Source organism: Nonomuraea roseoviolacea subsp. carminata, assembly GCF_024172185.1.
Lineage (GTDB): Bacteria > Actinomycetota > Actinomycetes > Streptosporangiales > Streptosporangiaceae > Nonomuraea > Nonomuraea roseoviolacea.
Map to the genome: position 1 here is coordinate 2,508,583 of NZ_JAMZEC010000001.1, position 112,051 is coordinate 2,620,633.

Genomic DNA, 112,051 nt, shown 5'->3' on the forward strand with positions numbered 1-112,051 from the left:
GAGGACGCCAACCACACGCGCAAGCTCGTCGAGCAGGAGGGGCGGCGCTGCGTGCTGCTCCCCGGCGACCTGAGCGACCGCGACCACTGCGCGTCGGTCGTGCAGCAGACGGTCCAGGAGCTCGGCGGCCTGGAGATCCTCGTCAACAACGTGGCCTTCCAGAAGCCCGTGGAGGGGCTGGAGGAGCTGAGCGACGACCAGTGGGAGTACACCTTCGCGGTCAACATCCACAGCTACTTCCGCGTCACCAAGGCGGCGCTGGCGCACCTGCGCGAGGGCGGCGCGATCATCAACACCTCGTCCATCAACGGGCTGCGCGGCAACAAGACGCTGCTCGACTACTCCGCCACCAAGGGGGCGATCAACGCGTTCACCTACGCGATGGCGCAGAACCTGGTGGACCGGGGCATCCGGGTCAACGCGGTCGCGCCGGGGCCGGTGTGGACGCCGCTGATCCCGGCCACGTTCCCGGAGGAGAAGGTGGGCTCGTTCGGCAAGCAGGTGCCGATGGAGCGTGCCGCGCACCCCGACGAGATCGCGCCGTCGTACGTGTTCTTCGCGTCGGAACGGCTCTCGTCGTACTACACGGGCGAGGTCCTGGCGCCGATCGGCGGCGAGACGCTCCCGGGCTGAGGCGCCGCGCTCAGGACGGCGCCCCGCTCAGGACCGCTCAGGACCGCTCAGGACAGGGTGAACCGCTCACCGGGGGCGAGCAGACGGGCCCGCTCGCCCAGCGGGGTCAGCGCCGCGGCCAGCGTGTCGCGGCCCTGCGAGAAGTGCGCCCAGTGCTCGAAGTGCAGCGGCACCACGTGCCGGGCGCCCAGCAGCTCGGCGGCCTCGACCACGTCGTCACCGGCCAGCGTGAGGTTCGCGCCCTCGACCAGCGGGGTGCGCGCCGCGCCCGCGAAGAGCACGGCCACGTCCACCGGTCCGAGCCGGGAGGCGATGGCGCGCACCACGTCGAGGGAGGCGTTGTCGCCGCTCACGTACACGGTCGGCAGCCCGTCGCCGCTCAGCGCGAACCCGGTGACCTCGCCCACGAGGTGCTCGCTGCCGTCGGGGCCGTGCTGGGCGGGCACGCCGGTGACCCGCAGCACGCCGCCATCGGGGCGGGGCAGCTCGACGTGCTCCCAGTTCGGCAGGGCGCGCACGGGCGGGCCGACCCGCTCGGCCGCGGACGCGGTGGACAGCACGAGCGGCGCGGCGGCGAGGTAGGCGCGGCCGGCCCGGTCCAGGTTGTCGGGATGGTGGTCGTGCGAGAGGAGCACTGCGTCGACCGGCCCCGCCTCGTCCGGGCCGAACGCCGGCCCGCCGGTCTTGGTGAGCACCCGCTGCCCGATCGGGTAGTCACCCGGCGGGTCGAAGGTCGGGTCCGTCAGCAGGCGTACGCCGCCGATCTCCAGCACAGCCGTGGGGCCGCCCACATAACGCATCTCCATGCTGGGCTACGACACGGCGCGGGCGGCGGGTATTCCCCGGGCGTCACTTCAGGCGCAGGCGGCGCATGGTCTTGAGGGTGGTGGCCAGGACACCCGCCCACTTCTCGTACGGCATGCCGCCCGGCGCCTCGAACCCGAGCCACGGCGCCTGCGCGGCCACGGTCTGCGCCTCGGTGTAGCGCAGCAGCCCCTCGGCGCCGTGCCTGCGGCCGAGGCCGGAGGCCTTCATGCCGCCCATCGGCGCGTCGTAGGAGGCGAACGCGGCGCCGTACCCCTCGTTGACGTTGACCGTGCCGGCCCGCACCCGGGCGGCCAGGGCGCGGCCGCGCGCCGGGTCGGAGGTCCAGATGGAGGCGTTGAGCCCGTAGACGGTGTCGTTGGCCAGCGCCACGGCCTCGTCGTCGGAGGTGAACGGGCGCAGGGCGACGACCGGGCCGAACGTCTCCTCCCGGCAGAGGTCCATGTCCTCGGTGACGCCCGTGAGGATGGTCGGCTCGTAGAACAGCGGGCCGACGTCGGGCCTGGCCCGGCCGCCGGCCAGCAGGGTGGCGCCCTTGGCCAGCGCGTCGTCCACGTGCGCGGTGACGGCGTCGAGCTGGCGGCGCGAGGTGAGCGAGCCCATGTCGGCCGACCAGTCGTGCCCCGCGGCCAGTCGCATGCCGCGCGCCTGGGCGGCGAAACGCTCGGCGAAGGCGTCGAAGACGCTCGCGTGGACGTACAGCCGCTCGATCGACAGGCAGAGCTGGCCGGCGTTGGTGAAGCAGGCGCGCACGGCGCCCTGGACGGCGCGGTCGAGGTCGGCGTCGTCGAGGACCAGCATCGGGTTCTTGCCGCCGAGCTCCAGCGAGCAGCCTATGAGCCGCTTGGCGGCCTCCTCGGCGATCTTCCGGCCGCCGCGGGTGGAGCCGGTGAAGGCCACGTAGTCGGCGCCGTCGAGCAGCGCCTCGCCCACCTCGGCGGGATCGCCGAGCACGACCTGCCAGATCTCGCGCGGCATGCCCAGCTCGACCAGCAGCTCGATGGTCCACAGCGTGGACAGCGCGGTCTGAGTGTCGGGCTTGTGGACGATCGCGTTGCCGGCGAGGAGGGCGGGCACGGCGTCGGTGACGCCGAGGGAGAGCGGGTAGTTCCACGGCGAGACGAGCGCGACCACGCCCTTCGGGGCGCGCAGCTCGCTGACCCGCGTGGCCACGGGGAAGACGCCCTGCCGGCGGCGCGGGGCGAGCAGGCGCGGCGCGCGGCGGGCGTAGTAGAGCGCGCAGCCCGCGACGTCCAGCACCTCCTCCAGGGCGTGCCGGCGGGCCTTGCCCGTCTCGTCCTGCAGGATGTCGAGGACCTCGGAGCGGCGGTCGAGGATCGCGTCGTGCAGCCGCAGGAACGGGCGCACCCGCTCGGCGACCGGCCGCGCGGCCCACTCCGCCTGGGCGGCGCGGGCCCGGGCGTGGGCGCGGCTGACGTCGTCGGCGGTGGAGAGGGGCACCCGGGCCAGGGGTTCGCCGGTGAACGGCGTGCTGATCTCCCGGGTCTCCCCGCTGGAGGTCACGTGGGCCGTCGTCACGCGCTCAGGCGTCGTCACGTGCATGGTCAGAAGGATATTCCGGAGTTGCTACCGACCGGTAGTTTTTGCGGATGAACGGCTAAGGGCCACAATCCCCTCATGCCTTCCATCGCTCCGCTCAGACCCGGCGACCCGCTACGGCTCGCGGGCCTGGAGCTCACCGGCAGGCTCGGCGAAGGCGGCCAGGGCGTCGTCTACCTGGCCAAGGACCCCGCGGGAGCGCAGTTCGCCGTCAAGTGGCTGCGCCACGACCTCGCGGCCGACCGGGTGAGCGTCGAGCGGTTCCTGCGCGAGGCACAGGTGGCCCAGCGCATCGCGCCCTTCTGCACCGCCGCCGTGCTCGGCTCGGGCGTCGAGCAGGACCGGCCGTACATCGTCAGCGAGTTCATCGAGGGGCCGTCGCTGCAGCGGATCGTGCAGGAGGAGGGGCCGCGCGCCGGGGCGTCCCTGCACCGGCTGGCGATCGGCACGGCCACCGCGCTGGCGGCCATCCACCAGGCGGGCATCGTCCACCGCGACGTCAAGCCGGCCAACGTCATCCTCGGCGCCGACGGGCCCCGGGTCATCGACTTCGGCATCGCCCGCGCGCTCAACGCCACCTCGACGATCAGCGGCATGCCGGTGGGCACGCCGTCGTACATGCCGCCCGAGCAGATCCTCGGCCACCCGGCCGGACCGGCCGCCGACATGTTCTCGTGGGCGAGCACCATGGTGTACGCGGCGTCGGCCCGGGCGCCGTTCGGCAGCGACACGATGCCGGCCGTGATCAACCGGGTGCTCAACAACCCGCCCGACCTCGGGGTCCTCGACGGGCCGCTGCGCGAGCTGGTGGCCGCGTGCCTCGACAAGGACCCGGCGCGGCGGCCCACGGCGGAGCAGGTGCTCATGCGGCTCATCCAGCAGCCGGGCCAGACGGGGCAGCCGCTGCCACCCCTCGCGCAGGCCGGCCAGGGGTCCCAGGGGCAGATGGCCTCGCACGGGCAGGTGGCCTCGCAGGGGCAGGTGGCCTCGCCGGGGCAGGTGGCCTCGCAGGGGCAGATGGGTCAGCCCACGGCGCACGGGCAGGCGGGACAGGGCGGCCGGTTCCAGCAGGCGCCGCCGCCGTGGGGCCCCTTCCCGCAGCAGGGACCGCCGTCGGGGCCGGTGCCGGGTCCCGGCTTCTCCACCCCGCCGCCGCCGATGGCCCCCGGCTCGCCGCCGCGCCGCAAGAGCCGGGCCCCGGTGATCGTCGGCGTGACCGCGGCCGTCACGCTGCTCCTGCTGGCCGGCGTCGCCGTGATCGTGTCCCAGCGCAAGCCGACGGCCGCCATGCCGAAGCCCTCGGCCACGAGCTCCTCCCGGCGCTCGACCGCCACGCCGTCGGAGCAGGTCACGCAGGCCCCGGTCAGGAAGCGGCTGCCGGGCGGCTCCATCTCCCTGTACGAGCTGCCGGCCGACCCGGTCACGCTCACCTCGTACGAGGTGTACGACAAGAAGGCCGACGACTGGGTCGACTACGCCCGGAAGACGCTGCGCGGCAGCGCCTTCCAGAAGTACAGCGCCAACTGGGAGACGCTGGTCTCCCCCGACGGCCGCTACCTCGCCACGCGAGGCCGCAAGTACACCGGCGACGGCTACGACTCGGTGATCATCACCGACCGCACCTCGGGCGCGACGTCCACGGTCAAGACCGTGCGCAAGCCGCAGATCAGCAGCATCCGCGCATGGTCGCGCGACGGCTCCAAGCTGCTGCTCAACATCGAGAAGGAGACCAAGAACGCCCAGGGCAAGGAGGACTGGCTGTACCCGGGGTTCGTCCTGGTGGACGTGGCCGAGGCCAAGGCCGGCGTGGTGCGGCTGCCGGGCGGCCAGGCCCCGCCCACCACCGGGTTCGGCTGGGACGCCGAGCAGCGCGGCGTGGTCAACCTGTACGGCTCGGGCAAGGGGCTGCGCTTCTACGACGCCGCCGGCAAGACCGTGCGCGACATTCCGGGCGTCGGCTCGCTGGCGTCCGGCACGCAGGACATCTTCTCGCCGTCGGGCAAGGCGTTCGTGACGAAGTGCCCGGACGGCGGCGACGGCGACCACTGCGTGTGGGACTCCGCCACCGGCGAGCGCGTGCGGAAGTTCTCCTCCGACTGCGACAAGGTGCTCGGCTGGTTCGACGAGACGCACCTCTACTGCTGGGAGCAGGACAACGCCTCCACCGACCAGATCCAGGTCGTCGGGTTCGACGGCCGGCTGGTGCGCAAGCTGCTGGAGGTCCCGGACGATCTCGACTTCAGCCCGGTCTTCACCGTCAACCCCGGCAGGGGCGGCTGAACCGGGGCGATCGCCCATCCGTGATGGTGGTCATGAAGACCCTGACCCGTACGGCGACGGCCGCCCTCGCTCTCGTCACGGCCGCCGCCGCCTGCACCTCCCCGGCCGGGGAGGCGGGGCCCTCCTCCCCCGCCCGGCGACCGCTCGGGGCCGTACGGCTGGTGGCGTACAGCAGTTGCGACGACATGCTGGCCGGCCTGCGCGAGCACGCCGCGCGCACCGTCGGGCCCTGGGGGTTCGGCGGCCCCATGCTCATGATGGAGCGGCGCGACACCGCGATGGCCGTGCCGCAGGCCAAGTCGACGGTCACGCTGGAGCACTCCACCACCAACACGCACGAGGCGGGCGTGGACGAGCCCGACCTGGTCAAGACCGACGGCGCCCGCGTCGTCACGGTCACCGGCGGCACGCTGCGGATCATCGACGCCGCCACGCGCGAGGTCACGGCCAAGCTCAGGCTGACCGGCGACGACGAGCCCGCCTTCCTGCCCGCGGACCTGCTCATGTCCGGTGACCGGGCGCTGGTGCTGCTGCGCGGCGGCGGCATCATGTACAAGTCGATCGCCCCCATGAAGTCCGACACCCGGTACGTCCTCGTCGACCTGAGCGGCAAGCCGAAGGTGCTGTCCACGATCCGGCCGCGCGGCCAGTACGTGGACGCCCGGATGGTCGGCTCGGTCGTCCGGATCGTCACCCGCTCGGAGCCGGACATCACGCTGCCCCAGGCCAAGGACGACGCCACGGACGCCGAACGGCGCAAGCTCAACCAGCGGGCGGTCCGCACGGCCCCCGCCGGCGCATGGCAGCCCAAGGTCGAGATCACGGACGCCTCCGGCGCCAAGCGCGAGCTGTCCGTGCCGTGCGAGCGGATCAGCCACCCCGCCGACTACACCGGCGCCTCGCTGCTGACCGTCCACACCCTCGACCTCGCGCGCGGCGTCACCGACGCGGGCACCGACCCGATCACCCTGGCCGCCGACGGCGACATCGTGTACGGCACGGGACAGAGCCTGTACGTGGCCAGCAACCCGCGCTGGTGGCCCGTGGACCCGGCGGTCATGGAGGACACCGCGGAGCCGGTGCCGGACGCGCCGAGCGGCACGGCCCAGGCCCCGATCGACGACCCGACCCCGGCCGAGCCGACCGTCACCGCGACGAACGCCCCCAAGGCCACCCGCACCCCGGTGATCCCGCCCGAGGAGACCGAGGTCCACCGCTTCGACATCGGGAGCCCCGGCCCGCCGGTCTACGCGGCCTCGGGCAAGGTCCCTGGCCGGCTGCTGAACCAGTACAGCCTGTCCGAGCACGAGGGTCACCTGCGCGTCGCCACCACCGTGACCTCGGACGACGGCGAGCGGAGCGAGAGCGGCGTCCACGTGCTCAGGACGTCGGACATGGCCGAGACCGGCCAGGTCGGCGGCCTCGGCAAGGGCGAGCGGATCTACTCGGTGCGCTTCATCGGGCCGGTCGGCTACGTCGTGACGTTCCGGCAGGTGGACCCGCTGTACACGCTCGACCTGCGCGACCCGGCCGCCCCGAAGGTCACCGGCGAGCTGAAGATCACCGGCTACTCGGCGTACCTGCACCCGGGCGGCGACGGCCGGCTCATCGGCATCGGCCAGGAGGCCAGCGAGAAGGGCCGCACGATGGGCACGCAGGTGTCGCTGTTCGACGTGAACGACCCGGCCGCGCCGCGCCGCCTGTCGCAGCTCTTCCAGAAGGACTCCGGCTCGGAGGCCGAGTGGGACCCGCACGCGTTCCTGTTCTGGCCCAAGACCGGCACGGCGGTCATCCCGCTCAACTCGTACGGGCCGAACACCGAACGGAACGGCGCGGTGGTCCTGAAGATCACCGATTCGGCGATCAGCCGGGTCGGCATGATCGAGCACCCGAGGAAGCGCCAGTCGGACATGGTCTACCAGCCGGGGATCCAGCGCTCGATGGTCATCGGCGACGCCATCTGGACGGTCTCCGACACGGGTGTCCAGGTCAACGACGCCGCCTCGCTGGCCCGGCGGTCGTGGATCCCGTTCAGCTGACCGGGAGGGCGGGGCACCGCGCGCCTTCGGCCGGGACGGTCAGGGACACCAGGTAGCCGGTCACGGCGTTCGTGACGCAGTCTCCACGGCCGTTGACGCCGTGCCCCGCTCCCTCGTAGGTGAGGAGCGCGGCCTCGCGGCCGATCTGCCGGGCCGTGCCCAGGGCCCACAGGTAGCCGGTGGCGGGGTCGTGCAGCGAGTTCACCAGCAGGAGGGGCGGGGTGCCGTCCACGGCCAGCCGGTGCTGGGGGTTGGGGACGGGGGCGGGGGTGCCCAGGCAGGCGGCCACCGAGTAGAGCGCCGCCGGGCTGTAACGCATGTCCCCGGCGATGGCCGACTGTCTGCGCAGGTGGGCGGCGTACTCGTCGTAGTCGCGGACGGGCAGGTGGAAGTCCTGGCAGAACACCGTGCGCGCGTAGGGCGCCACCTCCTCTCCCGCGCCTCTCGTCGCCGTCCCCTCTCCCGGCGCGGCGGGGACGCGCCGCGCCGGAGGGCTCGCGCCCGTGTCGGCGGCGACCAGCCACTGGGCCAGTTCGTTCCAGTACGGTCCGTAGAACGCGGCGAACGCCTGGTTGACCACGTCCCAGCCGCTCAGCCGCTGGTCCGGCTGATACGGGTCGCGCAGCTCGCCCCGGTCGGCCCGGGCCAGGAGGTCCGTCCAGAGGCGGCGCACGTCCCGGCCGTGCAGCGCGCACGTCGTGGTCCGGTCGCACCAGGCGGCGAACGCGTCGAAGGAGTCCTCGGCGTGGGTGGCGGCCGTGTCGAGGTAGGCGGCCGTGCCGAGGCTGTGGTCGAAGGAGCTGTCCATGGCCAGGGCCCGCACGTTGCCGGGGAAGCGCTCGGCGTACTGCTGGCCGATCAGCGTGCCGTAGGAGACGCCGTAGTAGGTCAGTTTCGCCTCGCCGAGCGCGGCGCGCAGGGCGTCCACGTCGCGCACCACGCTGAGCGTGTCGACGTGGTCGTACAGCGGCCCGGTGCGGGCGCGGCAGTCCTGGCGCAGCCGCTGGTTGTAGGCGAGGCGGGCGTCGAAGTCGGCCCGGCTTCGCATGATCGGCTCGGGGGCGCGCCGCAGCAGGTCGGCCGAGCAGACGACCGGGTGGCTGCGGCCCACGCCGCGCGGGTCGAAGCCGACGACGTCGAACCTGCCGGTGAGCTCCTTGCCGAAGTAGTCGCCGGCACGCAGCGCGTACTCGACGCCCGAGACCCCGGGACCGCCCGGGTTGACCACCAGGGAGCCGATCCGGTGCTCCGGGTCCGTGGCCTTGCGCCTGGCCAGCGCGAGGTCGATCGTGCCGCTTCCGGGGTGGTCCCAGTCGACCGGGACGGTCAGCGTGCCGCACTCGGCGGTGGGGTCCTCCGCGCACGGGGCCCAGGAGACGGCCGGTGTGTCGGCCCTGGCGGCGGTTGCCGGGGCCGCGGCGGCCCTGCCCGCCGTCGGGGCCGCGGTCGCGAGCAGAGCCGCGGCGAGAACGGGTACGAGAGATCTTCGCATGCCGACGATCTTGGGAGCGGCGGCATAACGCGGCCGTCACCGTCTCATGAGGCCGATGAGCTCGTGGGCGACCTCCATGAACCGCGCCTGCGAGGACTCCGCCGGCTGCACGTCCACGAACGCCTCGTGGACCCCGAGCTCGCTCAGGCCCAGCAGGTAGTCGGCGAGCTGGCGGACGGTCCCCTCGCGCGGCACCCGGTCGGCGGGCGCGGGCGCGTCGGTGATCGCCGGGTTGACGCGCACCACCAGGCGCAGCGCCGACGGGTCCCGGCCCGCCCGCTCGGCGGCCCGCAGCGCCACTTCCCACAGGGACGTCAGGTAGGCCGGCGGCATCGCCGCGCCGAGCCAGCCGTCGGCGCGCCGGCCCACCCGCTCCAGCGCCGCCGGGGTGAACCCGGCGAGCAGGATCGGCGGGCGGGGGTGCTGGAAGGGCTTGAGATCGACGTGGGACGGCGGCACCGTCCACAGCGGGCCCTCGTGCTCCACCACCTTGTCGGCCCAGAGCCTCTCCATCAGGTCGAGCGTCTCCTCCAGCCGCCGCCCCCTGCCCTGCCACGGCACCGCGGTCGCGGTGTACTCGTCGCGCAGCCAGCCGAGCCCGATGCCGACGTCCAGCCGCCCGTGGCTGAGCAGGTCGAGCGAGGCCAGGGCACGGGCGAGCACGACCGGCGGCTGCCACAGGGCGTTGAGCGCGCTGGTGCCGAGCCGCACGTCGCGGGTGCTGACGGCCGCCAGGGTCAGCGCCGCGAGCGGGTCGAAGAAGCGGGTGAACGCCGGAGGGATCGTGCCGTCGCCGCCCGGGTAGCGGTCGCTGGGCTCCAGCGGCACGAGCACCCGGTCTCCGGCCCACAGGCTGTGGTAACCCATGGCCTCCAGGTCCGCGCTCGCCCGGCGGATGAAGTCCGGATCGGCGAAGACGCCGTACTGGGGGACCGCGAACCCGATCTGCATGAGGAAGATCTTGGCGGCTGGAGCGCCGGAAGGCCAGAACTCCTGGCCACCGCCCTCCCCCGGGACCTGCCGGCGGAGGGCGGGGGTCGCCCGCCCTCCGCCTCGTGGGGACCGGTGTCCGGTCTCACGGGTCAGCGCCAGGTGATGTCACGCATCGCGCCGCCTCCTTTCTCGGTCGGGGTCAGAGGTTCTCCAGGGTGGTCGTGAGGTGGGCGCGGGGGCCGGCGAGCACGAGGACCGACCCGACCGCGACCAGCCCGGCGGCGCCGCAGAGGGTGATCACGACGCCCGGTTCCCCGAGGGCGTCGGCCGCCGCTCCGGCCAGGGCGACGCCCCCGCCCTGGCCGACCATCAGGCCGGCCACCGCGAGGCCGTTGGCCCGGCCCCGGTAGGCGGCGGGCACGGCGCGCGTGAACATCGTGTTGAGCACGACGACATGGGAGAGGCCGAACCCGCTGAGGGCCAGCAGGCCGAGCACCGCGGGCAGCGGGAGGCCCGCGCCGATCGGCAGGAGGGCCAGGACCGCGCCGAGCGCCATCGGCGCCACCAACCGTTCCCGCAGGCGCGGCGGGGTGAAGCGGACGTACAGCACCGCGCCCGCCACGTTGCCCACGGGGATCGCCGCCAGCAGCAGGCCCGTGGTCGCGGGGCTGCCGTGGAGGGACTCGGCGTAGGCCGACATCAGCCCCTCGGGAGCGGCGGTCGCCGCGGCGCCGGCCCAGGCCAGCAGCAGGCAGGTGCGGAGCGCGCGGTCGTGGAAGACCAGCCGGAAGCCCTCACCGACGCCGGAGAGCCAGCCGCGGGGCCGATCGGCTCGCGGGGCCGGCCGGTGGGTGAGGGACGTCCGGACGAGGAGCGCGGAGGCGACGAAGCTGAGCGCGTCGAGGAGCAGGGCCTCGCGGCTGCCGACCACGGTCAGCAGGGCGCCGCCGGCCGCGAAGCTCAGCACCTGGGCCAGCTGCTGCGACAGCACCATGAGGCTGCCGGCGACCGCGTAGGCGTCGCCGGCCAGCACCTCGGGCAGGATCGCGGAGCGCGCGGCCTGGAACGGCGGCGCGAACAGGGACGCGGCGAACAGGATCACGAGCAGCGCGGGGACCGGGACGCCCGGCACCGCCAGCGCCCCCACCAGCACCGCCCGCGCGACGTCGCACGTCACCATGACGGTCCGGCGCGGCAGCCGGTCGGACAGCGCCGCCAGCACCGGCCCGCCCAGGACGCCGGGAAGGTAGCCGATGCCGAAGGCCACCGCCGACAGCAGCGCCGAGGCGGTGTTCTCGAACACCAGCACCGCGATGGCGATCTTGGCGAGGTAGTCGCCGGCCATGGACAGGAGGTCGGCGGCGAACACCGCCCGGAACTCTCGGTTGGCGAGGACGTCTCGGTAGCGCGCGGCGGGCGGGCCCGCCTTGCTCGCGATCAACACACTGACAAACTAGACCCAATATGTCAGACCTGTCCAGAGTGAAGGAAGATCCGCCCGTCTAGGCGCCGGCGCGCCCCATGGCCTCGCGGACGGCCTCGGGGGTGCGGGCCACGGTGGCCGTGCCGTCGTCGGCGGTGATGATCGGGCGCTGGATCAGCACGGGATGCTCGGCCAGCGCCGCGATCCAGCGCTCGCGGGAGCCCGGGTCGCGGGGCCAGCCGGTCAGCCCGAGCTCGGCCGCGACGGGCTCGCCCTCGCGGGTGATGTCCCACGGTTCGAGCCCGAGCCGGGCGAGCACCGCGACGAGCTCCTCGGCCGTCGGCGGCTCGTCGAGGTAGTGCCGGACGGTGTAGTCGGCGTTCTCCGCGTCCAGCAGGGACAGCGCGGAGCGGCACTTGGAGCACTGCGGGTTGATCCAGATTTCCATGCGGCTCACTCAGGTGATCGGGGGCCGGCGGGTCGCAGGCGAGGATACCGGGCACGCCCTGACATGGGCGGGCGCCCGCCGTGTGGGGTCCGGCGGGCGCCCAGGTCCGGGTCAGGCGAGGGTCAGCACACGATGAAGATGCTCTGCCAGCCCACGGGGGTGCGCTGCTCGGCGTTGCGGTCGGCGGCCAGCTCGAAGTGCATGACGCCCTGCGCGTTGGGCTGGTTGTACATGCGGCCGCTCTGGCCGTCGCCGTACCACTTGTAGGACCCGTGATAGTGGATGTTGGACGGCCCGCAGGCGTCGATGAACTGCTGGCGGCCGGTGAAGCCGGGGCCTTCGTAGGCGACGTACTGCGAGGCGTAGGCGGCGCTGCCCATGACCGCGACCATGGCGGCCGCGATCACGGGGACGAGGGCGATTCTCTTCACGACGATCCTCTCGTTGCGTCTCTGCGTTCACTCAGAGTATTCATACGGTAACCATACGCACACACTGAGCGCAAGGATCATCCAGCAGTCGCCAAGAAGGTAACGCGCAGGTCAGAGCACCGGACCACCCCGCACGACACGCCGTCGCGCCTTGACAGGCGGGGCCACGATGTGGCCGGGTGTGTCGCGACTCACCCGTCCTCGGAGCCGGCCGTCAGCTCGCGCATGCGGCGCAGCAGTGCGGCCCGTGCCAGCGGGTCACCAACTCGGCCAGCACCGCCCGGTCGCCCAGTTGGGCGCGCACCACCAGCAGTTCGTCGGTCATCTCGCCTCCCGTCACCTGAACAGTCGGGCGAGCGGCCGAGCGGGTTCACGCGGGCGTCGAGCGGGCTGGGTCAGGGGCGCTCCGGGGTCACGACCGGGACGATCTCGGGGGCGCCCAGCCTGATGGCGTCGGCCTCCTGGTCGGTGTCCTGCTCCTGGGAGAGGCGTTCGGCCTCCACCCGCTTGGTGTAGTACTCGACCTCCGCCTTGACCTGCTCGGTGTCCCAGCCGAGCGGCCCGGCCATCAGCTCGGCCGCCTCCTGGGCGACGGCCTGGCCCCGGTGGAAGGTCTCGATGGAGATGCGGGTGCGGCGGGTCAGGACGTCGTTCAGGTGCCGGGCCCCCTCGTGTGTGGCGGCGTAGACGATCTCGGCGCGCAGGTAGTCGTCGGCGCCGTTCAGCGGCCTGGCCAGCGTCCGGTCCTCCCGGATCAGCTCCAGCACCTCGTCGATCAGCGAGCCGTAGCGCTGCAGGAGGTGCTCGATGCGGGCCACGTGCAGGCCGGAGTCGTGGGCGATGCGGTGCCGGGAGTTCCACAGCGCCTGGTAGCCCTCGGCGCCGGCGAGCGGGATCCGGTCGGTGCACGACGACGGGACGCGCTGGTCGAGCCCGTGCGCCACGGCGTCCACCGCGTCCTTGGCCATGACCCGGTACGTCGTGTACTTCCCTCCGGCGATCATCACGAGCCCCGGCACCGGGTGGGCGACGACGTGCTCGCGCGACAGCTTCGAGGTCTCGTCGGACTCGCCCGACAGCAGGGGGCGCAGCCCCGCGTAGACGCCCTCGACGTCGTCGCGGGTCAGCGGCACCGACAGGACCTCGTTGACGTGGTCGAGCAGGTAGTCGATGTCGGCGCGGGAGGCGGCCGGGTGACTCTTGTCGAGGGTCCACTCGGTGTCGGTGGTGCCGACGATCCAGTGCCGGCCCCACGGGATGACGAACAGCACCGACTTCTCGGTGCGCAGGATGATGCCGGTGTAGGAGTGGATGCGGTCGCGCGGCACCACCAGGTGGATGCCCTTGGAGGCGCGCACGTGGATCTGCCCCCGGCCGCCGACGAGCTCCTGGATGTCGTCGGTCCACACGCCGGTGGCGTTGACGACCTGCTGGGCGCGGATCTCGAACTCGTCGCCGCTCTCCAGGTCGCACACCCGCACCCCGGTGACCCGCTCGCCCTCGCGCAGGAACCCGACGACCTGGGCGCGCGGCGCGACGTGCGCGCCGTAGGAGGCGGCCGTGCGCAGCAGCGTCATCACGTAGCGGGCGTCGTCGACCTGGGCGTCCCAGTACTGCACGGCCCCGGTGAACGCGGACTTGCGCAGCGCGGGCGCCAGCCGCAGCGCCCGGGAGCGGGACAGGTGCCGGTGTCCCGGCACGCCCCGGGTGAGGCCCGAGGCGAACCCGAGCGTGTCGTAGAGCGCGACCCCGGCCCCCACGTACGGCCGCTCCCACGCGAAGTGGGTCAGCGGGAACAGGAACGGCACGGGCCGCACCAGGTGCGGCGCGATGCGCTGGAGCAGCAGGGACCGCTCCTGCAACGCCTCGCGGACGAGCTCGAAGTTGAGCTGCTCCAGGTAGCGCAGCCCGCCGTGGATCAGTTTGGAGGAGCGGGAGGAGGTGCCGGAGGCGAAGTCGCGCGCCTCCACCACTCCGACGTCGAGGCCCCGGGTGGCGGCGTCGAGCGCCACGCCCGCGCCGACCACACCGCCTCCCACCACGACGACGTCCAGCTCCTCGGCGCTCATCCGGGCCAGCGCCGCCGTCCGCTCGGCGGGCCCGAGCCGGGCCTCGCCCCTTCCCGCCGTCATAGCACTCCCTGGGTACGGGGTTCGTCCGCTTGCGCTCCCATACCTACCCGTCCGCCGAAAGGCATGTAACGCCGGGGGTGTTGCCCCGGCCACACCGGGAGCCCGCCGGAGCGGTCAGGCGCGGACCACCTTGACGCCCGCCTCGGTGAACCGGGCGGCCTCCTCTTCGGGGAGCCGGTCGTCGGTGACGAGCGTGTCGATCTCCCCGACGGGGCAGATCCGGGAGAACGCCCGGCGGCCCACCTTGGAGGCGTCGGCCACGGCCACCACGTGCTGGGCGCGGCTGATGAGCAGGTGGTTGACGCTCGCCTCGCCCTCGTGGTGGGCCGAGGCCCCGAGCTCCACGTCGATGGCGTCGACGCCGAGGAAGGCCACGTCGAGCGTCACCTGCTCCAGCACGCCGGAGGCGAGCGGGCCGATCAGCTCGTACGACTGCTGGCGCGCCACCCCGCCGGTGACGACGATCTTGACGTGGCGGCGGACGGTCAGCTCCGAGGCGATGTTGAGCGCGTTGGTGACGACCGTGAACCCCGACTCCAGCGCGGGACTGATGGCGAGCGCGCGGGCCAGCTCGGAGGTGGTGGTGCCGCCGTTCATGCCGACCACCGAGCCGGCGGAGACGAGGGCGGCGGCGGCCGCGGCGATGCGGTGCTTCTCGTCGGCGTGCCGGGCCGTCTTGTAGCGCAGCGGCAGGTCGTAGCTGACGCTCTGGGCGACGGCGCCGCCCCGCGTGCGCATGAGCATCTGCTGCTGGGCGAGCTGGTCGAAGTCGCGCCGGATGGTCGCCGCGGAAACGTCGAGCGCCTGCGCGGCCTCCTCGACGGACAGGCGGCCCTCCTGAGCGAGCAGCTCAAGAATGGCGTTCCACCGGTCGTATCGGGACACGCTCGCCTCCTCAGGGGCCTCCGTCGGCTGCCAGCCTGGCACACGCGGGACCGGCCCAGCCACACCTGCACAATTCTGCTCTTTTCTGCTATAAAAAGCACAGGAACAAGCAAACTCTGCACCGGGAGGAACTGGTGACCACCCACACCGAAGCCGAGATCGCCTCCCAGCCGGAGTGCTGGCGCCGCGCCGTCGCCGACGTGCCGGCGGGCGCGCTGCCCGTCCCCGGCGAGCGCGTCGCCGTCGTCGGCTGCGGCACCTCGTGGTTCGTCGCCATGGCGTACGCGGCCCTGCGCGAGCGCGCCGGGCAGGGCGAGACCGACGCGTTCGCCGCCTCCGAGGCCCCCACCGGCCGCCGCTACGACCGGATCCTCGCGCTGAGCCGTTCCGGCACCACGACCGAGGTCCTGGAGTTCCTGTCCCGGACCGGTGCGCCCTCCACGGCGATCACCGCCGACCCCGACACCCCGATCATGACCGCCGCCGGCCAGGTCATCGTGCTCGACTACGCCGACGAGCGCTCCGTCGTGCAGACCCGCTTCGCCACCACCCAGCTCGCGATGCTGCGCGCCAGCCTCGGCGAGGACCTCGCCCCGGCCGTCGCCGACGCCGAGCACGTGCTGGCCGCGCCGCTCGACCCGGCCCTGGTGGAGGCCGAGCAGTTCAGCTTCCTCGGCACCGGCTGGTCGGTGGGCCTGGCGCAGGAGGCCGCGCTGAAGATGCGCGAGGCGTCGCGCTCCTGGACCGAGGCGTACCCGGCGATGGAGTACCGGCACGGCCCGATCAGCATCGCCGGGCCCGGCCGCGTCACCTGGATGCTCGGCAAGGCCCCCGAGGGCCTGCGCGAGCAGGTGGAGGCCACCGGCGGCACGTTCTTCGAGAGCGGGCTCGACCCGATGGCGGAGCTGATCCGCGCCCAGCGCGTCGCGGTCGCCCGGGCCGCCGCCCGCGGTCTCGACCCCGACGAGCCGTTGCACCTCACGCGATCTGTGATCCTTTCCTCATGAGCCTCACTCTCGCCGACGCCCGCGTCGTCACCCCCGAAGGCGTCCACGACGGCTGGCTGACCATCGAAGACGGCCGCATCACGCACGTCGGTCAGGGCCGCGCGCCGCGCGCGGGCCACAGCCTGGGCGGCCGGTACGTCGTCCCGGGCTTCGTCGACATGCACAACCACGGCGGCGCCGGCGGCTCCTTCCCCACCGGGGACCAGGACGCCGCGCGCGCCGCCGTGGAGCTGCACCGGCGCCACGGCACCACGACCATGGTCGCCAGCCTGGTCACCGCCACGGTGCCCGGGCTGGAGGCCGCGGCGGCGTCGCTGGCCGACCTGTGCGACGACGGCCTGCTCGCCGGCCTGCACTTCGAGGGCCCGTACATCTCCGCGGCCCGCTGCGGAGCGCACGACCCCGCGCTGCTGCGCGAGCCGTCGCCGGGCGAGTTCGGGCGGCTGGTCAAGGCCGGCCGCGGCCACGTCCGCATGCTCACGATCGCCGCGGAGCTGCCGGGCGCCCTCGACACCATCCGCGCGGCCCGCGAGCACGGCGTGATCGCGGCGCTCGGCCACAGCGACGCCGGCTACGAGCAGACCATCGACGGCATCGAGGCGGGCGCCACCGTGGCCACCCACCTCTACAACGCGATGCCGCCGCTCGGCCACCGCGCCCCCGGCCCGGTCGCCGCGCTCCTGCAGGACGAGCGGGTCACGGTCGAGCTGGTCAACGACGGGGTCCACGTGCATCCGGCGATGGTCCGGCTGGCCTGCTCGGCGGCGGGCCCGCACCGCACGGCGCTGATCACCGACGCGATGGCGGCGGCCGGGGCCGGCGACGGCGCGTACGTGCTCGGTGCACTCCAGGTGACCGTGTCCGGCGGCGTGGCCCGGCTGACCGAGGGCGGCTCGATCGCGGGCAGCACGCTCACCATGGACGCCGCCTTCCGGCGCGCGGTCCAGGAGGTGGGCCTGACGCTGCCCGAGGCGGCCGTGACGGCCTCGCTCACCCCGGCCCGCGTCCTCGGCCTCGACGACACGATCGGCTCGATCGCCGCCGGCAAGGCCGCCGACCTGGTCGTCCTCACCGACGAGCTGGAGGTGGCCGGCGTGATGCGGCGCGGCGCCTGGATCACGGAGCCCTGATGATCCTCACCGTGACGCTCAACGCCGCCCTCGACGTCACCTACCAGGTGCCCGAGATCGACTGGGCCGGGGTCAACCGAGTCAAGGCCGTGCACCGGCGGGCCGGCGGCAAGGGCGTCAACGTGGCCCGCGTGCTGCGCGGCCTCGGCCGGGAGGTGCTGGTCACCGGCCTGGCCGGCGGGCCCGTCGGCCAGGCCATCGAGGCCGACCTGGAGGCGGCCGGGCTGCCCCGGGCGCTGGTCCCGATCGCCGCCGAGTCCCGTACGACGCTGGCCGTCGCGGGCGGGGGCGGCGGGGCGGCGCTGTTCAACGAGCCCGGCCCGGAGGTGTCGGAGGCGGAGCTGCGGGAGTTCGGCCGCGTGTACGCCTCGCTGCTGGAGCGGGCGGAGGCCGTGGTCATCTCCGGCAGCCTGCCCCGGGGCGTCCCGGCCGGCACGTACGCGGAGCTGGCCGCCCTCGCCGCCGAGCACGGCGTGCCGGCGATCGTCGACGCCGACGGCCCGGCGCTGCGGCACGCGCCCGTCGGCCGTCCCGCCATCGTCAAGCCCAACGCCGAGGAGCTGGCCCGCGCCGTGCCGCCGCACGGCCACCCGGTCGAGGGGGCCGAGCACCTGCGGGCCCTCGGGGCCGAGTCCGTGGTCGTCTCGCTCGGCGAGGAGGGCCTGTACGCGGTCACGCCCGAGGGGACGTTCCGGGCCCGCATGCCGTACCGGGTGGAGGGCAACCCGACGGGCGCCGGCGACTCGCTGGTGGCCGGGCTCGCGCTCGGCCTGGTCGAGGGCGCCCCGTGGCCCGAGCGGCTGCGCACCGCCGCGGCGCTCGGCGCGGCGGCCGTGGCCGCCCCGGTGGCCGGCGACTTCGACCGCGACGTCTACGCCCGGACGCACCCGCTCATCGAGATCACCTGAGCCAGGAGGAGCCCGCCATGCCTCTCGCCGTGACCGGCGACATCATCCGCACGTCCCCCGCCGGGGTGGGCGCCTTCAACGTCATCCAGCTCGAACACGCCACGGCGATCGTCGCGGGCGCCGAGGCGCTCGGCGTGCCCGTGGTGCTCCAGATCAGCGAGAACTGCGTCCGTTACCACGGCGCGCTGGAGCCCGTCGCGCTCGCCTCGCTCGCGATCGCCCGCCGCGCCTCCGTGCCGGTTGCCGTCCACCTCGACCACGCCACCGACCGCGCCCTGGTCGAGGAGGCGGTGGAGCTGGGCATCCGGTCGGTGATGTTCGACGCCTCGGCGCTGCCCGACGAGGAGAACGTGGCCGCCACCGCGTCGGTCGCCGCCTGGTGCCACGAGCGCGGCGCGTGGGTGGAGGCCGAGCTGGGCGAGGTGGGCGGCAAGGACGGCGTCCACGCGCCGGGCGCGCGGACCAAGCCGCACGAGGCCGTGGACTACGTGGCGCGCACCGGCGTGGACGCGCTGGCCGTGGCCGTGGGCAGCTCCCACGCCATGACCACCAAGGACGCCGTGCTCGACCTGGACCTCATCGCCGAGCTGCGCGCCGCGGTGCCGGTGCCGCTGGTGCTGCACGGCTCCTCGGGCGTGCCCGACGACACGCTGCGCGCCGCCGTACGGCAGGGCATGAAGAAGATCAACATCTCGACGCACCTGAACAAGGCGTTCACCGGCGCCGTCCGCGACCACCTGGCGCACGACGCGAAGGTCGTGGACCCCCGCAAGTACATGCGGTCCGGCCGCGACGCGGTCACCCGCGAGGTCACCCACCTGCTGGGGGTGCTGGGGGGCTGAGCTCCTTGCGCATGACGACCGCGGAGCGGCCCTCGATGCCCATCCGGCCGGTCTCCACGTAGCCCAGCGACGTGTACAGGGCGATGTTGGAGGCCATCCGGGTGTTGGTGTAGAGGCGCAGCGCGGGCAGGCCGAGCCGGCGCGCCTCGTCCTCGGCGAAGGCGAGCAGGCTCCGGCCGATGCCCCGGCCGTGCAGCTCGGGGCGTACGGCCACGTTCTCGACCAGCAGGGCGCCGTCCTCGGGCACCAGCACGATGAGCCCCTCGACGGCGTCCGTCACGTACACGTGACCCGCCGCCACGAGCGCGGCGTAGTCGGCGTCCATCGGCAGGGGCCGCATGCCGACGATCTCCACCCACGGCTCGTACGCCTCACGGACCAGCTTCTCCACGGCCGCCAGATCGGCGGCGAGCGCCTGCCTCATGCGCCCAATGATCGCAGCACGCGCCCGGCCTGTCGCCGGAACGTCCCCGGCGGATTGCGCGGTCCCTCGGGGGACAGGATGAACAGCCACATCAGCGCGTGCAGCCGCCGGCAGCCGTCCAGGCGCCGCTGCTCGGCAGGGGTGAGCTCGGCGTGGGCGAGCACGTCCACCTCGCCGTCCACCCACATCGCCACGTGCTGCGAGATCTCCGACAGCTCGAACGCGCGGTCGCTACGCCCGGACTCCTCGAAGTCGACGATCCGCACCCGGGCGCCGTCCCACAGGAAGTTCGCCAGGTTGCCGTCGCCCGCGCCGAACACCGGTGTCACGCCCTCGTCGCCGGGACGCCAGCTCTCCAGCCACCGCGCGCCCTCGCGGACGGCCTGATCGGCGAGGGGCTCGCGCGGCTTCCAGCGGGCGCACCACTCCCCGACCTGCGCGGCCAGCGGGGCGAGGTGCCAGGGGCGTTCGGGCACGCCGGCGAGCACGTCGCGGGGCACCGCCGCGTGCAGCTCGTCGACGGCCCGCACCAGGTGCTTGGCGTACGCCCCGGCGTCCGGCAGGGACCGCAGCGGGACGCCGGGCAGCCGCGACATCGTCACGGCCCCGCCGGACACGGCCGGGACGGGCGGCTCCAGGGTGATCGGCCGGGGCGCCAGCCCGGGCGCGTGCTCGGCCAGCAGTGTCAGCGCCCGCCACTCGCGCCCGGCCAGTTCGGGGTCGTCGCCGGTGTACCGCTTGACGACCCGGTCGTCCCGCAGCTCCACCTGGTGCGTCCACTGGAGATCGGCCATACCCGGATCCTAGGGAACCGGCCGCTCCACGATCCGGCGGACGACCACGCCGAGCACCCGCCCCTCCGGCACGAACGGGCGATGGTCGCGACGTCGCACGCCCCCGGAGATCGGTCAAGAACGATCACGGCCCGTGCCCGGCGTACGACAGCGTGGTCACGGCGCGAGGGACACTGGGGTGACGGGGGTCCGGCGCCCGTCGGCCGCCCGTCGAGGAGGCGCGATGACCAGGCACGACCGGCTCCCCGGCGACGCCGCGCGGGCCATGGACGAGATGGCCGGTGACGCCGCGCGGGCCATGGACGAGATGGCCGGTGACGCCGCGCGGGCCATGGGCGAGATCGCCGCCGCGGTCGCGAGCGTCTCCGGGGACGAGCTCGACGCGGTCGCGGGCGAGCTGCTCGCGGCCCGCCGGATCGCCTGCTACGCGCCCGGTCGCGAGGGACTGGCGCTGCGCGGCCTCGTGATGCGGCTGTTCCACGCGGGCCTCGACGCGCACTACGCCGGCGAGATGACCTGCCCGGCCGTGGGAGAGGGCGATCTGGTCGTCCTGTCCTGCGGCCCCGGTCGGCTGTCCACGGTGGAGGCGCTGGCCGGGGTGGCGGTCCGGTCGGGCGCGCGCCTGCTGTACCTGACGGCGCAGCCGTCCGCCCCGCCCGCGGGGCAGGCGGATCGCGTCGTCCGCGTACGGGCCCGGACGATGGCCGACGACCCGGCCTCGGCGGCCGTGCTGCCCATGGGGAGCGCGTACGAGATCGCCCTGTTCGTCCTGGCGGATCTGGTCACCAACCGGGTCCGGGAGCGCCGCGCGGAACCGGTGGAGGTGTCGCGGTCACGGCACACGAATCTGGAGTGACGTCGTAGGAGGTGGAGGACGGTGACGCGGCGGTAACCGAGTGACTCTGAAGTGCCGTCTTCCCAGCATGGGGCCGGTGACCAAAGATGGTTCCAGTTACCTAAGAGAACCATCAATGCGGGAAGGTCCTCATGTCTCCCTCTACCGAACGCGCCGAACGCGCCGAACGCTCCGGACGCATGGACGCGCGCTCCTGGGGCGTCCTGTTCGTCCTCGCCGGCGCCGTCTTCCTCGAAGGCATCGACGTGGCCATGCTCAACGTGGCGCTGCCCGCCATCCGGGCCGACCTCGGGCTGTCCACGGACGTGCTCAGCGGCGTGGTCACCGCGTACGTGCTGGGCTACGGCGGATTCATGCTGCTGGGCGGGCGGGCCGCCGACCTGCTGGGCCGGCGCCGGATGTTCCTGACCTGGCTGACGGTGTTCCTCGTGTTCTCGGGGCTGGGCGGGCTGGCCGGCGAGGGATGGACGCTGCTCCTCGCCCGGTTCGTCACGGGCGTGGCCGCGGCGTTCATGGCGCCCGCGGGGCTGGCCCTGGTCACCGGCAACTTCCCCGAGGGGCCGCGGCGCACCAAGGCCCTCGGCGTGTACGCGGGCATCGCGGCCGGCGGCTTCTCGCTCGGCCTCGTCGCGGGCGGCCTGCTGACCGCGCTCGGCTGGCGGTGGGTGTTCTTCGCCCCGGTGCTGCTGTCCGCGTTGATCCTCGTGGCGGCGATCCCCCTGGTCAAGGAGCCCGCCCCGGACGCCGAGCCGACGCCTCGGGGCGGGTTCGACATCGCCGGGGCGCTCACCATCACCGGCTCGATGCTGCTGCTCGTGTACGGGGTGATCCGGCTGGAGCACCTGGACCGGGACACCTGGGTCACCGTCGCCGTGTTCGCGGCCGGGCTGGCGCTGTTGGGCGCGTTCGTGGTGATCGAGCGGCGGACGGCGCACCCTCTCGTCCGGCTCGGCGTGCTGCGGTCGGGCTCGCTCGCCCGCGCCAACCTCGGCGCGCTGCTGTTCCTCGCCTCGTTCGCCGGGTTCCAGTTCCTGGCCACCCTCTACCTCCAGGAGCTGCGCGGCTGGAGCACCATCCAGACGGGCCTGGCCATGCTGGTGGCCGGCATCGACACCGTGCTGGCCCCGACCCTGACGCCGCGCCTGGTGAACAGGTTCGGCAACGCGCGGGTGCTGTTCGGCGGGCTGGTGCTGGCGGCCGTCGCGTACGCGCTGTTCCTGCCGGTCGGCCCCGACTGGACCTACGCCGCCATGTTCCCGACCATGCTGCTGATCGGGCTGTCGTTCGCCCTCGCGTACGGGCCGTTCACCATGGCCGCCACGGAGGGCGTGGCCGAGCACGAGCACGGCCTGGCCGGCGGGCTGCTCTACACCGCCTTCCAGTTCGGCGCCGCGCTGGGGCTGGCGGCCGTCACCGCCGTGAACGTCGCCGCGCTGGGCGACGCGAGCGGCCCGGCCGCGCGGCTCGACGCGATCCAGGCGGCCCTCGTCGTGCCGCTGGTCACCGCGCTGCTCGCCCTCGTCGTCATCGCCTTCGGCCTGCGCTCCGCCCGCGCGGGGGCGGGCACGCCCGAGACCGCCGAGCCCGCCCCCGCGCGGGCCTCGGCCTGAGGAGGTCGCCATGGCCCGCCGGGTATCCTCGTTCGCGGCGATCGAGCCGCAGTTCTCCGCCTACGTCGGCGACATCGTCTACGCCACGATGACCACGGTCGACGCCAAGGGACGGCCCCGCGCCCGGGTGCTCATCCCCGTCTGGGAGGTGGTGGACGGCCGGCCGCTCGGCTGGCTGGCTACGTACCGCACGCCCGTCAAGGCCGCCCACCTGGCGGGCAACCCGCACACCACGTTCTCGTACTGGACGCCGCGCCAGAACGCGGTGAGCGTCGACGCCGTCGCCGAGTGGGTCTCGGACCCCGGGACGCGCCGCCACGTCTGGAACCTGTACGCCAAGGGCAGCCCGCCGGGCGCGGGATACGACCTGGGCAACTTCTGGAAGGGGCCCGACGACCCGGAGCTCCACCTGCTGCGGCTGGTGCCGTGGCGGGTCCAGGTCATCCGCGGCGCCGACCTGCACAGCCTCATCTGGCGCGACGAGAGCGCCCCTTGAGGGGTCCGAGGCACCGGCGCGAGTGCGCGGCCGACACGCCGGGGCGCGGGCGGTGGAGCGGTGCGGATCCCCCTTCATCGTGACGCCAGAAGCCCCCGGCCCGGCATGCAGCCGGAACCGGGGGCTCGTGCGTCAGAAGGGACGGGCGGCGGTCAGCGCTGGATCGGGGCGACGACCACCTCGACGCGCTGGAACTCCTTGATGTCGGAGTAACCCGTCGAGGCCATCGTGCGCTTGAGAGCGCCCATGAGGTTCATCGACCCGTCGGCCACGCTCGACGGCCCGTGCAGGATCTGCTCCAGCGTGCCGACCGTGTCGAACTTCACCCGCCGGCCCCGCGGCAGGTCGGGGTGGTGCGCCTCGGAGCCCCAGTGGTAGCCGTGGCCGGGCGCCTCGGCGGCGCGGGCCAGCGGCGAGCCCACCATGACGGCGTCGGCGCCGCAGGCGATGGCCTTGGCGATGTCGCCGGAGGTGCCCATGCCGCCGTCGGCGATCACATGGACGTAGCGGCCGCCCGACTCGTCGAGGTAGTCGCGGCGGGCCGCGGCCACGTCGGAGATGGCGGTGGCCATCGGCACGGCCACGCCCAGCACGTTGCGCGTGGTGTGGGAGGCGCCGCCGCCGAAGCCGACGAGCACTCCCGCCGCGCCCGTGCGCATGAGGTGCAGGGCGGCCGTGTAGGTGGCGCAGCCGCCCACGATGACCGGCACGTCCAGCTCGTAGATGAACTGCTTGAGGTTGAGCGGCTCGGCCCGGCCCGACACGTGCTCGGCGGAGACCGTGGTGCCGCGGATGACGAAGATGTCGACGCCCGCGTCGATCACGGCCTTGTGGTACTGGACGGTGCGCTGCGGCGACAGCCGCACGGCCGTGGTCACGCCGGAGGCGCGGATCTCCTCGATGCGCCGGCCGATCAGCTCTTCCTTGATCGGCGCCGCGTAGATCTCCTGCAGCCGCTTGGTCGCGGCCTCCGTGTCGAGCCGCGAGCACTCCTCCAGCAGCGGCAGCGGGTCCTCGTAGCGCGTCCAGAGCCCTTCGAGGTCGAGCGGCGCGAGGCCGCCGAGCCGGCCGATCTCGATCGCCGTGGCGGGCGAGACCACGCTGTCCATGGGGGCGACGACGACCGGCAGCTCGAACCGGTAGGCGTCGATCTGCCAGGCGATCGAGACCTCCTCCGGGTCACGCGTACGCCGCGAGGGGACGAGGCCGATCTCGTCGAGCGCGTAGGCCCGCCGCCCCGTCTTGCCCCGGCCGATCTCCACCTGCTGAGTCATGGATTACCTTCTGTGATAGTTCGGAGCTTCGACGGTCATCTGGATGTCGTGCGGGTGGCTCTCCTTGAGGCCCGCCGCGGTGATCGGCATCAACTGGCAGTCGGTGTGCATCTGCGGGATCGTGCGGCACCCCGCGTACCACATGCCCTGGCGCAGGCCGCCGACGAGCTGGTGGGCGACCGCGGCGACCGGGCCGCGGTAGGGGACCTGGCCCTCGATGCCCTCGGGGATGTACTTGTCCTCGCCGCCGACCTCGGCCTGGGCGTAGCGGTCCTTGCTGAAGGAGGTGCCGCCGCGCTCGCGGTTGCGGACCGCGCCCAGCGAGCCCATGCCCCGGTACGACTTGAACTGCTTGCCGTTGATGAAGATCAGTTCGCCCGGCGACTCCTCGCAGCCGGCGAGCAGGGACCCGAGCATGACCGTGTCGGCGCCCGCGGCGATCGCCTTGACGATGTCGCCGGAGTACTGCAGGCCGCCGTCGCCGATGACCGGCACCCCGGCGGGCTGGCAGGCCAGCGACGCCTCGTGGATCGCGGTCACCTGCGGCGCGCCGACCCCGGCGACGACCCGCGTGGTGCAGATGGAGCCCGGCCCGACGCCCACCTTGACGGCGTCGGCGCCCGCGTCGACGAGCATCTGCGCGCCGGCCCGCGTGGCGATGTTGCCCGCGATGACCTCGACCCGGCTGTTGGCCTTGATCTTGCCGACCATGTCGGCCAGGCCCTTGGAGTGGCCGTGGGCGACGTCCACGACGATGACGTCGACGCCCGCCTCGATGAGGGCCTTGGCGCGCGCCTCGGCGTCGCCGCCGACGCCCACGGCCGCGCCGACCACGAGCCGGCCGTCGGCGTCCTTGGTGGCGAGCGGGTACTGCTCGCTCTTGGTGAAGTCCTTGACCGTGATGAGGCCGCGCAGCCGGCCGTCGGCGTCGACGAGGGGCAGCTTCTCGATCTTGTTCTGCCGGAGGAGCGCGAACGCCTCGTCGCGGGAGACGCCGACCGGGGCGGTGACCAGCGGGGCCGCGGTCATCACCTCGCGCACCCGGCGCGTCTGGTCGGTCTCGAAGCGCATGTCGCGGTTGGTCACGATGCCGACGAGGATGCCGTCGTGGTCGGTGACGGGCACGCCGGAGATGCGGTAGGTCGCGCACAGCCGCTCGACGTCGGCGAGCGTGTCGTCGGGCGTGCAGGTGACGGGGTTGGTGACCATGCCGGCCTCGGACCGTTTGACCAGGTCGACCTGCTGGGCCTGCTCCTCGGCCGCGAGGTTGCGGTGCAGGACGCCGATGCCGCCCTGCCGGGCCATGGCGACCGCCATACGGGCCTCGGTGACCGTGTCCATGGCCGCGGAGACCAGCGGGATGGACAGCGTGATGTTGCGTGACAACCGTGAACGCGTGTCGGCCTCACCTGGCTGCAGGTCTGAGTAGCCCGGCACGAGCAGCACGTCGTCGAAGGTCAGACCCATCTCGGTGAACTTGGACATGCTGCGGCCCCCTCCTGCCGTTGCGCGTGATGGGGACAAGTCTAGGGCCTGGCTCCAAACAGCAGAGATGCCGGGAGGACGATGACCCCCACGGTCCGTCGTACTCCCGGCATCGAAAAAGGCCGGGAGGCGGAACGGTCGGTGATCCGTTCCGTCTCCCGGCGACCGGCAGCCGGGCCGGCGCGCGTCGCGCCACCGAACCCCCCTCCGCGTCCTGATGGCCGGCATCGCCTGGCCCGGTGGTCTGCCGACTCTCGGTCAAGCGTGCGTTACCCAGCGGCACGCCGCAATGTGCAAACGTGCAATTGCACGAAGTTGCACCGATGCGGCGTCATCCCGCGCAAGGGGGCGGACAGGGCGAGGATGCCGCGTTATTCTCGCGGCACCCCCGGTCCCCCAACGGAGCCACGCGACATGCGCAACGAGTCACCCGACGTGCCCGATCCCCTCGCGGCGCTGGGCCTCGACCCGGCTCAGACGGCGCTCTACACGGCGGTGCTCCGCCTGCACCGCGCCACGCTCGCTGAGCTGGCGGAGGCGATGGGCGGTCCGCGCGACAAGGTCAGCAGGCAGCTCGACGACCTGGTGCGGTTGGGCGTGGTGGACGAGCACTCGGGCGAGTACCTGGCCCGCCACCCCGCTGGAGCGCTCGGGCGGCTGATCGCCGAGCGGCTCGACCGGCTGGCCGAGGAGAGCCGGCGCATCGACTCGGCCCTCGGGTCGATCCGCGGCCTCATCCGCGACTACGACGCCGGGCGCGACTACCAGAGCGGACCCTTCCCGGTGGAGCTGGTCAGCGGGGCCGACGTGCTGTACGAGAGCGTCGTCGGCATGGCCGTGCAGGCGCCGCCGATCACGGTGCTGACCGCCATTCCGGACGAGCGCACCATGACCGACTTTTTGCGGAAATTTGCCGATCCTTGGATCGACGCGCAGCAGCGCGGGCTGCTCACCGTGCGCGCCGTCGTCCCCGTGGAGACGCTGGCGCTGCCGGGGGTGCGCGACGGGCTCGGCCGCCTGCTGGAGACCGGGGGCGAGGCCCGCACGCTCGCGCGGGTGCCGAGTTGGTTCATGACCGCCGGCGACGACGCCGCCGGCCTGCCCGCCCTGTGGGGCGGCAACCTGCCCGACCACGCCTACAACTTCTACCTGTTACGCACTCCGATCATCGTGGGCGTGCTCAGGTCGCTGTTCGAGGAATGGTGGGCCCGGTCCACGCCGGTGCCGTGGGGCCACCAGGGCGACGGCACCGTCCAGGTGCTCCGCCTCGCCGCTCAGGGCGTCTGCGACGAGTCGATCGCGCGCCATCTCGGCGTGTCGGTCCGCACCGTACGCGCCCGGTTCGCCGACGCGATGACCCGGCTCGGCGCGCAGTCCCGCTTCCACGCCGGCGTGGAAGCGGCCCGGCGCGGATGGCTCGACCATCCCGCCGACCACCACTGACCACCATGGCGGCCGCATCGGTCATATGGTGGGAAGGTGCTGGAAGACGTCCCCCGCGACCCGTTCGCGGACGATCCGAACGACCCGTCCGCCGCGATGGGCGAGCTCGACGACGCCGAGCCGCTCACGGCCGCCGAGCGCGACGAGGCCATCACGGACCTCGCCGACGTGGAGGTGTTCCGCTCCCTCCTGGAGCCCCAGGGCGTGCTCGGCCTCGTGCTCGACTGTCCCGAGTGCGGCGAGCAGCACTTCTTCGACTGGGACCTGCTGCGCGGCAACCTGCGCCAGATGATCGAGAAGGGCCGGCCGCAGGTGCACGAGCCCGCCTGCCACCCCGACCCGGCCGACTACGTCACGTGGGAGTACGCCCGGGGCTACGTCGACGGCGTCATCGACACCGAGGAACGCCGCTGACCACCGGCGTCACCCCGCCGCCTTCCGCACGGGTGATGCCGTCCTCCCACGCGCGCCGGGACGTGCCGTCGCCCGCGTCGTGGCCCATGCCGCCGTCGATGCCGGAGTCGCGGCAGGCGTCGGCCCGCAGGGCGGCCAGCAGCCGCGCGGCGGGATCGTCATGAGGGGGCGGCTCCCCACGGCCGAGGGCGTCGAGCAGCGCGTCGCTCTCGTCCTCCGGAGCCGGACCGGCTCCGTTCCGCTCCTGCGTCAAGCCGACTCCAGCTCGGCCATCTGCCGCAACCTCGCCAGCGCCCGATGCTGGGCGACCCGGACCGCACCTGGTGACATGCCGAGTACATTACCGGTCTCCTCGGCGGACAACCCAGACACCACCCGCAACAGCAGCAACTCCCGCTGATTCTCGGGCAACCGGGCGAGCAGCCTGCGGGCGTGCTCGACCTCGATGTAGCGGACCACGGTCTCCTCGGGCCCCGGCCCGTCGTCCGGCCCGTCGGGCAGGTCCTGCGTCGGCACGGCCGAGCGCACGGAGCTGCGCAACGCGTCGGCCACCTTGTGCGAGGCGATGCCGAAGACGAACGAGGCGAACGGACGGCCCATGTCGCGGTAGCGCGGAAGCGCCGACAACACCGCGATGCACACCTCCTGGGCCACATCATCGGCAATGTGATATTGGCCTGACACCCTGCCCAACCTGGCGCGACAATAGCGCACCACCATCGGGCGCAACTCGCCGAGCAGGGATTCGATCGCACCGCGATCTCCCTGTACGGCGAGACTGGTCAGTTCCCTAAGGTCGGAGTCATCCGTCCGTGCCGGAAGTCTCGACGCGAGCCTTACCCCAATTTTGGCGTCGGCGACGCTTCCCTCGCTCACGATAGGCATGATGCCCGCACTGATCGGGCCTGTCGTCATCGCGAACGGCTACGGATTGGTCACATTGGCGAGACGGCGACTGCCCGTAATCGAATGACGACAGTAAGGCTTTAGTAGTGGAGGAATATTTCACCCCATAACCCGAAATGCGCGGAATTCGCCGACAGGGGGGCTCGTCGACCGGGGAACGCGACGCTTTGCTGACAGGCCGGGTTTACCTGGATAAGTCACTATTTCATATCTCAGGCCGTATGCATGTTGTATCCATTGGTACCACGTCACATCCCATTAGCCCTGGCATATCCGAACACTTCATCCAAATGTGCGCCACCCTGCGAGCCCCGCGCCGGCCGTACGGGTCCCACTCGCCGCCAGGGGTCATGGATCCGCTCAGCTCCCAGGCCGTGGGCACCTACCCCACCCAGCCGTCAGGCGCCCCCTCAGAGGCGTCCACCCGGCTTCAGCGCCCAGCGGCCCCGGGTACGCGAACGGCCCGCCCCCTGGATCGGGGACGGGCCGTGCGTGAGCCTCAGGTGCTCAGCGGCCGCGCGGAGCGGCCGTGAGGTGCTCAGTGACCGTGGCCGTGGCCGTGGCCCTGGCCGGCGGCCGGAGCCTCCTCCTCGGGCTTGTCCACGACGAGCGCCTCGGTCGTGAGCAGCATGCCCGCGATCGAAGCGGCGTTCTGGACGGCCGAGCGGGTGACCTTGACCGGGTCGATGACGCCCTGGGCGATCAGGTCGCCGTACTCGCCGGTCGCGGCGTTGAGGCCGTGACCGGTCTGCAGCTCCGAGACCTTGTGGGTGACCACGTAGCCCTCGAGACCGGCGTTCTCGGCGATCCAGCGGGCCGGCTCGACCAGCGCGCGGCGGACGACGCCGACACCGGTGGCCTCGTCGCCCGACAGGCCGAGGTTGTCGAGGTCCTTGGAGACGTGGATCAGGGCCGAGCCACCGCCGGAGACGATGCCCTCCTCGATCGCGGCGCGCGTCGCGGAGATGGCGTCCTCGAGACGGTGCTTCTTCTCCTTGAGCTCCACCTCGGTGGCCGCGCCGACACGCAGGACGCAGACGCCGCCCGCGAGCTTGGCGAGGCGCTCCTGCAGCTTCTCGCGGTCCCAGTCGGAGTCGGACTGCTCGATGGCGAGCTTGATCTCCTTGACGCGGTCCTCGATGGCCTGCTGGTCGCCGGCGCCGTCGACGATGGTCGTGGCGTCCTTCGTGACGACGATGCGGCGGGCCTGGCCGAGCACCTCGAGACCGACGTTCTCCAGCTTGAGGCCGACCTCCTCGCTGACGACCTGGCCGCCGGTGAGGATGGCCATGTCCTGCAGCATCGCCTTGCGGCGGTCGCCGAAGCCCGGCGCCTTGACGGCGACGGAGGTGAACGTGCCGCGGATCTTGTTGGTGACCAGGACGGCCAGGGCCTCGCCCTCGACGTCCTCGGCGACCACGAGCAGCGGCTTCTTGGTCTGGGCGACCTTCTCGAGCAGCGGCAGGAAGTCGGCGATCGAGGAGATCTTGCCCTGCGTGAGCAGGATGTAGGCGTCCTCGAGGACGGACTCCATGCGCTCGGGGTCGGTGACCATGTAGGCCGACAGGTAGCCCTTGTCGAACTGGAGGCCCTCGGTGAACTCGAGCTCCATGCCCATGGCGTTGGACTCTTCGACCGTGAGGACGCCGTCCTTGCCGACCTTGTCGAACGCCTCGGCGATCAGCTCGCCGATCTTCGCGTCCTGGGCGGAGATCGTCGCGACGTTGGCGATCTCCTTCTTGTCCTCGACCGGGCGGGCGCTGGCGAGCAGCTTGTCGCTGATCTCCTTGGCCGCCTTGTCGATGCCGCGCTTGAGCGACAGCGGCGAGGCGCCGGCCGCCACGTTGCGCAGGCCCTCACGGACCATGGCCTGGGCCAGGACCGTCGCGGTGGTGGTGCCGTCGCCCGCGATGTCGTTGGTCTTGGTGGCCACTTCCTTGGCGAGCTGGGCGCCGAGGTTCTCGTAGCGCTCCTCCAGCTCGATCTCACGAGCGATGGTCACACCGTCGTTCGTGATCGTCGGAGCACCGAACTTCTTGTCGATGACGACGTTGCGGCCACGCGGGCCGAGGGTGACCTTCACGGCGTCCGCGAGGGCGTTCACGCCACGCTCAAGAGCGCGGCGGGCGTCCTCGTTGAACTCCAGGATCTTCGCCATTTTGCTGAGAGTCCTCTCCTAGTGTCGAAGGCCCCGGCCGCCTACGGCGCCCGGGGCCCGACACCACCGGCTTACTTCTCGATGATCGCGAGAACGTCGCGGGCGGAGAGCACGAGGTACTCCTCGCCGCCGTACTTGACCTCGGTGCCGCCGTACTTGCTGTAGAGGACGACGTCGCCCTCGCTGACGTCGAGCGGGATCCGCTTCTCGCCGTCCTCGTCCCAGTTGCCGGGGCCCACCGCGAGGACCTTGCCCTCCTGCGGCTTCTCCTTGGCGGTGTCCGGGATGACCAGGCCGGAAGCGGTGGTCTGCTCAGCCTCAAGCGGCTGCACCACAATGCGGTCGCCGAGCGGCTTAACGGGAACCTTGGTGGCGGTCGTCACGATCGGACCTCCCCTTCAGATTTGAATGATCTAGAAGAGGCGACCAGCGGGGCCTGCCGTCGCGGGTGCCAGACCTGCCTCGTCGCACGTTGGCACTCTCAAGGGGAGAGTGCCAACAGGAAACATATGCAAGAGGGGCTTGACAGTCAACACGAACACGTTTGCTGAGAGCGATACCTCATCTTCGCAGGTCGAGACGGGGGCCCTGACCGGGGCCCCCGGGCGGGGCGCTAACGTCGTACGGCGTGGACCTGGACGCCTTCACCGAGTTGCTCACCCCGCGCGGGCAGCGCGCGCTCGCGGAGGCGGTCGAGCTCCGGGACGCCGATCCCGTGGTGGCCGCGACGAGCCTGCGCCGCACGTACGACGCCGCGCTCGCCTCGGCGGCGCTCACGCAGGCGCGGCTGAGGGAGCGGGCGCGCGCCAAGTTCGGGGCGGACGCCGAGCTGATGTACTTCACGCCGCACGGCCTGGAGCAGGCCACGCGCGCCGAGGTCGCCGCCCACCGCGCCGCCCGGCTGCTGGCCGCGTGCGCCCTTGAGCCGGCCTCTCCCAGCGCGTCGTCCCCGTCTTCCGGCGTCCCCTCCCCCGACCCGCGCTCCCCCGGCCGAGCCTCTCGCGGCCCTCGTGGCGAAGCGCTCGGGGAGGCGGGCGCGGGCATGGGCGAAGGGGCTCGCCAAGGAGACCCCGGTTCGGGCGAAGGCGCTCACCTAGGGGCAGACCCCGATTCGGACGAAGGGCCGAGGGTCGTGGACGTGTGCTGCGGCTCCGGTGGCGACCTGCTGGCGCTGGCCCGGGCCGGCTGCGTCGTGGACGCCGTCGACACCGACCCGCTGACCGTGGCCGTGGCCAGGGCCAACGCCGAGGCGTTCGGGCTGGCCGGGCGGGTCACGGTGCGGGTGGCGGACGCCGCGTCGGTCTCGCCGGAGGACTACGACGTCCTGTTCGCCGACCCGGCCCGGCGCACCTCCAGGGGGCGCACGTTCGACCCCATGGCCTACTCCCCGCCGTGGCCGGTCGTGCTCGACCTGCTCGCCCGGGCGCCGCGCGCCTGTCTCAAGGTCGCCCCGGGCATCCCGTACGAGTTCATCCCGGAGGGCGCCGAGGCCGAGTGGGTCTCGTACAAGGGCGAGGTCAAGGAGGCGTCCCTGTGGACGTCGCCGGGCCGGGAGGCCGGCCTCGTCCGGCTGGCCACGCTGCTGCCCGGCGGCCACGTCCTGCGCGACACCGGCGCCGTCGCCCCCACGGGGCCGCTCGGCCGGTACGTCTACGAGCCTGACGGAGCCGCGATCCGCGCCCATCTCGTCGGCGAGGTGGCCGAGCTGGTCGGCGGCCGGCTGCCCGACCCCATGATCGCCTACATCACCGGCGACGAGCCGGTCGACACCCCCTGGGCGGCCCGGTACGAGGTGGAGGAGGCGCTGCCGTTCTCGCTCAAGCGGCTGCGCGCCGCACTCCGCGACCGCAAAATAGGAAATGTCACTATTAAAAAGCGGGCGTCGGCCGTCGATATCGAACGCCTTCGGAGTGATCTACGACTTTCGGGCACCGAGTCCGCCGTGGTCATTCTGACCCGGATCATGGACAAGCCCACCGCCCTGATCTGCCGCCCAGGCTCCAGCGCACGACCTGCGTAAATGGCAAACCGGGGCGTTCCCCCGGCAACCACGATATTCTCCCGCGCCACTGACGCGGCTTGATCGAAAGGCTAAGGTGGGCGGGCGGGAGTTCTCCCCCTGTTGCGGTTTTCCGCGTTCTCCTTCTTCATCTGCAAACCGGACCTATCCACCGCTGCGCGATGAACCGTCGGCGAGTGAAGGAGCCTTTCGGTGGATCATTCCAACCACACCGCCCTCCTGCAGACGGGCGGCCACAGCAAGGTCCCGGAGAGGATGCGTGAGCTGCTGGCGCGCGCCGCGCAGGACCACGTCTACGAGCAGCGCACGCAGGGGGCCGTCCTCGACGAGATCCGCCAGCGGCTCGAAGGCATGGAGTGGCTGCTGCGCGAGGTGCGCGAGCGGGAGCTCGGGGGGTTGAGCGGCACGCTGGAGACGGTGAGCGGGCGCCTCGACGACATCGCCGCCAAGCCGCCCATGTGGGCCGAGGGCCTCGCCCAGCACGTCGAGGCGGTGCGCGACCACGTGGACGCCGTCGGCTCGCAGGTGGGCTCCGTGGACGCCCGGGTGGAGTCGGTCCAGCAGCGCGTCGCGCCCGTGGTGGAGCTGCCGAACATCTGGGACGACCTGACCACCATCGGCGGCGGCGTCGAGGAGACGCTGAAACGACTCCAGGCGGTCCTGGACGGCGGTGAGGGCATCGCCAGGCGGATGGGCGAGTTCGCGGCCGTCATGGCGCAGCTCGGCTCCAGCATGGAGGCCGCGGCGAGCCGGTTCACCCGGCTCGACAGGTCGCTCGCCGAGCTGACGGCGCGTACGGACCGGGTCGAAAGCCTGGTGGCCGGCCTGTCGGACGGGCTGTCCGCGGGGCTGTCGGACGGCCTGGACGACCGGCTGTCCGCCGCCGCCGAGCAGGCCGGCGCCCGGGCCGCCGCGGTCGGCGAGCAGGTCAACGCGCACGTGGACGCCGTCGCCGAGCGGCTGACCGCGCACGTGGACATCCTCACGGGCCAGGTGAGCGCCGTGACCGACCGGCTCACGACCGCCGAGCAGCGGCTGGCGGCGCGGCTGGAGGAGACGCGGCAGGAGCTCGCCGCGAGCCTGGAGGAGACCCAGCAGCACGTCTCGGTCCGCCTGGAGGAGACCCAGCAGCAGGTGGCCGGGCGGCTCGACGAGCTCGACGCGCGCATGGAGGGGGTCGAGAGCCGCCTGGGCGGGGTCGACTCCCGGCTGGGGGCGGTGGACAAGCGGATCGTCTCGCTGGACGGCCAGCTCGGCGCCCTGGACGGCCGGGTGGACGGCCGCTTCACCACGCTCGACGGCCGCCTGAGCACGCTCGACGAGCGCGCGGCGGCCGCCGGTGAGCTGCTGGGCGGCGTGGACGGCCGCGTGGCCGCGATGGAGCAGCGGGTGGCCGGCATGGACCAGCGGGTGGCGGCGGTGGACCAGCACCTCGGCGAGAGCTCGACCCGCAACGAGGCCCGCTTCAACCACCTCGACAACGACCTGGAGTCGCTGGACGAGCGGCTGAACGAGGTCGAGGAGCACCTGACGACCCGCTTCGACGCCGTGGACAGCACGGTGACGGGCCGGTTCACGACCGTCGACACGAAGCTGGCGGCCGGGTTCGACGGGGTCACGGGCCGGCTCGACCGCAGCGACAGCGCCATGGCCGCGCACTTCGCCACGGTCGACGCCAACCTGTCGGCCCGCTTCGACACGATGGACGGGCGCCTGCAGACGGTGGACGGGCTCGCCGGCCGCCTCGACGCCGTGGACACCGGACTGGCGGCGAGGTTCGACCAGGTGGGCACGAGCATCCAGAGCAGCATGCAGGCCCGCTTCGACGGCGTGGAGCGGCACCTGAGCGACCTGTCCACCCGCGCCGAGCAGTCGGGCGAGCAGCTGGAGACGGTGGACGACCACCTGGAGGCGGTCAACCAGCGGGTGAGCCAGCTCCCGGTGACGCTCGGGATCGGCGAGCGGATCGAGGAGGCGATCGCCGCCCGCTCGGCCGAGGAGGCCGAGCGGCTCGCGTCGGCGGCGGGCGCGCTCACGGAGCTGGTGCAGGCGCGGCCCGACCGCGAGGAGCTCAACCGCACCGCGAGCGACCTCACCAAGCGCCTCGGCTCGCTGGAGGAGACCATGCTCGCGCTGGCCGAGGCGCTCCTGCGTCCCACCCGGTCCAAGGACTGATCTTCTGTTACGGCACAGCCGACGTCGGCTCGCCTCTGTCGCCGGTCTTTTGGATGTGTTACGGCACGGCCGACGTCACGCGCACGCGCCGACGTCGGTTGCCGTCTGTCATGGCCGGTCGTGAGGGCTCACGGGGTGCTCGCCGTGACGGCGCGCATCCTCGGCCGCCCACGTGGTTCCGACGCGGGCCCGCGCCCGACACGGACGCCCCACCGGGAAGCCGGCCGGACGCCTCGCACGTGGGGCGCCACGGACAAGGGCGCCCCACGCCCGGCATGCCTCAGACGTGGACCGTGGTGATCGGCATCGACGAGTCGGCCGGGATCTCCAGGGTCGAGGGGGTGATGCCCGCGGCGACCAGGTCGGAGCCCAGGGCGGCCACCATGGCGCCGTTGTCGGTGCACAGGCCGGGCCGCGGGACCCGCAGCCGCACCCCCGCCGCGTCGCAGCGCTCCTGGGCCAGGGCGCGCAGCCGCGAGTTGGCCGCCACGCCCCCGCCGATGAGCAGGTCGTGCACGTCGTACTTCCGGCAGGCCTGCAGCGCCTTGCGGGTCAGCACGTCCACCACGGCCTCCTGGAAGGAGGCGGCCACGTCGGGCACGTGGATGGACTCGCCGGCCGACTCGCGCGCCTCGACCCAGCGGGCCACGGCGGTCTTGAGGCCGGAGAACGAGAAGTCGAGCGTGCCGTCGTCGATCTTGCCGCGCGGGAAGGCGACGGCCGTGCCGGAGCCCGAGGTGGCCGCCCGGTCGATGTGCGGGCCGCCGGGGAACGGCAGTCCGAGCACCCGCGCCACCTTGTCGAACGCCTCGCCCGCCGCGTCGTCCACCGTCGAGCCGAGCGAGATCACGTCCTGGGCCACGTCGGGCACCAGCAGCAGCGACGAGTGGCCGCCCGAGACCAGCATGGCGATGCACGGCTTGGGCAGCGGGCCGTGTTCGAGCTGGTCGACGGCGACGTGCGCGGCCAGGTGGTTGACGCCGTAGAGCGGCACGCCGAGGCCGAGCGCGTAGGCCTTGGCCGCGGCGACGCCGACGAGCAGGGCTCCGGCCAGGCCGGGCCCGGCCGTCACGGCGATCGCGTCGATGTCGGAGAACTTCAGACCGGCCTGCGCCAGCGCCGACTCCACGGTCGGCGTCATCGCCTCCAGGTGGGCCCGCGAGGCCACCTCGGGCACGACGCCGCCGAAGCGGGCGTGCTCGTCCATGCTGGACGCGATGGTGTTGGCCAGCAGCGTGTGGCCCCTGACGATGCCGACACCGGTCTCGTCGCAGGAGGTCTCGATGCCGAGGACCAGTGGTGCGTCAGCCATCCAGCTTCTTCCTCATCATGATCGCGTCGGTGCCGTCGTCGTAGTAGCGGCGGCGGATGCCGATCTCCTCGAACCCGAAATGCTCGTACACGCCGCGGGCGCGCGGGTTGTCGTCGCGCACCTCCAGGAAGATCTCGCGGGCGCCGCGCCGGCGCGCCTCCCGCAGCAGCTCGGCCAGCATCGCGCCGCCGACACCCGTGCCCTGGTGGGCCTGGAGCACCGCGATGGTCTGCACGTCGGCCTGGTCGGCCGCGGCGGCCAGGCCCGCGTAGCCGACGATGACCTCGTCGACCAGCGCCACGACGTAGTGGCGGGTGCGCGGCTGATCGGCCAGCTCGCCGCGCATCATGCCCTCGCTCCACGCGTCGTGCGGGAAGGTCGCCCGTTCGATCGCCATGACCGCGGGCAGGTCGCCCTCGGTCATCTGCCGGAGCCTCACGCCGTCACCCGCTTGGGCGCGCCGGGCACCACCGCGTCGGGGCGGCGCAGGTAGATCGGGCGGGCCGGGTCGAGCGGGGCGCCGGCGGCCAGGCGTTCGACGGCGAGGCCGGCCAGGGCGCCCGCGTAGGGGTAGGGCGGGTCGAGCGGCTCGCCGAGCGCGTCGGGGTAGAGGACGGCGCCCGCCCCGGCGACCGGCAGGCCCTCGACGGGCACGTCGGCGGGCCGGTCGACGGCCGGACCGCTCACGCGGGTGCGCCGGTCGGCGTACCGGGCCCAGAACACCTCCTTGCGCCGCGCGTCGGTGGCCGCGATGAACGGCTCGTCGCGACCGCTGCCGTAGGCGACGGCGTCGAGGGTGCAGATCCCGTACGCGGGGATCGCGAGGGTGGTGGCCAGCGCCTGCGCGGTCATCAGCCCGACGCGCAGCCCGGTGTACGGGCCGGGGCCGCTGCCCGCGACGACGGCGGTGACGTCGCGCAGCGCCGCGCCCGCCTCGGCGAGGACGGTCTGGATGGTGGGCGCCAGCAGCTCACCGTGGCGCCGGGCGTCGATCGTCGTCGACTCGGCGAGAACCCGATCGCCGTCGTGGAGCGCGGCGGTGACCGCAGGAGTCGCGGTGTCAAAGGCCAGGACCAGCACGACTGCTTAGCCTACCCGCCACCCGGCTCACACCTGGCCGCTCACCCGATTCCGCACGCCCCGCTTCTCCTCCCACGTGAGCGCCGGAGGCGCCGGAGGCGTCACGCCCAGCCGGTGCGGCGTCTGAGCCAGTCCAGCGCCACCGTGCCCTGCGCCCGCTGGAACGCCCGCAGCGTGGGCAGCCCCGGCGGATCCGGCTGCCGGCCCTGCCGGACGAAATAGCCGGTCATCGCGGCGACCACCGCCGTGATCGCCGGATCCGGATCGGTGACCAGCTCGTACGGCATCGGCCCGCCCTGCATGCCGACCGACGGCAGCATGCACACCCGGTCGAACCACGGCGCCCCGACGCACGCCCACGGCCAGTCCACGACGTAGACCCGGTCGCCGGAGAGCAGGATGTTGTCGGCCCGCAGGTCGGAGTGGAGGAGCGTGTCGCCGGCGGCGGCCTCGCCCCAGCCGGACTCCAGCTCGGCCAGCCGGTCGAGGTGGCGCAGCGCCCACGGGTCGAGGCCGGTGACGTCCTCCTCCACGAGCCTGCGCCAGCCCCGGAAGGAGTCGGCGGACGCCTCCGCGACGGACGGCGCGGCCACGGGCGCGGGCGTCAGCGCGGCCGACATCCGGTCGACGGCCGCGAGCACCAGGTCCAGCTCGTCGCGCCGCCACGGCATCGCCGGGTGGCGGCCCTCGACGTCCTCGAAGACGAGCACCACCCACCCCTCGGCCTCGAACGTGGTCAGCAGCCGGGGCGCGGGCACCGAGGCGGGCAGGGCGGCGGCGATCACCGCCTCCGCGCGGTAGAGGCGCACGGACTCGGGGTTCGGCTCGGGGCCGACGGCCTTGACGAACGCGCGCCGTCCGGCGGCGGTGCGCAGGCGCACGGCCGCGGCCGGGGAGAAGCCGGTGTGCTGGGTGACGGCCTCGGTCACGGGCCCGCCGAGGAAGTCCTCGACCCCGGACCGGGCCGCCGGATGCACCTGCTCCCAGGGGACCCGGCTGCCGGTGGCGGGCGGATTGGTCTCCACGCTCATGTCCCCATCATCCCGATCGCCGCAACCGGTTTCGGGGCGCGGGCGGTCAGGCGCGGGAGGCGTAGACGATGATGTTGTCGATGTACTCGCCCTTGGCGTAGTCGAACGTGCCCCCGCAGGTCACCAGCTTGAGCCCGTCGTCCACGTAGACCTTCTTGGCCGGGAAGTGGTCCTTGTGGACCTGCTCGACGGCCTCCACCTTGTACCTGGCGACCTTGCCGTCGCTGCGCTCCACCTTCACGAGCTCGCCCTTGCGCATCTTGCGCAGCTTGTAGAACACGGCGGGCGCGGTCTTGGTGTCGACGTGGCCCACGATCACCGAGGCGCCCTTCTCGCCGGGGACGGCGCTGCCGCTGTACCAGCCGGCGACCTTGGGCTTCTCGAACGGTGGCAGCTCCACCTCGCCGTCCTCGGTCAGCCCGAGCTTCATCAGCGGGGCCTCGACGTCGATGGACGGGATGTCGATGCTCTCGGGCACCACCTTCGCGGCGGCCTGCTGGGTGCCGAGCTGGGTCTTGCCGAACATGACCAGCAGGAGTCCCGTGGCGGCCCCGGCGAGCACCACGCGTCCCGGACGTGCCATGGCGTCGTCCTCGTCAGGCCCGGCTGCGGCGCTTGACCGCGATCCCGACGCCGGCGGCCAGGACGAGCCCGAGCACGATCCCGGCGGGGGCGAGCGGCAGCCCGGAGTCGTCGTCCACGTCCTTGCCGAAGGTGCCGCCGCCGCCCGCGCGCGGGGCCCGGGTGGGCACGTCGCTGGGCAGCGGCTCGGCCCGGACGACGCGCAGGGTGGCGCGGCCGGTGTCGTTGGTGCCGTCGCACTTGACGTCCACGCGGTAGGAGCCGCGCGCGATCGTGCCGGACACCTGGGCCTCGCCCCGCACCCACGGGCCGGGGCTGGGCGTGCTGGTGGTGTTGGGGCCGGGGGTCGGGACGGCCGGGTTGAGCGGCACGCCGCTGACGAACGCCCGCGAGGTGGCGGTGCCGGTGTGGGCGGGACCGCCGGTCGGCACGGGGCAGTTGGCGAGGATCCAGACCCGCGACGTCTCGCCGGCGGTGACCCGGTCGGGGTTGAGCTCGACCTTGATGGAGGCGCGGGCGGCGACCGTGGCCGTCGCGGTGGCGGTGCTCGTGGCGGTCGTGGTGGCCGTGGCCGTCGGTGTGGTCGTGGGTCCGCTGTCGGCCTGGGCCGAGCAGCCCAGCGCGCCGATCATCAGGATGGCTCCCGCGGACGCGAGTCGTCTGACACCGAGCACCAGCGCACCCCACTTCGCCGTCTTGCACCAAGCATCCACCAAAAAGGTGGACGCTGCCCCTCCTGATACCCAGAAATTCTGGGGGAATCCATCGCCAACGATCATGTTTTCCGTCATCGGCGAGATACGTCAAGGGTGACAGCATTGCCGGGCGTTGACCCGCGTTTTACTCTTGTCGCCGCTCAACCGGCGTGTCGGGTCAGACGGTCGCGTCAGGCTGTCTCGCCGGACCAGCGCGCGCCGACTCCCCGCAGGGTCACGACGCGGGCGTCGTCGCCCGTCTCGCGGTCGATGTGGATCTCCAGGCGGTCCTCCGACAGGCCCTCGACGAGCCCCTCGCCCCACTCGACGACGGTGACCGACTCCTCCAGCGAGGCGTCGAGGTCGAGGTCGTCCACCTCCAGGTCGCCGCCGAGCCGGTAGGCGTCGGCGTGGACCAGCGGCGGCCCCTGGCGCAGGGACGGGTGGACCCTGGCGATCACGAACGTCGGCGAGGTGATCGGGCCCCGCACCTTCAGGCCCTCGGCGATGCCCTGCACCAGCGTCGTCTTGCCGGCGCCCAGCGGCCCCGAAAGGACCACCAGGTCGCCGGGGCGCAGCCGGGCCGCCAGCCGGGCCCCGTACGCGCGCATGTCCTCGGCGGTCGGCAACCGCTCCGCGTTCACCGCGACTCCCCCACTTCCTACAACTCCACTCTCTTGATCAGGTCGCGCAGCACGTCGTTGACCACGCCCGGCCGTTCGAGCTGGATCAGGTGGGAGGTGTCGGGCACCTCGGTCAGCTGGGCCTTGGGCAGGACGGCCGCGATGGCGCGGCTGTGGTCGGGCGGGGTCAGCCAGTCCTTGTCGCCGACGAGGATGGCGGTCGGGACGGGGTCGAGGACATGCAGCGCGGACAGCTTGTCGTGGTTCATCAGCGCCGGGTAGAAGTCGGCGATCACCTCGGTGGGCGTCGCCCTGATCATGGACTCGGCGAAGTCGACCAGGGTGGGGCTGACGTTCTTGGAGTCGCCGAACCCGACGTAGCGGGTGATGAGGAACGCGATGTCGCTGCCCGCGTGGCGGGTGCGGTCGACGAGCGCGCCCCGGCGCCCCAGCATGGACACCGCGCCCGGCGCCACCTTGTGCACCACCTTGGACACCAGGGCGGGCAGGCCCAGCGTGATCTCGGCGAGCTTGCCCGCCGAGGTGCCGATCAGCGCCACGCCCTTGATCCGGTCGCCGAACAGCTCGGGACGGCGGTCGGCCAGCGCCATGATCGTCATGCCGCCCATGGAGTGGCCGACGAGGACGCACGGGCCGGGCACGAACCGTTCGAGCAGCTCGGCCAGGTCGTCGCCGAGCCGGTCGATCGAGGTGTCGTCGGCGGGGGCGCGCTCGGAGCGGCCGTGGGAGCGCTGGTCCCACGCCACGACCCGGTGGCTCTCGCGCAGGTCGCGGCGCTGGTAGTGCCAGGACTCCAGGTTGAGGCAGTAGCCGTGGCAGAAGACGACGGTCAGCGGCGCGTCCTCAGGCCCGTCGATCTCCACGTGCAGGGACACTCCGTCGGAGGTGGTGAGCGTGCGCTCCCGCCCCTTCAACTCGCCGAACGGCTCGGCCAGCTCGGCGTCGGGGCGCAACCTGATCCGGCCCACCGCGTAGCGTTTGGCCAGTGTCGCCGCCGCGACACCCGCCGAGGCGGCGCCGACGATGGCTCCGGCGATGCCGACCTTGCGACGCGTCGTCGTGGTCATGTCCCCGCGCCCCCTCTCACTCCTGGCTGTCGCGCACGTGGACCCGCGGCACCCGCGCGCCGATTCTCGTCACGATCTCATGCGTGATGGTGCCGAGGTTATCCGCCCACTCCTGAGCGGTGGGCTCGCCCCTCCCCCCAGGGCCGAACAGCACGACCTCCTCGCCCTCGGCCGGCAGGTCGTCACCCAGATCGATCATGAACTGGTCCATACACACGCGGCCGGTCACGAGCCTGCGGCGACCGGCGGCCAGCACCTCGGCCCGGCCGGTCGCGTGCCGCAGCACGCCGTCGGCGTAGCCGAGCGGGACCAGGCCGAGCCGGGTCTCGCCCTCGGTGACGTGCAGGTGCCCGTACGAGACGCCGGAGCCGGCCGGCACCTGCTTGACCAGCGCCAGCCGCGCCCGCAGCGTCATCGCCGGGCGCAGGCCGAAGTCGCCGAGCTCCGGGATGGGGCTCAGCCCGTACATCGCGATGCCGGCGCGGACCATGTCGAAGCGGGACCGCGGCAGCGTCATGATCGCGGCGGAGTTGGCGAGGTGGCGGATGACGTGGGAGCCGCCAGCGCCCGCCTGCTCGGCCAGCTTGAGCGCGGCCTCGAACGCGTCGATCTGCGCGTCGATCGACGGGTGGCCGGGCATGTCGGCGCACGCGAAGTGGGACCACAGGCCGACGATCTCGATGACGCCCTCGGCCTGGAGCCGGAGCGCGCGGTCCAGCAGGCCGGGCCAGGCGGCGAGCGGCGCGCCGCCCCGGCTCATGCCGGTGTCGGCCTCCAGGTGCATGCGGGCCGTGCGGCCGGTGCTCCGGGCGGCGGCGGCGATCTCGTCCAGGGTCGTCTCGGCGGAGGCCGACAGCTCGACGCCGGCCTCCAGGGCCTCCGCGACCGGCTCGCCGGGGCCGACGATCCACGACAGCACCGGCGCCGTGACGCCGGCCGCGCGCAGGGCCAGGGCCTCCCGGATGAACGCGGTGCCGAGCCGGCTCGCCCCGCCCGCCAGGACGGCCCCGGAGCACGGCACGAGGCCGTGGCCGTAGGCGTCGGCCTTGACGGCGCCCATGAGCTCGGCGCCGCCGGCGCGTTCCTTGAGCAGTGCCACGTTGTGCTCGATCGCGGCCAGGTCGACCCGCGCCTGCGCGGGCGTCGCCATCGGGATTCCCATCCCTCCAGTCTGGCAGCTCTCCCAGGTGGCCGGGCGCCATTCGCCGATCACCACGGCCGTCCGGACGCGTGCCGCCCATCCGGACGCGCGCCACCCATCCGGACGCGGACGGGCCATCCGGACGCGGACCGGCCATCCGGACGTGGACCGCCCATCCGGACGTGCGCCGGCCGTCCGGACGCGGGCCGGCTATCTCGGCGCCGGCCGCCCGGTCAGCTCGCGCCCGGTCAGCTCGCGGATCGCCGCGGGCACCGCCGCCGCCACGCCCGCCGCGTGCAGCGGGGCGCCGGAGGAGGCGATCCGCCCGGCCAGCCCGTGCAGGTACGCCGCGCACGAGCCCGCGTCGTAACAGCCGAGCCCCTGGGCGAGCAGCGCCCCCGCCACCCCGGACAGCACGTCGCCGGTGCCGCCCGTGGCCAGCCACGCGGTGCCCGTGCCGTTGACGCGTACCGGCCGGTCCGGCTCGGCCACGACCGTGGTGGACCCCTTGAGCAGCACGGTCACCCCGAGGTCGGCCGCGGCGCCGCGCGCGTGCCTCAGCCGGTCGGCCTCGATCTCGTCGCGCCCGGCGCCCGTGAGCCGCGACAGCTCGCCCGCGTGCGGGGTGACCAGCACGGGCGCGTCGCGGCCGAGCAGGTCGCGCTCCCGGGCGACGAGCGTGAGCCCGTCGGCGTCGATGAGCACGGGCACGTCGCTCGCCAGCACCTGCGCGAGCATCTCCCGCGCCCAGTCGCCCGTGCCGAGCCCGGGGCCGACCACCCATGCCTGCACCCGGCCGACGCCGTCGAGCGAGGGCCGCTCCAGCTCCGTGATCACCGCCTCGGGCCAGTGGGAGCGCACCTGCGCCACCGGCTCACCCGGCCCGGCGTAGCGGACCATGCCGGCGCCGGCCAGCAGGGCGCCGCCCACGGCGAGCACGGCGGCGCCGGTGTACTGGTCGCTGCCGGCGACGACGCCGACCACTCCCCTGCGGTACTTGTCGCTCTCCGCCGCCGGGCGCGGCAGCAGGGCGGCCACGTCGGCGCCGGTGAGCGCGACGACGTCGGGGTCGGGCAGGTAGGGGCCGAGCCCGATGTCGACCAGCTCGACCTCGCCGGCCAGGGCGGCGCCCGGATCGACGAGCAGGCCGGTCTTGCGCGCCCCCATGGTCACGGTCAGCGCGGCCCGGACGGCGGCGCCCTCCACCCGGCCGCTGCTCGCGTCCACGCCGCTGGGCACGTCCACGGCGACCGTGGGGGCCGCGGCGGCGTCGGCCGCCAGGGCGAGCTCCCGGTACGGCTCGCGCAGCGCCCCGCTCGCCCCGATGCCGACGAGCCCGTCCACGACGAGGTCGGCCCGCTCGATCGTCCCCGTCCCGGCCTCCACCGCCCTGCCTCCGGCCAGCAGGAACGCCTCCAGCCCGGCCTCGTGGGTCCGGCTGCCGGCGAGCACGGCCTCGACCCGGGCGCCGCGCCGGGCGAGCAGCGCCCCCGCGTACAGGGCGTCGCCGCCGTTGTCGCCGCTGCCGACGAGCAGGGTCACGCGGCTGCCGTACACCTTGCCGAGCATCGTCGCGCACGCGGCGGCGAGCCCGGACGCGGCGCGCTGCATGAGGGCGCCCTCGGGCAGGCGGGCCATGAGCCGGTGCTCGGCGGCTCTGATCTGGTCGGCGGTGTAGGCGGTGCGCATGATCCGAAGCTATCCCTCCGCGATCACGTAGGCCACGGCGACGCCCGCGTCATGGGTGAGGGAAAGGTGCCAGCGCTTGACGCCGAGCTCGTGGGCGACCTCGGCGGCGCGGCCTGTGACGTGCAGCTCGGGCCGGCCGCTCTCGCCGCGGCGCACCTCGGCCTCCAGGTGGCCGACCCCCCTGGGGCCGCCGAGCGCCTTGGCCACGGCCTCCTTCGCGGCGAAGCGGGCGGCCAGCGACCGCACCGGCAGGTCGCGCTCGCACTCGGTGAACAGCCGCGTCCGCAGGCCCGGCGTACGCTCCAGCGTGGCCTCGAACCGGGCGATGTCCACCACGTCCACGCCGATGCCCAGGATCATGTCCCCAGGCTAGCCGGGCGCGTCAGAAGGCACCGCGCTGCCACGGCCCCCAGATGGCGAACGACATGCCGTGCGTGGACTGGACGTTCACGTACAGGGTGTGACCGCCGGGGCCGAACGTGGACCCGGCGAACTCCGCGCCCGGGTCGCCCGCGACGGGCTCCATGCGGCAGAAGTCGAACAGCTCGCCGTGCCGGGTCAGGCCGCGCAGGAAGTTGTCGCCGTCGCCGTCCTCGCACAGCACGAGGGTGCCGCGGGGGCTGGCCGTCACGTTGTCGGGCAGGTCCAGGACCGTGGAGCGGGGCGACTCGTACACCAGCCTCAGCCGCCCGCTCCACGTCTCGTACGCCCAGACCTGGCCGCGGCCCTTGCCGAACCCGGAGGGGGCCGTGTCGCCCGGCGCGGTGGCACCGCCCTGGGTGGAGACGAAGTAGACGGTGCCCTGGTGGTGGATCGCGCCTTCGAGCCGGGAGAAGATCGCGGCGCCCTTGGCCCGGCCCTGCCTGCCGACCGCCTGGACGGCCTCGTCGTTCGACGGTCTGCCGGTGAACGTCGGGTCGGGCTCGTCGATGTCGACCCAGGTGGTGGCGTAGGTGGCGCCGTGGCGCTGGCCCGCGGACAGGTCCTCGCGCGGGGAGCCCTTGACGGCCAGCATCTGGAGCTTCCCGCCGTCGAGGAGGCGGCCGGCCTTGAGCGGGTGCTCGGGCGGCAGGTAGCGGTAGAGGCCGGAGGGGAAGCCGAAGCAGTCCTCGGTGAGGTAGAGCGCGCCCGACTCGGGGTCGAAGGCGGCCGACTCGTGCGCGAACCGCCCGGCCGACCTGATCGGCCTGGCCGTCGCGGCGCCGGTCACGGGCACCTCGAAGATGTAGCCGTGCCTGCGGGTGAGCTTGGAGTTGTCGCCGCCGGTGTGGTCGTCGCCGACGTCGGGCCCGTTGACGGTCTCCTCGCAGCTCACCCACGCCTTCCAGGGCATGGGGCCGCCGGAGCAGTTGAGCATGGTGCCGTTGAGCGACGGGGCGGCCTTGAGCACCTCGCCGTGCCGGGTGACCTGGAGGGTGACGGTGCCGCCGCCCGCCATCGGGTCGTATGCCTTGTCCTTGTCGCCGAAGGCGCCGACGGGGCCGCCGACCTCGTGGTTGCGCACGAGGTACGCGGTGTCGCGCGGGCCGGCGAACGCCGCCATGCCGTCGTGGCGGCCGGGCACGGTCGAGCCGTCGGGGAACGTGCTGCCCGCCTCGTTGAACGAGCGGTAGGCGAAGCCGTCGGGCAGGTGGAGGCGGACCTCGCCGTCGCGCTTGTCGCGTACGGGCTTCATCGGGCCGTAGCCCTTCACCTGGGTGAACGCGCCCCGTTCCGCCGCGCAGGCGACGCCCGCGAACGGTCCGGCGATGCCGGCGGCGGCCGCCACGGCGGCCCTGGCCAGGAAGCGACGACGGTCCATGAACCCTCCCGGGGACACTGGCTTCACCGAACAGTAGCCGCCCGGTGTCCCCGGCACGCCCGGTTTCGGGGAGATGACGACGGGGCGACGGCGAGGGGAAGCGCACCTTTCCCCGAACTGACTGTCGATAATCCCCACAGGTTCGTCCACAGGCTGTGGACAACTCCCCCACCCCGCCGAACCCGACGCGTCCGGCGTCGCTACGCTGCCTAGGTGAACAACGGCTACGTGGAACTGAGCAGGGAGCAGTGGAGCGATCTCCGCAAGAACACGCCCTTGACTCTCACCGCAGAAGAGCTGGAAGAGCTGCGCGGCCTCGACGACCCCATCGACCTGGTCGAGGTCACCGACATCTACCTCCCCCTGACCCGGCTGCTGAACCTGCACTACACGGGGTCCAAGCAGCGCAGTAGCGTGCTCAGCGCGTTCCTCGGCCACTCCGAGCGGCGGGTGCCGTACATCCTGGGCATCGCGGGCAGCGTCGCGGTCGGCAAGTCCACCACGGCGCGGCTGCTGCACACGCTGCTGGCCCGCTGGCCCGAGCACCCGCACGTGGAGCTGATCACCACCGACAGCTTCCTCTACCCGAACGCGGTGCTGGAGGCCAAGGGCATCATGCACCGCAAGGGCTTCCCCGAGAGCTACGACCGCAGGGCGCTGGTCCGGTTCGTGGCGGAGGTGAAGGCGGGGGCGGCCGAGGTGAAGGCCCCGATCTACAGCCACCTCGAGTACGACATCGTCCCCGGCGCGACCCAGAGCGTGAAAAGTCCGGACATCTTGATCATCGAGGGGCTGAACGTGCTCCAGCCGGCCCCGCCCACCTCGCTCGCGGTCAACGACTACTTCGACTTCTCCATCTACGTGGACGCCAAGGTCGAGGACATCCGCACCTGGTACGTCGAACGCTTCCACAAACTGCGCCGCACCGCCTTCGAGGACCCCAAGTCGTACTTCCGGTACATCGCCGAACTGTCGTACGAGGAGGCCACGAAGTTCGCCGTGGACGTCTGGCGCGACATCAACGAGCGCAACCTCGTCGAGAACATCGCCCCGACCCGGGGCCGCGCCGACCTCGTCCTGAAGAAGGGCGCCGACCACTCCGTCCGGAAGGTGCGCCTGCGCCGCACCTGACACCCGCCCCCCGCCATCGGCGAGAATGGCCCGATGCTCCACCTGCGACTGATCACCCCGTCTTCCAGCACCGCCGAGGTGACGGCGGTGCTGGAAGGCTGCGCGGGGGCCACCAACATCGTCGTCCTGCCCGGCGCCGCCCGGGAGCCGGCGGGCGACCTCGTCCTCGCCGACGTGGCCCGCGAGTCGGCCAACGAGGTGATCAGCGACCTGTCGTGGCTGCGGGAGGCCGGCTCGATCTCCGCCCACCCCATCCAGCTCTCCCTCTCCCGGGCCGCCGACGAGGCGGTGGAGGAGGCTCCCGGCGAGCCCGACGACGCGGTCGTCTGGGAGGAGCTGGCCCAGCGGGTCCACGCCGACTCGCGCATCACCTGGGCGTACCTCGCGTTCCTGGCGATCGCCACGCAGATCGCCGCGATCGGCGTGCTCCAGAAGTCCATCATCCTCATCGTCGGCGCCATGGTCCTCGGGCCGGAGTTCGGCGCGATCGCGGCCGTCTGCTTCGGCCTGCTGCGCCGGCAGTGGCGCCTGGTCACCGGCTCCTTCAGAACCCTGGTGGTGGGCTTCGCGATCGCCATCGCCGTCACCGTCGCCTGCGCGCTCGTCTCGCGCGGGCTCGGCTGGATCGACCCGTCCCACCTGCGCGGCAACGAAGAGGTCCAGTTCATCGTCAAGCCCGACCGGTGGTCGTTCATCGTGGCGCTGCTCGCGGGCGTGGCCGGGGTGCTGTCCATCACGGCCGGCAAGTCGTCGGCGCTCATCGGCGTCTTCATCTCGGTGACCACGGTGCCCGCCGCCGGCTACGCGGCCGTCGCCATCGCGCTCGGCGACTGGGCCGAGGTCTCCGGCTCCGTCTCGCAGCTCGCGGTGAACGTCGCCGGCATGGTGATCTCGGGCACCGCCACCCTCTGGGTCCAGCACAGATTCTGGCCTCAAGTAGGACGCACGTCCTCCGTGAGGCCGATGCCGCGGGGTGACGCCGGCGGGTAGTGTCCGGATCATGCACATCCTCGACACCGAGGGGCTGACCAAACGCTTCCCGACCGTCACGGCGCTCGACGGGCTCACCGTCACCACCGGCCCGGGCGTCACCGGCCTGGTCGGGGCCAACGGGGCGGGCAAGTCGACGCTGATCAAGATCCTGCTGGGGCTGCTCCCGCCCACGGCCGGCGGCGCGCGCGTGCTCGGCCTCGACGTCACGACACGCGGCGCCGACATCCGCCGGCTCGTCGGCTACATGCCCGAGCACGAGTGCCTGCCGCCCGACGTCTCCGCCACCGAACTGGTCGTCCACCTCGCCCGGATGTCCGGGCTCCCCCGCACGGCCGCCCGGGAGCGGGCCGCCGACGTGCTGCGCCACGTCGGGCTGGCCGAGGAACGCTACCGTCCGATCGGCGGCTACTCCACCGGCATGAAGCAGCGCGTCAAGCTCGCGCAGGCGCTCGTCCACGACCCCAAGCTCATCCTCCTGGACGAGCCGACCAACGGGCTCGACCCGCGCGGGCGCGACGAGATGCTCACCCTGATCCGGCGCATCGGCGCCGAGTTCGGCATCAGCGTGCTGGTCACCTCCCACCTGCTCGGCGAGCTGGAGCGGGTGTGCGACCACGTGATCGTCATCGACGCCGGACGGCTGCTGCGCTCCTCGGCGATCGGCGAGTTCACCCAGGCGACGCGCAGCGTCACCGTGGAGGTCGACGAGGGCACCCAGGCGCTGGCCGAGCGGCTGGCCGAGCTGGGCCACGGCGTCGCCCCGCACGGCCGGATGCTGCTGGTCGAGGTCACCGGCCCCGACACGCTCGACGCCATCCGCGACGCGACCGCCGACCTCGGCCTGTGCCTCATCCGGCTCGAACGCGGCCGGCAGCGCATCGAGGACGTCTTCAGGGAGACCGCTGGTGTCTGAGATCTACGACATCGGATACCGCCACTACGACGGCCCCCGCCTCGGGCGCGGCCACACCACCCGGGCTCTCGCCGTCCACAGCCTGCGCGGCGTGTTCGGTCTCGGCCGCCCGGCCCGCAGCAAGCTCGTGCCGTTCTCGCTGGCCGCCATCATGGTGCTGCCCGCGATCGTGTCCATCGCGATCATGGCGCTGATGCGGCGCGCGGGCATGAGCTACAGCGGCTACGCCGTGATCATGCAGGCCGTGGTGGCCATCTTCCTGGCCGCGCAGGCGCCCACGGTCGTGGCGCCCGACCTGCGCTTCCGCGTCCTGCCGCTCTACCTGTCGCGCCCGGTCACGATCACCGAGTACGTCGGCGCCAAGGTCGTCGCGATGACCGTCGCCCTCTACGCGCTGCTCGCGGTGCCGCTGACCGTGATGTTCGCCGGCGAGCTGCTGATCGACCTCCCCGGGCCGCCCCGCACCAAGGAATACGTGGGCGCCATGCTCACCGGGCTGCTGCTCGCGGTGCTGCTGGCGGCGTTCGGGCTCGCCATCGCCTCGCTGACCCCGCGGCGCGGGCTCGGCGTCGCCTCCGTGATCGCCCTCTACCTGCTGGCGTCGGCCTCCGTCCCGATCATGTACAGCACCCTGCTGTCCGCCGGCAACGACGCCGCCGCCCGGTGGGCCTGGCTGCTCAACCCGTTCTGGCTGGTGGACGCCGTCCAGGTGTGGGTGTTCGGCACGACGCCCAACTCCGAGGGCGGCTACCCCGGCGGGCCCGTGTCCTTCGTGATCGTGGTCCTGCTCATCGCCGCCGCCATGGCGGCGCTCGCGCTCCGCTACCGGAAGGCGGCCTCGCGGTGAAGATCGAGCTGGCGCAGGTCTCGCGCTGGTACGGCAACGTCGTCGCGGTCAACGACGTGACCATGACCATCGGGCCCGGGGTCACCGGGCTGCTCGGGCCCAACGGCGCGGGCAAGTCGACCCTGCTGCACATGATGGCCGGGTTCCTCGCGCCGTCGAACGGCACGGTCACCCTGGACGGCACCCGCGTCTGGAAGAACCACCAGGTCTACCGCCACATCGGCCTCGTCCCCGAGCGGGAGGGCGTCTACGGCTTCCTGACCGGCTGGCAGTTCGTGCTGTCGGCCGCCCGCCTGCACGGCCTGCCCGACCCGGTCGAGGCCGCCCGCAAGGCGCTGGCCACGGTCGAGATGGAGGAGCCCAAGGACCGGCGGGTCGAGACGTACTCCAAGGGCATGCGCCAGCGGGTCAAGGTGGCCGCCGCGCTCGTCCACGACCCGCCGGTGCTGCTGCTGGACGAGCCGTTCAACGGCATGGACCCGCGCCAGCGGCTGCAGCTCATGGACCTGATCCGCACGATGGGCGCCGCGGGCAAGACCATCCTGTTCAGCTCGCACATCCTGGAGGAGGTCGAGCGGGTCGCCCAGCACATCGAGGTGCTCGTCGCCGGCCGGCACGCCGCCTCGGGCGACTTCCGCGAGATCCGCCGGCTGATGACCGACCGGCCGCACCTGTTCCGCATCCGCAGCAGCGACGACCGGCGGCTGGCCGCGGCACTCATGCTCGACGACTCGGCGGGCGGGGTCTCGCTCGGGCCCGACGGGCTGGAGGTGCGGGCCGTGGAGTTCCGCGGTTTCGCCCGGCTGCTGCCCCGCGTGGCCCGCACCGAGGGCATCCGCCTGCACGAGGTCTCCCCCGCGGACGAAGACCTCGAAAGCGTCTTCTCCTACCTGATCAACCGGAGCTCCTGACATGAACACAGTGGTTGCCGGTATCACGTATCGAGCTTTGCTGGGGCGGCGGCGTATCGTGCTGCTCCTGCTTCTCCCCATGGCGTTGCTCGGGCTCGCGCTCCTGCTGCGGCTGCTGGGCAGCGACGACCAGCGCTCGACCATGCTGCTCATGCAGAACTTCGCCATCGGCACCATGCTGCCCCTGCTCGGCCTCATCGCCGGCACGGGCGTCATCGCCCCCGAGATCGACGACGGCACGATCATCCACCTGATGTCCAAGCCGATCTCCCGGCCGGTCATCGCGCAGACCAAGTTCCTCGTCGCGGCCTCGCTGCTGGCGCTCTTCGCCGCCGTCCCCACCTACGTCGCGGCCTGGCTGCTCGTGGGCAACGAGGACGCCATCGCGCCCGGGTTCGCCGTCGGCGCGCTCGTGGCGGGCTTCGCGTACGCGGCGGTCTTCCTGCTGCTCGGCGTGGTCACGCGCCACGCGGTGACGATCGGCGTCGTCTACGCCCTGGTCTGGGAGGGCCTGGTGGGCGGCTTCGTGCCGGGCGCCCGCAAGTTCTCCGTCCAGCAGTGGGCCCAGTCGATCGCCGACCAGATCTCCACCTCGCCGTTCCTCAAGGCCGACGTCACGCTCGGCTTCGCCGTACCGGCGCTGGTGATCGTCACGGTGGTGGCGGTCCTGTGGGCGGGACAGCGGCTGCGCGTCCTGTCCCTCACCGGCGACGAGTAGACCGCGGCCACGCATGAGAGAGGGGTACGGCTCAAGCCGTACCCCTCTCTCACTGCCTGGCTCAGGCGCAGGCCGCCCGCACCACGTCGGCCAGACGCTCGGCCACCTTGGTGGCCTGGTCCTCCGAGGACGCCTCGACCATCACGCGGATCATCGGCTCGGTGCCGCTCGGCCGGATCAGCACCCGGCCGGTGTCGCCCAGCTCGGCCTCCGCGTCGGCGACCGCCGACACGAGCTCGGCGGCCTTGGCCTTGCCCTTGTCCACGCCCTTGACGTTGATGAGCACCTGCGGCAACGGCGTCATGACCGAGGCCAGCTCGCGCAGCGAGCGGCCCGAGGAGGCCACCACCGACAGCAGGTGCAGCGACGTCAGCAGCCCGTCACCCGTGGTGGCGTGGTCCAGCATGATCACATGACCGGACTGCTCGCCGCCCAGGTTGTAGCCGTCGGCCTTCATGCGTTCCAGCACGTAGCGGTCGCCCACCGCGGTCTCCACCACGGTGATGCCCGCCTCGCGCATGGCCAGCTTGAAGCCCAGGTTGGACATCACGGTCGCGACCACGGTGTCCTTGGCCAGCGTGCCCTCGGCGTGCATCGCCGAGGCCAGGATCGCCATGATCTGGTCGCCGTCGACGACCGCGCCCGTGTGGTCCACCGCGAGGCAGCGGTCGGCGTCGCCGTCGTAGGCGATGCCGACGTCGGCGCCGCGCGAGATCACCACCTGCTGGAGCTTGTCCAGATGGGTGGAGCCGTGGCCGTCGTTGATGTTGAGGCCGTCGGGGCGCGCCCCGATCGCCTCCACCTGGGCGCCGGCCCGCAGCAGCGCCTCGGGCGCGACCATGTGGGCGGCGCCGTGGGCGCAGTCGACGACGACGCGCAGCCCGTCGAGCCCGCCGCGCATCGTGGCCAGCACGTGGCTGATGTACCGGTCGGCCTCACCGTAGGCGTCGCGCACCCGCCCGACGGCCGAGCCGACGGGAAAGCTCCAGTCCTCGCCCAGCCGCCGCTCGATCTCGTCCTCGACCGCGTCGGACAGCTTGAAGCCGCCGCGGGCCAGGAACTTGATGCCGTTGTCCGGCGCGGGGTTGTGCGAGGCCGACAGCATGACGCCGAGGTCGGCGCCGAGCGCCGCGGTGAGGTGGGCGACGGCCGGGGTGGGCAGCACGCCGAGGCGCAGCACGTCCACACCGGACGACGCGAGGCCGGCGACCACAGCGGCCTCAAGGAATTCTCCTGAGGCACGCGGGTCCCGGCCTACGACCGCTATCGGACGGCGTCCGGTAGCGGTGAACGCGCCGGCATCGCCGAGGACGTGAGCCGCCGCGACCGAAAGGTCCATGGCGAGCTCCGCCGTGAGGTCGCGTCCCGCGACCCCACGCACCCCGTCGGTGCCGAAAAGACGCGCCAATTTAGCGCTTGCTGTACTGCGGAGCCTTGCGGGCCTTCTTGAGGCCGTACTTCTTCCGCTCCGTGGCGCGGGCGTCACGGGTGAGGAAGCCGGCCTTCTTCAGCGGCGGGCGGTTGACCTCGACGTCCAGGATCGCCAGCGCGCGGGACAGGCCCATGCGCAGCGCACCGGCCTGGCCGGTCACGCCGCCGCCGTCGATGCGGGCGATGACGTCGAACGCCTCCTCCGCACCGAGCACCACGAAGGGCTCGTTGACGATCTGCTGGTGGACCTTGTTGGGGAAGTAGACGTCCAGCGAACGCCCGTTGATCGTCCACTTGCCGGTGCCGGGGACGATGCGCACGCGGGCGATCGCCTCCTTGCGGCGGCCGGTGCCGTACGAGTTGCCCGTGGTGACGGGCTTGCGCACGGGAGCGTCAGCGCTGGCAGCGGATTCGGTGGTGTACTCGGACGGGAAATCCTCGCCGGAGTAGTCCTCCAGCTCGGCCTCGACGGCCGTCTCGACACCGGTGGGCTCAGCCACGGTTCTCCTCTAACTCTTTCGAACTACTACTGGGCGATCTGGGTGATCTCGAACGGCACCGGCTGCTGGGCCTGGTGCGGGTGCTCGGACCCCGCGTAGACCTTCAGCTTCTTGGCCATCTTCCGGCCGAGGGAGTTCTTGGGCAGCATGCCCTTGACGGCCTTCTCGACGGCCTTGTCCGGCCGCTTCTGCATGAGCTCGCCGTAGCTCACGGAGCGCAGACCGCCCGGGTAGCCCGAGTGGCGGTACGCCTTCTTCTGCTCAAGCTTGTTGCCGCTGAGCGCGATCTTGTCCGCGTTGATGACGATGACGAAGTCACCCGTGTCGACGTGGTTGGCGAAGATCGGCTTGTGCTTGCCGCGGAGCAGGGTCGCGACGTGGCTGGCCAGCCGGCCCAGCACGACATCGGTCGCATCGATGACGTACCACTGACGCTGGACGTCGGCGGGCTTCGGTGAGAACGTGCGCACGGTCGTAGCCTTCTTTATGCTCGCGTCTTCGGCGCGCTGCCGGATGCGGCAGCGCTGGGGTCGGTCGGTGCGGGCACACGACGGCCCGGACCTTCCGTCTCCGCATGGATGGGAGATGACGCCGGACGCGCCGCGCATCGGTCACGCAGGACCTATGCACACAACGAACGATTAGGCTACCCGCCCTGAGGGGCGCAGGTCAAAAGACCGGTAACCTCGCACGATTCTACCCGACCGGCCGCCCGACCACAGAACGGTTCGATTTCGGTTCCCGGCAATCCCTTCTTTACCGCAGCCGCACATCTCTATCGTTGGTGGCGGTATGTGGCAGAGTTCTCACCCCCGGCACACCCAGCGGAGCGCACGGCGCCGGAGTCACCTGGGGGCGCTGGTCTGCCTCATGGCCGCGCTGTTCTTCGCGGGCGTGCTGCTGGGCACCCGGATGAGCGACGGCGCCGAGCCGACCGGGCACATCTACCTCAGCGAGACCGCGCCGCCCACCACCACCCCCACCCCGAAGCCGACGCCCAAGCCGGCGCGTCCCCGCGCCGACCGGATCCCCCGCGCGGTCACCACGGCCACGGCGATGCCCCGCGGGCGCAGCCGCGTCCAGCCCACCACCACACCGGACGGCGACCTCGTCCCCGGCTACACCGCCGGCGACCCGGTGCGCGTGCTCGGCGGCGACCCGGTCCTGCAGGTCTCGCCCGCCATGGCCGCGAAGGTCGTCAGCCTCACCAACGCCGCCCGCGTCCGGCGCGGCTGCGCCCCGCTGCGCGTCGACGGCCGGCTCACCAGCTCGGCCCGGGCCCACTCGACCGAGATGGCCCGCAGCGGCCGCTTCGAGCACGGATCGCCCGACGGCGCGTCACCGTGGGACCGCATGGAGCGCGCCGGCTACCGCGCCGGCGCGGCCGAGAACATCGGACGCGGCTACGCCTCGCCGGAGGAGGCCGTGCAGGGCTGGCTCGACAGCCGCGACCACCGCCAGAACATCCTCAACTGCCGCATCCGGGCCATCGGCGTCGGCGTCGTGTCCGGCCCAGGCGGACCATGGTGGACACAGGACTTCGGATATTCCTGACGGCCTCGCGGTAATCTCGCCCGCATGGGTTTTCCCGACGACAGCGAGAGCAGCACCACTCAGCGGCTCGCCGGCCGCTTCCGCAGGAAGCGTGACGACGCCCCTGAGCCCGAGGCCGCCCCCACCCCCGAGACGAGCGCCTTCGCGACCCCCGAGACCAGTGCCTTCGCGCGTCCGCCGTACCAGGACAAGGCGCCGGCGCAGCCCGCGCCGGTCGTCGAGGAGGCCCGGGGCCAGGAACGCCGCGCCACGTGGAGCCCTTACGCCGAGGGCCCGAAGTCGCGCGGTCCCCTCTGGTTCACCCTGGGCGGCGTCGCGGTGCTCGCCGCGCTCGTGGTCGGGCTGGTCATGATGTTCAAGGCCGGCGGCTCCGAGTCCACCGCCACCTCGCCGACCCGCACCTCCGCGCCGCTGCCGACGACGCCGCCCGGCAAGTTCGGCTACGCGACCGACCGGTCCACCGACCCCGAGCCGCTCACGGTCAAGGAGCTGTTCCCCACCAAGAAGTTCGCCGTGTCGGGACACTCGTACGAGATGACCATCACCAGCAAGCTCAAGAAGTGCGGCGACGGCGCGCTCGGCGGCAAGCTGCAGAAGGCCCTCAAGTCCGGCAAGTGCACCCAGCTCCTCCGGGCCAGCTTCCGCGACAAGGCCGGGAAGATCATCGGCACGGTCGGCGTGGCCAACCTCAAGACCGGCAAGAACGCCGCCAAGGTCGCCTCCGCCGGCAGCCAGACCAACTACGTCAAGCCGCTGCCCGGCAAGGACTCGGTCACCAAGCTGGTCGGCTCCGGCAGCGGCGGCGCCCAGGTGTGGGCGCACGGCCACTACGCGGTCATGATCTGGTTCCAGAACAAGGACGGCAGCAAGCCCGACAAGAAGAGCCAGAAGGCCATCATGGGCGCGGCCGTCGAGGTCACCAAGGCCACGGTGTTCAAGGCGCTCGACCAGCGCTCGCTGACCGGCCACCCCGCCTGAATCCCGCCTTTCACCCGACAAGGTCACAAAGCACTCACCTGATGCCGCCGGGAACGCCCATACCGCCATGACGATCTCCCGACTCTCGCTAGGCTCGCCCTTATGCGTGGCCAGGAACCTGGGTCTGAGCACGATCGCGGAGACGCCGGCGACCCGGCGGCGCCGGCGACGCCACCGCCGAGCTTCGGCCGGCCCGCTGAGCGACGCGCCCCCTCACCGCCGTCCCCGTCCCGTGAACCGTCCGACGTGACGGGGCGCGAGCGTCCCCCGTACACGTGGGGGCCACCGCCGCTGCCGTCGTCCGGCAGGGGGAGCGGGGAGCACGCGGCCACGCCGTCGCCGTACGGCGAGCCGCCCTACGGCGAGTCGGCTCATGGTGAGTCGACTCGTGGTGAGCCGGCTCATGGTGCTCCGCGCTACGGCGAGCCGGCTTATGGTGAGCAGCCCTACGGCGCGCCCGCTCATGGGCAGTCGCCCTACGGCGGGAGCGGGGAGCACGGGGTCGCGCCCGGGCACGGCGCGGGTGGCGGCCCGGCGGGCGCGCACCCGTGGGAGGTGCCCGGAGGAGACGCGGCCCCGTACGACTGGTACGCGAACCCCTCGGCCGCCGGCCACCCGGAGACTCCGGCCCCGCCGCATGCCGCGTATCCGGGCCCGCACTCGGGACCGAACCCGGCCCATCCCACACCTCCGCAGGGCCCCACCCCGGCTTTCCCCCAGGATGGCGCCTCGCCGTTCCCGCAGAGCACTGCCTCGGGATACCCCCAGGGTGCCGCCTCGGCGTTTCCGCAGGGCCCGGCCTCGGGGTCCCCTCAGAGCACTGCCTCGGGATACCCCCAGGGCTCCGCCTCGGGGTTCCCGCAGGGCGCCGCACCCGCCGACGACGCCACGCCGTGGGCCACCCCCGAGCCTGACTCCTGGACCACCGACCCGTCCGCCACCTGGCCTGCCCCCGAACCGGGTCCCTGGCACGTACCCGGCCCCCAGCCCTCCGCGGAGCCCCCGGCGAACGCACCGGGACAGCCGCTACCGCCGGCACAGACATATCCCGCGGCCCCGGCCAACTCGCCGACCACGCCACCCCAGGCCGCCCCACCAGGGCAGACAGGACTTCCCGCCCAGACAGGACTTCCCGGCAGGGCGGGACTTCCCGGCCAGGCCGGATCCCCCGCGTCGGCCGAACCGGTCAGCCCCAGCGGACCAGCCGACCAGACGGGGCCGTCCGCGCAGGGCGCATCACAGGAGCAGCCTCCGCCCTGGGCGGCCGATCCGGTGGTGCCCGGCGCGCCCCGCTGGGAGCCCCCGCCTGCCTTCACGGCCGCGGCGGCGGGCATGCAGGTGTGGCCCGCCCCCGTCGCCGACCCGCCCGCCATGCCGCCGTGGCCCGCCGCCACGGGCGAACCCGTGCCCGGCCTCGACAACGACGAGTCCCTCACCACGGACCGCCCGTCCCCGAACCAGCCGACACCGACGAGCCACCCCGGCCCCGGCGTTCCCAGCCCCGGGCCTGGCTTCGGCGCCTCTTCGGGCGCTCCCGCCTTCCCCGGCGCTCCCGGTGCGGGCCCGTTCGACCCCAACACCACGGCCCCCCACACGCTGGCGACTCCGTACGGCTCGGTCGGCCACCCCTCAGGCCCTCACCCCGCCGGTCAGCCTCACACCCCGGCTCCGCAAGGACCGGGCCGGCAGAGCCCGGCACCCCACGCGTCAGGACCGCAGGGCGCAGCTCCGCATGCTCTGGGACCGCAGGGCGCAGGCCCGCATGCCCTGGGACCGCACCACGCCGGCACTCACACCGCCCACACCCCGCCCCCACCCCCACCCGCCTTCGACCCCAACGCCACGCAGCCGGACGTGCTGGACCCCGACCTGACGGCCCCTCACCCCATCGAGGCCGGCCGCTCCCCCCGGCCGACCGGCGCGAGGACGAGCCCCTCAAGCACTCCGACGGGTCCCGGCGCTCCCCATGAGTCCGCCCAAGCCGGATCGCACACACCCGCGTCCGGCACTCCTCATGGACCTGCCCAAGGAGGGCCGGACACCCGGGTCCCGGGCTCCGCCCCCTCGGCTGCCCCGCACGCCCCGCAAGCCCCCCACGCCAAGGGCGCCGATCACGCTCCCGGCTCAGCTACGGCGGGTTGGCCCGTCGCCGACGCCAACGACACCATCCCCGCCGGCGCACACCCGCCCATCCCCGGGGAGACCGTCCCGCACCTGCCCCGCCCGGCGACCCCTGGCGCGACACCTCAGCCCCAGCCGCAGCAGGCTCACTCGCCGCAGGCGCAGCCGTCGCAGCCCCCGTCGTCCCACCGCCAGCCGCAGGACGGCCAGTCACCGGAGAGTCGTTCGCCACAGACCGGCTCTCAGCAGACCGGCCCCGCACAGGCCGGAGCACCCCAAACCGGAGCTGCCCAGACCGGGGCCCGCCAGGCCGGAGCCCCTCAGTCCGGAGCACCTCAGGCGGGGACGCCTCTGGTCGGCTCCCCGCAGGCTCCGCAGAGCGCCTCGGCCGGCGTCCAGCCCGGCGATCAGGCAAGCTCCTCCACGGAGCAGGCGGACCTCTCCACGCCCTCCGGCGCACCCGGCGACCCGTCACACCACCCCCACGGTGTACGCCCCGCCGAGCCGAGCGACGTCCCCGTCTGGCCACCCGTCGAGCACCACGGCCACCCTCAAGGTCCCACGGCTCCCCATGTACAGCCCGGCATCCCGCAGGCCGGTGCCGCCCATCACTCGCAGCCCGGTACCGCGGAGCACGGCACCCCACAGCACGGCATTCCACAGCCCGGCGGCACCGCGCAGCCGGGCGCCCCCGCTGGCGCCCCTCAGGCCACCACGCCCATGTCAGGGGGCCCGCACACCCCCGCCACACCTCCAGCGGCACAACACTCCCCCGGCGGAACTCACCCCGCCCCGGGCCAGCCCACCGCTGCCCACCCAGCTCCCCAGGCCACAGGCAACCCCGCGGCCGCCCACCACCCGAACGGCCAGACCGCCCAAGGCCCCACCCCTACAGGCCCAGCCGCTCAAGGCCCAGCCGCTCAAGGCCCAGGCGCTCAAGGCCCAGGCGCTCAGGGCTCAGCCACCCAAGGTTCGGCCACCCACGGCCCAGCCACCCCTGGACAGGGCTCCCCTGATCAGGACCCCCCTGGCCACACCACACCCGGCCAGGCGGCTCAGAACCAGACCGCACCCGGACAAACAGCCCCCGGTCAGGCAGCCGCCAACGGGCACGACCCCATCCGCCCACCCGGCGGCTGGCCGCCCCCGCCCCAGACCGAGGAACAGCGCCAGGAAGAGCAACTCCCCGAGTTGCCCTTCGGCCGCGACATCTGGGGCCGGCCGAACAACCCGCCGCCCCGCTCCCCCCTCTCGCCCGCGTCGTTCGACCTGCCCGCGTCGGCGCCGACGCGGATCGGCGGTCACCCGCTGGGCGCGTTCAAGCAGCCACCGGCGCCGCCCGCGCCCCCGGCCGCCCAGCCCAGCAAGGCGAAGCGAGCCGTCCTGGCCGTCGTCGGCGTTCTGGTCCTGGGCGGCGTCGCCACCGGCGGCTTCTTCGCGTACAAGTCGCTGAGCGGGCCCGCGTCCACGGTGGCCGGCAAGCGGCCGTCGGCGCCCGCCACCGCCTCCGCGCCGCCCTCGGCCGCGCCGACCGGCTCTGCACCGACCGGGTCGACGCCGACCGAATCCGGCCCGTCAGCGTCGCCCACGGCGAGCACGTCGGCGGATGTCCCGGCGGCGGCCATGCTCGACTCCGAGGCGACGGACAAGCGCAAACTGTCGCTGACCGAGGCGTTCCGGGACAAGAAGGTGGAAGCGGCCGGTGCCACGTTCTCCCGGGTCGAGACGGACCTGGAGAACGACTGCCGCAAGGCCGCCGCGGGACCGTTCGCCGAGGCCCTGCACGACCAGAAGTGCAGCAGGGTGCTGCGGGCGACCTACGTCGACAGCAAGCGTCGTTACGCGGTGACCAGCGGCATCGCGGTGCTCCCCACCAAGGACGCCGCCATGCGCGCCGACCAGTCCAAGAACCTGGGCCGCAACCTGTGGTTCCGCGCCCTCCCGGGCCCCGGCGGCTCCGGCGGCGAACGCGTGGACATCGCGGGCGGTTACGCGGCGGGCCTGGTGTGGGGGCGCTACATCGTGTTCAGCTACGCCACCTACGCCGACGGTCACACCCCGGCGGCCAAGGACCGGACGCTGGGCAAGGTGAGCGACGCCTTCCGCGACGAGATGTCACTCGTCCTGGAGCGCCGCATCTCCAACGGCTGACCTGTAACGACCCGCCCCGCACCTCGGACGGCCCCCGGACAGGCCGTTCGCACCGCCAACGGCCGACCTCGACACGGCCGCTGCCTGCACCTCTCGGGCAACAGCCGGCCTGCGTGAGGGCGCTGGCCTGTAGGGGGGTCCGGGCCGGTCAAAGGATGCCGGCCTGCCGAAGGTGCCGCCCTGTCAGACGGTGCCTGCCTGTGGGAGGGCCCTGGCCTGTAGGAAGACCGGCCCGTCAGAAGGTGCGGGTCCGCCAGAGGGTGCCGGTCCGTCAGAGGGTGCGTACGCGGCGCGTCGCGGCAGCCCGTACCGCCAGTTCCTCCACCGGCGGATAACGGACCTCCTCCAGGCACAGCCCGTGGGCGGGCGCGACGTGCACCCCGCTGTCCCGTACGGCCCCCGCCAGCACCTGTCCCGGCCACGCGACCGGCCGCCGGCCGTCGCCCACGGCCAGCAGCGCGCCCACGAGCGCCCGCACCATCGAGTGGCAGAACGCGTCGGCCACCACGGTGGCCACCAGCAGCCCGTCGTCCTGCCGCACCCACCGCAGCCGTTGCAGCTCGCGGATCGTGGTCGCCCCCTCCCGCTTCTTGCAGAACGCCGCGAAGTCGTGCTCGCCCAGCAGCCGCTCGGCGGCGGCGTTCATGGCGTCGAGGTCCAGCGGGCGGTTGTGCCACACGACCTCGCGCCGCCGCAGCGGGTCTCCCCCGCCGGGCGCGTCGCTCACCCGGTACGCGTACCGGCGGGACAGAGCGGAGAAACGCGCGTCGAAGCCCTCAGAAGCCACGGAGACCCGATGAACCCGCACATCCGGCGGAAGTACCCCGGCCAGCCGTCGCACGAGCGTGGCGAGCCGCTCGTCCACGTCCAGCGGCAACTCCTCGGCCGCCGCGTCCCCGTCGACCGCCGCCACCGCCTCTCCGTCGGCGGCCGGGCCCACGCCGTCCGAGGCGACCACGGGAGTCCCGGCATCCGCCGAACCCGCCCCCTCGCCGACGACCGATCCCGCCGGGGCAACCGGCCCTGCCTGGACAACCGGGCCTCCCGCGACAACCGCCCCTGCCTCGGCAACCGATCCGGCCTCGACAACAGATCCGGCCCCGGCACCCGGTCCGGCAGCGGCGCCCCCACGGCGGCGGTTGCGGTCGAGCTCCGACAGGCACCCCACCGCGACGTCCACGTGCGCCACCTGGTGCCGCGCGTGCACCCCGGCGTCGGTCCGCCCCGCCACCGTCAGCGCGGGTGGGCCGGCGAGGCGCAGGATCCGGCCGAGCGCCTGCTCGATCTCCCCCTGGACGGTACGCCGCCCCGGCTGGCGGGCCCAGCCGGAGAAATCGGTGCCGTCGTACCCGAGGTCGAGGCGGAGCCGTACCACGAGTTACCTCCCCGAGCCGCGCACCAGCACGGCAGAAGTCACCACACGACCACGCAAACGCGAAACGGGCCCGGCACCCCGTGAGGGGGCCGGGCCCGCGACGTCTGCGGCCTGAAAGATCAGGCCTCGTCCTTCTTCGCCTCGGCCGAAGCGTCGGCGTCGGCGTCGGCGTCGGCGGCCTCGGCGGCGGGCGCCTCGTCGACGGCCTGCGCCTCAGCGGGAGCCTCGGTCTCCTCCGCCGGAGCCTCGTCCTCGGCCTTCGCCGGAGCGGCGGCCGGGGCAGCGGCGGCGGCCGGAGCCTCGGAGCGGGAGACGCGAACCGGGTTCAGCGGCTCGGTCACCAGCTCGATGACCGCCATCGGAGCGTTGTCACCCTTGCGCGGCCCCACCTTGGTGATGCGGGTGTAGCCGCCCGGACGCTCGGCGAACGTCGTCGCGAGCTCCGTGAACAGGTGGTGGACGACGCCCTTGTCCTTGACGACCTCGAGAACCTGGCGACGGTTGTGGATGTCGCCCTTCTTCGCCTTGGTGATCAGGCGCTCCGCCACCGGGCGGAGGCGCTTGGCCTTGGCAACCGTGGTGCGGATCTTGCCGTGGCGGAACAGGTCCGTGGCCAGGTTGGCCAGGATCAGCCGCTCGTGGGCAGGGCTGCCGCCAAGACGTGCGCCCTTGGTGGGCTTGGGCATTGCGTTCTCCTTGTGAGTCAACCCGCCCCGGCCGTACCAGGTACCGGAGTCGGGCCGGACGCACCCGTCGGGTGCGGTCCGTTACTGTCGCCCGTCCCAGGCGGTCCAGCCGCCCGGGACGGGGATTCGCGAGGAAGCCCTCGCGATGGCTCAGTACTGCTCGGTCTCGACGTACGCGCTGTCGTCGTCGTCGTAACCGGCGCCGGCCACCGCGCTCGGGTCGAACCCGGGCGGGGAGTCCTTGAGCGCCAGCGACATCTCGTGCAGCTTCTGCTTGACCTCTTCGATCGACTTGGCGCCGAAGTTCCTGATGTCCAGCAGGTCCTGCTCGCTGCGGGCCACGAGCTCACCCACGGTGTGGATGCCCTCGCGCTTGAGGCAGTTGTAGGAGCGGACGGTCAGGTTGAGCTCCTCGATCGGCAGCGCCAGGTCGGCCGCCAGGGCGGCGTCGGTCGGCGACGGGCCGATGTCGATGCCCTCGGCCTCGACGTTGAGCTCACGGGCCAGGCCGAACAGCTCGACGAGGGTCTTACCGGCGGAGGCCACCGCGTCGCGGGGCTTCATGGCCGGCTTGGTCTCGACGTCCAGGATGAGGCGGTCGAAGTCGGTGCGCTGCTCGACTCGGGTGGCCTCGACCTTGTAGGTGACCTTGAGCACCGGCGAGTAGATGGAGTCGATCGGGATGCGACCGATCTCCTGGCCGGGCTGCTTGTTCTGCGCGGCGGAGACGTAGCCGCGACCGCGCTCGACGGTCAGCTCCATCTCCAGCTTCGCCTTGCCGTTCAGCGTGGCGATGCGCAGCTCCGGGTTGTGCACCTCGACACCGGCCGGGGGCGCGATGTCGGCGGCGGTGACCTCACCGGGGCCCTGCTTGCGCAGGTACATCACGACCGGCTCGTCGTGCTCGGAGGAGACGACCAGCTCCTTGAGGTTGAGGATGATGTCGGTGACGTCTTCCTTGACCCCGGGAACGGTCGAGAACTCGTGCAGCACGCCCTCGATCCGGATGCTCGTCACGGCCGCGCCCGGAATGGACGACAGCAGCGTGCGGCGGAGCGAGTTGCCGATGGTGTAGCCGAAGCCCGGCTCCAGCGGTTCGATGATGAACCGCGACCGGGTGTCGTCGATCGACTCTTCGAGAAGAGTCGGACGCTGAGCGATCAGCATGCGGGTACTCCCCTTGTCGTGTGACGCCCGCTATATGACGCCACTCCGATATACAGCCTAAATGGCGTACGGCACGCCGTACGCCATCAGGCGGGCGAGGACTACTTGGAGTAGTACTCGACGATCAGCTGCTCCTGGACCTGGGTGTCGATCTGCTGGCGGACCGGCAGCTGGTGGACCAGGACGCGGAGCTTCTCCGGCACGACGCCCAGCCAGGCCGGGACGGTGCGCTCGCCGGCGGTGGCGCGGGCCACCTCGTACGGCAGCAGGCCGCGCTTGTTCTCGCGGACCTCGATGATGTCGTGCTCGCGCACGCGGTACGACGGGATGTCGACCTTCTTGCCGTTCACCAGGAAGTGGCCGTGACGGACCTGCTGGCGGGCGGCGTCGCGCGACTGGGCGAAACCGGCGCGGTAGACGACGTTGTCGAGGCGGGTCTCCAGGATCTGGAGCAGCACCTCACCCGTCTTGCCGGTCTTGCGGGTGGCTTCCTCGTAGTAGTTGTGGAACTGCTTCTCGAGGACGCCGTAGATGCGACGGGTCTTCTGCTTCTCGCGAAGCTGGAGCTGGTACTCGGACTCCTTCGGGCGTCCGCGACCGTGCTCACCCGGCGGGTAGGGACGGATCTCGATGGGGCACTTGGCGGACTCGCACTTGCTGCCCTTGAGGAAGAGCTTGGTCTTCTCGCGACGGCAGAGCTTGCAGTCCGCGCCCGTGTAACGAGCCATTTCTCAATATCTCCTGGATCAGACGCGGCGGCGCTTCGGCGGACGGCAGCCGTTGTGCGGGACCGGGGTGACGTCCTGGATCGACCCGACCTCGAGGCCGGTGGCCTGGAGGGAGCGGATCGCGGTCTCGCGGCCGGAGCCCGGACCCTTGACGAAGACGTCGACCTTCCGCATGCCGTGCTCCATGGCGCGGCGGGCGGCGTTCTCGGCGGCCATCTGGGCGGCGAACGGGGTGGACTTACGGGAGCCCTTGAAACCCACGTGGCCGGCGCTGGCCCAGGAGATCACGTTCCCGTTGGGGTCGGTGATCGAAACGATCGTGTTGTTGAACGTGCTCTTGATGTGGGCGTGCCCATGAGCGACGTTCTTCTTCTCCTTGCGGCGCACCTTCTTCGGCGCACCCTGACGGCTCTTAGGAGGCATCCTTCGCCTTCACTCCTGAGGTGTTCGGTCTCGCGGCTGCTGAGAGCGGTCGTGCCGGCCCGGCCCCCGCCGATCACGGCTGCAGGGCCTGGGCGCCGGCCGCCCCAGTGCGGACTACTTCTTACCGGGCTTCTTCTTGCCGGCCACGGTCTTCTTCTTGCCCTTGCGGGTGCGCGCGTTGGTCTGCGTGCGCTGGCCGTGGACGGGCAGGCCCTTGCGGTGCCGGATGCCCTGGTAGCAGCCAATTTCGATCTTGCGACGGATGTCGGCCTGGACCTCGCGGCGCAGGTCACCCTCGATCTTGAAGTTCGCCTCGATGTAGTCACGCATCGGGACGAGCTCGTTGTCGGAGAGCTGGTGCACGCGGAGGTCGCCGCTGACACCGGTCGCCTGGAGGATCTCCTGGGCGCGGGTGCGGCCGATTCCGTAGATGTAGGTGAGAGCGATCTCCAGCCGCTTCTCGCGGGGGAGGTCGACGCCAACCAGGCGGGCCATGGTCGGGCATTCTCCTTCTTTGTGGCGGAGGTCTTACGCCTCATCTCCCCTCCCCATGCCCGGGGTGAGGGCCCCGGCCTCCGACCGGGGGTCTCCTGAGTGGTACGGCCTTCCGTGCCGGTACGAGGCCGAACCTCGCGCGGCACGCCGCCTGCTCAGGTGTGAAGCGTTACCACTGACTTCAGGCTCCTCATGCGTCGAGCCCGCTCCCTGAAATCGGGGCGGACTCGGAGAAGCCTTGCGGCGACTAGCCCTGGCGCTGCTTGTGGCGCAGGTTGTCGCAGATCACCATGACGCGACCGTGCCGGCGGATCACCTTGCACTTGTCGCAGATCTTCTTGACGCTCGGCTTTACCTTCATTGTCCTTCGTGTTCCTCAGACGTCTTCACTTGTATCGGTAGACGATCCGCCCACGACTGAGGTCGTAGGGGCTCAGTTCCACGACCACCCGGTCGTCAGGAAGGATCCGGATGTAGTGCATCCGCATCCGTCCGCTGATGTGGGCCAGGACCTTATGGCCGTTGTCGAGCTGCACCCGGAACATGGCGTTCGGGAGCGACTCGACCACAGTGCCCTCGATCTCGATGGCGCCGTCTTTCTTGGCCAAAATCCCTCGCGTTTCACTGATCGATCGTCTGAGGCTCCGGTTCACTAGCAGCCGCGACCGTCACGCTTCGAAGAGAGCGGCGTCCGGCAAAGGACGCCGACGCGTGGTAGTCATAGTGAGCCGACTAAGGAGTGTACGACACCTGAGCCAAAAACGCGAAACGCGTGCCAGGTGTCCTGACACAACCACGGATCAGTTTACCCCACGGCGGGCGCGTCGTGACCCCGTCCGCGTCACCGCCACCGTCACCGGATCGCGGCGCGCCGACAGGCCCTAGGGCGTGTTTTGTGGATCAGGAGGTGGGTTCAACCTCCTGATTCGCCGATTCGGGCAGCGCGATGAGCTCGGGTGTGGCTCGATGGGTACATGGTCCGTCGCCATGAGTTAACCGATGCCGCGTGGGAACGTATCGCGCCGCTACTGCCGGCCCACCCAGGACGAGGTGGCCGGTGGCGGGATCACCGTCAAGTGCTCAACGGCATCGTGTGGAAGATCCGCACCGGTGCCGACTGGCGGGACATCCCCGAACGGTATGGCCCTTGGCAGACGATCTATCAGCGGTTCCGTCGCTGGTCAGCGGATGGGACGTGGCAGCGGCTGCTGGAGCATGTCCAGGCTCACGAGGATGCGGCAGGAGCGGTGGACTGGTCGGCCGTCTGCGTCGACTCGACCATTGTCCGGGCCCACCAGCACGCCGCGGGCGCCCGTAAAGGGGGAACCCGGCAAGGACGAACCATCACGTTGGGGATCAAGGCGGACAGGCGCTCGGGCGCTCGCGCGGCGGACTGACCACCAAACTCCACCTGGCCACCGACGGACGCGGCCTGCCGCTGGCGTTCGTTCTCACCGGCGGCAACATCAACGACTGCACCGAGTTCACCCGTGTGATGGCAGCCGTTCGCGTCCCTCGGCTCGGCCTTGGCCGTCCCCGCACCCGGCCTCAGCACGTCATCGCTGACAAGGGCTACAGCTCCCGGGCCATCCGTACCTATCTGCGCCGGCGGGGTATCAGCGCGACCATCCCTGAACGCGTCGACCAGCTGGCTGGGCGAGCTCATCGAGGGCACCGGCGCTGCGCGTTCGACCCTGCCCGTTACAAACGTCGCAACGTCGTCGAACGCTGTTTCAACCGGCTCAAGCAGTTCAGAGGCATCGCCACCCGCTACGACAAGCTCGCCGTTCACTACCAGGCAGCTGTCACCATCGCCTGCCTGCTGCTATGGCTTGCATGAGATCCACAAAACAGGCCCTAGGTTCTCTGCCATGCAGATCCTCGACCCGGCGCTCCATCCCCTCATGGACGCCTACCGCACCTGCGAGTTCACGACCCTGGGCCGTGACGGCACACCGCTGACCTGGCCGACCGCGTTCCACCGCCGCGCCGACGGCACGCTGCTGGTGACGACGTCACTGGCCTTCGCCCAGAAGGCGCTGAACGTGCGCCGCGACGGCCGGGTGGCGATGCTGTTGTCCGACCCCACCGGCAGCGGCCTGACCGACCCGCCCCAGGTGCTCGTCACCGGCACCGCCGTCTGCCCTGAGGAGATCGTCACCAGCCCGGCGGGGGACGAGGCGTACTGGAGCATGCTCTTCGAACGGCAGCCCGACAGCCGGAAGTACGTGACCGGAGCGGCCCGCCGGCTCATGGACTGGTACTACATGCGCCTGCTCATCGTCGTGACCCCCACCGTGGTGCTGTCCAGGCCGCCTCTCGCCCGCCTCTCCCCCGCCCCCGCGGCGTCCGGGCCGAGCGCTCTCCTGGGCGCGGCGCTGCTGTCCGCATACCCCACGGCCGTCCTGGGCGCGCGCGACGAGGCGGGCGCGCCGCTGCTCGCCCGCACCCGCGTGACCCCGGCCGAGGGCGGCTACGCCGTGGAGTCGCCGGCCGACCGCCCGCCGGTTCCGGGACCGGCCAGCCTCCTCGTCCACCGGCACGACGAGCGGCTCGCCGCCATGCACAACGCCCTGGTACGCGGCGAACTGCGCCGCGACGGCGACGGCTGGCTGTTCGTCCCCGTCAAGGTCGTCGAGCCGGCGGGCTCCGGCGGTCCACTGGACGTGATCGGCACCCTGCGCCGGGCGCGCCGGGCCACCCGCGCCTATCTCGACCGCCGGGGCCTCCCCCGCCCCAAGGTGGCCTGGCCCGAGTTCCAGGCCCTCGCCGCGACGGCGCCCCGTACCGACGGCTGACTGACGCCCGGAAGCGCGCACGCCGAGCGGCCGAGCTCTTCAGCGCGACACGCGCACCGGCGCGGCCCCTTCCACACGGCGCGCACACCGGCGGGCCCTCCCACACGACACGCTCAGAACGCGGCCCCTCCCATACGGCGCGCTCGGGACGCAGCCCCTCCCACACGGCGCGCACATCGTCGCGCCCCTCCCATACGACACGCCCGCGAACGGCGGGCCCTCTCGCGCGGCCCCCCACACCGCCGCGGCCCCTCCCACGCGGCGGCCACCAGACGCGGCCCCTCCCCCGTGGCTCGCACACGCGGCCCCAACCGCGCGGCGCGCACGCGGAAAAGGCCCGCCGACGCGAAGTCGGCGGGCCTTGACGAAGGGGCGGGGCCGCGGGGAGAGACGCGTCCCCGCCCGGGACGAGCGGAAGCGAGGGGGCGGGCGTCAGCGGCCGGCATCAGTAGATGCGGTACACCTTGCCGCAGTCGTTGAACTTGCCACCCCAGCACGTGTACGTGTACACGCGGCTGAGCCCCTTCTTCGACCAGGTCTCGCTGTGCGAGCCGTCCCACGGGCGGAAGAACTTGCCACCGCCGCCGCCCTTGAACTCGTAGCGGAACCAGACATAGCCCGACCTGGGGGTGGACTCCTTGCCGTACCACTTGGTGTAGACCCGCCCGTGCGACTTCCAGGTGTAGCCGAAGGTGTAGGCCTTGTGGCTGTTGGAGTAGAACTTGCCCCACTTGTGGACACTCTGGGAGGCCGTGTCCGTGGTGGCGGTCGCGGCCTGGGCGGCCGGCGCGGTCAGGGCCAGGCCGGCGGCGAGGGATCCGGCGAGGGCGGCCGTCGCGATGAGCTTGCGCATCTCTTCCTCCGATGAGTCGGTGCTTCTCGACGCGACTCACGTTAGGAAGATTCGGCCGTCCGATCTGTGGAGGAATACGCAGAGTGCACTAGTGCACATTTCACCGCTTCTGCGATGAACCGCCCGGACCGAAGATCGTGCTCACCAGCAGGACCACGCCCCACGGCCCCATGACCCACAGCGGCCACGGGTAGATCCAGTGGTCGGCCGTCACACTGACGATCAGCCAGATCACCCAGTTGATCGAGCTGGCCATGGCCCAGGCGCCCCAGGCGGCGCGCACGCCGGCGTGCGTCTTGGCCTTCTTCGCGGCGTCCTTGTCGCTCTTCTTGGCGAGCTGCCGGTGGCGCAGGTCCACATCGGGCAGGTCGGAGGTCAGCCGCTCCAGCTCGCCGTACGTCTTGCTCTGGTAGAGCTGCTCCAGCCGCTCGTTGAACTCGTCCATGGTGATACGGCCCTGCGCGGTGTGCTCCCGCAGCACGGCGGCCACCCGGTCGCGATCGGAATCGGAGGCACGCATCTCGGGGCTCTGTGCCATTCCACCACTCCAGGTCAGTTATGCGGCTGCGCCAGGCGCGATTCGCCCCCGTCCAGGGCGGTAAGCACCCAAGGACCATTATGTGTCACGGCGACGCTGTGTTCGAAGTGCGCGGAGGACTTGCCGTCGATGGTCACGACGGTCCAGTCGTCGGCCAGCACGCGGGTCCGCGCGGTGCCCAGGTTGACCATCGGCTCGATGGCCAGGCACATGCCCTCCTCCAGGACCGGGCCCTTGCCGGGCCGGCCGTGGTTGGCGATCCACGGGTCCATGTGCATCTCGGTGCCGATGCCGTGGCCGCCGTACTCCGGCGGGATGCCGAAGCGGCCCTGCGCCTTGACGTACCGCTCGATCTCGTAGCCGATGTCGGACAGGTGACGGCCCGGCGTGAGCGCGGCGATGCCGCGCCACATGGCCTCCTCGGTGACCCGCATCAGCTCGGTGAGCTCGGGCGCCACCTCGCCGACGGGAACCGTCACCGCCGAGTCGCCGTGCCAGCCGTCGAGGATCGCGCCGCAGTCGATGGAGATGATGTCGCCCTCGCGCAGCTTGCGGGCCTTGGTCGGGATGCCGTGGACGACCTCGTCGTTGACGGACGCGCAGATGGTCGCCGGGAAGCCCTGGTAGCCCTTGAACGACGGGATCGCGCCTTCTTCCCTGATCGCCTTCTCGGCGATGACGTCGAGGTCGAGCGGCGTCATGCCCGGCTCGACCGAACGCCTCAGCAGGTCCAGCGTGCGTCCGACCACGAGGCCGGCCGAGCGCATCTTCTGGAGCTGCTCGGCCGACTTGATCTGAATTCCATGTCTGTTCTTCTTGAACACTTTTCGGCACCCCTAGGTTGGGAACGAGCGGACGCGGGAGCCCAATTCCCCCCACAATAGCCGCGAGGTGGCACGAAGAAACTCGTGCCACCTCGTCAGTCCGTCAGCAGAGCTATCCCGTGAAAGGGCGGATCGCCTCCATGGCACGCTCGGTGACCTCCTCGACCGGGCCGGTCGCGTCCACTCCGACCAGGATGCCCTCGTCGGCGTAGTAGGCGACCAGCGGCGCGGTCTGCACCTGGTAGACCTCCAGGCGGTGCCTGATGGTCTCTTCCTTGTCGTCGTCACGCTGGAACAGCGCGCCGCCGCAGACGTCGCAGCGGTCGTCCTGCTTGTCGTCGAACTCCACATGCCAGATACGGCCGCACTGGCTGCACGTACGCCGACCGGCGAGACGGCGGACCACCTCGTCGTCGTCGACCACGAGTTCCAGCACCAGGTCGAGCGCCTGTCCCCAGTCCTTGAGCATGTCGCGCAGGATCTCGGCCTGCGGGACGTTGCGGGGGAAGCCGTCGAGCAGGAACCCGTCCTGGGCGTCGTCCTCGGAGAGACGGTCGCGGACCATGGCGATGGTGACCTCGTCGGGCACCAGGTCGCCGCGGTCCATGTACGTCTTGGCCAGCTTGCCGAGCTCCGTGCCGCCCGAGACGTTGGCACGGAAGATGTCACCTGTCGAGATCTTCGGGATGGACAGGTTGGATGCGATGTACTGGGCCTGTGTCCCCTTTCCCGCTCCGGGGGGCCCCACCAGAACGAGACGCACTACCGCAGGAAACCTTCGTAGTTACGCTGCTGCAGCTGGCTCTCGATCTGCTTGACCGTGTCCAGGCCGACACCAACCATGATCAGAATGCTCGTCCCTCCGAACGGGAAGTTCTGGCTCGCACCGGCCACCGCCAGCGCGACGATCGGGACCATGGCGATCAGACCCAGATAGAGCGCGCCGGGCGCGGTCAGACGGGTGAGCACGAAGTTCAGGTATTCAGCCGTCGGCCGGCCCGGGCGGATGCCCGGAATGAACCCACCGTACTTCTTCATGTTGTCAGCCACTTCAGGGGGGTTGAAAGTGATGGACACATAGAAGTACGTGAAGAACACGATGAGCACGAAGAACGTGATCATGTAGGTGGGCGTGTTGCCGCCGGCCAGGTTCTGCGCGATCCACTGGACGACCGCGTTCGGGTTCTGGGTGTTGGCGAACAGCGAGGTGATCAGCTGCGGAAGGTAGAGCAGCGACGAGGCGAAGATGACCGGGATGATGCCGGCCTGGTTGACCTTCAGCGGGATGTAGGTCGAGGTGCCGCCGTACATGCGCCGGCCGACCATCCGCTTGGCGTACTGCACCGGGATGCGCCGCTGGGCCTGCTCGACGAAGACGACCGCGGCGATCATGAAGATGCCGACGACCATGACGACCGTGAAGGTGAACTTGTTGGCCTGGAAGATGCTGGCCAGCTCGGACGGGAACACCGACACGACGGAGGTGAAGATCAGGATGGACATGCCGTTGCCGACGCCGCGGTCGGTGACGAGCTCACCCAGCCACATGATCACGGAGGTGCCGGCCGTCATGATGACGACCATCGTGATGATGCCGAAGATGTCGTTCGGGTTGATCAGCACGTCCTGCTGGCAGTTCGGGAACAGCTGACCGGAGCGCGCGAGCGCGATGAAGGCCGTGGACTGCAGGACACCGAGACCGATCGTCAGATAACGGGTGTACTGTGTGATCTTGGTCTGGCCGGCCTGTCCCTCCTTCTTGAGTGCCTCAAGACGAGGGATCACGACGACGAGCAGCTGCAGGATGATGCTCGCCGTGATGTACGGCATGATGCCGAGGGCGAACACCGACAGCTTCAGGAGCGCGCCGCCGCTGAACAGCTGCACCATCCCGTAGATGTTGCCGGATGCACCGTTACGCGCCTGCTGGAAGCAGTTCGCGAGATTCTCGACATGAACGCCCGGAGTCGGAAGAACCGAGCCAAGACGGAACAGCGCGATGATGCCCAGAGTGAAGAGCAACTTCTTGCGCAGGTCCGGCGTCCGGAACGCCCGGGTAAACGCGGTCAGCACGGTCCCTCCTGCGCGCCTATTCGGCGATGTGAGTATGCGATGGTGCGGGGATCTGCCATCTGAAGTCTCAAGTCAAACGAGCCGGACAGAAGCCTGCCGTCTCGCGAACTCTAACGCACTACGGGCGTGGGAGCCCATTGTCAGAGCCCCCACGCCTCGTCATAGCGTATTTACAGCTCGGTAACGGAGCCACCGGCCGCGGCGATCTTCTCCTTGGCAGCGGCCGAGAAGGCGTGAGCCTGCACGTTCACCGCGACGGAGATCTCGCCGGTGCCGAGCACCTTGACGAGCTGGTTCTTACGGACAGCACCCTTGGCGACCAGCGTCTCGACGGTGACATCGCCACCCTCGGGGAACAGCTCGCCGATCCTGTCCAGGTTGACGACCTGGTAGGACGTCTTGAACAGCGCGTTGGAGAAGCCCTTGAGCTTCGGCAGACGCCTCTGCAGCGGCACCTGGCCACCCTCGAAACCGAGGGGCACGCCGGTACGGGCCCGCGAGCCCTTGGTGCCGCGACCAGCGGTCTTGCCCTTGGAGCCCTCGCCACGACCCTTGCGGATCTTGGACTTGTTGGCGCCGGGGGCGGGACGCAGGTCGTGAATCTTCAGCGGAGCCTTGTCAGTCATGACTAGTCGACCTCTTCCACCTCGACGAGGTGCGTCACCACGGAGACCATGCCACGAATCTCGGGCCGGTCCTCCTTGACGACGACGTCGCCGATTCGCTTCAGGCCAAGCGAACGCAGCGAGTCACGCTGGTTCTGCTTGCCACCGATCTTCGAGCGAACCTGAGTGATCTTCAGGCGTGCCATGACTAGCTCACCGCCTTCGCCGCAGCGGCGGCCTCGGCGATGCCCTCGCGCTGAGCCTTGAGCATCCGGGCCGGAGCGACGTCCTCGATCGGCAGGCCACGACGGGCGGCGATCTCCTCGGGCCGGGACAGGCCCTTCAGAGCGGCCACCGTGGCGTGCACGATGTTGATGGGGTTGTCGGAGCCGAGCGACTTGGACAGCACGTCGTGGATGCCCGCGCACTCCAGGACCGCGCGCACCGGGCCGCCGGCGATGACGCCGGTACCGGCCGAGGCGGGACGCAGGAAGACGACGCCGGCCGCCTCCTCGCCCTGCACGGTGTGCGGGATCGTGCCCTGGATGCGAGGCACCTTGAAGAAGTGCTTCTTCGCCTCTTCGACGCCCTTGGCGATGGCCGCGGGCACTTCCTTGGCCTTGCCGTAACCGACGCCGACCAGGCCGTTGCCGTCACCGACGACGACGAGGGCGGTGAAGCTGAAGCGACGACCACCCTTCACGACCTTGGCCACTCGGTTGATCTTCACTACGCGCTCGATGTACGAGACGCCCTTGTCGGCGGCGCCACCGCGGCGATCGTCACGACGGTCCCGCCGCTCGCCACCGGTGCCGCCACCGCGACGCGGAGCTGCAGCCATCAGTGGTTCCTCATCTCAGTAGCCATTAGAACTCGAGCCCGCCTTCGCGGGCGCTGTCCGCCAGGGCCGCGATGCGCCCGGCGTAGCGGTTGCCACCACGGTCGAAGACGACGGCGGTGATCCCGGCTTCCTTGGCCCGCTGAGCGAGGAGCTCGCCGACCTTCTTCGCCTTCTCGGTCTTGTCCGCCTCCAGCGTGCGCAGCGAGGCGTCCATGGTGGACGCGCTCACCAGCGTGTGGCCGACGGTGTCGTCCACGATCTGCACGAAGAGGTGACGGGTCGAGCGGTTGACGACCAGGCGCGGACGCGCGGCCGTACCGACGACGTTCTTGCGGACGCGGCGGTGACGGCGGGCCCGCGAGACGGTGCGGGCAGCCGTGTGCTTGCTGAACGCAACCTTCGGAGCCATGCCTACTTACCAGCCTTTCCGACCTTGCGGCGGATCTGTTCGCCCTGGTAACGCACGCCCTTGCCCTTGTACGGGTCGGGCTTGCGCAGCTTGCGGATGTTGGCGGCGACCTCGCCGACCTTCTGCTTGTCGATGCCGTCCACGTGGAACAGGGTCGGCTTCTCGACGCGGAAGGTGACGCCCTCGGGGGCGTCGACGATGACCGGGTGGCTGAAGCCCAGAGCGAACTCCAGCTGCGTCGGGCCCTTGGCCTGGACGCGGTAACCGACGCCGACGATCTCCAGGGTCTTGGAGTAGCCCTGCGTGACGCCCTGCACCATGTTGGCGATCAGGGTGCGAGACAGGCCGTGCAGCGCGCGGACCTTGTTCTCGTCGTTGGGGCGGGTGACAGCGATGGCGCCGTCGTCGTCCCGAGCCACGGAGATGGGCTCGGCGACCGAGTGAGTGAGCGTGCCCTTCGGGCCCTTGACCTGGACATCCTGGCCGGTGATCGTGATGTCTACGCCACTGGGCACAGGGATGGGCAGCCGTCCGATTCTCGACATGCTGTGTTCCTCCCTTCTACCAGACGTAGGCGAGGACTTCCCCGCCCACACCACGCTTGCCGGCCTGCTTGTCGGTCATGAGGCCGGCGGACGTCGAGATGATCGCGACGCCGAGCCCGCCCAGGACTCGAGGCAGGTTGTCCTTCTTCGCGTACACCCGCAGACCGGGCTTGGAGACCCGGCGCAGGCCCGCGAGCGACCGCTCACGGGTCGGCCCGAACTTGAGCTCCACCACGAGGTTCTTGCCCACCTTGGCGTCCTCGACGGACCAAGACTGGATGTAGCCCTCCTGCTGGAGGATCTCGGCGATGTGCGCCTTGATCTTCGAATACGGCATCGACACACTCTCGTGGTACGCCGAGTTCGCATTCCGCAGACGCGTCAACATGTCTGCGATGGGGTCGGTCATCGTCATGGCCAGTGGCCTTCCTCGCCGCGGTTTCCAGTCGGCCAAGCATCGAGTGCGTGCGCACCGCTCTGCCGGTGGACCTTCGGCGTGGTCATGGGTGCTCTCGGTGAGAGCCCCGGAATTGACAGTGTTTCTCTATGTACGGCCGGCAGCCCGCGGGGGCGACGTCACGCCGCCCCCACAGGGTAACTACCAGCTGGACTTGGTGATGCCAGGAAGCTCGCCCCGGTGTGCCATCTCACGGAAGCACACGCGGCACAGGCCGAACTTCCTGTAGACGGCGCGGGGACGACCGCAGCGCGAGCACCGGGTGTAGGCCCGGACCTCGAACTTCGGCTTGCGCTTAGCCTTGGCGATCAGCGACTTCTTCGCCATGATCAGGCCTCCTTGAAGGGGAAGCCGAGGAGCTTCAGCAGCGCCCGGCCCTGGTCGTCGTTCTTCGCCGTGGTCACGATGGTGATGTCCATGCCTCGCGGCCGGTCGACCTTGTCCTGGTCGACCTCGTGGAACATGACCTGCTCGGTCAGACCGAACGTGTAGTTGCCGTTGCCGTCGAACTGCTTCGGCGACAGGCCACGGAAGTCACGGATGCGGGGCAGCGCCAGCGACAGCAGCCTGTCGAGGAACTCCCACATGCGGTCGCCGCGGAGCGTGACGTGCGCGCCGATCGGCATGCCCTCGCGCAGCTTGAACTGGGCGATGGACTTGCGGGCCCGGACGACGGCCGGCTTCTGGCCGGTGATCACGGTGAGGTCGCGAACGGCGCCCTCGATGAGCTTCGAGTCGCGGGCCGCCTCGCCGACACCCATGTTGACCTTGATCTTCACCAGGCCGGGGATCTGCATGACGTTCTCGATGCCGAACTGCTCGCGAAGCTGAGCCGCGATCTCCTCGCGGTACTTCGTCTTGAGGCGCGGCGTCGGGCGCTCGGTCTCGGTGGTCGTGGCAGTCATCAGCTGTCCTCACCCGTCTCGTCGGCCTTCTTGTCGGCCTTCTTGTCGGCGGGCTTGTCGTCCTTGAGCTTCTTCACGTTGCTCACGTGGATGGGGCCCTCCATGGTCTGCACGCCGCCGGTCTTGGCGCCGCGCGGACCCTGGTGGGTCTCCTTGGAGTGCTTCTTGATCATGTTGACGCCCTCGACCACCACACGGTCCTCGTGCGGGAGAGTGGCGATGACGTGACCCTTGGCACCCTTGTCCTTGCCGGCGATGACCTGGACGAGGTCACCCTTCTTCACGTGCAGCTGCTTCGGCATTACAGCACCTCCGGGGCGAGCGAGATGATGCGCATGAACTTCTTGTCGCGCAGCTCGCGGCCCACCGGGCCGAAGATACGAGTGCCACGAGGGTCACCGCTGTCCTTGATGATGACGGCGGCGTTCTCGTCGAAGCGGATGTAGGAGCCGTCGGGCCGGCGGCGCTCCTTGACCGTGCGGACGACGACGGCCTTGACCACGTCGCCCTTCTTGACGCCCGTGCTGCCCGGCAGCGCGTCCTTGACAGTGGCGACGATGACGTCGCCGATACCGGCGTAGCGTCGGCCCGAACCGCCGAGAACGCGGATGCAGAGAATCTCCTTGGCACCCGTGTTGTCGGCGACCTTGAGCCGCGACTCCTGCTGGATCACGATTACTCCTGTTAGTCGCGCCGGTTCTCATCGCTGAGCCTGGCGGAACCCGTCGGTTTCTTGGTCCTCCGGCCACAGCTCCGGGGAGCCGCACCGCAGGCGACGCGGGATGGTCCCACGTCCTTGGACACCGTCATGGGGGGTGTCTCCACCCCCCACGAGGCGCGGTATATCCGAGAAGGGTTACTTGGCCTTCTCGAGGATCTCGACGACCCGCCACCGCTTGGTGGCGGAGAGCGGACGAGTCTCCATCAGAAGCACACGGTCGCCCACGCCGCAGGCGTTGGACTCGTCGTGCGCCTTGTACTTGGTCGTACGGCGGATGACCTTGCCGTACAGACGGTGCTTCACGCGGTCCTCGACGGCGACGACGACGGTCTTGTCCATCTTGTCGCTGACGACCAGGCCCTCGCGGACCTTGCGGAAGTTACGGCCACCCTCGGTGGTGGTCTCGGTGGTCTCGGTCTCAGCCATCGCTCGTCTCCTTCTCGACCGTGACGATGCCGAGCTCACGCTCGCGCATCACGGTGTAGATACGGGCGATCTCGCGGCGGACGGCGCGCAGCCGCCCGTGGCTCTCCAACTGACCGGTCGCCGCCTGGAAGCGGAGGTTGAACAGCTCCTCCTTGGCTTCCTTGAGCTTCTGGACCAGCGTGTCCTGGTCCTCCACCCGCAGCTCGCCGGCGGTCAGGCCCTTAGCCATCACGCCTCACCCACTTCACGCTTAACGATCTTGCACTTCATCGGGAGCTTGTGGATCGCGCGCTGAAGCGCCTCGCGCGCGACCGGCTCCGCCACGCCGGACAGCTCGAACATCACGCGTCCGGGCTTGACGTTGGCGATCCACCACTCGGGGGAGCCCTTACCGGAACCCATGCGGGTCTCGGCGGGCTTCTTGGTGAGCGGACGGTCGGGGTAGATGTTGATCCACACCTTGCCGCCACGGCGGATGTGGCGGGTCATCGCGATACGAGCCGACTCGATCTGGCGGTTGGTCACGTAGGAGTGCTCAAGCGCCTGGATGCCGAACTCGCCGAACACGACCCTGGTGCCGCCCTTGGCGGCTCCGCTGCGGTCAGGCCGGTGCTGCTTGCGGTGCTTGACCCTGCGCGGGATCAGCATGGTCAGCTCCCTTCAGCACCCGGCTGCGCAGCCGGGCCGGTCTCGGGGGCGGCCTGCGCGGCCGCCTCGGTCCTGGGGGCGCGGTCACCGCGGCCGCCACCACGGCGGGCGCCACCGGCGCCACCGCGGCGGGGACGGTCGCCGCCACCCCGACGGTCATCACGCTCGCGACGCTGGCCGGCACGGGCACCGGCGGCCGCCGCCTCGCGCTCGGCGCGGCTCGTCGGAGCCTCGCCCTTGTAGATCCACACCTTCACGCCGATCCGGCCGAAGGTGGTACGGGCCTCGTAGAACCCGAAGTCGATGTCAGCGCGGAGCGTGTGCAGCGGCACACGACCCTCGCGGTAGAACTCCGACCTCGACATCTCGGCGCCGCCCAGACGACCCGAGCACTGCACCCGGATGCCCTTGGCGCCGCTCTTCATGGCCGACTGCATCGCCTTGCGCATGGCCCGACGGAACGAGACACGGCTGGAGAGCTGCTCGGCGACACCCTGCGCGACGAGCTGGGCGTCGATCTCGGGGTTCTTCACCTCGAGGATGTTGAGCTGGACCTGCTTCTTGGTCAGCTTCTCCAGGTCACCGCGGATGCGGTCGGCCTCCGCGCCGCGACGGCCGATGACGATGCCCGGACGCGCGGTGTGGATGTCGACCTGGACGCGGTCGGTCGTGCGCTCGATCTCCACCTTGGAGATGCCGGCCCGCTCCATGCCCTTCTGCAGCATGCGACGGATCGCCACGTCCTCGGCGACGTACGACTTGTACAGCTTGTCGGCGTACCACCGGCTCTTGAAGTCGGTCGTGATGCCGAGGCGGAACCCGTGCGGGTTAACCTTCTGGCCCACTATCGGGTCCTTCCCTTCGGCTCGCGGGACTCCACGATCACAGTGATGTGGCTCGTCCGCTTGTTGATCCGATAGGCGCGACCCTGTGCACGCGGACGGAACCGCTTCAGCGTCGGGCCCTCGTCGACCCACGCCCGGCTGACGACGAGCGTCTGCGGGTCGAGGTCGAAGTTGTGCTCAGCGTTCGCCATCGCGCTGCTGAGCACCTTGTAGATCGGCTCGCTCGCCGACTGGGGAGCGAACTGCAGCACGGCCTGCGCCTCCGAAGCGGGCAGCCCGCGAATAAGGTCCACCACACGGCGGGCCTTCTGGGGCGTGACGCGGACGAACCGCGCCTGAGCCCTGGCTTCCATCGCTTACTCCTCTGACTTCTGAAGGCTGCTATCGCCGGCTGCGGCGGTCTTCCTTGACGTGGCTGCGGAAGGTCCGCGTGGGGGCGAACTCTCCCAGCTTGTGGCCGATCATCGACTCGGTGACGAACACCGGCACGTGCTTGCGGCCATCGTGAACGGCGATCGTGTGCCCGAGCATGTCAGGCACGATCATGGAGCGCCGCGACCACGTCTTGATGACGTTCTTGGTGCCCTTCTCGTTCTGGGCGTCCACCTTCTTCTGAAGGTGCTCGTCCACGAAGGGACCCTTCTTAAGGCTACGTGGCATTTCGGCTGCTCCTACCGCTTCTTCCTCTTGCTCCGACGACGGATGATCAGCCGGTCGCTGGACTTGTTGGCCTGGCGGGTGCGGCCCTCGGGCTTGCCCTTCGGGTTCACCGGGTGGCGACCACCGGAGGTCTTGCCCTCACCACCACCGTGCGGGTGGTCGACGGGGTTCATCGCGACACCGCGGACGGTCGGGCGCTTGCCCTTCCACCGCATACGGCCGGCCTTGCCCCAGTTGATGTTGGCCTGCTCGGCGTTGCCGACCTGACCGACCGTCGCCCGGCAGCGCACGTCGACCATGCGCATCTCACCGGACGGCATACGCAGCGTGGCGTACTGGCCTTCCTTCGCGAGCAGCTGGATCTGGGCGCCCGCGGAGCGGCCGAGCTTGGCGCCGCCGCCCGGACGGAGCTCCACCGCGTGGATGAAGGTACCGGTCGGGATGTTGCGCAGCGGCAGGCAGTTGCCCGGCTTGATGTCGGCAGCGGGGCCGTTCTCGATGCGGTCGCCCTGCTTGAGGCCGGTCGGCGCGATGATGTAGCGCTTCTCGCCGTCGGCGTAGTGCAGCAGAGCGATGTTGGCGGTGCGGTTGGGGTCGTACTCGATGTGAGCGACCTTCGCCGGGATACCGTCCTTGTCATGCCTACGGAAGTCGATGATCCGGTAGGCGCGCTTGTGACCGCCGCCCTGGTGGCGCGCGGTGACCCGGCCGTGTACGTTGCGGCCGCCCTTGTTGTGAAGGGGCGCAAGCAGCGACTTCTCGGGCGTGCTGCGGGTGATCTCGGAGAAGTCCGAGACACTCGAGCCGCGGCGACCCGGAGTCGTCGGCTTGTACTTACGGATGCCCATCTTTTTCGTTCATCCTTCGTCGGTTACATGGGTGAGCCCGCCGCACCGAAGTGCGACGGTCTCGATCCCCCACGGGCCTCATGGCCCGCTCTCTTTCTGTGGCTGCTAGCCGATCTGACCGAAGATGTCGATCCGATCGCCCTCGACCAGGCTCACGATCGCGCGCTTGGTGTCGGGACGCTTGCCGTAGCCGGTGCGGGTGCGCTTGCGCTTGCCCTGCCGGTTGATCGTGTTCACGCTGGTGACCTTGACCCCGAAGATCTGCTCGACGGCGATCTTGACCTGGGTCTTGTTCGCGGTCTTCTTCACCAGGAACGTGTACTTGTTGTTCTCATCGATCAGGCCGTAGCTCTTCTCGGAGACGACCGGCTTGATGATGACGTCGCGCGGGTCGGCGATCTTCTCCATCAGGCGTCTTCCTTCTCGCTCTGAGCCGACAGCCGCGCCACGACCTGGTCGTAGGCCTCACGGGTGAAGACCACGTCGTCGTGCACGAGCACGTCGTAGGTGTTGAGCTGCCCGGCGTCCAGCAGGTGGACCTCCGGGGCGTTGCGCAGGCTCAGCCACGTGCGCTCGTCGGCCTCGTCGACCACGACGAGCACGGTACGGGCGTCGGTGATCTTGCGCAGCGCCTGCAGGGCCGCCTTGGTCTTGGGCGTCTCGCCCTCGACCAGACCGCTCACCACGTGGACGCGACCGCCGCCGGCCCGGTCGGACAGGGCGCCACGCAGGGCGGCGGCCTTCATCTTCTTGGGCGTGCGCTGCGAGTAGTCGCGCGGCACCGGGCCGTGGACGACGCCACCGCCGGCGAACTGCGGAGCGCGGGTCGAGCCCTGACGGGCGCGGCCGGTGCCCTTCTGGCGGTACGGCTTCTTGCCGCCGCCGCTGACCTCACCACGGGTCTTGGCCTTGTGGGTGCCCTGCCGGCGAGCGGCGAGCTGGGCCACGACCACCTGGTGGATCAGAGGAATGTTGACCTTGGCGCCGAAGATGTCCTCCGGCAGGTCGACGGTGCCCGTCTTGGCGCCGCTGGCGTCGAGGACGTCAATGCTGGTCACTTGGCAGCCCCCTTCTTGGCAGCGGTGCGGACGAGGACCAGGCTGCCGTTGGCGCCGGGGATCGCACCCTTGATGAGGATGAGACCCTTCTCGGCGTCGACGGCGTGAACCTTCAGGCTCTGCACAGTGGTGCGGACGTTACCCATCCGACCAGCCATGCGCAGGCCCTTGAACACGCGGCCCGGGGTGGCGCAGCCACCGATGGAACCCGGCGAGCGGTGCTTGCGCTGCGTACCGTGCGACGCGCCCAGACCACCGAAGCCGTGCCGCTTCATGACACCGGCGAAGCCCTTGCCCTTGCTCTTGCCCGTCACGTCGACGAACTGGCCGGCCTCGAAGGTGTCGGCCAGCAGCTCCTGGCCCAGGGTGTAGTCGCTCGCGTCGTCGGTGCGGATCTCCGCGAAATAACGGCGCGGGGTGATGTCGTGCTTGCGCAGGTAGTCGCCGAGCGGCTTGTTGACCTTCCGGGGGTCGACCTGCCCGAAGCCGAGCTGGACGGCGGAGTAGCCGTCCTTCTCCACGGTGCGGACGCGGGTCACCACACACGGACCGGCCTCGACCACGGTGACCGGTACGAGCCGGTTGTCCGCGTCGAAGACCTGGGTCATGCCGAGCTTCTTGCCCAGGACGCCCTTGATCGTCTTAGCCATGTCAGTGTGATCCCTCAGAGCTTGATCGAAATGTCGACGCCCGCGGGGAGGTCGAGCCGCATGAGCGAGTCGACGGTCTTGGGCGTCGGGTCGATGATGTCAATCAGCCGCTTGTGCGTGCGCATCTCGAAGTGCTCGCGGCTGTCCTTGTACTTGTGCGGCGAGCGGATGACGCAGTACACGTTCTTCTCGGTCGGCAGCGGCACCGGGCCCGCGACCTTCGCGCCAGTCCGCGTCACCGTCTCGACGATCTTCTTGGCCGAAACGTCGATGACCTCGTGGTCATAGGCCTTGAGCCGAATGCGGATCTTCTGTCCCGCCATAGTGGCCTCGGTGTCCTTCGCTGTCGTCTGAAAAAGTATCGTGCGGCCGGCGGCCGCTGATTGCTGCGGGCGTGAGCCCGCGAAGCCCCACGTGACAGACGCAGATGATCTGCCGTTTCTTCCGTGATCCGGCAGTTACTTCGGTCACTGCCGAAGGAACTGCGAGATCACGGCTCGCGTGGGGGGCGGACGGGAGCCTGCCGGCTCCTGTCCTGCTCGTGGTGCGGCGGTCGGCCCCGACGTGGGGGCCGACCGCCGCCCCGCGATCGAACTACTTGATGATCTTCGTGACCCGACCGGCGCCGACGGTGCGGCCACCCTCACGGATCGCGAACTTGAGGCCTTCCTCCATGGCGATGGGCTGGATCAGCTCAACGCGCATCTCGGTGTTGTCGCCCGGCATGACCATCTCGGTACCCTCGGGGAGGTGCACGACACCGGTCACGTCAGTCGTACGGAAGTAGAACTGCGGGCGGTAGTTGTTGAAGAACGGCGTGTGGCGGCCGCCCTCGTCCTTGGACAGGATGTAGACCTGGCCCTCGAACTCGGTGTGCGGGGTGGTCGTGCCCGGCTTGATGATGCACTGGCCGCGCTCGACGTCGTCGCGCTTGATGCCACGGAGCAGCAGGGCGGCGTTGTCGCCCGCGTGACCCTCGTCGAGCATCTTGTTGAACATCTCGATGCTGGTGACGGTGGTCGTCGTCTTCTCCGGCTTGATGCCGATGATGTCGACCTGCTCGTTGACCTTGACGATGCCGCGCTCGATACGGCCGGTGACGACCGTGCCGCGACCGGTGATCGAGAAGACGTCCTCGACCGGCATGAGGAACGGCTTCTCCGTCTCACGGGGCGGCTCGGGCACGTTCTCGTCGACGGCGTTCATCAGCTCGATGATGCTGTCGGCCCACTTCTCGTCGCCCTCAAGAGCCTTGAGCGCGGAGACGCGGACGACCGGCAGGTCGTCGCCGGGGAACTCCTGGGCGGAGAGGAGCTCGCGGACCTCGAGCTCGACGAGCTCCAGGATCTCCTCGTCGTCCACCATGTCGGACTTGTTGAGGGCCACGACGATGTAGGGGACGCCGACCTGGCGGGCCAGGAGGACGTGCTCCTTCGTCTGCGGCATCGGGCCGTCGGTGGCGGCGACCACGAGGATGGCGCCGTCCATCTGAGCGGCACCGGTGATCATGTTCTTCACGTAGTCGGCGTGACCGGGGCAGTCCACGTGGGCGTAGTGGCGCTTCTCGGTCTGGTACTCGACGTGCGCGATGGAGATCGTAATGCCGCGGGCCTTCTCCTCGGGCGCCTTGTCGATCTTGTCGAACGGCGTGGCCTGGTTCAGCTCGGGGTAACGGTCGTGGAGCACCTTGGTGATCGCCGCGGTCAGCGTGGTCTTACCGTGGTCGATATGCCCAATGGTGCCGATGTTCATGTGCGGCTTGTTCCGCTCGAACTTGGCCTTGCCCACTGGTTCTCTCCTTGAGAATCTGTGACTTTCGTCTGCACACACGGGCCCGGGACTTCCCGAACCCCTAGACGGTGGGGCGGCTCACACCACCCCACCAGAGGCCGTGGCCTCCTCGACGGCCGGGCGCCGGCTGGCCGGCGCCCCGCCTCGTGGGGTCCCGGGACTATTCGCCCCGGGCCTTCGCGACGATCTCCTTGGCGATGCCCGGAGGCACCTCCGAGTAGGAGTCGAACTGCATGCTGTAGCTCGCGCGCCCCTGCGTCTTGCTACGCAGGTCACCAACGTAGCCGAACATCTCAGACAGCGGCACGAGCGCCTGGACGACGCGGGCGCCGGCCCGCTCGTCCATCGCCTGGATCTGCCCGCGGCGACCGTTGAGGTCACCGATGACGTCACCCATGTAGTCCTCGGGCGTGGTGACCTCGACGGCCATCATCGGCTCGAGAAGCACGGCGTCAGCCTTGCGCGCGGCCTCCTTGAAGGCCATCGAGCCGGCGATCTTGAACGCCATTTCCGAGGAGTCGACGTCGTGCGCGGCACCGTCGGTGAGCGTCACCTTCACGCCCACCATCGGGTAGCCGGCCAGAACACCGAACTCCGCGGCCTCCTGGGCGCCCGCGTCGACCGACGGGATGTACTCCCGCGGAACGCGGCCACCGGTGACCTTGTTCTCGAACTCGTAGCCGTCGTTGCCCTCGCCCAGCGGCTCCAGATCGATGATCACCCGCGCGAACTGACCGGAACCACCGGTCTGCTTCTTGTGGGTGTAGTCGATCTTCTCCACCTTGCGGCGGATGGTCTCGCGGTAGGCCACCTGCGGGCGGCCGACGTTGGCCTCGACCTTGAACTCGCGCCGCATGCGGTCGACGAGGATCTCGAGGTGCAGCTCGCCCATGCCCCAGATGACGGTCTGGCCGGTCTCCTCGTCACGACGGACCTGGAAGGACGGGTCCTCCTCGGCCAGCCGCTGGATCGCGGTCGACAGCTTCTCCTGGTCGCCCTTGGTCTTGGGCTCGATGGCGACGTTGATGACCGGAGCCGGGAACGTCATCGACTCGAGCACGACCTGGTTCGACGGGTCGGACAGGGTGTCGCCGGTCGTGGTGTCCTTCAGACCCATGACCGCGACGATCTGGCCGGCGATCGCCGTCGGGCGCTCCTCGCGCTTGTTGGCGTGCATCTGGTAGATCTTGCCGATCCGCTCCTTCTTGCCCTTCACAGAGTTGACGACCTGTGAACCGGCCTCGAGCGTGCCCGAGTAGATGCGGATGTAGGTGATCTTGCCCAGGTGCGGGTCGCTGGCGATCTTGAAGGCCAGAGCGGAGAACGGCTCGCTCGGGTCCGCGTGACGCTCGATCACCTTCTCCTCGTTGCCGACCGCGTGGCCCTTGAAGGCCGGGATGTCGGTCGGCGCGGGGAGGTAGGCGACGATCGCGTCGAGCAGGGGCTGCACGCCCTTGTTCTTGAACGCGGTGCCGCACAGGACCGGGTTGATGGCGCTGCTCAGCGTGGCGCGGCGGATGGCCGCGATCAGCTGCTCCTCGGTGGGCTCGGTGCCCTCGAGGAAGAGCTCCATCAGCTCGTCGTCGTTCTCGGCGACGGTCTCGACCAGCTTGTCGCGCCACTCGCGAGCGACGTCGGCGTGGTCGGCCGGGATGTCGACGGTGTCGTACATCTCGCCCTTCGCCGCCTCGGCGCTCCAGATGAGGCCCTTCATCCTGATGAGGTCGATGACGCCCTTGAAGTCGGCCTCAACGCCCCACGGCAGCTGGATGACCGCCGGGGTGGCGCCCAGGCGGTTGACCATCATGTCGACGCAGCGGTGGAACTCCGCGCCGACCCGGTCCATCTTGTTCACGAAGCAGATGCGGGGGACGTCATAGCGGTCAGCCTGGCGCCACACCGTCTCCGACTGCGGCTCAACGCCCGCGACACCGTCGAACACGGCGACCGCGCCGTCGAGGACGCGGAGCGAACGCTCCACCTCGATGGTGAAGTCGACGTGACCCGGGGTGTCGATGATGTTGATGGTGTGACCGAGCCACTCGCAGGTCGTCGCGGCAGACGTGATCGTGATGCCGCGCTCCTGCTCCTGCTCCATCCAGTCCATCGTGGCAGCGCCTTCGTGGACTTCACCGATCTTGTAGTTGATGCCGGTGTAGAACAGGATGCGCTCGGTCGTGGTGGTCTTGCCCGCGTCGATATGGGCCATGATCCCGATGTTGCGGACCTTGGCCAGGTCAAGAGCGGTCGTGGTGGCCACTTCTCTCGCGTCCTCGTCGTCTCGTCGAACCCGCCGGGGTTACCAGCGGTAGTGGGCGAAGGCCTTGTTGGACTCGGCCATCTTGTGGGTGTCCTCGCGCTTCTTCACGCTCGCCCCGAGGCCGTTGCTGGCGTCGAGGAGCTCGTTCATGAGGCGCTCGGTCATGGTCTTCTCGCGGCGGGCGCGGGAGTACTGCACCAGCCAGCGCAGGGCCAGGGTGGTGCTGCGCGCGGCGCGCACCTCGACCGGCACCTGGTAGGTCGCGCCACCGACGCGGCGGCTGCGGACCTCGAGGGTCGGCTTGACGTTGTCAAGCGCGCGCTTGAGGGTGACGACCGGGTCGTTGCCCGTCTTGTCCCTGCAGCCCTCGAGGGCGCCGTAGACGATCGACTGCGCGATGGAGCGCTTGCCGTCCAGAAGCACCTTGTTGATCAGGGCGGTGACCAGCGGCGAGCTGTAAACCGGGTCAGCCATGAGCTGACGACGGCCAGGAGAACCCTTGCGAGGCATTGTTAGCTCTTCTCCTTCTTCGCGCCGTAGCGGCTACGGGCCTGCTTACGGTTGCGGACACCCTGGGTGTCGAGCGAACCACGGATGATCTTGTAGCGAACACCCGGCAGGTCCTTCACACGACCGCCACGCACGAGCACGATGGAGTGCTCCTGCAGGTTGTGACCCACACCGGGGATGTAGGCCGTGACCTCGATGCCGTTGGTGAGCCGCACACGGGCCACCTTGCGCAGTGCCGAGTTGGGCTTCTTCGGAGTCGTGGTGTAGACGCGCTGGCACACGCCGCGTCGCTGCGGACTCCCCTTGAGGGCAGGAGTCTTGGTCTTTGAGACCTTGTCCTGCCGGCCCTTGCGGACCAACTGCTGAATAGTGGGCACTGCCACTCCGTTCGTGCCTTGGCCGGTGTTACGTCAGTTGTGCGAAACGCAGGTACTGCCGGTGTCATGACCTGCTGTTCGTGCCTCCCCCCGCGCCCCCGCGCTCGGGCGTGTCGCGCTGTTCGCACAGACACATCCGCGTGGGTTACGAGCCAGGAAGCCGTCCCGCGCTCCCAAAATGAGCGCACGGTCGAGAGCCCGCATAGTAACGGGCACGATGCTCAAGACTACCTAGGTCACTGCGACACGTCAAAGCGGCGCGGCAAAGCGGACAAGGCTCGCCACTCCGGATCGCAGAGGCCGTTCATCAAGGCCCGGGACTACTACTGCTCCGCGCCTATCATATCCGGCCCGCGCGGCGCTTCGTCGTGCTTCCCGTCACATCGGCATCTCGAAACCACTTGACCGCATATCGAAAGTCGATACCATCGCTCCTCGATGTTATCGATCAACGATATGGAGCGCCTTCCATGAGTTCCCCCCAAGCGTCCTCCCTGAAGTGGACGGTGATCACGGTGCGCGTGCTGCTCGCGTTGTTCGTCGCCGTGACGGCGTACGAGATCGGCCGGGCGGTCGTGACCGGCGGCGAGAACGCCTTCGGCAGCCGCGGCACCCAGAGCCTGGTGTGCGCGACCGGCCCCGGCGCCTTGAGCGTGCCGGGCAACTTCACCGAGGACTCACGCCTGCTCGCGGCCATGGATGCGAGCACCTCAGGGCCGTTCATGTACCCGCTCGCCCAGGGCGCCGAGGTGAACGAGCCGATCCCCCAACTGTGCAGGGACGACTCCAGTGTCGCGACCCAGCTGCTCTACCAGAGCTCCCGCTTCGCCACCACCGCCGTGTTACTGGCCGGGCTCGTCCTGCTCGAACGGCTGATCAGCCGGGCCCGGCGCGAGGGCGGCTTCGACGTGGCCGTCGTCACCCGGCTGCGGTTCCTCGGCCTCTTCCTGGCCGCCGGTACGCTCGTGTCGTCGCTCTACACCGCGATCGCCGAGACCGGCCTGGCCGAGTCGATGGTGGCCACCACCATCAGGCGGCCCTGGGAGTACGCCCTGCACAACTGGAGCCTGCCCTGGGCCTTCCTGGTGGCCGGGATCGGCCTCGTCGTCATGGCGCGGGTCGTCCGCGTCGGCGCGTCCATGCGTGAGGAACTCGAAGGAACCGTCTGATGCCACCCGCCGACAGCTCCGAGTACGCCATCGAGGTCCACCTGGACCGGCTGCTCGAAGAGCGCGGCATGACGCTCGTCGAGCTGGCCGACCGGGTCGGCATCACGAACGTGAACCTGTCCATCCTCAAGAACAACCGGGCCAAGGCGATCCGCTTCTCGACCCTGGCCAGGATCTGCGAGGTGCTCGGCTGTCAGCCGGGCGACCTGCTGTCCTTCACTCCCCGCCCTTAGCGGGCCGGGCGCGGGCTCCCGCGCCCGCTGTCCCTCTCCGCGGGGGCGCGAGCGGCAGCGACTGCCATGAGACGGCCGGAAAACGGGACGCGCCCGGGGCCTCCAGTGGAGGCACCCGGGCGCGTCACGTACGGCGGACGGACTACCGGTTGTACTGGCCGAAGTCGTACTCCTCCAGCGGCACGGCCTCGCCGCTGCCGGTGCCGAAGGTGTAGTCGGCCGCGGAGCCGTCGTAGCCGCCCACGGTGTACATGGCGGCCTTGGCCTCCTCGGTCGGCTCGACCCGGATGTTGCGGTACTGGGGCATGCCCGTACCGGCCGGGATGAGCTTACCGATGATGACGTTCTCCTTCAGGCCCAGGAGCGAGTCGGACTTGGCGTGGATCGCCGCGTCCGTCAGGACCCTGGTCGTCTCCTGGAAGGAGGCCGCCGACAGCCACGACTCGGTGGCCAGCGACGCCTTCGTGATGCCCATGAGCACCGGACGGCCGGCGGCCGGCGAGCCGCCCTCCGCCACCGTCTCGCGGTTCATCTGCTCGAAGCGCGGCCGCTCGACGAGCTCGCCGGGCAGCAGGTCGGTGTCACCGGACTCCAGCACGTTCACGCGCTTGAGCATCTGCCGCACGATGATCTCGATGTGCTTGTCGTGGATCGACACACCCTGCGACCGGTAGACCTGCTGGACCTCCGCCACCAGGTGCAGCTGCACGGCGCGCGGGCCGAGGATGCGCAGCACCTCGTTGGGGTTGACGGCACCGGCGATCAGCTGCTGACCGACGCTGACGTGCTGGCCCTCCGAGACGAGCAGGCGCGAACGCATCGAGACCGGGTAGGCGATCTCCTCCGAGCCGTCGTCCGGCGTGACGATGATCTTCCTGGCCTTGTCGGTCTCGTCGATGCGGACCCGGCCCTCCGCCTCGGAGATCGGGGCGACACCCTTGGGGATGCGCGCCTCGAACAGCTCCTGGACTCGGGGCAGACCGTGGGTGATGTCGGCACCGGCCACACCACCGGTGTGGAAGGTACGCATCGTCAGCTGCGTGCCCGGCTCACCGATCGACTGGGCGGCGATGATGCCGACCGCCTCGCCGACGTCCACGAGCTTGCCGGTGGCCAGCGAGCGGCCGTAGCAGGTCGCGCAGACACCGATCTTCGCCTCGCAGACCAGCGCGCTGCGGGTGCGGACGGTCTCGATGCCCGCCGCGACCAGCGCGGTCACGTGGGTGTCGTTGATGTCCACGCCCTCGGCCGCGATGACCTTGCCGTCGACCACGACGTCCTCGGCCAGGATGCGGCCGTGCACGTTGGACTCGGCGTTCTCGGCCTTGACCAGGTTGCCCGACGCGTCGCGCTCGCCGACGTGCAGCGGGACCGCGCGGTCGGTGCCGCAGTCGATCTCGCGCACGATGACGTCCTGCGCCACGTCCACCAGACGACGGGTCAGGTAACCCGAGTCGGCGGTCCGCAGAGCGGTGTCGGCCAGACCCTTTCGCTGTCCGTGGGTGGAGATGAAGTACTCCAGCACCGACAGGCCCTCGCGGAACGAGGCCTTGATGGGCCGCGGGATCGTCTCACCCTTGGTGTTGGACACCAGGCCGCGGATGCCGGCGATCTGACGCACCTGCATCTTGTTGCCTCGGGCGCCGGAGTTGACCATCATCCAGACCGGGTTGGTCGCCGGGAAGGCGTTGACCATGTCGGTCTCGACGTCGGCCGTCGCGTGCGTCCAGATCTCGATGAGCTCCTGACGGCGCTCCTCGTCGGTGATCAGACCACGCTCGTACTCACGCTGCACCTTGTCGGCGCGGCGCTCGTAGTTCTCCATGATCTCGGACTTGTTCGGCGGCGCGACGACGTCGTCGATGGCGATCGTGACACCGGAACGGGTCGCCCAGCGGAAGCCGGCGTCCTTGAGCGCGTCGAGCGAGTTGGCGACCTCGACCTTGGGGTAGGTCTCGGCCAGCTCGTTCACGATCGTGGACAGCTGCTTCTTGCCGACCTGGAAGTTGACGAACGGGTAGCTCGCCGGCAGCGTCTGGTTGAACAGGCACCGGCCGAACGTCGTCTCCAGGCGGATCGGGTCACCCTGCTCCCAGCCCTCCGGCGCGACCCAGTCGCGGGGCGGCAGGACGTCCTTCAGCCGGATCTGGATCTTCGCCTGGATCTCCAGCTCGCGGCGGTCGAAGGCCATCTGCGCCTCGGCGATCGAGCCGAACACGCGGCCCTCGCCGGTCGCGCCCTCCTTCTGGGTGGTCAGCCAGTAGAGGCCGATGACCATGTCCTGGGTGGGCATCGTCACGGGCTTGCCGTCGGCCGGCTTGAGGATGTTGTTGGTCGAGAGCATCAGGATGCGCGCCTCGGCCTGGGCCTCGGCCGACAGCGGCAGGTGCACGGCCATCTGGTCGCCGTCGAAGTCCGCGTTGAACGCGGTGCAGACGAGCGGGTGGATCTGGATGGCCTTGCCCTCGACCAGCTGCGGCTCGAACGCCTGGATGCCCAGGCGGTGCAGCGTCGGAGCGCGGTTGAGCAGCACGGGGTGCTCGGTGATGACCTCTTCGAGCACGTCCCACACCACGGGGCGGGCGCGCTCGACCATCCGCTTGGCCGACTTGATGTTCTGCGCGTGGTTGAGGTCCACGAGCCGCTTCATCACGAACGGCTTGAACAGCTCCAGCGCCATCTGCTTGGGCAGGCCGCACTGGTGCAGCTTGAGCTGCGGGCCGACGACGATGACCGAACGGCCGGAGTAGTCGACTCGCTTGCCCAGCAGGTTCTGACGGAAGCGGCCCTGCTTGCCCTTCAGCATGTCGCTGAGGGACTTCAGCGGACGGTTGCCGGGGCCGGTGACCGGGCGACCGCGACGGCCGTTGTCGAACAGCGCGTCGACGGCCTCCTGGAGCATCCGCTTCTCGTTGTTCACGATGATCTCGGGCGCGCCGAGGTCGAGCAGACGCTTGAGGCGGTTGTTGCGGTTGATGACCCGGCGGTACAGGTCGTTGAGGTCGGAGGTCGCGAACCGGCCACCGTCGAGCTGCACCATCGGGCGCAGGTCCGGCGGGATGACCGGGATGCAGTCGAGCACCATGCCGCGCGGCGAGTTGGTGGTGTTGAGGAACGCCGACACAACCTTGAGCCGCTTGAGGGCGCGGGCCTTCTTCTGGCCCTTGCCGCTGCGGATCGTCTCGCGCAGGTTCTCGGCCTCGGCGTCGAGGTCGAAGCTGATCAGGCGGTCCTGGATCGCCTGCGCGCCCATGCCGCCCTTGAAGTAGCGGCCGAAGCGGTCGCGCATCTCGCGGTAGAGCAGCTCGTCGCCCTCGAGGTCCTGGACCTTGAGGTTCTTGAAGCGGCTCCAGACCTCGTCCAGGCGGTCCAGCTCGCGCTGGGCCCGGTCGCGGAGCTGGCGCATCTCGCGCTCGGCGCCCTCGCGGACCTTGCGGCGCTGGTCGCCCTTGGCGCCGGCGGCCTCCAGCTCGGCCAGGTCGGACTCGAGCTTCTTCTGCCGGGCCTCGACGTCGGCGTCACGGCGCTGCTCGATGTGCTGCCGCTCGACGGAGATCTTCGCCTCCAGCGACGGCAGGTCACGCTCACGCATCTCGGTGTCGACATGCGTGATCATGTACGCCGCGAAGTAGATGACCTTCTCCAGGTCCTTCGGGGCGAGGTCGAGCAGGTAGCCGAGGCGCGACGGGACGCCCTTGAAGTACCAGATGTGCGTGACGGGGGCGGCCAGCTCGATGTGGCCCATCCGCTCACGGCGCACCTTGGCCCGGGTCACCTCGACGCCGCAGCGCTCACAGATGATGCCCTTGAACCGGACGCGCTTGTACTTGCCGCAGTAGCACTCCCAGTCGCGGGTCGGACCGAAGATCTTCTCGCAGAAGAGCCCGTCCTTCTCCGGCTTGAGGGTCCGGTAGTTGATGGTCTCCGGCTTCTTCACCTCGCCGTGCGACCACTGACGGATGTCGTCGGCCGTCGCGAGGCCGATCCTGAGCTCGTCGAAGAAGTTGACGTCTAGCATTGTGTGCGATCTCCCCCTCAGACTTCTTCCACGCTGCTCGGCTCACGCCGGGACAGGTCGATACCGAGCTCCTCCGCCGCGCGGAAGACGTCCTCGTCGGTGTCACGCATCTCGATGGACATGCCGTCGCTGGAGAGCACCTCGACGTTGAGGCACAGCGACTGCATCTCCTTGATGAGGACCTTGAAGGACTCGGGGATGCCGGGCTCGGGAATGTTCTCGCCCTTGACGATGGCCTCGTAGACCTTCACGCGGCCGAGGACGTCGTCGGACTTGATGGTCAGCAGCTCCTGCAGGGCGTAGGCGGCGCCGTAGGCCTCCAGCGCCCACACCTCCATCTCACCGAAGCGCTGGCCACCGAACTGGGCCTTACCGCCGAGCGGCTGCTGGGTGATCATGGAGTACGGACCGGTCGACCGGGCGTGGATCTTGTCGTCGACCAGGTGCAGCAGCTTGAGGATGTAGATGTAGCCGACCGAGATCGGGTACGGGAACGGCTCACCGGAGCGGCCGTCGAAGAGGCGGGCCTTGCCGCTCTCCTGGACCATCCGGTCACCGTCGCGGTTGGGGATGGTGCTGCCGAGGAGACCGACGATCTCCTCCTCGTGGGCGCCGTCGAAGACCGGGGTGGCCATGTTGGTGCGCGGCTCGACCTGGGCGAAGCCCTTGTCGCGCAGCCGCTGGGCCCACGCCTCCTCGATGCCGGAGATGTCCCAGCCGCGTGCGGCGATCCAGCCGAGGTGGGTCTCCAGCACCTGGCCGACGTTCATCCGGCCGGGCACGCCCAGCGGGTTGAGGATGATGTCGACCGGCGTGCCGTCCTCCAGGAACGGCATGTCCTCCACCGGCAGGATCTTGGAGATGACGCCCTTGTTGCCGTGCCGGCCGGCCAGCTTGTCACCGTCGGTGATCTTCCGCTTCTGCGCCACGTACACGCGCACCAGCTCGTTGACCCCCGGCGGCAGCTCGTCGCCCTCCTCACGGGAGAACACCCGCACGCCGATGACCTTGCCCTGCTCACCGTGCGGCACCTTCAGCGAGGTGTCACGCACCTCACGCGCCTTCTCACCGAAGATCGCGCGCAGCAGCCGCTCCTCCGGCGTCAGCTCGGTCTCACCCTTCGGCGTGACCTTGCCCACCAGGATGTCACCGGGGACGACCTCGGCGCCGATGCGGATGATGCCCCGCTCGTCGAGATCCGCGAGGACCTCCTCCGACACGTTGGGGATGTCCCGGGTGATCTCCTCCGGGCCCAGCTTGGTGTCACGGGCGTCGACCTCGTGCTCCTCGATGTGGATCGAGGACAGCACGTCGTCCTGCACCAGCCGCTGGGACAGGATGATCGCGTCTTCGTAGTTGTGGCCCTCCCACGGCATGAACGCCACCAGGAGGTTCTTGCCCAGCGCCATCTCACCGTTGTCGGTGCACGGCCCGTCGGCGATGACCTGGTTGACCTCGACCCGGTCACCCTCGGCCACGATCGGCTTCTGGTTGAAGCTGGTGCCCTGGTTGGAGCGCTTGAACTTCGCCACCCGATACGTCGTACGGGTGCCGTCGTCGTTCATGACCGTGACGTAGTCGGCCGAGACCTCCTCGACCACACCGGCCTTCTCCGCGCTGATCACATCACCGGCGTCGGTCGCGGCACGGTACTCCATGCCGGTGCCGACCAGCGGCGCCTCGCTCTTGAGCAGCGGCACCGACTGGCGCTGCATGTTGGAGCCCATGAGCGCGCGGTTGGCGTCGTCGTGCTCCAGGAACGGGATCATCGCGGTGGCCACCGACACCATCTGACGCGGCGACACGTCGATGTAGTCGACCTCCTCGGCACGGGCCAGCTCGGTCTCACCGCCCTTGGTGCGCACCAGGACGCGGGCCTCGGCGAACGACCCGTCGGGGTTGAGCGCCGTGTTGGCCTGCGCCTTGACGTAGCGGTCCTCCTCATCGGCGGTCAGGTAGTCGACCTGGTCGGTCACCCTGCCGTCGACGACCTTGCGGTACGGCGTCTCGACGAAGCCGAACGCGTTGATGCGGCCGTAGGAGGCCAGCGAGCCGATCAGGCCGATGTTGGGGCCTTCAGGGGTCTCGATGGGGCACATCCGGCCGTAGTGGGACGGGTGCACGTCACGGACCTCGAAGCCGGCCCGCTCACGGGACAGACCACCGGGGCCCAGCGCGGACAGACGCCGCTTGTGCGTCAGGCCGGCCAGCGGGTTGGTCTGGTCCATGAACTGCGACAGCTGCGAGGTGCCGAAGAACTCCTTGATCGACGCCACGACCGGGCGGATGTTGATCAGGGTCTGCGGCGTGATCGCCTCGACGTCCTGCGTGGTCATGCGCTCGCGCACGACCCGCTCCATACGGGCCAGGCCCAGCCGGACCTGGTTCTGGATCAGCTCGCCGACGCTGCGCAGACGGCGGTTGCCGAAGTGGTCGATGTCGTCGATCTCCACGATGATCGTGTCGATCGGCGCACCGGGGGCCGCCGGCATCGACTCCTCGCCGGCGTGCAGCCGGACGATGTACTCGATGGTGGCGACGATGTCCTCTTCGGTGAGCGTGCCCTGAGTGATCTCCGCGTCAACGCCAAGCTTCTTGTTGATCTTGTAGCGACCCACCTTGGCGAGGTCGTACCGCTTGGGGTTGAAGTAGAGGTTCTCCAGCAGGGTCTGCGCCGACTCCTTGGTCGGCGGCTCGCCCGGCCGCAGCTTGCGGTAGATGTCGAGCAGCGCGTCGTCCTGGCCGGCCGTGTGGTCCTTCTCCAGGGTGGCCCGCATGGACTCGTACTGGCCGAAGCGCTCGAGGATCTGCTCGTTGGTCCATCCCAGTGCCTTGAGAAGCACGGTGACGGCCTGCTTGCGCTTGCGGTCGATGCGCACACCGACGCTGTCGCGCTTGTCGATCTCGAACTCGAGCCAGGCGCCCCGCGACGGGATCACCTTGCAGCCGTACAGGTCCTTGTCGGAGGTCTTGTCGACGTTGCGTTCGAAGTACACACCGGGCGAGCGGACCAGCTGGGAGACCACGACACGCTCGGTGCCGTTGATGATGAAGGTGCCCTTCTGGGTCATGAGCGGGAAGTCGCCCATGAACACCGTCTGGCTCTTGATCTCACCGGTGGTGTTATTGATGAACTCCGCCGTCACGAACATCGGGGCGGAGAAGGTCATGTCCTTGTCTTTGCACTCATCGACTGAGTACTTGGGCGGCTCGAACCGGTGGTCGCGGAACGACAAGGACATGGTCCCCGAGAAGTCCTCGATCGGACTGATCTCTTCGAAGATCTCTTCGAGGCCCGACTGGGTCGGGACGTCCTTGCGACCGGCCTGGCGAGCCGCCTCTACCCGGGCCTTCCACTTCTCGTTGCCGAGCAGCCAGTCGAAGGACTCGGTCTGCAGGGCGAGGAGGTCAGGAACTTCGAGGGGCTCCTGGATGCGCGAAAAAGAGACGCGACGGGGACCGGCGGGTACGGCGGAGGCGTTGCGCGAGGCTGCCAACAGATGTCCTTCCGAGGGCTCGCGGCGGACTGACTACACGCACGCCAGACAACCTCGCAACGTGAGCAAGCGGAGCGGGTCGTCAAAGGGCAGCGCAAAGGGGCAGTGTAGCCGAACGGCACACGCCTGTCCACTTCGCCTTCGCTGCATGCTCCACGTTGGTCGCAGCATCGCCCGTTCGCGCGGAAACGTCAAGCCCACAAGCCGGACTTTCCGCCGACCAGGGGCCCGGACGCTGGGTTTTCTCCCCCGCGTGATCGGGCGCCTACCGTCAGGCCCAAGACGATACCCGCGAACGGGGACGGTTAACGCTCCGTCACACCGAGGACCGAACCCATGCCGGCGACCGGTGTGGTCGTGAAGGAGGTACCCCGTTCTTTGCCTTCGCCAAACCTCATTTTTGGTAACAATTGACGGACCCGCCGCGCCCAGCCCCTAGACGGTCCCGATCAGCGTCGACAGGTCCGCCGCCAGCCACCCGCCGTCACCGCGGACCATGGTCAGCCGCACCCGATTCTGGCTGATCTGGCGCTGCGGCACCGCCTCCCCCGGAACCTCCCTGACCGTACCGGTGTTCACGAACAAGAGCACCTCGACCCGCCCGGGTTCCGCGCGTTCGACGGCCGCCGCCGTGACGGACGCCGTCTGCACGGTCTTCTGCGCCCTGGCCTTCCCGGCGAGGGATTTCGCCAGCTCGCCGTAGTAGCCGGACAGCTCGCCGGTCGTACGCGCCCTGGCCCGCGCCAGGTCGCGGTCGACCGTGCGGTAGTCGTACGACATCAGCTCGGGCGCCGCCGTACGGGCCGCCGCCATCGCCTCCACGCCGTCCGCGTCGGCGCCACGCAGGGCCCGCAGGTCGGCCCACATCACGCCGACGACCGCGCCCAGCACGAGCACGGCGACGGCCAGCACCGCGGCCATGACGACCCTCACACCCGCGCTCCTCTCCTCCAGGCGCCGCGTCGGCGCTACATCTGCACGGCCTTGGACACCAGCCAGGCCCCGCCGACCTTGGTGAGATCCATCGACCAGCGGTAGAACCGGTCCTGCGGCGGCGTCTTGGAGCCCTCCCAGCGGATGTCCACGTCGGCCACCACCAGCACCCTGGCCGCCGAGCCGGTCATCGACACGAGCCCGGTGGCGCGCAGCACGCCGTCCTGCACGACCTTGTTGGCGACCGTGGTGCTCTTGAGCCGTCCCAGGTTCGCCTCGTACTCCTCGCGCGCCACCCCGGTGGAGGAGTCGAGGATGCGCCGGGTGTCGGCGTCCACGGTCTTGTAGTGCAGCGACAGCAGGTTCACCGCGTGCGAGCCCGCGGCTTGGAGCACCGCCTGGCGATCGTCGGCCCTGGCCTGCGCGTCCCGCTCCTGCGCGCCGATCCACAGGCCGGCCACGGCCAGCACGACGAGCAGCGCGGACATCGCGAGGATCAGTGGGCGACCGAACCGTAGAGAGAGATTCGTCACGTCCGCGCACCCCTTCCGCCGGCCGGATCATAACGCGGAGGTCACCGCGACCGGACGGGAATCGGCCGGACAGGCATGAGACGGCATGGATCGGTCAGCGACGGGGCGACTCGGGCGCCGGATCGGGCGGCTCGGAGGGCCGGGCTCGGGCGGGTCGGCGGCTCAGGGACCTCGAACGGCTCAGGTGGCTAAGAGGGCTCGGGCTCGGGCGGGTCGGCGGCTCAGAGGGCCGGCTCGGCCAGGGCGCGCAGGGCGGGGCGCAGGGCGGCGACGAGGTCGTCATGCGGCGCCTCACGCAGTTCGTCCAGCTCCAGGAGCTGGTGGCCCACGGTCACGCCCAGCAGGATCATCGTCATCAACGCCGCGCGCAGCGGGGCGTTCTCGCCGGACAGCGACGCGCCGACCTGTCCGACCTGCCGGCTCAGCGCCTCACGCGCCGTCGCGGCCGCCTCGGGGTGGGTGAGCATCGAGCGGAGCATCGCCAGGGACGCGGGCGGCAGCCGCATCTTCACGCCCAGGGTGCCGAGCAACTGCTCGACGGCCTCCTCCGGGCCGGCCGCGGAGTCGGGCGGGCCCGCGACGCGCACCGCCTCGGCGAAGAGGCGTCGCTTGTTACCGAAGTACTGCATGACCAGCGCCGGATCGACCTCGGCCGCCGCCGCCACGGCGCGGATCGTGGTGCGCTCGAAGCCGCGCTCGGCGAACAGGTCGCGCGCCGCGTCGAGGATCCGCCGCTCGGTCCTGCGGCGGCGCTCGGCGCGTGGGAGCGCTGGCTCGGTCACGGCTCGACTCTACATGCGTTGACCGGGCGTCCCCGTTCGCTCTACGCTCGTTGAGTCAACGCCTGTTGAGCGAAATGGGGTACACCCGTGTCCATCGAGGAGACCGTCGCGGCGTTCCACCGCGCGATGCTGCACAAGTCCGCCGACGAGCTGGCCGACCTGTACGCGGAGGAGGGCGTGCACGAGTTCCCGTTCGGCGGGCTGTCCCCGCTCAGGGGGCGGGAGGAGGTCCGCGCCGCCTACCGCGGGTCGTGGTCCCAGACCCCGGCCGAGGTCGAGCGGGTCCGGATGGTGGCGCTCCATGCCACGGCCGATCCCGAGGTCGTGGTGGTGGAGCAGGAGGCCGACGTGACGGTGGCGGGCAACCCGATCACCGTGCCCGGCCTGCTGGTGCTGAGGGTGAGGGATGGCCGGATCGTCCACACGCGCGACTACATGGACACCTACGCCATCAGCCGCATCCGCGCCGCAGCCGCCTGACCAGAGCCGCGGAGCGAGCGTCAGAGCGCGCCCGGCGGGCCGCCGCACGGCTTGGGCGCGCGACGGGGCGCAAGGGACAGAGGGGTGCGTCCGGGCGGCAGCCGCACGAGCAAGAGGTGCGCCGGGGCGGCGGCTGCGCGGGCGTGTAGGGGTGCGTCCGGTGGGTGGCCGGTCAGCCGGTGGTCAGGTCGTAGACCGTCACGCCGCCCACTGTGGTGGCCGTGAACGTCTCCTGGACCCACGCCGCGATCCGGGCCGCGTCGTCGCTGCCCCCGCCGGCCGAGCCCCTCATGCCGCTCGTGCCGCTCGTGCCGCCTGGGCGGCCGCCCATCCCCATGCCTGTCCCGACGAAGTAGTGGATCTCCTTCTCGGCCACGTACTGCTGGAAGCGGGCGAGAGTCGGTGCCGGGTCCGTGCCGTTGAACCCGCCCACCGCCATCACCGGCAGGCCGGTCGCGAGCTGGTACCCGGCGGCGTTGTTCGAGCCGACGGTCGCTGCTGCCCACGTGTAGGCGGCGGCGTCCCGCTTGAGCAGGGTGGTCAGCTCGGCGGACGGGGTGCTCGCGTTCAGCAGCCCGCCCATGCCGCCGGGCCGCCCGCCGCCCATACCTCCGGGCAAGCCCTGGCCGGGCCGCGTTCCCCCGGGGCGGCCCTGTCCGGGCTGGGCGCCCGTGGGACCCGTGCCCATCGCCTGGCCCCCGCCACGGAGCCCGCCGGGGCCGCCGAAACGTCCCGGGCCGCCGGTGGAGGGCCCGGCCGTCGGGATCGCGCCGGTGTGCGGCGAGGACGCGGTGTCCACCGCGTAGGCGGCCGGTCCGGCGAGGCAGACCACGACCGCCCCCACGACGACCACGCCCCACCACCTCGGCGCCCGCCGCCCCTCGGACGTCTCGGACTCCTGTCCTTCCTGACCAAGCGGACCGGCCTCACCGGCCTGACCGGCCTCACCGGATGGGGCGGCCTCGCGTGCCCGGATCGCGGGCTTCGGCGTGCGCGGCTCCCCCTCCCGGACCGCACCCGGCCGCACCGGTTCCTCCCCGACAGAGCGCTCCTGGTGGGAGGACGCGGAACGAGAGGACGAGGAGCGGGAACCGGCTGTACGGCGGCTGCCGGTCGGGGAGGGCGCGGAGCGTGAGCCGGTCGTACGGGGACTGCCGGTCAGGGAGGGCGCGGAGCCTGAGCCGGTCGTACGGGAGCTGCCGGGTGTCGCGAACTCCGGTTCCGCCGCCCCCCGTACGGCCGCGTGCCGGGTGGCGAGGCGTCCCAGGGTCAGGAGGGCCGCAGCCAACGCCGGCCCCGCCACCAGCACCACCGGCCCCAGCCACGGGTTCCAGTCCCCGTCGCGCGTCAGCAGCACGTACGACCACAGCGCCGTCACCCCCGTGCCCACCGCCGGCAGGACCGGTTCCCGGTGCTCCCACGCCAGCGCGGCCCCCACCCCCACCAGAGCGGCGATCGCCGGCGCCAGCGCCACCGTGTAGTACGCGTGGAAGATCCCCTGCATGAAGCTGAAGATCAGCCCCGTGACGACCAGCCACCCGCCCCACACGCCGAGCTGCGCGCGGGCCGGGTCCGTGCGCGGCGCGCGGCGCGTCAGCCACAGCCCCGCCCCCAGCAGGATCAGCGCGGCGGGCAGCAGCCACGAGATCTGGCCGGCCGCCTCCGTGTCGAACAGCCGCAGCGGCCCCGCCTCCTGGTCGAGGTTGCCGAGGCCGCCGTAGTCGGCGCCGTTGAGCCGCCCGATGCCGTTGTAGCCGAGCGCCAGCTCCAGCACGCTGTTGGTCTGCGAGCCGCCGATGTACGGCCGCTCGGACGCGGGCACCAGCGCCACGGCCAGCAGCCACCACCCGGCCGACGCCACCATGGCCGCCCCGGCCAGCGCGAGCTGCCCCACCCGCCGCCACACGCCCGCCGGGGCCGTCAGCAGGTGCACCAGCGCGAACCCCGGCAGCACCAGGAACGCCTGCAGCATCTTGGCCAGGAACGCGAACCCCAGGCACGCCCCGCCCAGCACCAGCCACCGGGTTGCGGCCCGCTCCTGGGCCCGCACCACGCAGTACGCGGCGAGCGTCATCAGCAGCACCAGGAGCGCGTCCGGGTTGTTGAAGCGGAACATCAGCACCGCCACCGGGGTCAGCGCCATGACGGCGCCGGCCAGCAGCCCCGCCCAGGCCGGGAAGCGCCGCCGCACCGTCGCGTACACCACGGCGACGGTCGCCACGCCCATGAGCGCCTGCGGGACGAGGATGCTCCACGTGTTCAGCCCGAACAGCCGCGCGCTGAGCTCCATCGGCCACAGCGACGCCGGCGTCTTGTCCACGGTGATCGCGTTCGCGGCGTCGGACGAGCCGAAGAAGAACGCCTTCCAGCTCTGGGTGCCGGCCTGCACGGCGGCCGAGTAGAACGCGTTGGCCCAGCCGGACGCGCCGAGCCCCCAGAGGTAGAGCGCGGCGGTGGCGGCGAGCAGGCCGCCCAGCGCCCATCGGGTCCTGACATGCGGGGTGGTGGTCACGTCCGCCAGGCTAGGAACGGCTCCTCCGCCGGCCATGAAAGGCGCATGAGAATCCGCTGAGCACCCGGCGCGGGCCCGCGAAAGGCGCACCGGACACGCAGAAGGGGCGGCACACCCGGCACCAGGGTGTGGCCGCCCCTTCTGGACGAACGACCTCGCGAGGCGCCCGCGACGAGCGCCCGGAGAGGGGTGTTACTTGACGGTGACGGTGGCGCCGGCGCCCTCGAGGGCAGCCTTGGCCTTCTCCGCCTGCTCCTTGTTGACCTTGCCGTCGAAGACCGGCTTGGGAGCGCCGTCCACCAGGTCCTTGGCCTCCTTCAGGCCGAGGGACGTGAGGGCGCGGATCTCCTTGATGACCTGGATCTTCTTGTCGCCGGCGGCCTCGAGGATGACGTCGAACTCGTCCTGCTCCTCGACCTCGGCGGCGGCGGCGCCACCACCGGCCGGGGCAGCGGCGGCGACCGCGACGGGGGCGGCGGCCTTGACGTCGAAGACGTCCTCGAACTGCTTCACGAACTCGGACAGCTCGAGGAGGGTCATCTCCTTGAACGCGTCGAGCAGCTCGTCGGTGCTGAGCTTCGCCATGATGATTTCCTCCGTATGGGACTTGCGAAAATTAGGAACGGGACCGCGGTGTGTGCGGCAATCCCCGAGCTACTCGCCCGCCTCGTCGCGCTTGGCGCGAAGGGCTTCGGCCAGCTGAGCCATCTGCGTGGGCAGCGCGGCGAACATCGCGGCAGCGGCGCTCTGCTTCGCCTTGAGCGCGCCAGCAAGCTTCGCGAGGAGAACCTCACGGGACTCGAGGTCGGCGAGCTTGGTGATCTCAGCGGCGTCGAGGGCCTTGCCCTCCAGCACGCCACCCTTGATCACCAGAAGGGGATTGGCCTTGGCGAAGTCACGCAGACCCTTGGCCGCCTCGACGACGTCGCCCTTGACGAAGGCGACAGCGGTCGGGCCGATCAGCAGGTCGTCCAGACCCGTCACGCCGGCCTCGCTGGCCGCGATCTTGGTCAGGGTGTTCTTCGCCACGGCGAACTTCGCATTCTCACCAAGAGCAACGCGCAGCTGCTTGAGCTGGGCGACGGTGAGACCGCGGTACTCGGTCAGAACGGCGGCGGCGCTGCCTTCGAACTCGTTCTTGAGCTCGGCAACCGCTGTCGCCTTATCCGCCCTCGCCATGGGCCTCCTTCCAGATGTGCCACCGGTGAAGGCCCACAGAAACGAGAACAGCCCCGGGCGCAGGGCGCACACGGGGCTCACGCACATGGATCGACCATGCGGGGAAACTCGCATCACACCTGCGCGGGCCGTCCGCTTGCGCGGATCCTTCGGTCGTCAGGTAGTCAGGCACCCGACAACAGCCGGCGGTCTTCGGCAACGACCAGAGTACGGCCTGGCCGCCGAGTTTCCAAATCGCTCTCGAGACCGATCGCTCGGTCGGTGGTGGACTTGTCTTAGTTGGTGGTGCCCTTGGGCATCTCACCGACCTGGTCGGCCGGCGGCGCCTCGATGGTGACCGGCTCGTTGAAGCCCTTGAAGAACAGCGTGGCGTCGAGCGTGGTGCCCTGCTCCTTGCCGTTCAGCGCGAGCTTGCGCGGCAGGCCGTCGGAGCCCACCCAGACGTCGAACTTGACGTCCTTCAGCTCGGCCAGGCCCCTGCGGGCCTGCTCCTGCTCGTCGGCGGGGAGCTGCTTGACCGCCACGTCCGTCGGGAACGTGCCGCTGTAGTGGGTGGCGTCCGTGCCGTCCACGGTCTCCGTGCCGACGGACTTCACGTCCTGGGACGTGGTGACCATCTTGGTGACGTTGGCCAGGTCGAACTGCTGGATCTGGTCGAGCGTCTGCTTGACCTGGTCGGAGCCGCCCATGTCGCTGAGCGACACCTTGATCCACGGCTTGGTGGCGCCGACGAGCTCCTTCAGCGCCTCGACCTTGACGTACACCGTGTCGCCCTGGAGCACGGCGCGCACCCCGCCGGGCAGCGCGCGCTGGCCCATGTCGACGGTGTCGAGCGTGAGGTCGACGGCGAGCTGCGGCTTGCTCTGGTAGAGCATCCGCCCCTGCACCTTGCCGCTGTCGTCCTGCGAGCCGGTGACGTTGACGACGGCGTCCACGGTGTAGCTGGTGACCTCCGCGGTCTTCTGCGCGGCCTGCGCCAGCACTTCGGAGGCGGCCAGGTTCACCTGGATCGGCTGCGCGTTCGAGCCGCAACCGGTGAGCGTGACCGCCACTAACGCGGCGCCGGCCGCGGCAGTGGCGAGAGAAATCCTGCGCTTCAGCATGTCTTGACCCTACGTGTCAGTAGCCGGGAATGCCGTCTTCCCCGGAGATCTAAGGGAAAACCCAGGGTCGTCCCGGACCATCCCGTGGTGTCGTCGTCCGTCCGTCTCGGACGTGCTCAGAGGTCCACGGACTCGCCCGGGGCGAGGCGTCCGACGGTCGTGCCCAGGCCGGCCGCCTCGGCGGCGAGGACGCCGTCCAGGACCCGCAGGCCCCAGTCGTTGAGCAGTCCGTCGTGGACGGCGTAGGCGCGTGGCGGGGACAGTTTCCGCACGTACGCGATCAGATCCGGCACCGTCATCCAGGGCGCCTGGCCGGGGACGAGCACGGTGGGGGCGTCGAGCAGCGTCAGCGCGTCACCGGGATGGAAGACCTCGTCGTCGACGAGGAAGCCGACGTTGTCCACCGGGGGCACGTCGGGATGGCTGAGATGGTGCTTCTCGCCCACGACGTTCACCTGGAAGCCCGCGGCGGAGAACGTGTCGCCGTCACGCACCACTGTCACGTGCTCGGCGAGGTCGGGCAGTTCGAGGGCCACGCCGGGGCAGGTGTAGACGGCCAGGCTCGGACGCTCCGCGACGGCGGCGCGGAGGCGGTCGGGGTCGAAATGGTCGAAGTGCTGGTGCGTGATGAGCACGGCCTCCGCCCCGCTCAGCGCCTCGGCCTCCGGGGTCATCATGCCGGGGTCGATGACGAGCCCGCGCCCGTCCTTCTCCAACCGCACGCACGCGTGCCCGAACTTGGTCAGCCTCATAGCGACATCCTGGGCCACATACGCCCCATACCGGGCCGTATCCCCTACCGGCGAACACCCACCCGCTCGTCGTGTCCGGGCGCGGCCACGAACGGCTGAGGGCGCCACCGAGATGATCGGTGGCGCCCTCAAGTGATCGCCGATCGGAACGGCGAACCGCGCCCGGAGGCGCGGAACGTCGTTACGCGTCGAGCTCGGCCGTGAGGCCGCGGGTGGCGTTGGGGTCGACCGGGACGCCGGGGCCCATGGTGGTCGAGAAGGTGACCTTCTTGACGTAGCGGCCCTTGGCGGCCGACGGCTTGAGACGCAGCACCTCGTCCAGCGCGGCGGCGTAGTTCTCGATGAGCTGGCGGTCGTCGAACGACGTCTTGCCGATGATGAAGTGCAGGTTGGCCTGCCGGTCGGTGCGGAACTCGATCTTTCCGCCCTTGATCTCCGTCACGGCCTTGGCGACGTCGGGCGTCACGGTGCCGGTCTTGGGGTTGGGCATGAGACCACGCGGGCCGAGGACGCGGCCCAGGCGGCCGACCTTGCCCATGAGGTCCGGGGTGGCGACCACGGCGTCGAACTCGTTGAGCCGGTTGCCCTTGGCGATCTCGTCGATCAGCTCGTCGGCGCCGACGATGTCGGCGCCGGCCTCGCGGGCGGCCTCGGCACGGTCACCGGTCGCGAAGACCAGGACCCGGGCGGTCTTACCGGTGCCGTGCGGAAGGTTGACCGTGCCGCGCACGATCTGGTCGGCCTTGCGGGGGTCGACGCCGAGCCGGAGGGCAACCTCGACGGTCGCCTCGAACTTGGTGGTCGAGGTCTCCTTGGCGAGCTTGGCCGCCTCGGCCGGGGAGTAGAGCTTGTCGCGGTCGATCTTCGCCGCGGCGTTCTTGTGCGCCTTGCTGCGCTGCATGATGTCTCCTTGTGGTCCGCGGGCCAGCGCTGGGCCCTCCCACGGGATGGGAAAAGGTCTCAGTCGGCGACGGTGATGCCCATCGACCGGGCGGTGCCGGCGATGATCTTCTCGGCCGCCTCGATGTCGTTGGCGTTGAGGTCCGGCATCTTGGTCTCGGCGATGCTGCGGAGCTGCTCGCGGCTGAGCTTGCCGACCTTGTCCTTGTGCGGGACGGCGCTGCCCTTGTCGAGACCCAGAGCCTTCTTGATCAGCTCAGGCGCCGGCGGCGTCTTCGTGACGAAGGTGAAGCTGCGGTCCTCGAAAATGGTGATCTCAACGGGGATGATGTTGCCCCGCTGGGCCTCCGTCGCAGCGTTGTACTGCTTGACGAAGTCCATGATGTTGACGCCGTGCGGACCGAGGGCGGTACCGACCGGCGGGGCGGGCGTGGCCTGGCCAGCGGGGAGCTGAACCTTGACGAGCGCCGCGATCTTCTTCTTCGGAGGCATGTGTCCTTCTCCGGGTCCTGATCGTGATGCGGTCCGGGCGCGGGTGCGGCCGGACATGTCGGAAGGCCGCCCTTCGCGACAGGCGGCCAGCCGAACGTCTAAGTGTATGTGATCGTCTTAGATCTTCGAGACCTGGTTGAACGACAGCTCGACCGGGGTCTCGCGACCGAAGATCGAGACGAGCACCTTGAGCTTCTGCGACTCGGGGCTGATCTCGCTCACCGAGGCGGGCAGCGTGGCGAACGGGCCGTCCATGACCGTGACGGACTCGCCGATCTCGAACTCGACCGTCGGGCCGGTGGAGGTCTTGGCGGTGGCCTTCTTGCTCTCCTCGGTGGGCTCCGGGGCGAGCAGCTTGGCGACCTCGTCCAGGCTCAGCGGGCTCGGCTTGTTGGACAGGCCGACGAAACCGGTGACGCCCGGCGTGTTGCGCACGGCGGCCCAGGACTCGTCGGTCAGCTCCATGCGCACCAGCACGTAGCCGGGCAGCACCCGCTCCTTGACCGGGACCTTCTTGCCGCTCTTGAACTCCTGGACGGTGTGCGTCGGCACCTCGACCTGGTAGATGTAGTCCTCCATGTTGAGCGACACGTTGCGGCTCTCGATGTTGGACTTGACGCGGTTCTCGTAGCCGGCGTAGGAGTGGATCACGTACCACTCGCCGGGCAGGCCGCGCAGACCGCGCTTGAACTCCTCGACGGGATCGACGTCGGGCTCAGCGTCACCGTCCTCGGCTGCGGGAGCCTCGTCGGCCGCGACCTCGTCGGCGGCGGTCTCGTCGCCGTCCGCGAACTCGTCGTCCGCGAACTCGGCGCCGTCGGACTCCTCAGCGGCCTCGACGGCCTCTTCCGGCTCGTCGCCCCACTCGTTGCGGGGCTCCTCCGCCGGCACTGAAGACTCGGACACGGTGACTTTCCTCTTCCGTCGAATTTCGTCGAACTGAATGGCGACTCCGGCAGGCGGCCCCGGCCACCCCGGCGCGGATCAGGATCCGCCGAAGACCTTGAGGACGGCCCAGCCGAGCGCGCTGTCCAGCCCGTACACGACGGCCACCATGATCAGAACGAAAACCAGGACGACCGTGGTGTAGGTGACAAGATCCTTGCGCGTCGGCCAGATGACCTTGCGCAGCTCGTTGACGACCTGCCGGTAGAAAAGGGCAGGCGTAGTGCGAGACTTCTTCTCACCACTGGGCTTGCCTGCGGTCTCGCCGCGCGTGTCGATCGCCACAGTCCTCACCTGAATCTGTCGTATCCAACGCAGTTTGCGGCGCGCCTTACACGCCCATTATTGCGCGGACCGCACTCGCAGGGCACGAGGGACTCGAACCCCCAACCGCCGGTTTTGGAGACCGGTGCGCTACCAATTGCGCCAGTGCCCTATGTCGCCAACCACATTACCCTGATCAGCTCACTGCCTGGACCGAACCGCACATCGACATGCGGCGGCACGACCAGGCGAAAGTGTATCGGTCGATCCCCATTCCGTCGAACTCATTCCGATCTCCCAGCTCAGAGCCCCTGCGACAGGCTTCTGCGACAGGCCCCTGCGGCGGGTCGCGGCGGCGAGGAGATGCGAGCATGGGGACATGTCGATGCGACCTCGCGTCTCCACGCGAATCTCCGCGATCTCCGAGTCAGCCACTCTCGCCGTGGACGCCCGGGCGAAGGCGATGAAGGCGGACGGCCGCCCGGTCATCGGCTTCGGCGCCGGCGAGCCCGACTTCCCGACGCCCGAGTACATCGTCGAGGCGGCCGTCGAGGCGGCGCGCGACCCCCGCTTCCACAAGTACACGCCCGCCGGCGGCCTGCCCGAGCTGAAGCTGGCCATCGCCGACAAGACGCTGCGCGACTCCGGCTACCGGGTGGAGCCCACGCAGGTCCTGGTCACCAACGGCGGCAAGCAGGCCGTCTACGAGGCGTTCGCCACGCTGCTCGACCCGGGCGACGAGGTCCTGGTCGTCGCGCCGTACTGGACGACGTACCCCGAGGCGATCAAGCTGGCGGGCGGCGTCCAGGTCGACGTCGTGACCGACGAGACGACCGGCTACCTGGTGACGGTCGACCAGCTCGACGCGGCGCGCACGGAGCGCACGAAGGTGCTGCTGTTCGTCTCGCCGTCCAACCCCACGGGCGCGGTCCACACGCGCGAGCAGACCGAGGAGATCGGCCGCTGGGCGGCCGAGCACGGCCTGTGGGTGGTCACGGACGAGATCTACGAGCACCTCGTGTACGGCGGCGCCGAGTTCACCAGCATCGCCACGGCCGTGCCGGAGCTGGCCGACCGCGTGGTCGTGCTCAACGGCGTGGCCAAGACGTACGCGATGACGGGCTGGCGGGTGGGCTGGCTCATCGGCCCTCCGGACGTGGTGCGGGCGGCCACCAACCTCCAGTCGCACGCCACCTCCAACGTGGCGAACGTCTCGCAGATGGCCGCGCTGGCGGCGGTGCGGGGCGACCTGTCGGCGGTGGAGCGGATGCGCGAGGCGTTCGACCGGCGCCGGCGGACCATGCTGCGGATGCTGAACGAGATCCCCGGCGTGGTGTGCCCGGAGCCGAAGGGGGCGTTCTACGCGTACCCGTCGGTCAAGGAGCTGCTGGGCAAGGAGCTGCGCGGGCGGCGGCCCGCGTCGTCGGCGGAGCTGGCCGAGCTGATCCTGGAGGAGGCCGAGGTCGCGGTGGTGCCGGGCGAGGCGTTCGGCACGCCGGGGTACTTCCGGCTGTCGTACGCGCTCGGCGACGACGACCTGGCCGAGGGCGTCAGCCGGATGGCCAAACTGCTGTCCGAGGCGCACTGACGCCCGGGCCGTCCGGATCGGCGGCCGTCAGCCGTCCAGGGCGATGCCGTCGGCGACGTCCTGGACCTCGTGGGCGAGTCCCGGCGTCGCGGCCACGTACACCGCGACGCCGGGCCGTTCGAGCCACATGAAGTTGCGCATGTCGCCGCGGGTGCGCCAGCGCAGCGCCGGCCTGCCCTCGTACGCGCCGAGCCCGGCCCTGGCGACCAGGCCGGCGAACGTCTCGGCGGACCGGACCCCGCACACGACCCCGACGAGCAGGTGCTCGCCGCCGCCGCGCCAGCTCCGGCCGCGCACGTGCAGCTCGCGGGTCAGGGACTTGATCCGGTCGAACGCGGGGCCGTGGGTGAGCCCGGACGGCACGTGGGCGAGCGTGACATGGCGGTCACCGCAGGTGAGGTCCGGGTACGGCGTCTCGCGGACGGCGACGGGACCGGGCGTGGTGCGCGCGGTGTGCGTCACGGGGACGTCGGCGCCGCATCCGGCCACTGCCAGCACGATGATCGCCGAGGTCAGGCGGCGGCGCATCGACCCCCCATGACTGTTTGTGGAGACTCAGGGAAAACCTCCCCAGTCTCCTACAGGACTCCGCATGGAGGCGGCAACAGGAAGCAGCTCCGCGGCGATCGGCTCCCCGACCCGGACGCGGACCCCGGTGCCGGGACGTACGAGCCAGACGACGGTGCGGCCGCCGCGCGGGTCACGGCCGACCATAGCGGGCCGGCCGCCGACGGCGGTCTCCCTGGAGCCGGGCGGGGCGGTGCGGCGGTAGGCCGCCCAGCTCGCGGCGATCGCGCCGTGGTCGGCGCGGGCCTCGACGAACCTGCCGCCCGCCTCGTACCCGGCGGCGCGGGTGTCCGTCCCGTGTCCCGCGGCCTTGATGCCGGGGCCGGACGGGGGTCGCGCGGACCAGACGGCCCACACGGTGCGTGTGCCGGGGCCCGTGTCGGCCGCTCCCCCGCCCGTCCGGGTGAGGCCGGCCGGGAGGTGGGTGAACCAGAGGTCGGCGGACAGGACGGCGAGCGTGGAGGCGGGGCCGGGAGGCGGCGGCGCCTGCGCGGGGCCGGCGGGGGCCCCGGCCGGGGACGGCACGACGCCGGGCGGCGGGGTCCTGGGCGAGGACTCGACGGGAGGCGGCGGCGGGTCGAGGGCGGCGGCGCGGGGCGGGCGGCCGAACCCCGAGGAGAAGATGCCGTACACGGCGGCCGCCGCCACCCCGAACGCGCCGAGCGCGAGCGCCGCCCGCCACCACTGCCCGCCCTGACGAGCGCCGGAGCGGCCCTCCGCGCGTCCTCCCGGGGCCGGGGGACGGGGGGTCATCGCCTCAGGGGTCATGACCGTAGGATCCCCGCTTCACCGCCGCCCGTGGTGCCGTTCGCGCGACTGGCCCCCGCTCAGCCGGCGACATGGCACGCGTCATCCGGCCGGTGAGATCCCTTCGGCGATCTTCTTCAGCTCGGCCGGGGCGTCGACCTGCTTGACGTACATCGGGCTCATGCACACCTCGACCGCCGTTCCGTCACCGACGAAGAAGCCGATCGTGGCCGTGGTGTCGTCGCCGGGCTTGTCGGCGACGTCCCCACCCTCGGTGAAATCGGCCAGGTAGCCCTTGCGGTCGCCGATCTCCACGGACGGCATGGTGTCCATCCGGCTCCGGACGCGCCCGGCCGCCTCGCCCTTGTACACGAAGACCTGGACGCCGTAGCCGCGGGTGTCGTCGCCGCCGGGTGAGTAGGAGGTGCTGTAACTGGTCCTGCCGAAGCGGTTCTTGCCGGACCACCGGTCCCAGGCGAGCCCCTCGGGCAGGTAGCCGACGTGGATGCCGCCGAACGTGCGGCCGTCGCCGAGGTCGCCCAGCTCCTGCGGGTCCTTGGCGCGCGGCATGGACGTGAGGGCGACGAGCGAGTTCCTGACGACCTCCGCGCCGGCGGCGGGCTTCTGCGTGACGACGATCTCGTCGGCCGACTCGGGGCCGAACGGCTCCGGGCCTTCGGCGAACCCCAGGCCGGCCGCGCGCACGGCGGCGACCGCGTCGGCGATCTTCATGCCCGTGACGTCGGGCATGGTGACGGAGTCCACCACGACGCTGTCCTGCCCGGAGGTGGGCGAGCTCGCGGCGGGGGCGGGCTTTCCGGTGTCGAGCGCCAGCGGCACCGCCGCGGCGACGGCGGCGGTGAGGAGGGCGGCTCCGGCCACGCGGAACCTGACGACGTGGGCGCGGTGACGGCGGCGCACGGTCCGGCCCAGCGTGGGCGGGGCCTGCACGTGGGACACCTGGCGCTCCATGGCCTCCGCGAGGAGGTCCTCGACGTTCATGACATCGCTCCTTCTGTGACGTTCAGGCGTTCGCGGATCCGGGCCAGGCCGCGCGCGGCCTGGGACTTCACGGTGCCGGGCGAGCAACCGAGCAGGGCGGCGGTCGCGGCCTCGGACTGGTCCTCCCAGTAGCGGAGGACGAGCACGGCCCGCATCCTGGGCGGGAGCCTGCGCAGTTCCTCGAACAGCGCGTCGCGCAGGTCGAGGTCGGGTGAGGGCGCGGCCGTCTCGGGCGGCCGCGCGAACGTGATCTCCTGGATCAGGCGGCGGCGCCGCGCCCTGCTGATCGCCGCGTTGACGACGATCCTGCGCGCGTACGCCTCCGGATTGTCGCCCCGGATCCTGCCGGTAGACCTTCTCCAGCGCGTGCTGGACGAGGTCCTCGGCGTCGTGGCTGGTGGCGCCACAGACCAGGATCGCGGTGCGCATGAGCGAGGTGCTCCGGGCGGCGAGGAACTCGTCGAACGCCGCCTCATCTTCATCCGTCATGTGCGGGGGTCCCCTTTCGCCCCTCCTCAACGCGTGAGTGCGGCGTCGGGTTGAGTGGCGCCGCCGGGTTGAGTGGCACCATAGGGAAATGGCACGCCCGCTCGACGCTCTCCCCAAGGCTCACCTGCACCTGCACTTCACCGGTTCGATGCGGCACTCGACGCTGATCGACCTGGCCCGCGAGCAGGGCCTGCACCTGCCGGACGCCCTGGAGCAGGACTGGCCGCCGCGGCTGCGGGCCACCGACGAGCGGGGCTGGTTCCGGTTCCAGCGGTTGTACGACATCGCGCGGTCGGTGCTGTCTCGGCCGGAGCACGTCTACCGGCTGCTGCGCGAGACGGCCGAGGACGAGGCGGCCGAGGGCTCCCGCTGGCTGGAGATCCAGGTGGACCCGTCGGGTTACGCGCACCGCTTCGGCGGGCTGTCGGCGACGATGGAGCTGGTGCTGGACGCGGTGGACCGGGCCGCGGAGCACGCGGGCGTGGGGATCGCGGTGGTCGTGGCGGCCAACCGCACGCGCCACCCGCTGGACGCCAACACGCTGGCGCGGCTCGCGGCGCAGTACGCGGGCCGGGGCGTGGTGGGGTTCGGGCTGTCGAACGACGAACGCCGGGGGCAGGCCCGCGACTTCGAGCGGGCGTTCCGGATCGCCAGGCGGGCGGGGCTGCTGGCGGTGCCGCACGGCGGTGAGCTGCTGGGGCCGCGCAGCGTGGCGCAGTGCGTGGAGGACCTGGGCGCCGACCGGCTGGGGCACGGGGTGCGCGCGGCCGAGGACGAGCGGCTGATGGAGCTGCTGGCGCGGCGGGAGATCTGCTGCGAGGTGTGTCCCAGCTCGAACGTGGGGCTGGGGGTGGCCGAGCGGCCGGCCGACGTGCCGGTGCGGCGGTTGTTCGAGGCGGGGGTGCCGATCGCGCTGGGCGCCGACGACCCGCTGTTGTTCGGGTCGCGGCTGGCGCGGCAGTACGAGCTGGCGCGTGAGGCGTACGGCTTCACCGACGCGGAGGTCGCGGAGCTGGCGCGGCAGTCGGTACGGGCGT

Annotated in this window: 117 protein-coding genes, 1 tRNA gene and 2 pseudogenes (2 of these 120 running past the window's edge); 30 read left to right on the top strand and 90 right to left on the bottom strand. The window is 71.0% G+C overall.

Annotated features, from left to right (window positions below):
• A protein-coding gene (locus tag HD595_RS11270) for an SDR family oxidoreductase (protein ID WP_253768289.1) crosses the window boundary here: on the top strand, positions 1–633 show its 3' portion. 231 nt of this gene lie to the left of the window's left edge; only the last 633 of its 864 coding nucleotides appear in the window; its start codon lies beyond the left edge, outside the window; it ends in the stop codon at positions 631–633.
• 47 nt (positions 634–680) lie between these two features.
• Here the strand turns inward: HD595_RS11270 and HD595_RS11275 are convergent, their stop codons facing one another.
• A complete protein-coding gene (locus tag HD595_RS11275) occupies positions 681–1,439 on the bottom strand; it encodes an MBL fold metallo-hydrolase (protein WP_253768290.1) in 759 nt (252 codons plus the stop codon).
• 43 nt (positions 1,440–1,482) lie between these two features.
• Positions 1,483–3,021: a succinic semialdehyde dehydrogenase gene (locus HD595_RS11280; protein WP_253768292.1), complete on the bottom strand. Its 1,539-nt coding sequence runs from the start codon at positions 3,019–3,021 to the stop codon at positions 1,483–1,485.
• Positions 3,022–3,096: 75 nt separating this feature from the next.
• Between HD595_RS11280 and HD595_RS11285 the strand changes: the two genes are divergently transcribed.
• On the top strand, positions 3,097–5,298 hold the full coding sequence (locus HD595_RS11285; protein WP_253768294.1) for a serine/threonine protein kinase: 2,202 nt from the start codon (positions 3,097–3,099) through the stop codon (positions 5,296–5,298).
• Between the two features lie 32 nt (positions 5,299–5,330).
• Positions 5,331–7,337, top strand: a complete 2,007-nt coding sequence (locus tag HD595_RS11290) for a beta-propeller domain-containing protein (RefSeq protein ID WP_253768296.1) — start codon at positions 5,331–5,333, stop codon at positions 7,335–7,337.
• Here the strand turns inward: HD595_RS11290 and HD595_RS11295 are convergent.
• The 7 genes from HD595_RS11295 to HD595_RS11325 all read right to left on the bottom strand — a co-directional run bounded on the left by HD595_RS11295 (position 7,330) and on the right by HD595_RS11325 (position 15,081).
• A complete protein-coding gene (locus HD595_RS11295; RefSeq protein WP_253768298.1) occupies positions 7,330–8,829 on the bottom strand; it encodes an alpha/beta hydrolase in 1,500 nt (499 codons plus the stop codon). The genes HD595_RS11290 and HD595_RS11295 overlap by 8 nt on opposite strands.
• Before the next feature lie 36 nt (positions 8,830–8,865).
• Positions 8,866–9,780 carry a TIGR03619 family F420-dependent LLM class oxidoreductase gene (locus HD595_RS11300; protein ID WP_253768300.1) on the bottom strand — a complete coding sequence of 305 codons (915 nt, stop codon included), beginning with the start codon at positions 9,778–9,780 and terminating at the stop codon, positions 8,866–8,868.
• Positions 9,781–9,961: 181 nt separating this feature from the next.
• Positions 9,962–11,206 carry an MFS transporter gene (locus HD595_RS11305; RefSeq protein ID WP_253768302.1) on the bottom strand — a complete coding sequence of 415 codons (1,245 nt, stop codon included), beginning with the start codon at positions 11,204–11,206 and terminating at the stop codon, positions 9,962–9,964.
• Between the two features lie 58 nt (positions 11,207–11,264).
• Positions 11,265–11,633, bottom strand: coding sequence for an arsenate reductase family protein (locus tag HD595_RS11310; RefSeq protein ID WP_253768304.1), 369 nt, complete (start codon positions 11,631–11,633; stop codon positions 11,265–11,267).
• Positions 11,634–11,755: 122 nt separating this feature from the next.
• Positions 11,756–12,064, bottom strand: a complete 309-nt coding sequence (locus tag HD595_RS11315; RefSeq protein WP_253768306.1) for a MiAMP1 family antimicrobial peptide — start codon at positions 12,062–12,064, stop codon at positions 11,756–11,758.
• 395 nt (positions 12,065–12,459) lie between these two features.
• Positions 12,460–14,196: a glycerol-3-phosphate dehydrogenase/oxidase gene (locus HD595_RS11320; RefSeq protein ID WP_253768308.1), complete on the bottom strand. Its 1,737-nt coding sequence runs from the start codon at positions 14,194–14,196 to the stop codon at positions 12,460–12,462.
• Between the two features lie 114 nt (positions 14,197–14,310).
• Complete coding sequence (locus HD595_RS11325) at positions 14,311–15,081, bottom strand: DeoR/GlpR family DNA-binding transcription regulator (protein WP_253768310.1); 771 nt, start codon at positions 15,079–15,081, stop codon at positions 14,311–14,313.
• Positions 15,082–15,215: 134 nt separating this feature from the next.
• On the opposite strand from HD595_RS11325, the gene HD595_RS11330 reads away from it, so the two are divergent.
• The 4 genes from HD595_RS11330 to HD595_RS11345 are packed head-to-tail and all read left to right on the top strand — an operon-like array spanning position 15,216 to position 18,968.
• The gene (locus HD595_RS11330; protein WP_253768312.1) at positions 15,216–16,088 is read left to right on the top strand and encodes an SIS domain-containing protein; all 873 of its coding nucleotides are present in this window, start codon (positions 15,216–15,218) and stop codon (positions 16,086–16,088) included.
• Positions 16,085–17,218 carry an N-acetylglucosamine-6-phosphate deacetylase gene (nagA, locus tag HD595_RS11335; protein WP_253768314.1) on the top strand — a complete coding sequence of 378 codons (1,134 nt, stop codon included), beginning with the start codon at positions 16,085–16,087 and terminating at the stop codon, positions 17,216–17,218. The genes HD595_RS11330 and nagA overlap by 4 nt, the downstream gene beginning before the upstream one ends.
• Entirely contained in the window at positions 17,218–18,126 is a 909-nt protein-coding gene (locus HD595_RS11340) for a 1-phosphofructokinase family hexose kinase (RefSeq protein WP_253768316.1), read from the top strand. Before nagA ends, HD595_RS11340 begins: the two co-directional genes overlap by 1 nt.
• Before the next feature lie 17 nt (positions 18,127–18,143).
• Positions 18,144–18,968 (top strand): class II fructose-bisphosphate aldolase, encoded by an 825-nt coding sequence (locus HD595_RS11345; RefSeq protein ID WP_253768318.1) that lies wholly within the window; start codon positions 18,144–18,146, stop codon positions 18,966–18,968.
• On the opposite strand, the gene HD595_RS11350 is transcribed toward HD595_RS11345, so the two are convergent.
• Together HD595_RS11350 and HD595_RS11355 are read right to left on the bottom strand one after the other, a co-directional pair.
• The gene (locus tag HD595_RS11350) at positions 18,937–19,392 is read right to left on the bottom strand and encodes a GNAT family N-acetyltransferase (protein WP_253768320.1); all 456 of its coding nucleotides are present in this window, start codon (positions 19,390–19,392) and stop codon (positions 18,937–18,939) included. The genes HD595_RS11345 and HD595_RS11350 overlap by 32 nt on opposite strands.
• Positions 19,389–20,186, bottom strand: coding sequence for a phosphotransferase family protein (locus HD595_RS11355; protein WP_253768322.1), 798 nt, complete (start codon positions 20,184–20,186; stop codon positions 19,389–19,391). Before HD595_RS11355 ends, HD595_RS11350 begins: the two co-directional genes overlap by 4 nt.
• Before the next feature lie 223 nt (positions 20,187–20,409).
• On the opposite strand from HD595_RS11355, the gene HD595_RS11360 reads away from it, so the two are divergent.
• From HD595_RS11360 to HD595_RS11370, 3 genes are all read left to right on the top strand, one after another.
• Positions 20,410–21,042, top strand: a complete 633-nt coding sequence (locus tag HD595_RS11360; protein ID WP_253768324.1) for a phosphoheptose isomerase family protein — start codon at positions 20,410–20,412, stop codon at positions 21,040–21,042.
• Between the two features lie 131 nt (positions 21,043–21,173).
• On the top strand, positions 21,174–22,652 hold the full coding sequence (locus HD595_RS11365; protein WP_253768326.1) for an MFS transporter: 1,479 nt from the start codon (positions 21,174–21,176) through the stop codon (positions 22,650–22,652).
• Positions 22,653–22,662: 10 nt separating this feature from the next.
• Positions 22,663–23,148, top strand: coding sequence for a pyridoxamine 5'-phosphate oxidase family protein (locus HD595_RS11370; protein WP_253768328.1), 486 nt, complete (start codon positions 22,663–22,665; stop codon positions 23,146–23,148).
• Positions 23,149–23,300: 152 nt separating this feature from the next.
• On the opposite strand, the gene HD595_RS11375 is transcribed toward HD595_RS11370, so the two are convergent.
• Together HD595_RS11375 and guaB are read right to left on the bottom strand one after the other, a co-directional pair.
• Positions 23,301–24,422 (bottom strand): GuaB3 family IMP dehydrogenase-related protein, encoded by a 1,122-nt coding sequence (locus tag HD595_RS11375; RefSeq protein WP_253768330.1) that lies wholly within the window; start codon positions 24,420–24,422, stop codon positions 23,301–23,303.
• 3 nt (positions 24,423–24,425) lie between these two features.
• Positions 24,426–25,907, bottom strand: a complete 1,482-nt coding sequence (gene guaB, locus HD595_RS11380; RefSeq protein ID WP_253768332.1) for an IMP dehydrogenase — start codon at positions 25,905–25,907, stop codon at positions 24,426–24,428.
• Between the two features lie 414 nt (positions 25,908–26,321).
• Between guaB and HD595_RS11385 the strand changes: the two genes are divergently transcribed.
• On the top strand, positions 26,322–27,350 hold the full coding sequence (locus HD595_RS11385; protein ID WP_253768334.1) for a helix-turn-helix transcriptional regulator: 1,029 nt from the start codon (positions 26,322–26,324) through the stop codon (positions 27,348–27,350).
• Positions 27,351–27,386: 36 nt separating this feature from the next.
• Complete coding sequence (locus HD595_RS11390) at positions 27,387–27,764, top strand: DUF5319 domain-containing protein (protein WP_253768336.1); 378 nt, start codon at positions 27,387–27,389, stop codon at positions 27,762–27,764.
• Here HD595_RS11390 and HD595_RS11395 read toward each other — a convergent pair.
• From HD595_RS11395 to groES, 4 genes are all read right to left on the bottom strand, one after another.
• On the bottom strand, positions 27,739–28,017 hold the full coding sequence (locus tag HD595_RS11395) for a hypothetical protein (RefSeq protein ID WP_253768338.1): 279 nt from the start codon (positions 28,015–28,017) through the stop codon (positions 27,739–27,741). The two genes, HD595_RS11390 and HD595_RS11395, sit on opposite strands and share 26 nt — an antisense overlap.
• Positions 28,014–28,649 carry a sigma-70 family RNA polymerase sigma factor gene (locus HD595_RS11400; RefSeq protein WP_175587981.1) on the bottom strand — a complete coding sequence of 212 codons (636 nt, stop codon included), beginning with the start codon at positions 28,647–28,649 and terminating at the stop codon, positions 28,014–28,016. The genes HD595_RS11395 and HD595_RS11400 overlap by 4 nt, the downstream gene beginning before the upstream one ends.
• Positions 28,650–29,208: 559 nt before the next feature.
• Positions 29,209–30,828: a chaperonin GroEL gene (groL, locus tag HD595_RS11405; protein ID WP_253768340.1), complete on the bottom strand. Its 1,620-nt coding sequence runs from the start codon at positions 30,826–30,828 to the stop codon at positions 29,209–29,211.
• 71 nt (positions 30,829–30,899) lie between these two features.
• Positions 30,900–31,211 carry a co-chaperone GroES gene (groES, locus tag HD595_RS11410; protein ID WP_175587862.1) on the bottom strand — a complete coding sequence of 104 codons (312 nt, stop codon included), beginning with the start codon at positions 31,209–31,211 and terminating at the stop codon, positions 30,900–30,902.
• 245 nt (positions 31,212–31,456) lie between these two features.
• On the opposite strand from groES, the gene HD595_RS11415 reads away from it, so the two are divergent.
• Together HD595_RS11415 and HD595_RS11420 are read left to right on the top strand one after the other, a co-directional pair.
• The gene (locus tag HD595_RS11415) at positions 31,457–32,848 is read left to right on the top strand and encodes a class I SAM-dependent methyltransferase (protein ID WP_253768342.1); all 1,392 of its coding nucleotides are present in this window, start codon (positions 31,457–31,459) and stop codon (positions 32,846–32,848) included.
• Positions 32,849–33,040: 192 nt separating this feature from the next.
• Positions 33,041–35,023, top strand: a complete 1,983-nt coding sequence (locus tag HD595_RS11420) for a hypothetical protein (protein ID WP_253768344.1) — start codon at positions 33,041–33,043, stop codon at positions 35,021–35,023.
• Between the two features lie 280 nt (positions 35,024–35,303).
• Here the strand turns inward: HD595_RS11420 and tsaD are convergent, their stop codons facing one another.
• The 12 genes from tsaD to HD595_RS11480 form a co-directional block, all read right to left on the bottom strand.
• Complete coding sequence (tsaD, locus tag HD595_RS11425) at positions 35,304–36,335, bottom strand: tRNA (adenosine(37)-N6)-threonylcarbamoyltransferase complex transferase subunit TsaD (RefSeq protein ID WP_253768346.1); 1,032 nt, start codon at positions 36,333–36,335, stop codon at positions 35,304–35,306.
• Positions 36,328–36,759, bottom strand: a complete 432-nt coding sequence (gene rimI / locus HD595_RS11430; protein ID WP_253781128.1) for a ribosomal protein S18-alanine N-acetyltransferase — start codon at positions 36,757–36,759, stop codon at positions 36,328–36,330. The genes tsaD and rimI overlap by 8 nt, the downstream gene beginning before the upstream one ends.
• An 11-nt stretch (positions 36,760–36,770) precedes the next feature.
• Entirely contained in the window at positions 36,771–37,415 is a 645-nt protein-coding gene (gene tsaB, locus HD595_RS11435; RefSeq protein WP_253768348.1) for a tRNA (adenosine(37)-N6)-threonylcarbamoyltransferase complex dimerization subunit type 1 TsaB, read from the bottom strand.
• Positions 37,416–37,516: 101 nt separating this feature from the next.
• Positions 37,517–38,446, bottom strand: coding sequence for an aminoglycoside phosphotransferase family protein (locus HD595_RS11440; RefSeq protein ID WP_253768350.1), 930 nt, complete (start codon positions 38,444–38,446; stop codon positions 37,517–37,519).
• A 46-nt stretch (positions 38,447–38,492) separates the two neighbouring features.
• A complete protein-coding gene (locus HD595_RS11445) occupies positions 38,493–39,029 on the bottom strand; it encodes a class F sortase (RefSeq protein WP_253768352.1) in 537 nt (178 codons plus the stop codon).
• A 13-nt stretch (positions 39,030–39,042) separates the two neighbouring features.
• Complete coding sequence (locus HD595_RS11450; RefSeq protein WP_253768354.1) at positions 39,043–39,660, bottom strand: hypothetical protein; 618 nt, start codon at positions 39,658–39,660, stop codon at positions 39,043–39,045.
• Between the two features lie 254 nt (positions 39,661–39,914).
• A complete protein-coding gene (gene tsaE, locus HD595_RS11455) occupies positions 39,915–40,367 on the bottom strand; it encodes a tRNA (adenosine(37)-N6)-threonylcarbamoyltransferase complex ATPase subunit type 1 TsaE (protein WP_308211119.1) in 453 nt (150 codons plus the stop codon).
• Between the two features lie 17 nt (positions 40,368–40,384).
• Positions 40,385–41,434 (bottom strand): alpha/beta fold hydrolase, encoded by a 1,050-nt coding sequence (locus HD595_RS11460; RefSeq protein WP_253768356.1) that lies wholly within the window; start codon positions 41,432–41,434, stop codon positions 40,385–40,387.
• A 16-nt stretch (positions 41,435–41,450) separates the two neighbouring features.
• The gene (gene alr, locus HD595_RS11465) at positions 41,451–42,584 is read right to left on the bottom strand and encodes an alanine racemase (protein WP_253781130.1); all 1,134 of its coding nucleotides are present in this window, start codon (positions 42,582–42,584) and stop codon (positions 41,451–41,453) included.
• A gap of 201 nt (positions 42,585–42,785) precedes the next feature.
• On the bottom strand, positions 42,786–44,264 hold the full coding sequence (locus HD595_RS11470; RefSeq protein WP_253768358.1) for an NAD(P)H-hydrate dehydratase: 1,479 nt from the start codon (positions 44,262–44,264) through the stop codon (positions 42,786–42,788).
• 9 nt (positions 44,265–44,273) lie between these two features.
• Positions 44,274–44,624, bottom strand: a complete 351-nt coding sequence (locus HD595_RS11475; RefSeq protein WP_253768360.1) for a holo-ACP synthase — start codon at positions 44,622–44,624, stop codon at positions 44,274–44,276.
• Between the two features lie 22 nt (positions 44,625–44,646).
• Positions 44,647–46,065, bottom strand: coding sequence for an alkaline phosphatase PhoX (locus HD595_RS11480; RefSeq protein WP_253768362.1), 1,419 nt, complete (start codon positions 46,063–46,065; stop codon positions 44,647–44,649).
• 228 nt (positions 46,066–46,293) lie between these two features.
• Between HD595_RS11480 and coaA the strand changes: the two genes are divergently transcribed.
• The 6 genes and pseudogenes from coaA to HD595_RS11510 all read left to right on the top strand — a co-directional run bounded on the left by coaA (position 46,294) and on the right by HD595_RS11510 (position 51,578).
• Complete coding sequence (coaA, locus tag HD595_RS11485; RefSeq protein ID WP_253781131.1) at positions 46,294–47,196, top strand: type I pantothenate kinase; 903 nt, start codon at positions 46,294–46,296, stop codon at positions 47,194–47,196.
• A 33-nt stretch (positions 47,197–47,229) separates the two neighbouring features.
• Complete coding sequence (locus HD595_RS11490; RefSeq protein WP_253768364.1) at positions 47,230–48,186, top strand: DUF389 domain-containing protein; 957 nt, start codon at positions 47,230–47,232, stop codon at positions 48,184–48,186.
• Positions 48,187–48,289: 103 nt separating this feature from the next.
• Positions 48,290–49,102 (top strand): annotated as a pseudogene (locus tag HD595_RS11495) (ABC transporter ATP-binding protein); the annotation flags it as partial.
• Positions 49,095–49,949, top strand: coding sequence for an ABC transporter permease (locus HD595_RS11500; RefSeq protein ID WP_253768367.1), 855 nt, complete (start codon positions 49,095–49,097; stop codon positions 49,947–49,949). The pseudogene HD595_RS11495 and the gene HD595_RS11500, both read left to right, overlap by 8 nt.
• Positions 49,946–50,860: an ABC transporter ATP-binding protein gene (locus HD595_RS11505; protein ID WP_253768369.1), complete on the top strand. Its 915-nt coding sequence runs from the start codon at positions 49,946–49,948 to the stop codon at positions 50,858–50,860. The genes HD595_RS11500 and HD595_RS11505 overlap by 4 nt, the downstream gene beginning before the upstream one ends.
• 58 nt (positions 50,861–50,918) lie before the next feature.
• Complete coding sequence (locus tag HD595_RS11510) at positions 50,919–51,578, top strand: ABC transporter permease subunit (RefSeq protein WP_253768371.1); 660 nt, start codon at positions 50,919–50,921, stop codon at positions 51,576–51,578.
• Between the two features lie 61 nt (positions 51,579–51,639).
• Here HD595_RS11510 and glmM read toward each other — a convergent pair whose 3' ends face one another.
• From glmM to rplM, 3 genes are read right to left on the bottom strand one after another with little or no spacing between them, the layout of a single operon-like run.
• Positions 51,640–52,986 carry a phosphoglucosamine mutase gene (gene glmM, locus HD595_RS11515; protein WP_253768373.1) on the bottom strand — a complete coding sequence of 449 codons (1,347 nt, stop codon included), beginning with the start codon at positions 52,984–52,986 and terminating at the stop codon, positions 51,640–51,642.
• Position 52,987: 1 nt separating this feature from the next.
• Complete coding sequence (gene rpsI, locus HD595_RS11520; protein WP_113700205.1) at positions 52,988–53,509, bottom strand: 30S ribosomal protein S9; 522 nt, start codon at positions 53,507–53,509, stop codon at positions 52,988–52,990.
• Positions 53,510–53,535: 26 nt separating this feature from the next.
• A complete protein-coding gene (rplM, locus tag HD595_RS11525; RefSeq protein WP_253768375.1) occupies positions 53,536–53,979 on the bottom strand; it encodes a 50S ribosomal protein L13 in 444 nt (147 codons plus the stop codon).
• A gap of 322 nt (positions 53,980–54,301) precedes the next feature.
• Here rplM and HD595_RS11530 point away from each other — a divergent pair, with 322 nt between their 5' ends.
• The 3 genes from HD595_RS11530 to HD595_RS11540 all read left to right on the top strand — a co-directional run bounded on the left by HD595_RS11530 (position 54,302) and on the right by HD595_RS11540 (position 60,313).
• On the top strand, positions 54,302–55,063 hold the full coding sequence (locus tag HD595_RS11530) for a CAP domain-containing protein (protein ID WP_253768377.1): 762 nt from the start codon (positions 54,302–54,304) through the stop codon (positions 55,061–55,063).
• A gap of 24 nt (positions 55,064–55,087) precedes the next feature.
• Complete coding sequence (locus HD595_RS11535) at positions 55,088–56,041, top strand: hypothetical protein (protein ID WP_253768379.1); 954 nt, start codon at positions 55,088–55,090, stop codon at positions 56,039–56,041.
• Positions 56,042–59,353: 3,312 nt separating this feature from the next.
• A complete protein-coding gene (locus HD595_RS11540) occupies positions 59,354–60,313 on the top strand; it encodes a hypothetical protein (protein WP_253768381.1) in 960 nt (319 codons plus the stop codon).
• A 271-nt stretch (positions 60,314–60,584) separates the two neighbouring features.
• Here HD595_RS11540 and HD595_RS11545 read toward each other — a convergent pair whose 3' ends face one another.
• From HD595_RS11545 to infA, 9 genes and pseudogenes are all read right to left on the bottom strand, one after another.
• Positions 60,585–61,502, bottom strand: a complete 918-nt coding sequence (locus HD595_RS11545; RefSeq protein WP_308211363.1) for a tRNA pseudouridine synthase A — start codon at positions 61,500–61,502, stop codon at positions 60,585–60,587.
• Positions 61,481–61,688 (bottom strand): annotated as a pseudogene (locus HD595_RS46695) (tRNA pseudouridine(38-40) synthase TruA); the annotation flags it as partial. The pseudogene HD595_RS46695 and the gene HD595_RS11545, both read right to left, overlap by 22 nt.
• Positions 61,689–61,807: 119 nt before the next feature.
• The gene (gene rplQ, locus HD595_RS11550) at positions 61,808–62,374 is read right to left on the bottom strand and encodes a 50S ribosomal protein L17 (RefSeq protein ID WP_253768384.1); all 567 of its coding nucleotides are present in this window, start codon (positions 62,372–62,374) and stop codon (positions 61,808–61,810) included.
• Positions 62,375–62,524: 150 nt separating this feature from the next.
• Positions 62,525–63,541 carry a DNA-directed RNA polymerase subunit alpha gene (locus tag HD595_RS11555; protein WP_175587884.1) on the bottom strand — a complete coding sequence of 339 codons (1,017 nt, stop codon included), beginning with the start codon at positions 63,539–63,541 and terminating at the stop codon, positions 62,525–62,527.
• A 101-nt stretch (positions 63,542–63,642) separates the two neighbouring features.
• Entirely contained in the window at positions 63,643–64,269 is a 627-nt protein-coding gene (gene rpsD / locus HD595_RS11560) for a 30S ribosomal protein S4 (RefSeq protein WP_175600318.1), read from the bottom strand.
• An 18-nt stretch (positions 64,270–64,287) separates the two neighbouring features.
• Positions 64,288–64,692 carry a 30S ribosomal protein S11 gene (gene rpsK, locus HD595_RS11565; protein ID WP_020542285.1) on the bottom strand — a complete coding sequence of 135 codons (405 nt, stop codon included), beginning with the start codon at positions 64,690–64,692 and terminating at the stop codon, positions 64,288–64,290.
• Positions 64,693–64,806: 114 nt separating this feature from the next.
• Positions 64,807–65,187, bottom strand: coding sequence for a 30S ribosomal protein S13 (gene rpsM / locus HD595_RS11570; RefSeq protein ID WP_253768386.1), 381 nt, complete (start codon positions 65,185–65,187; stop codon positions 64,807–64,809).
• A 247-nt stretch (positions 65,188–65,434) separates the two neighbouring features.
• Positions 65,435–65,548 (bottom strand): 50S ribosomal protein L36, encoded by a 114-nt coding sequence (rpmJ, locus tag HD595_RS11575; RefSeq protein ID WP_003956441.1) that lies wholly within the window; start codon positions 65,546–65,548, stop codon positions 65,435–65,437.
• A 25-nt stretch (positions 65,549–65,573) separates the two neighbouring features.
• Positions 65,574–65,795: a translation initiation factor IF-1 gene (gene infA, locus HD595_RS11580; RefSeq protein WP_012887858.1), complete on the bottom strand. Its 222-nt coding sequence runs from the start codon at positions 65,793–65,795 to the stop codon at positions 65,574–65,576.
• 366 nt (positions 65,796–66,161) lie between these two features.
• Here infA and HD595_RS11585 point away from each other — a divergent pair.
• Together HD595_RS11585 and HD595_RS11590 are read left to right on the top strand one after the other, a co-directional pair.
• Positions 66,162–67,027, top strand: a protein-coding gene (locus HD595_RS11585; RefSeq protein ID WP_420540749.1) for an IS5 family transposase whose coding sequence is annotated in 2 segments (ribosomal slippage) — positions 66,162–66,558 and positions 66,558–67,027 — 867 coding nt in all. Because the reading frame shifts where the segments join, the coding sequence is not laid out codon by codon here.
• A 31-nt stretch (positions 67,028–67,058) separates the two neighbouring features.
• Complete coding sequence (locus HD595_RS11590) at positions 67,059–67,985, top strand: pyridoxamine 5'-phosphate oxidase family protein (protein ID WP_253768387.1); 927 nt, start codon at positions 67,059–67,061, stop codon at positions 67,983–67,985.
• A gap of 445 nt (positions 67,986–68,430) precedes the next feature.
• Here HD595_RS11590 and HD595_RS11595 read toward each other — a convergent pair whose 3' ends face one another.
• The 30 genes from HD595_RS11595 to rpsL form a co-directional block, all read right to left on the bottom strand.
• Positions 68,431–68,838: a hypothetical protein gene (locus HD595_RS11595; RefSeq protein WP_253768389.1), complete on the bottom strand. Its 408-nt coding sequence runs from the start codon at positions 68,836–68,838 to the stop codon at positions 68,431–68,433.
• A gap of 100 nt (positions 68,839–68,938) precedes the next feature.
• On the bottom strand, positions 68,939–69,358 hold the full coding sequence (locus HD595_RS11600; protein ID WP_253768391.1) for a DUF1707 SHOCT-like domain-containing protein: 420 nt from the start codon (positions 69,356–69,358) through the stop codon (positions 68,939–68,941).
• Between the two features lie 32 nt (positions 69,359–69,390).
• Positions 69,391–70,200 carry a type I methionyl aminopeptidase gene (gene map, locus HD595_RS11605; RefSeq protein WP_253768393.1) on the bottom strand — a complete coding sequence of 270 codons (810 nt, stop codon included), beginning with the start codon at positions 70,198–70,200 and terminating at the stop codon, positions 69,391–69,393.
• 112 nt (positions 70,201–70,312) lie between these two features.
• The gene (locus tag HD595_RS11610; RefSeq protein ID WP_175600313.1) at positions 70,313–70,963 is read right to left on the bottom strand and encodes an adenylate kinase; all 651 of its coding nucleotides are present in this window, start codon (positions 70,961–70,963) and stop codon (positions 70,313–70,315) included.
• Complete coding sequence (gene secY, locus HD595_RS11615) at positions 70,963–72,273, bottom strand: preprotein translocase subunit SecY (RefSeq protein WP_253768395.1); 1,311 nt, start codon at positions 72,271–72,273, stop codon at positions 70,963–70,965. The genes HD595_RS11610 and secY overlap by 1 nt, the downstream gene beginning before the upstream one ends.
• Positions 72,274–72,443: 170 nt before the next feature.
• Entirely contained in the window at positions 72,444–72,899 is a 456-nt protein-coding gene (gene rplO / locus HD595_RS11620) for a 50S ribosomal protein L15 (protein ID WP_253768397.1), read from the bottom strand.
• 2 nt (positions 72,900–72,901) lie between these two features.
• Positions 72,902–73,084: a 50S ribosomal protein L30 gene (gene rpmD, locus HD595_RS11625; protein ID WP_080043226.1), complete on the bottom strand. Its 183-nt coding sequence runs from the start codon at positions 73,082–73,084 to the stop codon at positions 72,902–72,904.
• A gap of 2 nt (positions 73,085–73,086) precedes the next feature.
• On the bottom strand, positions 73,087–73,719 hold the full coding sequence (rpsE, locus tag HD595_RS11630) for a 30S ribosomal protein S5 (RefSeq protein ID WP_175600310.1): 633 nt from the start codon (positions 73,717–73,719) through the stop codon (positions 73,087–73,089).
• A gap of 25 nt (positions 73,720–73,744) precedes the next feature.
• Positions 73,745–74,128, bottom strand: a complete 384-nt coding sequence (gene rplR, locus HD595_RS11635) for a 50S ribosomal protein L18 (protein WP_253768398.1) — start codon at positions 74,126–74,128, stop codon at positions 73,745–73,747.
• A gap of 2 nt (positions 74,129–74,130) precedes the next feature.
• Positions 74,131–74,673 carry a 50S ribosomal protein L6 gene (gene rplF / locus HD595_RS11640; protein ID WP_253768401.1) on the bottom strand — a complete coding sequence of 181 codons (543 nt, stop codon included), beginning with the start codon at positions 74,671–74,673 and terminating at the stop codon, positions 74,131–74,133.
• A gap of 16 nt (positions 74,674–74,689) precedes the next feature.
• Positions 74,690–75,088: a 30S ribosomal protein S8 gene (rpsH, locus tag HD595_RS11645; protein WP_173521474.1), complete on the bottom strand. Its 399-nt coding sequence runs from the start codon at positions 75,086–75,088 to the stop codon at positions 74,690–74,692.
• A 183-nt stretch (positions 75,089–75,271) separates the two neighbouring features.
• Positions 75,272–75,457 (bottom strand): type Z 30S ribosomal protein S14, encoded by a 186-nt coding sequence (locus HD595_RS11650; protein ID WP_175587896.1) that lies wholly within the window; start codon positions 75,455–75,457, stop codon positions 75,272–75,274.
• Positions 75,458–75,459: 2 nt separating this feature from the next.
• Positions 75,460–76,035 (bottom strand): 50S ribosomal protein L5, encoded by a 576-nt coding sequence (rplE, locus tag HD595_RS11655; protein ID WP_101783550.1) that lies wholly within the window; start codon positions 76,033–76,035, stop codon positions 75,460–75,462.
• On the bottom strand, positions 76,035–76,325 hold the full coding sequence (rplX, locus tag HD595_RS11660; RefSeq protein WP_253781132.1) for a 50S ribosomal protein L24: 291 nt from the start codon (positions 76,323–76,325) through the stop codon (positions 76,035–76,037). Before rplX ends, rplE begins: the two co-directional genes overlap by 1 nt.
• Positions 76,326–76,336: 11 nt before the next feature.
• Positions 76,337–76,708: a 50S ribosomal protein L14 gene (gene rplN, locus HD595_RS11665; RefSeq protein WP_043623452.1), complete on the bottom strand. Its 372-nt coding sequence runs from the start codon at positions 76,706–76,708 to the stop codon at positions 76,337–76,339.
• Positions 76,709–76,891: 183 nt separating this feature from the next.
• Entirely contained in the window at positions 76,892–77,182 is a 291-nt protein-coding gene (gene rpsQ, locus HD595_RS11670) for a 30S ribosomal protein S17 (RefSeq protein ID WP_175600306.1), read from the bottom strand.
• The gene (gene rpmC / locus HD595_RS11675) at positions 77,175–77,411 is read right to left on the bottom strand and encodes a 50S ribosomal protein L29 (RefSeq protein ID WP_080047279.1); all 237 of its coding nucleotides are present in this window, start codon (positions 77,409–77,411) and stop codon (positions 77,175–77,177) included. Before rpmC ends, rpsQ begins: the two co-directional genes overlap by 8 nt.
• Complete coding sequence (rplP, locus tag HD595_RS11680; RefSeq protein ID WP_253768403.1) at positions 77,411–77,830, bottom strand: 50S ribosomal protein L16; 420 nt, start codon at positions 77,828–77,830, stop codon at positions 77,411–77,413. The genes rpmC and rplP overlap by 1 nt, the downstream gene beginning before the upstream one ends.
• Positions 77,831–77,832: 2 nt before the next feature.
• Positions 77,833–78,675 (bottom strand): 30S ribosomal protein S3, encoded by an 843-nt coding sequence (rpsC, locus tag HD595_RS11685; RefSeq protein WP_175587899.1) that lies wholly within the window; start codon positions 78,673–78,675, stop codon positions 77,833–77,835.
• Positions 78,675–79,028: a 50S ribosomal protein L22 gene (gene rplV, locus HD595_RS11690; protein WP_020542306.1), complete on the bottom strand. Its 354-nt coding sequence runs from the start codon at positions 79,026–79,028 to the stop codon at positions 78,675–78,677. Before rplV ends, rpsC begins: the two co-directional genes overlap by 1 nt.
• A 28-nt stretch (positions 79,029–79,056) precedes the next feature.
• Positions 79,057–79,335 (bottom strand): 30S ribosomal protein S19, encoded by a 279-nt coding sequence (gene rpsS, locus HD595_RS11695; RefSeq protein ID WP_080043236.1) that lies wholly within the window; start codon positions 79,333–79,335, stop codon positions 79,057–79,059.
• 11 nt (positions 79,336–79,346) lie between these two features.
• Positions 79,347–80,183, bottom strand: a complete 837-nt coding sequence (gene rplB / locus HD595_RS11700; RefSeq protein WP_175587901.1) for a 50S ribosomal protein L2 — start codon at positions 80,181–80,183, stop codon at positions 79,347–79,349.
• Positions 80,184–80,288: 105 nt separating this feature from the next.
• The gene (gene rplW, locus HD595_RS11705; protein WP_020542309.1) at positions 80,289–80,591 is read right to left on the bottom strand and encodes a 50S ribosomal protein L23; all 303 of its coding nucleotides are present in this window, start codon (positions 80,589–80,591) and stop codon (positions 80,289–80,291) included.
• Positions 80,591–81,241: a 50S ribosomal protein L4 gene (gene rplD / locus HD595_RS11710; RefSeq protein WP_253768404.1), complete on the bottom strand. Its 651-nt coding sequence runs from the start codon at positions 81,239–81,241 to the stop codon at positions 80,591–80,593. The genes rplW and rplD overlap by 1 nt, the downstream gene beginning before the upstream one ends.
• Positions 81,238–81,891, bottom strand: a complete 654-nt coding sequence (gene rplC / locus HD595_RS11715) for a 50S ribosomal protein L3 (RefSeq protein ID WP_175600303.1) — start codon at positions 81,889–81,891, stop codon at positions 81,238–81,240. The genes rplD and rplC overlap by 4 nt, the downstream gene beginning before the upstream one ends.
• Before the next feature lie 14 nt (positions 81,892–81,905).
• Positions 81,906–82,214 carry a 30S ribosomal protein S10 gene (gene rpsJ, locus HD595_RS11720; protein ID WP_030912931.1) on the bottom strand — a complete coding sequence of 103 codons (309 nt, stop codon included), beginning with the start codon at positions 82,212–82,214 and terminating at the stop codon, positions 81,906–81,908.
• 271 nt (positions 82,215–82,485) lie between these two features.
• Positions 82,486–83,679, bottom strand: coding sequence for an elongation factor Tu (tuf, locus tag HD595_RS11725; protein WP_175587904.1), 1,194 nt, complete (start codon positions 83,677–83,679; stop codon positions 82,486–82,488).
• A gap of 163 nt (positions 83,680–83,842) precedes the next feature.
• On the bottom strand, positions 83,843–85,891 hold the full coding sequence (gene fusA, locus HD595_RS11730) for an elongation factor G (protein ID WP_253781133.1): 2,049 nt from the start codon (positions 85,889–85,891) through the stop codon (positions 83,843–83,845).
• Positions 85,892–85,981: 90 nt separating this feature from the next.
• Positions 85,982–86,452, bottom strand: coding sequence for a 30S ribosomal protein S7 (gene rpsG / locus HD595_RS11735; protein WP_055505082.1), 471 nt, complete (start codon positions 86,450–86,452; stop codon positions 85,982–85,984).
• Between the two features lie 2 nt (positions 86,453–86,454).
• Positions 86,455–86,829, bottom strand: a complete 375-nt coding sequence (gene rpsL, locus HD595_RS11740; RefSeq protein WP_020542315.1) for a 30S ribosomal protein S12 — start codon at positions 86,827–86,829, stop codon at positions 86,455–86,457.
• Between the two features lie 470 nt (positions 86,830–87,299).
• Here rpsL and HD595_RS11745 point away from each other — a divergent pair, with 470 nt between their 5' ends.
• Both HD595_RS11745 and HD595_RS11750 read left to right on the top strand, forming a co-directional pair.
• Positions 87,300–87,998 carry a DUF2975 domain-containing protein gene (locus HD595_RS11745; RefSeq protein ID WP_253768406.1) on the top strand — a complete coding sequence of 233 codons (699 nt, stop codon included), beginning with the start codon at positions 87,300–87,302 and terminating at the stop codon, positions 87,996–87,998.
• The gene (locus HD595_RS11750; RefSeq protein ID WP_253768407.1) at positions 87,998–88,231 is read left to right on the top strand and encodes a helix-turn-helix domain-containing protein; all 234 of its coding nucleotides are present in this window, start codon (positions 87,998–88,000) and stop codon (positions 88,229–88,231) included. The genes HD595_RS11745 and HD595_RS11750 overlap by 1 nt, the downstream gene beginning before the upstream one ends.
• A 142-nt stretch (positions 88,232–88,373) precedes the next feature.
• On the opposite strand, the gene HD595_RS11755 is transcribed toward HD595_RS11750, so the two are convergent.
• From HD595_RS11755 to HD595_RS46700, 5 genes are all read right to left on the bottom strand, one after another.
• Entirely contained in the window at positions 88,374–92,249 is a 3,876-nt protein-coding gene (locus HD595_RS11755) for a DNA-directed RNA polymerase subunit beta' (protein ID WP_253768409.1), read from the bottom strand.
• A 17-nt stretch (positions 92,250–92,266) separates the two neighbouring features.
• On the bottom strand, positions 92,267–95,746 hold the full coding sequence (gene rpoB / locus HD595_RS11760) for a DNA-directed RNA polymerase subunit beta (protein WP_253768412.1): 3,480 nt from the start codon (positions 95,744–95,746) through the stop codon (positions 92,267–92,269).
• Between the two features lie 435 nt (positions 95,747–96,181).
• Complete coding sequence (locus HD595_RS11765) at positions 96,182–96,679, bottom strand: hypothetical protein (protein ID WP_253768414.1); 498 nt, start codon at positions 96,677–96,679, stop codon at positions 96,182–96,184.
• 35 nt (positions 96,680–96,714) lie between these two features.
• Positions 96,715–97,167 (bottom strand): hypothetical protein, encoded by a 453-nt coding sequence (locus tag HD595_RS11770; RefSeq protein WP_253768416.1) that lies wholly within the window; start codon positions 97,165–97,167, stop codon positions 96,715–96,717.
• Between the two features lie 266 nt (positions 97,168–97,433).
• Positions 97,434–97,994 (bottom strand): TetR/AcrR family transcriptional regulator, encoded by a 561-nt coding sequence (locus tag HD595_RS46700; protein WP_253768418.1) that lies wholly within the window; start codon positions 97,992–97,994, stop codon positions 97,434–97,436.
• 87 nt (positions 97,995–98,081) lie between these two features.
• Here HD595_RS46700 and HD595_RS11780 point away from each other — a divergent pair, with 87 nt between their 5' ends.
• Positions 98,082–98,474, top strand: a complete 393-nt coding sequence (locus tag HD595_RS11780; RefSeq protein WP_253768420.1) for a nuclear transport factor 2 family protein — start codon at positions 98,082–98,084, stop codon at positions 98,472–98,474.
• Positions 98,475–98,646: 172 nt separating this feature from the next.
• Here HD595_RS11780 and HD595_RS45745 read toward each other — a convergent pair whose 3' ends face one another.
• From HD595_RS45745 to HD595_RS11835, 10 genes are all read right to left on the bottom strand, one after another.
• Positions 98,647–100,986 carry a glycosyltransferase family 39 protein gene (locus HD595_RS45745; protein ID WP_308211122.1) on the bottom strand — a complete coding sequence of 780 codons (2,340 nt, stop codon included), beginning with the start codon at positions 100,984–100,986 and terminating at the stop codon, positions 98,647–98,649.
• Between the two features lie 192 nt (positions 100,987–101,178).
• Entirely contained in the window at positions 101,179–101,571 is a 393-nt protein-coding gene (gene rplL, locus HD595_RS11795) for a 50S ribosomal protein L7/L12 (protein WP_253768422.1), read from the bottom strand.
• 69 nt (positions 101,572–101,640) lie between these two features.
• Positions 101,641–102,165, bottom strand: coding sequence for a 50S ribosomal protein L10 (gene rplJ / locus HD595_RS11800; protein WP_253768423.1), 525 nt, complete (start codon positions 102,163–102,165; stop codon positions 101,641–101,643).
• Positions 102,166–102,440: 275 nt separating this feature from the next.
• Entirely contained in the window at positions 102,441–103,268 is an 828-nt protein-coding gene (locus HD595_RS11805) for an SCO4651 family lipoprotein (RefSeq protein WP_253768425.1), read from the bottom strand.
• A gap of 116 nt (positions 103,269–103,384) precedes the next feature.
• Positions 103,385–104,020 (bottom strand): MBL fold metallo-hydrolase, encoded by a 636-nt coding sequence (locus HD595_RS11810; protein WP_253768426.1) that lies wholly within the window; start codon positions 104,018–104,020, stop codon positions 103,385–103,387.
• A gap of 181 nt (positions 104,021–104,201) precedes the next feature.
• A complete protein-coding gene (gene rplA / locus HD595_RS11815) occupies positions 104,202–104,921 on the bottom strand; it encodes a 50S ribosomal protein L1 (protein WP_253768428.1) in 720 nt (239 codons plus the stop codon).
• A gap of 59 nt (positions 104,922–104,980) precedes the next feature.
• Positions 104,981–105,412 carry a 50S ribosomal protein L11 gene (gene rplK / locus HD595_RS11820; protein WP_175595475.1) on the bottom strand — a complete coding sequence of 144 codons (432 nt, stop codon included), beginning with the start codon at positions 105,410–105,412 and terminating at the stop codon, positions 104,981–104,983.
• Positions 105,413–105,529: 117 nt separating this feature from the next.
• Positions 105,530–106,318 (bottom strand): transcription termination/antitermination protein NusG, encoded by a 789-nt coding sequence (gene nusG / locus HD595_RS11825; RefSeq protein ID WP_253768430.1) that lies wholly within the window; start codon positions 106,316–106,318, stop codon positions 105,530–105,532.
• Positions 106,319–106,396: 78 nt separating this feature from the next.
• Positions 106,397–106,642: a preprotein translocase subunit SecE gene (gene secE, locus HD595_RS11830; RefSeq protein WP_175595477.1), complete on the bottom strand. Its 246-nt coding sequence runs from the start codon at positions 106,640–106,642 to the stop codon at positions 106,397–106,399.
• Between the two features lie 78 nt (positions 106,643–106,720).
• Positions 106,721–106,793 (bottom strand) — tRNA-Trp (locus HD595_RS11835).
• A 207-nt stretch (positions 106,794–107,000) separates the two neighbouring features.
• On the opposite strand from HD595_RS11835, the gene HD595_RS11840 reads away from it, so the two are divergent.
• Entirely contained in the window at positions 107,001–108,209 is a 1,209-nt protein-coding gene (locus HD595_RS11840) for a pyridoxal phosphate-dependent aminotransferase (protein ID WP_253768432.1), read from the top strand.
• A 27-nt stretch (positions 108,210–108,236) separates the two neighbouring features.
• On the opposite strand, the gene HD595_RS11845 is transcribed toward HD595_RS11840, so the two are convergent.
• The 4 genes from HD595_RS11845 to HD595_RS11860 form a co-directional block, all read right to left on the bottom strand.
• On the bottom strand, positions 108,237–108,737 hold the full coding sequence (locus HD595_RS11845) for a hypothetical protein (protein WP_253768434.1): 501 nt from the start codon (positions 108,735–108,737) through the stop codon (positions 108,237–108,239).
• A 27-nt stretch (positions 108,738–108,764) separates the two neighbouring features.
• On the bottom strand, positions 108,765–109,544 hold the full coding sequence (locus tag HD595_RS11850) for a hypothetical protein (protein ID WP_253768436.1): 780 nt from the start codon (positions 109,542–109,544) through the stop codon (positions 108,765–108,767).
• A gap of 81 nt (positions 109,545–109,625) precedes the next feature.
• Positions 109,626–110,525 carry a PASTA domain-containing protein gene (locus HD595_RS11855; protein ID WP_253768438.1) on the bottom strand — a complete coding sequence of 300 codons (900 nt, stop codon included), beginning with the start codon at positions 110,523–110,525 and terminating at the stop codon, positions 109,626–109,628.
• Positions 110,522–110,932 (bottom strand): sigma-70 family RNA polymerase sigma factor, encoded by a 411-nt coding sequence (locus HD595_RS11860; RefSeq protein ID WP_253768439.1) that lies wholly within the window; start codon positions 110,930–110,932, stop codon positions 110,522–110,524. Before HD595_RS11860 ends, HD595_RS11855 begins: the two co-directional genes overlap by 4 nt.
• Positions 110,933–111,102: 170 nt before the next feature.
• On the opposite strand from HD595_RS11860, the gene HD595_RS11865 reads away from it, so the two are divergent.
• On the top strand, positions 111,103–112,051 hold the 5' portion of the coding sequence (locus tag HD595_RS11865; protein ID WP_253768441.1) for an adenosine deaminase. 71 nt of this gene lie beyond the right edge of the window; 949 of the gene's 1,020 nt are visible here — the first part of the coding sequence; the start codon lies at positions 111,103–111,105; its stop codon lies off the right edge, out of view.

Bases quoted from the DNA above. Each gene is read 5' to 3' on its own strand.
- HD595_RS11275 (WP_253768290.1), bottom strand. From the start codon at position 1,439: ATGGAGATGCGTTATGTGGGCGGCCCCACGGCTGTGCTGGAGATCGGC.
- HD595_RS11280 (WP_253768292.1), bottom strand. From the start codon at position 3,021: ATGCACGTGACGACGCCTGAGCGCGTGACGACGGCCCACGTGACCTCC.
- HD595_RS11285 (WP_253768294.1), top strand. From the start codon at position 3,097: ATGCCTTCCATCGCTCCGCTCAGACCCGGCGACCCGCTACGGCTCGCG.
- HD595_RS11290 (WP_253768296.1), top strand. From the start codon at position 5,331: ATGAAGACCCTGACCCGTACGGCGACGGCCGCCCTCGCTCTCGTCACG.
- HD595_RS11295 (WP_253768298.1), bottom strand. From the start codon at position 8,829: ATGCGAAGATCTCTCGTACCCGTTCTCGCCGCGGCTCTGCTCGCGACC.
- HD595_RS11300 (WP_253768300.1), bottom strand. From the start codon at position 9,780: ATGCAGATCGGGTTCGCGGTCCCCCAGTACGGCGTCTTCGCCGATCCG.
- HD595_RS11310 (WP_253768304.1), bottom strand. From the start codon at position 11,633: ATGGAAATCTGGATCAACCCGCAGTGCTCCAAGTGCCGCTCCGCGCTG.
- HD595_RS11320 (WP_253768308.1), bottom strand. From the start codon at position 14,196: ATGACGGCGGGAAGGGGCGAGGCCCGGCTCGGGCCCGCCGAGCGGACG.
- nagA (WP_253768314.1), top strand. From the start codon at position 16,085: ATGAGCCTCACTCTCGCCGACGCCCGCGTCGTCACCCCCGAAGGCGTC.
- HD595_RS11340 (WP_253768316.1), top strand. From the start codon at position 17,218: ATGATCCTCACCGTGACGCTCAACGCCGCCCTCGACGTCACCTACCAG.
- HD595_RS11345 (WP_253768318.1), top strand. From the start codon at position 18,144: ATGCCTCTCGCCGTGACCGGCGACATCATCCGCACGTCCCCCGCCGGG.
- HD595_RS11350 (WP_253768320.1), bottom strand. From the start codon at position 19,392: ATGAGGCAGGCGCTCGCCGCCGATCTGGCGGCCGTGGAGAAGCTGGTC.
- HD595_RS11355 (WP_253768322.1), bottom strand. From the start codon at position 20,186: ATGGCCGATCTCCAGTGGACGCACCAGGTGGAGCTGCGGGACGACCGG.
- HD595_RS11360 (WP_253768324.1), top strand. From the start codon at position 20,410: ATGACCAGGCACGACCGGCTCCCCGGCGACGCCGCGCGGGCCATGGAC.
- HD595_RS11365 (WP_253768326.1), top strand. From the start codon at position 21,174: ATGTCTCCCTCTACCGAACGCGCCGAACGCGCCGAACGCTCCGGACGC.
- HD595_RS11370 (WP_253768328.1), top strand. From the start codon at position 22,663: ATGGCCCGCCGGGTATCCTCGTTCGCGGCGATCGAGCCGCAGTTCTCC.
- HD595_RS11375 (WP_253768330.1), bottom strand. From the start codon at position 24,422: ATGACTCAGCAGGTGGAGATCGGCCGGGGCAAGACGGGGCGGCGGGCC.
- guaB (WP_253768332.1), bottom strand. From the start codon at position 25,907: ATGTCCAAGTTCACCGAGATGGGTCTGACCTTCGACGACGTGCTGCTC.
- HD595_RS11385 (WP_253768334.1), top strand. From the start codon at position 26,322: ATGCGCAACGAGTCACCCGACGTGCCCGATCCCCTCGCGGCGCTGGGC.
- HD595_RS11400 (WP_175587981.1), bottom strand. From the start codon at position 28,649: ATGCCTATCGTGAGCGAGGGAAGCGTCGCCGACGCCAAAATTGGGGTA.
- groL (WP_253768340.1), bottom strand. From the start codon at position 30,828: ATGGCGAAGATCCTGGAGTTCAACGAGGACGCCCGCCGCGCTCTTGAG.
- tsaD (WP_253768346.1), bottom strand. From the start codon at position 36,335: ATGGCTGACGCACCACTGGTCCTCGGCATCGAGACCTCCTGCGACGAG.
- rimI (WP_253781128.1), bottom strand. From the start codon at position 36,759: ATGACCGAGGGCGACCTGCCCGCGGTCATGGCGATCGAACGGGCGACC.
- HD595_RS11440 (WP_253768350.1), bottom strand. From the start codon at position 38,446: ATGAGCGTGGAGACCAATCCGCCCGCCACCGGCAGCCGGGTCCCCTGG.
- HD595_RS11445 (WP_253768352.1), bottom strand. From the start codon at position 39,029: ATGGCACGTCCGGGACGCGTGGTGCTCGCCGGGGCCGCCACGGGACTC.
- HD595_RS11450 (WP_253768354.1), bottom strand. From the start codon at position 39,660: ATGATCGGCGCGCTGGGCTGCTCGGCCCAGGCCGACAGCGGACCCACG.
- HD595_RS11460 (WP_253768356.1), bottom strand. From the start codon at position 41,434: ATGACCACGACGACGCGTCGCAAGGTCGGCATCGCCGGAGCCATCGTC.
- alr (WP_253781130.1), bottom strand. From the start codon at position 42,584: ATGGCGACGCCCGCGCAGGCGCGGGTCGACCTGGCCGCGATCGAGCAC.
- HD595_RS11470 (WP_253768358.1), bottom strand. From the start codon at position 44,264: ATGCGCACCGCCTACACCGCCGACCAGATCAGAGCCGCCGAGCACCGG.
- HD595_RS11475 (WP_253768360.1), bottom strand. From the start codon at position 44,624: ATGATCCTGGGCATCGGCGTGGACGTGGTGGACATCGCCCGGTTCGAG.
- HD595_RS11480 (WP_253768362.1), bottom strand. From the start codon at position 46,065: ATGGACCGTCGTCGCTTCCTGGCCAGGGCCGCCGTGGCGGCCGCCGCC.
- HD595_RS11490 (WP_253768364.1), top strand. From the start codon at position 47,230: ATGCTCCACCTGCGACTGATCACCCCGTCTTCCAGCACCGCCGAGGTG.
- HD595_RS11530 (WP_253768377.1), top strand. From the start codon at position 54,302: ATGTGGCAGAGTTCTCACCCCCGGCACACCCAGCGGAGCGCACGGCGC.
- HD595_RS11535 (WP_253768379.1), top strand. From the start codon at position 55,088: ATGGGTTTTCCCGACGACAGCGAGAGCAGCACCACTCAGCGGCTCGCC.
- rplQ (WP_253768384.1), bottom strand. From the start codon at position 62,374: ATGCCCAAGCCCACCAAGGGCGCACGTCTTGGCGGCAGCCCTGCCCAC.
- HD595_RS11555 (WP_175587884.1), bottom strand. From the start codon at position 63,541: ATGCTGATCGCTCAGCGTCCGACTCTTCTCGAAGAGTCGATCGACGAC.
- rpsD (WP_175600318.1), bottom strand. From the start codon at position 64,269: ATGGCTCGTTACACGGGCGCGGACTGCAAGCTCTGCCGTCGCGAGAAG.
- rpsK (WP_020542285.1), bottom strand. From the start codon at position 64,692: ATGCCTCCTAAGAGCCGTCAGGGTGCGCCGAAGAAGGTGCGCCGCAAG.
- rpsM (WP_253768386.1), bottom strand. From the start codon at position 65,187: ATGGCCCGCCTGGTTGGCGTCGACCTCCCCCGCGAGAAGCGGCTGGAG.
- rpmJ (WP_003956441.1), bottom strand. From the start codon at position 65,548: ATGAAGGTAAAGCCGAGCGTCAAGAAGATCTGCGACAAGTGCAAGGTG.
- HD595_RS11590 (WP_253768387.1), top strand. From the start codon at position 67,059: ATGCAGATCCTCGACCCGGCGCTCCATCCCCTCATGGACGCCTACCGC.
- HD595_RS11595 (WP_253768389.1), bottom strand. From the start codon at position 68,838: ATGCGCAAGCTCATCGCGACGGCCGCCCTCGCCGGATCCCTCGCCGCC.
- HD595_RS11600 (WP_253768391.1), bottom strand. From the start codon at position 69,358: ATGCGTGCCTCCGATTCCGATCGCGACCGGGTGGCCGCCGTGCTGCGG.
- rplO (WP_253768397.1), bottom strand. From the start codon at position 72,899: ATGACTGACAAGGCTCCGCTGAAGATTCACGACCTGCGTCCCGCCCCC.
- rpmD (WP_080043226.1), bottom strand. From the start codon at position 73,084: ATGGCACGCCTGAAGATCACTCAGGTTCGCTCGAAGATCGGTGGCAAG.
- rpsE (WP_175600310.1), bottom strand. From the start codon at position 73,719: ATGGCTGCAGCTCCGCGTCGCGGTGGCGGCACCGGTGGCGAGCGGCGG.
- rplR (WP_253768398.1), bottom strand. From the start codon at position 74,128: ATGGCTCCGAAGGTTGCGTTCAGCAAGCACACGGCTGCCCGCACCGTC.
- rplF (WP_253768401.1), bottom strand. From the start codon at position 74,673: ATGTCGAGAATCGGACGGCTGCCCATCCCTGTGCCCAGTGGCGTAGAC.
- rpsH (WP_173521474.1), bottom strand. From the start codon at position 75,088: ATGACGATGACCGACCCCATCGCAGACATGTTGACGCGTCTGCGGAAT.
- HD595_RS11650 (WP_175587896.1), bottom strand. From the start codon at position 75,457: ATGGCGAAGAAGTCGCTGATCGCCAAGGCTAAGCGCAAGCCGAAGTTC.
- rplE (WP_101783550.1), bottom strand. From the start codon at position 76,035: ATGACTGCCACGACCACCGAGACCGAGCGCCCGACGCCGCGCCTCAAG.
- rpsQ (WP_175600306.1), bottom strand. From the start codon at position 77,182: ATGGCTGAGACCGAGACCACCGAGACCACCACCGAGGGTGGCCGTAAC.
- rpmC (WP_080047279.1), bottom strand. From the start codon at position 77,411: ATGGCTAAGGGCCTGACCGCCGGCGAGCTGCGGGTGGAGGACCAGGAC.
- rplP (WP_253768403.1), bottom strand. From the start codon at position 77,830: ATGCTGATCCCGCGCAGGGTCAAGCACCGCAAGCAGCACCGGCCTGAC.
- rplV (WP_020542306.1), bottom strand. From the start codon at position 79,028: ATGGAAGCCAGGGCTCAGGCGCGGTTCGTCCGCGTCACGCCCCAGAAG.
- rpsS (WP_080043236.1), bottom strand. From the start codon at position 79,335: ATGCCACGTAGCCTTAAGAAGGGTCCCTTCGTGGACGAGCACCTTCAG.
- rplB (WP_175587901.1), bottom strand. From the start codon at position 80,183: ATGGGCATCCGTAAGTACAAGCCGACGACTCCGGGTCGCCGCGGCTCG.
- rplW (WP_020542309.1), bottom strand. From the start codon at position 80,591: ATGGAGAAGATCGCCGACCCGCGCGACGTCATCATCAAGCCGGTCGTC.
- rplC (WP_175600303.1), bottom strand. From the start codon at position 81,891: ATGGCTAAGACGATCAAGGGCGTCCTGGGCAAGAAGCTCGGCATGACC.
- rpsJ (WP_030912931.1), bottom strand. From the start codon at position 82,214: ATGGCGGGACAGAAGATCCGCATTCGGCTCAAGGCCTATGACCACGAG.
- fusA (WP_253781133.1), bottom strand. From the start codon at position 85,891: ATGGCCCATATCGACGCGGGCAAGACCACCACGACCGAGCGCATCCTG.
- rpsG (WP_055505082.1), bottom strand. From the start codon at position 86,452: ATGCCTCGCAAGGGTTCTCCTGGCCGTCGTCAGCTCATGGCTGACCCG.
- HD595_RS11745 (WP_253768406.1), top strand. From the start codon at position 87,300: ATGAGTTCCCCCCAAGCGTCCTCCCTGAAGTGGACGGTGATCACGGTG.
- HD595_RS11750 (WP_253768407.1), top strand. From the start codon at position 87,998: ATGCCACCCGCCGACAGCTCCGAGTACGCCATCGAGGTCCACCTGGAC.
- HD595_RS11755 (WP_253768409.1), bottom strand. From the start codon at position 92,249: ATGCTAGACGTCAACTTCTTCGACGAGCTCAGGATCGGCCTCGCGACG.
- HD595_RS11770 (WP_253768416.1), bottom strand. From the start codon at position 97,167: ATGTCCGCGCTGCTCGTCGTGCTGGCCGTGGCCGGCCTGTGGATCGGC.
- rplL (WP_253768422.1), bottom strand. From the start codon at position 101,571: ATGGCGAAGCTCAGCACCGACGAGCTGCTCGACGCGTTCAAGGAGATG.
- rplJ (WP_253768423.1), bottom strand. From the start codon at position 102,165: ATGGCGAGGGCGGATAAGGCGACAGCGGTTGCCGAGCTCAAGAACGAG.
- HD595_RS11805 (WP_253768425.1), bottom strand. From the start codon at position 103,268: ATGCTGAAGCGCAGGATTTCTCTCGCCACTGCCGCGGCCGGCGCCGCG.
- HD595_RS11810 (WP_253768426.1), bottom strand. From the start codon at position 104,020: ATGAGGCTGACCAAGTTCGGGCACGCGTGCGTGCGGTTGGAGAAGGAC.
- rplA (WP_253768428.1), bottom strand. From the start codon at position 104,921: ATGCAGCGCAGCAAGGCGCACAAGAACGCCGCGGCGAAGATCGACCGC.
- rplK (WP_175595475.1), bottom strand. From the start codon at position 105,412: ATGCCTCCGAAGAAGAAGATCGCGGCGCTCGTCAAGGTTCAGCTCCCC.
- HD595_RS11840 (WP_253768432.1), top strand. From the start codon at position 107,001: ATGTCGATGCGACCTCGCGTCTCCACGCGAATCTCCGCGATCTCCGAG.
- HD595_RS11845 (WP_253768434.1), bottom strand. From the start codon at position 108,737: ATGCGCCGCCGCCTGACCTCGGCGATCATCGTGCTGGCAGTGGCCGGA.
- HD595_RS11850 (WP_253768436.1), bottom strand. From the start codon at position 109,544: ATGACCCCTGAGGCGATGACCCCCCGTCCCCCGGCCCCGGGAGGACGC.
- HD595_RS11855 (WP_253768438.1), bottom strand. From the start codon at position 110,525: ATGAACGTCGAGGACCTCCTCGCGGAGGCCATGGAGCGCCAGGTGTCC.